Origin of the sequence: Parabacteroides sp. AF27-14 (genome assembly GCF_003635425.1) — a bacterium.
Classification (GTDB): Bacteria; Bacteroidota; Bacteroidia; order Bacteroidales; family Tannerellaceae; genus Parabacteroides; species Parabacteroides distasonis.
Genome location: NZ_QTLZ01000020.1, coordinates 1 through 82,897 on the forward strand (window position 1 = coordinate 1; position 82,897 = coordinate 82,897).

77 protein-coding genes and 3 pseudogenes are annotated in these 82,897 nt (G+C 43.8%); 40 read left to right on the forward strand and 40 right to left on the reverse strand.

Going from position 1 to position 82,897, the window contains the following annotated elements; genetic code table 11:
• The 15 genes and pseudogenes from DWY79_RS17195 to DWY79_RS17270 form a co-directional block, all read left to right on the forward strand.
• Positions 1–502, forward strand: a pseudogene (locus DWY79_RS17195) (transcriptional regulator); the annotation flags it as partial.
• A 36-nt stretch (positions 503–538) separates the two neighbouring features.
• A complete protein-coding gene (locus DWY79_RS17200) occupies positions 539–928 on the forward strand; it encodes a hypothetical protein (protein WP_048927435.1) in 390 nt (129 codons plus the stop codon).
• Positions 925–1,593: a sugar transferase gene (locus DWY79_RS17205; RefSeq protein ID WP_005868193.1), complete on the forward strand. Its 669-nt coding sequence runs from the start codon at positions 925–927 to the stop codon at positions 1,591–1,593. Before DWY79_RS17200 ends, DWY79_RS17205 begins: the two co-directional genes overlap by 4 nt.
• Positions 1,594–1,644: 51 nt before the next feature.
• Positions 1,645–2,406 carry a DNA-binding domain-containing protein gene (locus tag DWY79_RS17210; RefSeq protein WP_005868194.1) on the forward strand — a complete coding sequence of 254 codons (762 nt, stop codon included), beginning with the start codon at positions 1,645–1,647 and terminating at the stop codon, positions 2,404–2,406.
• Between the two features lie 328 nt (positions 2,407–2,734).
• Positions 2,735–3,106: an acyltransferase family protein gene (locus tag DWY79_RS17220; RefSeq protein ID WP_122369897.1), complete on the forward strand. Its 372-nt coding sequence runs from the start codon at positions 2,735–2,737 to the stop codon at positions 3,104–3,106.
• A gap of 235 nt (positions 3,107–3,341) precedes the next feature.
• A complete protein-coding gene (locus DWY79_RS17225; protein WP_008778277.1) occupies positions 3,342–4,871 on the forward strand; it encodes a membrane protein in 1,530 nt (509 codons plus the stop codon).
• A gap of 147 nt (positions 4,872–5,018) precedes the next feature.
• Positions 5,019–6,134, forward strand: a complete 1,116-nt coding sequence (locus DWY79_RS17230; RefSeq protein WP_008778278.1) for a glycosyltransferase — start codon at positions 5,019–5,021, stop codon at positions 6,132–6,134.
• Positions 6,131–7,192: a hypothetical protein gene (locus DWY79_RS17235; RefSeq protein ID WP_122369899.1), complete on the forward strand. Its 1,062-nt coding sequence runs from the start codon at positions 6,131–6,133 to the stop codon at positions 7,190–7,192. Before DWY79_RS17230 ends, DWY79_RS17235 begins: the two co-directional genes overlap by 4 nt.
• An 8-nt stretch (positions 7,193–7,200) precedes the next feature.
• On the forward strand, positions 7,201–8,103 hold the full coding sequence (locus DWY79_RS17240; RefSeq protein ID WP_122369901.1) for a hypothetical protein: 903 nt from the start codon (positions 7,201–7,203) through the stop codon (positions 8,101–8,103).
• Positions 8,100–9,275 (forward strand): glycosyltransferase, encoded by a 1,176-nt coding sequence (locus DWY79_RS17245; RefSeq protein ID WP_122369903.1) that lies wholly within the window; start codon positions 8,100–8,102, stop codon positions 9,273–9,275. The genes DWY79_RS17240 and DWY79_RS17245 overlap by 4 nt, the downstream gene beginning before the upstream one ends.
• A 9-nt stretch (positions 9,276–9,284) precedes the next feature.
• Positions 9,285–9,704, forward strand: coding sequence for an adenylyltransferase/cytidyltransferase family protein (locus DWY79_RS17250; RefSeq protein WP_005856277.1), 420 nt, complete (start codon positions 9,285–9,287; stop codon positions 9,702–9,704).
• Between the two features lie 9 nt (positions 9,705–9,713).
• On the forward strand, positions 9,714–10,544 hold the full coding sequence (locus DWY79_RS17255; protein WP_122369905.1) for a phosphorylcholine transferase LicD: 831 nt from the start codon (positions 9,714–9,716) through the stop codon (positions 10,542–10,544).
• A gap of 48 nt (positions 10,545–10,592) precedes the next feature.
• Entirely contained in the window at positions 10,593–11,408 is an 816-nt protein-coding gene (gene rfbF, locus DWY79_RS17260; protein ID WP_005868204.1) for a glucose-1-phosphate cytidylyltransferase, read from the forward strand.
• 15 nt (positions 11,409–11,423) lie between these two features.
• Positions 11,424–12,491: a CDP-glucose 4,6-dehydratase gene (gene rfbG, locus DWY79_RS17265; protein WP_005868206.1), complete on the forward strand. Its 1,068-nt coding sequence runs from the start codon at positions 11,424–11,426 to the stop codon at positions 12,489–12,491.
• Positions 12,492–12,498: 7 nt separating this feature from the next.
• Positions 12,499–13,101, forward strand: a pseudogene (locus DWY79_RS17270) (NAD-dependent epimerase/dehydratase family protein); the annotation flags it as partial.
• Positions 13,102–13,310: 209 nt separating this feature from the next.
• Here DWY79_RS17270 and DWY79_RS17275 read toward each other — a convergent pair.
• The 3 genes from DWY79_RS17275 to DWY79_RS17285 form a co-directional block, all read right to left on the reverse strand.
• Positions 13,311–13,571, reverse strand: a complete 261-nt coding sequence (locus DWY79_RS17275; RefSeq protein ID WP_036630649.1) for a hypothetical protein — start codon at positions 13,569–13,571, stop codon at positions 13,311–13,313.
• A 97-nt stretch (positions 13,572–13,668) separates the two neighbouring features.
• Positions 13,669–14,889 carry a hypothetical protein gene (locus DWY79_RS17280; RefSeq protein WP_122369906.1) on the reverse strand — a complete coding sequence of 407 codons (1,221 nt, stop codon included), beginning with the start codon at positions 14,887–14,889 and terminating at the stop codon, positions 13,669–13,671.
• 298 nt (positions 14,890–15,187) lie between these two features.
• Positions 15,188–16,117, reverse strand: coding sequence for an IS1595 family transposase (locus DWY79_RS17285; protein ID WP_122369908.1), 930 nt, complete (start codon positions 16,115–16,117; stop codon positions 15,188–15,190).
• 289 nt (positions 16,118–16,406) lie between these two features.
• Here DWY79_RS17285 and DWY79_RS17290 point away from each other — a divergent pair, with 289 nt between their 5' ends.
• On the forward strand, positions 16,407–16,595 hold the full coding sequence (locus DWY79_RS17290; RefSeq protein ID WP_122369910.1) for a hypothetical protein: 189 nt from the start codon (positions 16,407–16,409) through the stop codon (positions 16,593–16,595).
• Here the strand turns inward: DWY79_RS17290 and DWY79_RS17295 are convergent.
• The gene (locus DWY79_RS17295; protein WP_122369912.1) at positions 16,588–16,830 is read right to left on the reverse strand and encodes a hypothetical protein; all 243 of its coding nucleotides are present in this window, start codon (positions 16,828–16,830) and stop codon (positions 16,588–16,590) included. The two genes, DWY79_RS17290 and DWY79_RS17295, sit on opposite strands and share 8 nt — an antisense overlap.
• Positions 16,831–17,150: 320 nt before the next feature.
• Entirely contained in the window at positions 17,151–17,417 is a 267-nt protein-coding gene (locus DWY79_RS17300) for a hypothetical protein (protein WP_122369914.1), read from the reverse strand.
• Between the two features lie 92 nt (positions 17,418–17,509).
• On the opposite strand from DWY79_RS17300, the pseudogene DWY79_RS17305 reads away from it, so the two are divergent.
• From DWY79_RS17305 to DWY79_RS17320, 4 genes and pseudogenes are all read left to right on the forward strand, one after another.
• Positions 17,510–17,821 (forward strand): annotated as a pseudogene (locus DWY79_RS17305) (NAD(P)-dependent oxidoreductase); the annotation flags it as partial.
• Between the two features lie 11 nt (positions 17,822–17,832).
• Positions 17,833–18,402, forward strand: coding sequence for a dTDP-4-dehydrorhamnose 3,5-epimerase (rfbC, locus tag DWY79_RS17310; RefSeq protein WP_008778280.1), 570 nt, complete (start codon positions 17,833–17,835; stop codon positions 18,400–18,402).
• 3 nt (positions 18,403–18,405) lie between these two features.
• Positions 18,406–19,203, forward strand: a complete 798-nt coding sequence (locus tag DWY79_RS17315) for a hypothetical protein (protein ID WP_005868211.1) — start codon at positions 18,406–18,408, stop codon at positions 19,201–19,203.
• 222 nt (positions 19,204–19,425) lie between these two features.
• Positions 19,426–20,238: a glycosyltransferase gene (locus DWY79_RS17320; protein WP_005868212.1), complete on the forward strand. Its 813-nt coding sequence runs from the start codon at positions 19,426–19,428 to the stop codon at positions 20,236–20,238.
• A gap of 44 nt (positions 20,239–20,282) precedes the next feature.
• On the opposite strand, the gene DWY79_RS17325 is transcribed toward DWY79_RS17320, so the two are convergent.
• Positions 20,283–20,420 carry a HepT-like ribonuclease domain-containing protein gene (locus tag DWY79_RS17325; RefSeq protein WP_121963147.1) on the reverse strand — a complete coding sequence of 46 codons (138 nt, stop codon included), beginning with the start codon at positions 20,418–20,420 and terminating at the stop codon, positions 20,283–20,285.
• Positions 20,421–20,506: 86 nt separating this feature from the next.
• On the opposite strand from DWY79_RS17325, the gene DWY79_RS22805 reads away from it, so the two are divergent.
• The 6 genes from DWY79_RS22805 (at position 20,507) to rho (ending at position 28,107) form a co-directional block, all read left to right on the forward strand.
• Positions 20,507–20,680 (forward strand): hypothetical protein, encoded by a 174-nt coding sequence (locus tag DWY79_RS22805; RefSeq protein WP_005856296.1) that lies wholly within the window; start codon positions 20,507–20,509, stop codon positions 20,678–20,680.
• A gap of 120 nt (positions 20,681–20,800) precedes the next feature.
• Positions 20,801–22,558, forward strand: a complete 1,758-nt coding sequence (gene aspS / locus DWY79_RS17330) for an aspartate--tRNA ligase (RefSeq protein ID WP_005856298.1) — start codon at positions 20,801–20,803, stop codon at positions 22,556–22,558.
• Between the two features lie 111 nt (positions 22,559–22,669).
• Positions 22,670–23,767 (forward strand): Nif3-like dinuclear metal center hexameric protein, encoded by a 1,098-nt coding sequence (locus DWY79_RS17335; protein ID WP_005868213.1) that lies wholly within the window; start codon positions 22,670–22,672, stop codon positions 23,765–23,767.
• 1 nt (position 23,768) lies between these two features.
• Positions 23,769–24,533, forward strand: coding sequence for a zinc ribbon domain-containing protein (locus tag DWY79_RS17340; protein WP_005868214.1), 765 nt, complete (start codon positions 23,769–23,771; stop codon positions 24,531–24,533).
• 73 nt (positions 24,534–24,606) lie between these two features.
• Positions 24,607–25,923 carry a tRNA lysidine(34) synthetase TilS gene (tilS, locus tag DWY79_RS17345; protein WP_005868215.1) on the forward strand — a complete coding sequence of 439 codons (1,317 nt, stop codon included), beginning with the start codon at positions 24,607–24,609 and terminating at the stop codon, positions 25,921–25,923.
• A 201-nt stretch (positions 25,924–26,124) separates the two neighbouring features.
• Positions 26,125–28,107: a transcription termination factor Rho gene (gene rho, locus DWY79_RS17350; RefSeq protein ID WP_122369942.1), complete on the forward strand. Its 1,983-nt coding sequence runs from the start codon at positions 26,125–26,127 to the stop codon at positions 28,105–28,107.
• 96 nt (positions 28,108–28,203) lie between these two features.
• On the opposite strand, the gene DWY79_RS17355 is transcribed toward rho, so the two are convergent.
• Complete coding sequence (locus tag DWY79_RS17355; RefSeq protein ID WP_122369916.1) at positions 28,204–29,484, reverse strand: DEAD/DEAH box helicase; 1,281 nt, start codon at positions 29,482–29,484, stop codon at positions 28,204–28,206.
• A 136-nt stretch (positions 29,485–29,620) separates the two neighbouring features.
• Between DWY79_RS17355 and DWY79_RS17360 the strand changes: the two genes are divergently transcribed.
• Positions 29,621–31,489 carry an ATP-binding protein gene (locus DWY79_RS17360; RefSeq protein WP_121962748.1) on the forward strand — a complete coding sequence of 623 codons (1,869 nt, stop codon included), beginning with the start codon at positions 29,621–29,623 and terminating at the stop codon, positions 31,487–31,489.
• A gap of 2 nt (positions 31,490–31,491) precedes the next feature.
• Here the strand turns inward: DWY79_RS17360 and DWY79_RS17365 are convergent, their stop codons facing one another.
• From DWY79_RS17365 to DWY79_RS17400, 9 genes are all read right to left on the reverse strand, one after another.
• On the reverse strand, positions 31,492–32,316 hold the full coding sequence (locus DWY79_RS17365) for a transporter substrate-binding domain-containing protein (protein WP_008771887.1): 825 nt from the start codon (positions 32,314–32,316) through the stop codon (positions 31,492–31,494).
• Positions 32,317–32,325: 9 nt separating this feature from the next.
• Positions 32,326–34,407 carry a putative porin gene (locus DWY79_RS17370; RefSeq protein ID WP_010182819.1) on the reverse strand — a complete coding sequence of 694 codons (2,082 nt, stop codon included), beginning with the start codon at positions 34,405–34,407 and terminating at the stop codon, positions 32,326–32,328.
• Between the two features lie 104 nt (positions 34,408–34,511).
• Entirely contained in the window at positions 34,512–35,054 is a 543-nt protein-coding gene (locus DWY79_RS17375; protein ID WP_005856316.1) for a 2-oxoacid:acceptor oxidoreductase family protein, read from the reverse strand.
• 18 nt (positions 35,055–35,072) lie between these two features.
• Positions 35,073–35,837, reverse strand: a complete 765-nt coding sequence (locus DWY79_RS17380; protein WP_005856318.1) for a thiamine pyrophosphate-dependent enzyme — start codon at positions 35,835–35,837, stop codon at positions 35,073–35,075.
• Positions 35,838–35,849: 12 nt separating this feature from the next.
• Positions 35,850–36,020, reverse strand: a complete 171-nt coding sequence (locus DWY79_RS22810; RefSeq protein WP_005868224.1) for a hypothetical protein — start codon at positions 36,018–36,020, stop codon at positions 35,850–35,852.
• Positions 36,021–36,025: 5 nt separating this feature from the next.
• Positions 36,026–37,105 (reverse strand): 3-methyl-2-oxobutanoate dehydrogenase subunit VorB, encoded by a 1,080-nt coding sequence (locus DWY79_RS17385; RefSeq protein ID WP_057328529.1) that lies wholly within the window; start codon positions 37,103–37,105, stop codon positions 36,026–36,028.
• Between the two features lie 14 nt (positions 37,106–37,119).
• Positions 37,120–37,347 carry a ferredoxin family protein gene (locus DWY79_RS17390; RefSeq protein WP_005856324.1) on the reverse strand — a complete coding sequence of 76 codons (228 nt, stop codon included), beginning with the start codon at positions 37,345–37,347 and terminating at the stop codon, positions 37,120–37,122.
• Between the two features lie 65 nt (positions 37,348–37,412).
• Positions 37,413–38,780, reverse strand: coding sequence for a sigma-54 dependent transcriptional regulator (locus DWY79_RS17395; protein ID WP_057318806.1), 1,368 nt, complete (start codon positions 38,778–38,780; stop codon positions 37,413–37,415).
• Complete coding sequence (locus DWY79_RS17400; protein ID WP_008771891.1) at positions 38,777–40,027, reverse strand: GAF domain-containing sensor histidine kinase; 1,251 nt, start codon at positions 40,025–40,027, stop codon at positions 38,777–38,779. Before DWY79_RS17400 ends, DWY79_RS17395 begins: the two co-directional genes overlap by 4 nt.
• Before the next feature lie 432 nt (positions 40,028–40,459).
• Here DWY79_RS17400 and DWY79_RS17410 point away from each other — a divergent pair, with 432 nt between their 5' ends.
• Genes DWY79_RS17410 through DWY79_RS23100 form a run of 5 tightly spaced genes read left to right on the forward strand, consistent with a single transcriptional unit; the run spans position 40,460 to position 46,413 of the window.
• Positions 40,460–42,784, forward strand: coding sequence for an outer membrane beta-barrel family protein (locus tag DWY79_RS17410; RefSeq protein ID WP_122369920.1), 2,325 nt, complete (start codon positions 40,460–40,462; stop codon positions 42,782–42,784).
• A gap of 13 nt (positions 42,785–42,797) precedes the next feature.
• The gene (locus DWY79_RS17415) at positions 42,798–43,511 is read left to right on the forward strand and encodes an ABC transporter ATP-binding protein (protein ID WP_122369922.1); all 714 of its coding nucleotides are present in this window, start codon (positions 42,798–42,800) and stop codon (positions 43,509–43,511) included.
• Positions 43,508–45,097: an ABC transporter permease subunit gene (locus tag DWY79_RS17420; protein ID WP_122369924.1), complete on the forward strand. Its 1,590-nt coding sequence runs from the start codon at positions 43,508–43,510 to the stop codon at positions 45,095–45,097. The genes DWY79_RS17415 and DWY79_RS17420 overlap by 4 nt, the downstream gene beginning before the upstream one ends.
• Entirely contained in the window at positions 45,084–45,800 is a 717-nt protein-coding gene (locus tag DWY79_RS23095; RefSeq protein ID WP_233564005.1) for an ABC transporter permease subunit, read from the forward strand. The genes DWY79_RS17420 and DWY79_RS23095 overlap by 14 nt, the downstream gene beginning before the upstream one ends.
• Positions 45,754–46,413 carry a hypothetical protein gene (locus DWY79_RS23100; RefSeq protein WP_233564006.1) on the forward strand — a complete coding sequence of 220 codons (660 nt, stop codon included), beginning with the start codon at positions 45,754–45,756 and terminating at the stop codon, positions 46,411–46,413. The genes DWY79_RS23095 and DWY79_RS23100 overlap by 47 nt, the downstream gene beginning before the upstream one ends.
• A 111-nt stretch (positions 46,414–46,524) precedes the next feature.
• On the opposite strand, the gene DWY79_RS17430 is transcribed toward DWY79_RS23100, so the two are convergent.
• The 6 genes from DWY79_RS17430 to DWY79_RS17455 form a co-directional block, all read right to left on the reverse strand.
• On the reverse strand, positions 46,525–47,442 hold the full coding sequence (locus DWY79_RS17430; RefSeq protein WP_022192847.1) for a DUF368 domain-containing protein: 918 nt from the start codon (positions 47,440–47,442) through the stop codon (positions 46,525–46,527).
• Positions 47,443–47,459: 17 nt separating this feature from the next.
• Positions 47,460–48,917, reverse strand: a complete 1,458-nt coding sequence (locus tag DWY79_RS17435) for a tetratricopeptide repeat protein (RefSeq protein WP_122297327.1) — start codon at positions 48,915–48,917, stop codon at positions 47,460–47,462.
• Between the two features lie 10 nt (positions 48,918–48,927).
• Positions 48,928–50,667 (reverse strand): glutamine--tRNA ligase/YqeY domain fusion protein, encoded by a 1,740-nt coding sequence (locus DWY79_RS17440; protein ID WP_008778287.1) that lies wholly within the window; start codon positions 50,665–50,667, stop codon positions 48,928–48,930.
• 52 nt (positions 50,668–50,719) lie between these two features.
• Positions 50,720–51,973, reverse strand: coding sequence for an Nramp family divalent metal transporter (locus DWY79_RS17445; RefSeq protein ID WP_009276069.1), 1,254 nt, complete (start codon positions 51,971–51,973; stop codon positions 50,720–50,722).
• Positions 51,974–52,321: 348 nt separating this feature from the next.
• Positions 52,322–53,641, reverse strand: coding sequence for a PAS domain-containing sensor histidine kinase (locus DWY79_RS17450; RefSeq protein ID WP_122369926.1), 1,320 nt, complete (start codon positions 53,639–53,641; stop codon positions 52,322–52,324).
• Positions 53,631–54,980, reverse strand: a complete 1,350-nt coding sequence (locus DWY79_RS17455; RefSeq protein ID WP_057327114.1) for a sigma-54 dependent transcriptional regulator — start codon at positions 54,978–54,980, stop codon at positions 53,631–53,633. Before DWY79_RS17455 ends, DWY79_RS17450 begins: the two co-directional genes overlap by 11 nt.
• Before the next feature lie 86 nt (positions 54,981–55,066).
• On the opposite strand from DWY79_RS17455, the gene DWY79_RS17460 reads away from it, so the two are divergent.
• Positions 55,067–56,464: an MFS transporter gene (locus DWY79_RS17460; protein WP_122369928.1), complete on the forward strand. Its 1,398-nt coding sequence runs from the start codon at positions 55,067–55,069 to the stop codon at positions 56,462–56,464.
• Between the two features lie 5 nt (positions 56,465–56,469).
• On the opposite strand, the gene DWY79_RS17465 is transcribed toward DWY79_RS17460, so the two are convergent.
• A complete protein-coding gene (locus tag DWY79_RS17465) occupies positions 56,470–57,816 on the reverse strand; it encodes an MATE family efflux transporter (RefSeq protein WP_005856341.1) in 1,347 nt (448 codons plus the stop codon).
• Positions 57,817–58,135: 319 nt separating this feature from the next.
• Between DWY79_RS17465 and DWY79_RS17470 the strand changes: the two genes are divergently transcribed.
• Together DWY79_RS17470 and DWY79_RS17475 are read left to right on the forward strand one after the other, a co-directional pair.
• Positions 58,136–58,699, forward strand: a complete 564-nt coding sequence (locus DWY79_RS17470) for a Crp/Fnr family transcriptional regulator (RefSeq protein WP_010182830.1) — start codon at positions 58,136–58,138, stop codon at positions 58,697–58,699.
• A gap of 85 nt (positions 58,700–58,784) precedes the next feature.
• Complete coding sequence (locus DWY79_RS17475; protein ID WP_034527476.1) at positions 58,785–60,164, forward strand: MATE family efflux transporter; 1,380 nt, start codon at positions 58,785–58,787, stop codon at positions 60,162–60,164.
• Between the two features lie 22 nt (positions 60,165–60,186).
• Here the strand turns inward: DWY79_RS17475 and DWY79_RS17480 are convergent, their stop codons facing one another.
• The 6 genes from DWY79_RS17480 to DWY79_RS17505 form a co-directional block, all read right to left on the reverse strand.
• Positions 60,187–60,960: a prephenate dehydrogenase/arogenate dehydrogenase family protein gene (locus DWY79_RS17480; protein ID WP_005856360.1), complete on the reverse strand. Its 774-nt coding sequence runs from the start codon at positions 60,958–60,960 to the stop codon at positions 60,187–60,189.
• Between the two features lie 8 nt (positions 60,961–60,968).
• On the reverse strand, positions 60,969–62,039 hold the full coding sequence (locus DWY79_RS17485; protein ID WP_005856362.1) for a bifunctional 3-deoxy-7-phosphoheptulonate synthase/chorismate mutase type II: 1,071 nt from the start codon (positions 62,037–62,039) through the stop codon (positions 60,969–60,971).
• Between the two features lie 34 nt (positions 62,040–62,073).
• On the reverse strand, positions 62,074–63,252 hold the full coding sequence (locus DWY79_RS17490) for a pyridoxal phosphate-dependent aminotransferase (protein WP_036630789.1): 1,179 nt from the start codon (positions 63,250–63,252) through the stop codon (positions 62,074–62,076).
• Positions 63,227–64,072, reverse strand: coding sequence for a prephenate dehydratase (locus DWY79_RS17495; RefSeq protein WP_005868249.1), 846 nt, complete (start codon positions 64,070–64,072; stop codon positions 63,227–63,229). The genes DWY79_RS17490 and DWY79_RS17495 overlap by 26 nt, the downstream gene beginning before the upstream one ends.
• 275 nt (positions 64,073–64,347) lie before the next feature.
• Positions 64,348–65,184, reverse strand: a complete 837-nt coding sequence (locus DWY79_RS17500) for an AraC family transcriptional regulator (RefSeq protein ID WP_087343008.1) — start codon at positions 65,182–65,184, stop codon at positions 64,348–64,350.
• 95 nt (positions 65,185–65,279) lie between these two features.
• On the reverse strand, positions 65,280–65,861 hold the full coding sequence (locus DWY79_RS17505) for an HdeD family acid-resistance protein (RefSeq protein WP_005856375.1): 582 nt from the start codon (positions 65,859–65,861) through the stop codon (positions 65,280–65,282).
• A gap of 159 nt (positions 65,862–66,020) precedes the next feature.
• Between DWY79_RS17505 and DWY79_RS17510 the strand changes: the two genes are divergently transcribed.
• Positions 66,021–66,425, forward strand: a complete 405-nt coding sequence (locus tag DWY79_RS17510) for a lipocalin-like domain-containing protein (protein WP_008771908.1) — start codon at positions 66,021–66,023, stop codon at positions 66,423–66,425.
• 124 nt (positions 66,426–66,549) lie between these two features.
• Here the strand turns inward: DWY79_RS17510 and ybaK are convergent, their stop codons facing one another.
• Together ybaK and DWY79_RS17520 are read right to left on the reverse strand one after the other, a co-directional pair.
• Positions 66,550–67,032 (reverse strand): Cys-tRNA(Pro) deacylase, encoded by a 483-nt coding sequence (gene ybaK / locus DWY79_RS17515; protein ID WP_005856380.1) that lies wholly within the window; start codon positions 67,030–67,032, stop codon positions 66,550–66,552.
• Positions 67,033–67,035: 3 nt separating this feature from the next.
• Positions 67,036–69,162 carry a Tex family protein gene (locus DWY79_RS17520; RefSeq protein WP_036631629.1) on the reverse strand — a complete coding sequence of 709 codons (2,127 nt, stop codon included), beginning with the start codon at positions 69,160–69,162 and terminating at the stop codon, positions 67,036–67,038.
• A 152-nt stretch (positions 69,163–69,314) separates the two neighbouring features.
• Between DWY79_RS17520 and DWY79_RS17525 the strand changes: the two genes are divergently transcribed.
• Entirely contained in the window at positions 69,315–70,823 is a 1,509-nt protein-coding gene (locus DWY79_RS17525; protein WP_005868257.1) for an ATP-binding protein, read from the forward strand.
• A gap of 22 nt (positions 70,824–70,845) precedes the next feature.
• Here DWY79_RS17525 and DWY79_RS17530 read toward each other — a convergent pair whose 3' ends face one another.
• From DWY79_RS17530 to DWY79_RS17550, 6 genes are all read right to left on the reverse strand, one after another.
• The gene (locus tag DWY79_RS17530; protein ID WP_122369930.1) at positions 70,846–72,204 is read right to left on the reverse strand and encodes an ATP-binding cassette domain-containing protein; all 1,359 of its coding nucleotides are present in this window, start codon (positions 72,202–72,204) and stop codon (positions 70,846–70,848) included.
• Positions 72,201–73,109, reverse strand: coding sequence for an ABC transporter substrate-binding protein (locus DWY79_RS17535; RefSeq protein WP_122369932.1), 909 nt, complete (start codon positions 73,107–73,109; stop codon positions 72,201–72,203). Before DWY79_RS17535 ends, DWY79_RS17530 begins: the two co-directional genes overlap by 4 nt.
• Before the next feature lie 170 nt (positions 73,110–73,279).
• Positions 73,280–74,833 carry a sodium:solute symporter gene (locus DWY79_RS17540; RefSeq protein ID WP_122369934.1) on the reverse strand — a complete coding sequence of 518 codons (1,554 nt, stop codon included), beginning with the start codon at positions 74,831–74,833 and terminating at the stop codon, positions 73,280–73,282.
• Positions 74,830–74,973 carry a symporter small accessory protein gene (locus tag DWY79_RS23400; protein ID WP_005856393.1) on the reverse strand — a complete coding sequence of 48 codons (144 nt, stop codon included), beginning with the start codon at positions 74,971–74,973 and terminating at the stop codon, positions 74,830–74,832. Before DWY79_RS23400 ends, DWY79_RS17540 begins: the two co-directional genes overlap by 4 nt.
• Before the next feature lie 13 nt (positions 74,974–74,986).
• A complete protein-coding gene (locus DWY79_RS17545; RefSeq protein ID WP_122369936.1) occupies positions 74,987–75,412 on the reverse strand; it encodes an acetolactate synthase in 426 nt (141 codons plus the stop codon).
• A gap of 23 nt (positions 75,413–75,435) precedes the next feature.
• Positions 75,436–76,737 carry a phenylacetate--CoA ligase family protein gene (locus DWY79_RS17550; RefSeq protein ID WP_005856399.1) on the reverse strand — a complete coding sequence of 434 codons (1,302 nt, stop codon included), beginning with the start codon at positions 76,735–76,737 and terminating at the stop codon, positions 75,436–75,438.
• A gap of 198 nt (positions 76,738–76,935) precedes the next feature.
• Between DWY79_RS17550 and DWY79_RS17555 the strand changes: the two genes are divergently transcribed.
• Both DWY79_RS17555 and DWY79_RS17560 read left to right on the forward strand, forming a co-directional pair.
• Complete coding sequence (locus tag DWY79_RS17555) at positions 76,936–78,207, forward strand: ATP-binding protein (protein ID WP_122369938.1); 1,272 nt, start codon at positions 76,936–76,938, stop codon at positions 78,205–78,207.
• Positions 78,208–78,218: 11 nt separating this feature from the next.
• Entirely contained in the window at positions 78,219–78,791 is a 573-nt protein-coding gene (locus DWY79_RS17560) for a DJ-1 family glyoxalase III (RefSeq protein ID WP_005868262.1), read from the forward strand.
• 88 nt (positions 78,792–78,879) lie between these two features.
• Here DWY79_RS17560 and DWY79_RS17565 read toward each other — a convergent pair whose 3' ends face one another.
• From DWY79_RS17565 to DWY79_RS17575, 3 genes are all read right to left on the reverse strand, one after another.
• Complete coding sequence (locus DWY79_RS17565) at positions 78,880–79,389, reverse strand: ferritin-like domain-containing protein (RefSeq protein ID WP_005856408.1); 510 nt, start codon at positions 79,387–79,389, stop codon at positions 78,880–78,882.
• A gap of 108 nt (positions 79,390–79,497) precedes the next feature.
• Entirely contained in the window at positions 79,498–80,820 is a 1,323-nt protein-coding gene (locus DWY79_RS17570; protein ID WP_122369940.1) for a Gfo/Idh/MocA family protein, read from the reverse strand.
• Between the two features lie 4 nt (positions 80,821–80,824).
• Positions 80,825–82,315 (reverse strand): cobyric acid synthase, encoded by a 1,491-nt coding sequence (locus DWY79_RS17575; RefSeq protein WP_005868266.1) that lies wholly within the window; start codon positions 82,313–82,315, stop codon positions 80,825–80,827.
• 66 nt (positions 82,316–82,381) lie between these two features.
• Here DWY79_RS17575 and DWY79_RS17580 point away from each other — a divergent pair.
• Positions 82,382–82,897, forward strand: a 516-nt coding sequence (locus tag DWY79_RS17580; RefSeq protein WP_147431808.1) for a site-specific integrase, incomplete at its 3' end; no start/stop codon positions are given.

Below are 82,897 nucleotides of genomic sequence, written 5' to 3' on the forward strand. Positions count from 1 at the left end.
GGTGAAGCCGGGCGAGTATGAGCTGATCGAGCTGAACACCAAGGGCAAGCACGCCTATACCCATCTGGACAACGATCGCCTGCGGGAGGGCTTGCACGATGCCTTGGGACGTTACCATGCCTCCGGCAGCGTATCAGAGGAGGATACTCGTTTGGCCCGTGAGGTATTGAGATCCTACGGTTCTCTCCGTGCGGAGACGGACGTGATGCGCTGCAAGGTCTACTCGTCGCTCCTACCTACCTACAAGCTGTTAGGCGAGGAGGATGAGTTCGTACGCTTGTTCGCCACGATGCGAAGCATGCTCCCGTTGGTAAAGGCTCCGCAATCCCGTGCCTTGTTGCTGGTGACGCTCTACGGTTGCACGGACAGCAGTCTCTACCGGCAGATGGCGCACGAGGTTGTGGACCCGTGGCGGTGTGAGTCCTCGCCCAAGAAAAGCAAACAGACTTTAATCCGTCGCTTGGACGATTACGATCGCTGGCTGAGACATGATGAACAATGAACAATGAATAATTCAAAAATCATAAATCAAAAATCAATGTCTTCCCTTCCTTCCGGCGTTCGTTTGGTGCGGTTGCTGAACGAGCATTTAAATGATATCATGAGCCGCGAGCGTGCGAACCAAAACTTGATTCACCTGTATTGCACGGGGCCTTACTGGGTGGCATTTGAGTGCTCGGCCTATCAGTTGCGCCATGTATTCCCGGACAGCGAGATTACGCCAATGCGTTTGCTCGGCTACCCGTTCCCGGTGGTGATGGTGTCCGTTACGGATCGTTCGCTCCGCTCGTATGCCCGCAGGCACATCTTGCGAAGAGACGACATAGATTACAAATTATTAACAGCATCCCAACTCTCCCATGAGGACTACCAAGCGTGGCATGCCGGCGAGGTGAAGGGGTTGCCTTCATTAAGTGAGATCGTATGAGTGAAGAGAGTAGTAGTATTCCTTTCGAAAAAAGAGAGGGAGAGAATCCGGAACGATTCATCCCGGATGGGATGAATGCTATCGAACGTAACGTGAAGCGTATTGGGGATTGTCTTTTGGCCTTCATCGCTTTGATCGTATTCTCCCCTTTGTTTTTAATTTGCTATATCGTCGTGAGGTGTGAGGATGGCGGTCCGGCTGTATTCAAGCAAGAGCGTATCGGTCGTTTCGGTCGTCCGTTTCATATCTATAAGTTCCGCAGCATGCGTTTGGACGCTGAGAAATTCGGTCCCGCCCTTTACAAGGGAGGTGCGGATCCCCGTATGACCCGTGCGGGGAAGTTCTTGCGCGAGCATCATTTGGACGAGTTGCCCCAATTGTGGAATGTCTTCATCGGTGATATGTCTTTTATCGGTCCCCGTCCGGAACGGAAGTTCTACATCGACCAGATCATGGAACGTGATCCCCGCTATCGTTACCTGTACCAGATCCGTCCGGGCGTGACCTCTTATGCCACGCTCTACAACGGCTATACGGATACGCTGGAGAAGATGCTTCGCCGTCTGCGCTACGATTTGTTCTATTTGGAACACCGCTCGTGGTGGTTCGATTTCAAGATATTGGTGAAGACGTTCTTGAACATAGCATTTGGTAAGAAATTCTAGACAAGGATAACCGGAAAGGGCAATTCCGTCCTTCCCATAAATCAAAATACCATGAAGAAAGTATTGAAAGGCTGGCTTATCGACAATTCGGTGACCACCGACAACAAGACGGACAAGATCCTGCTGCTGGCTTCGGCTGGAAGTTTAACTTTGGATGACGTGTTGGAGGAGATGTACAAGCAAGACACCGGTCTACGCCCGGAGACGATGCGTCACTCTGTGACTCTCTACCATCGGATAGTAATGGACTTGATCTTAAACGGCTATAGCGTGAACACGGGTCTGTTCCGTGCCGTCCCCCAGTTGAAAGGCGTGGTCGAGGGCGGCGTTTGGAACAAGGAGAATAATTCCATCTACGTCTCTTTCACGCAAGACAAGGCTCTGCGCGAGGCGATCGCCAAGACCGTGGTGGAGATCCTCGGCGAGAAGTCTAACATCATGTACATCCTGGAGACCGAGGATCGTAAGACGGGCTTGAAGGACGGCAGTGCCACTGCGGGTCACAACTTTTTCGTCCGTGGGGCGATGCTGAAGGTGGTTGGCGACCACGAGTCGGTAGGTGTTACGCTGACCGATTCCAAAGGTGCCACCACGAAACTGACGGATGACCAGATCACCATCAACAACCCTTCTTCGCTCACGTTGCTCCTGCCGGCTGATTTGGCGGAAGGTGAGTACACGCTGACTGTGACGACGCAGTATGGTAGTGCGGGTCACATACTGAAAACGCCTCGTAGCGTAAGTACGCAAATTTGGGTGGGCGGAAAGCCTGCTGATGGCGGTGGCGATAGCGAGAGCCCGGATGAGATCTGACATATTTGGTAAATCGCTATTACCAGTACAGGTAAATCACTATTACCTGTACTGGTAAACCTCCTTTACCTGATAAGGTAACAGAGATTTCTCGGTTGAGTATGCTTTGGAAATAGCTTGTACATTGGTGAGATCACGGTGTGATCTGATAATGGGTGTAGGAATTATGTGAATAAAGTTCCTAATAACATTACATTGGACACAGATAATGTTAAAATCAAAATTGATTGTTAATATGACTAGGTTTAGGGTACTGCAAAGAGCCTCCCTTAGAGTGTACGCCTTGTATTGAGTTTGCATAATATTTAAATGATTTATTAATAGAGAGATGAGAGAACGTATTGTTGCCTTCGACTATTTAAGGGCTCTTGCTATTACCGGTATATTGCTATGCCATTTTTGTCATAATTATAATTCAATTTCATTTTTAGGACATTATTTCGGAGGTGTCTTTGTAACATTGTTTATCGCAATGTCTAGTATGCTATTTGGTATTGTATGGAATAATAATAGCCGGATGGAATATGATATGTCTTTTCTGAAACAAAGATTTTTAAAACTTTCAGTTACATATTATCCATTTCTGATTTTAATGTTTGCATTCCTTTATTTTGTGGATGATTATCATTTCAATGTAAAAAATCTGTTCCTAATAAATATGTTTCATTTTTGTTTTTTATTAGTTTTGAGATATATTTGATGTTTGAGCTTGTTAGTGAAGGACGTTATTCCTTAATGCGTATTATAGATAATCCTTTTTTTGCTTTTGTAGTGTATGTGATTTCTAGTGTATTATTGGGTTGTATATTGCATTTTATTGTAAAATACATAAAAAATATGTGCTTTAATTGCTCTTAAGTCATGAAATATTATTCTCTGCATTGTCTGGTGTGTCTTAATAAAGTGTGTGCTTTGGATTGTTCGATTACGATTTTATGTCTGCAAATTCCGAAAACAATAAGCGAATAGCTAAGAACACGTTGTTCCTCTACATGCGCATGCTTCTGATTATGGGGGTGACGCTGTACACCAGTCGGGTCGTGTTGAGGGTTTTGGGTGTAGAGGATTTCGGCATTTATAATGTGGTGGGAGGGGTAGTTTCCATCATGAGCTTTTTTATTTCTAGTTTATCTAATGTTACCCAACGATATATGAATATAGGTTTGGGAAAACAAGACTTAATGGAGACAGGATGTGCTTTTAGACAGAGCCTAACCCTCATGTGGCTGTTGTCCGTATTATTATTGCTGTTTGGTGAAACATTGGGACTTTGGTTTGTATACAATAAGTTAGTGATACCTCCAGAGAGGTTAGGTGCTGCCGTTTGGGTATATCATTTTTCATTGATCTCCATACTTTCCGCTATTAATCAAGTCCCATTAATGGGGGCTATAGTTGCGCATGAGCGAATGAATATATATGCCTATCTTGGTCTTTTTGAGGCTTGTGCTCGATTATTCATAGTCTATTTGCTTGAAGCTTTTGGAACAATCGATTCGTTGATATTGTATGGTTTGCTTATGGCTATAGTTTCTGTCTTCGTCTGGCTAATTTATGCGATATATAGTGTAAGGTCATTTACCGAATGTAAATTTAGGTTTTATTGGAATTATAGTTTGGTCGCAGAGATGTCAAAGTTTATAGGTCAAAATTTATTTGGCTGTTTCGCTTGGTCTGCAGGTGTACAAGGAACAAATATCCTTTTAAATATATTTTTTGGTCCCGCTGTAAATGCGGCACGAGCGGTTTCTGTGCAAGTAAGCGCAGTTGTTACACGTTTTACTGAGAACATGATGACAGCGGTTAAACCTCAAATAATTAAATCATATGCTTCCGGTGATTGTGAATACATGGTGACACTAATTGAGAAAAGCTCTAAATATGCTTATTTCTTAGCGGCCTTGATAGCTATACCTGTAATGGTTGAGATAGAGTTTATACTGGAGGTTTGGTTAGGTGAGGTTCCAAGCCATACTATATCATTCACTCGTCTTGTTCTGTGTGAATCCTTGATAGGAGTATTTATACCACCTCTATGGATGGCGGCAAATGCAACTGGACATATAAAAAACAGTCAAGTATATGGTAGAATGTTCACGTTGGCGATATTACCTATAAGCTATCTTTTGTTAAGATTGAATGCTAATCCGCTTGTCCCATTTATTGTTGCGGTTTTAGCAAATGTAGGATATTGGTTTTATAGTTTGTGTGATATTCATAGGCAAATACAGTTGAATATGAGAAAATACTTTCGAGATGTTGTTAGGCCTATATTAATTTTTACATTCTCATTGGTGTTAGTCGGTTCTATATTGATGTTAATCGAACCTAATGATTCAGTTTTTCGTTTCTTGATAGTTTTTTCGCTTTCCGTATTTATTGGCTTTAGTGTTATTTATAGTTTGTTGCAATCAAGTGAGCGTATGATATTGCATGCGGCTCTAAAACGATTTGTTGTTAAATAGTTGTTTTTGTTATTAATAGAGTAAAAATAGTATATAAGCAATGTAGGGTTATTGAATCATGTTAAGTAACTAGAATATATTTGATGTAATTTGAATTTAAATTATTTATATATGACTTGTGGCAATAAAAAAAGAATTCTGTTCGTGATGCAAAGCCTTTATGATGGTGGAGCGGAAAAATTATTGGTGGATATGCTTAATAATTTTGATTATAGTAAATATGATATAGATCTTTTGTTAGAACATGATTTTGGAAATTATGCAAATCTAGTGCCTTTAGAAGTGAGAAAAATAATATTATTCTATAATATTAATAGACCCTTATTAGAAAGGATGATAGGAAAAATAATGTCCTATTTTGGTTTATATTATTTTTATATATTATTTTTTAGAAGACAAATAATAATTGATAAGATGAAAGGTGAAAAGTATGATACGATAATATCTTTTTTAGAAGGACGGAGTTTGGTGTATCATAGCTTTATATTGAAGCAAGGAATTAGGCATTTATCTTGGGTGCACGTAGATCTGTTTAATTTCCATTGGACAAAAAGGTATTTCAAAAGTAATAAGCATGAAAAGAAATGTTATGAATTAATGGATGATGTGATCTTTGTGTCTAATGATGCGAAAAATAAATTTCAACAACTTTTTAATGTGACTACATCCACAAAAGTAATATATAATTTGATAGATTGTAAGACAATTGTCTTGCGGGCAAATGAGTTTAAAGTTGAGAAAAGGAAATTTACGGTTTGTCTAGTAGGAAGATTGGTTAGACAAAAACAATTTGATAGTATTATAAGAGTTGCTAGAATTTTTGTAGATAATGGATATGATATAGATTTTTGGATTGTTGGTGCAGGTTGTTTGGAGTCAGATCTTAGTAAAATGATCCATGATTTACATTTGGATGATAATGTACACCTTTTAGGTTATAAGCCTAATCCTTATGTCTATATAAAGTGTGCGGATTTATTTGTGAGTTGTTCTTTGGCAGAGGGATTTTCTTTAGTTGTGGCGGAAGCATTATGTCTGGGAAAAGCAATTGTGTCTACAAAAACAGTTGGTCCAGTAGAGCTTTTAGGGTCAAATTCCGAGTATGGGGTTTTGGCAGACAATGATGATGAATCTCTGTATAATGCAATTAAATTATTTGTCAATGATTATAATAAGGTCTTTGTCTATCAAGATAAAGCAGCAAAACGTTCTTTGATGTTTGATGTTGAAAAAACAATGAATGAAATATATAGTATTTTATGACTGGCTCATTTGTTATTAAGAAGAATAGAATTTTAGAGATATTGTTCTTTATTATAATATTTCTTGTTAATCTTAAAATGACACTAAATATATCAGACTTTGCTACTGCTAATTTATCTATACTTATTATTGGTATTTCTTTTATTTCGTTGCTTTTTACAAAGATAGATGATAATATTTATTGGATAGTTCTATTTTTTATACTTTCATTGTTTCGTGTGGAAGCATCTAAAATGTTGTTTGTGTCATTGCTGGTATCAATATCTAGGAATCTTTATATTGATAAAATGGCTAAATATTCTTTTTGTCTAACTGTATTATTCTTAATTATAAATTACGGTTTATTGATTTTAGGAGTGTTGCATGAAGAATATTCTGATTTTTTCTATAAGTCTGGAGGCGTTGTTAGTGATATGGGATATGGAAATCCTAACCTGTTTTCATTGTATTTGTTTTTCTTGGTTATTTTTCTTGTGGTTTTAAAGAAAAAAATTAATACATTTCTTGTCGCTTTTATAGTCTTTGTTATATATGAATCATTTTATTCTCGTACGGTTCTGTTCTCTGGCTGTATTCTGCTTGTTTTATCTTTTGTTCAAAAAACAAATTTAAAAAAATGTTTCTTTAATAAATATATATTGTTGTCTTATCCATTTGTGATACTATTCTTTTTTATTGTTGTTTTGTTTAATGAATCAGAGTATTCTTTTATTCATGAAATTAGTTCTGGTAGATTAAGGTATTCTTTGCTCGTATTTGGCGAATTAACTCCGAATAATTTGTTGATTGGTGCAACTAAGATTGATGAGTCTATTATAATAGATGTTGCGTATATATCATTGCTGCTGTCTTCTGGAATTTTTTCTTTAGCATATTTGTATAATCTATATTGTAAGGCTGTTTCTAAGTTTGATTATAATTCGATTCTCATTCCTGTAATGCTTCAATATTTATTTTTGAGTTTGTCCGAAAGTGCTATTATTAATACATATCTTTGGGGAGGTCTGTTTTTTTGGATAGTAATGTCGGGTAAGTATTCTTGTGGTAAAACCAATTAATTATTTATATGTTTTTTGATTTAAAGAAAAAAATATCTTATAAAGAATGGAATGTGGGCTTTTTTAATGCTATTCTAGAAGATTTAGTCAGTGATAATATTGATTTGTCTAATATCACTTGGTTAAGGAGAGACTCTAAATTTCATTGTTATGCAGATCCATTCATTTTAAATGTATCTGACTACACTATTGATTTGCTTGTAGAAGACATCTTGTTAGGTAGTAAAAATGTAGCAACAATATGTCATTTGTCTGTCGATAAATGTACAGGTGAAATAATTGAAAAATATACGTTGATAGATGATAATATACATAACTCTTATCCCTTGATTATTAGAGGTGATACTCTTGATGAGGTTTATATTGTTCCTGAAAATTCGTATTCTACAGAACTTAATGTTTATAAGTATAATACTTTGTTACATTCTTGTGAACATTTCAGTACTATGCTTCCTGTTGCAGTTGCGGATGCTACAATCTTGCCTTATAATGGAGCCTTTTATCTTTTTGCAACTTCAAGAAATGCATATAATAAGGATTTGTATATGTGGACTTCAAATAATAGATTATATGGATACGATTTGTCTCCAATATTAATAAAATCTAATTTGTTTGGGAGCAGAATGGCTGGTGATTTCATGCACGTAAATAATACTGTATACAGACCAGCTCAGGATTGTTTGCAAGGGTATGGTAAAGGTATTATTCTGTATAAAGTTGAGGATATTTCAGATAAGTCCTATAATGAAACAAAAGTAATATCCCTTTATCCTGATTCTTCGTCATATTACTCGGATGGTTTGCACACGATAAATTTTTATAAAAGCATATGTGTTATAGATGGTTATAAGAATCACTATATTCCTTTTCAGAAAATATATCGTAAATTATTTGATAAGTATAGATCATGAATATCTTGTTTATTAGTTTATTAGATCCTTCTGAATCAGGTAGTGGCAATCAAAAAGTCACTTTGTTGTCTGCCAAATATTTGTCTAGTGTTGGAATTCATTGTTTTATAGCTTATTTTAAAGATTCTGAATATAGTTCCTCTCAATTAGTCTTTGATGCGAAATTTAAAATTGATTATAATGATTTAGATGGTTTCCGTTCTTTTCTTATTGACAATGAGATCTCTATTATTCATAATCAGGCATCAAGAGCTGTTAATATGAAATTCCTTGGTCAAGCTGTTGCGGGATTAAAAGTGAAAATTATATCAGTTTTGCATAATCTTCCAGGAACAGAGAATATTAGATATAATAAGCAATCTCTTTTGTTTCAAGTTCTTAATAGGCGGATTTCTTTTAAGTGGCTTATTTATCTTTTATTGTTATTCTTCTACCCTATTACTCGTTTTCTAGTTAAATATACTACCAAAAGGAAGTATAAATCTATCTATAAATACTCAGATGCTTTAGTTCTCCTATCTGATGCTTATATACCTATTTATAGATCTATTGCTAATTTGAAGGATTCTTCTAAGATGGTCTCAATTCCTAATTTTCTCTCATTTGATTATGTTGAGCGTAACTATTCTAAAACAAATGAATTGCTAATTGTGGCTCGATTTGATGAAATATCTAAGCGTATATTACTAGCATTAAAAATTTGGAAACATTTTTTATCTACTTATGATGTGAGAGATTGGTGTTTAACTATAGTTGGTTATGGAGAGTGGGAATCTGTTTATAAAGACTTTATAAATAAAAATGATATTGTAAATGTGAAATTGGTTGGGCGTGATGATTCAAAGAAATATTTTGAACGTGCGTCAATACTAATGTTTACCTCTTTATTAGAAGGTGCTCCACTAAGTCTGCTTGAAGCTATGCAGATGAAAGTAGTCCCTATTGCTTTTGATGATTGTATGGCTATTCGAGGTTTCTTAATTAATGATATTAATTCAAAAGTTATTAAGTCTTTGGACATATCTGAATATTCTCGGTCGATTTATGACTTAATTACTAATGAAAAATTGCATTGTAAACTTTCAGAGAATGCTTTTAATTGTCTCCATTATTTTACTGTAAAAAATGTTATGCTAAGGTGGGTGGATTTGTATAATAGTTTGTTGAAATAATATATAATTATGTGTCACGAAAATTTTATTATTGGATACACTTCTGGAGTGTTTGATATGTTTCATATTGGTCATTTAAACATACTAAAACGAGCTAAGGAATTGTGTGATTTTTTAATTGTTGGTGTTAGTACCGATGAATTGGTAAGAGAGTATAAGCATAAAAGTCCTATAATCTCTTATGATAATCGTAAGGCAATTGTTGAGGCTTGCAAATATGTAGATAAAGTAGTTCCTCAAGTTAATCGAGATAAAATGTCTGCTTATCATCGTTTGCATTTCGATGTGATGTTTGTTGGTGATGACTGGAAAGGTAATTCTTTGTTTCAGGAAGTAGAAGCTGAGTTGAATAAGAATGGAGCTAAAGTTGTTTATTTTCCTTATACTAAAGGTATTTCTTCTACTATATTGCGTGATAAACTAGTTTAAATTACTACTATGAATGTTGATATTAAAGATTTTCAATATAAAATATTAGAAATAGCGTTTTATTTTGATGAGTTTTGTAAGAAATATGATATAGAATATTATTTAATGGGTGGAAGTGCTTTAGGTGCTGTTAGGCATCATGGCTTTATTCCATGGGATGATGATTTTGACGTTTTTATGACTTTTAATAATTATCATAAGTTCCTTCATTATGCTTCTATACATCTTGATACAGAAAAATTTCATCTTCAAAGAGAAAATTCTACTGAGTGGCCTTTGTTTTTTTCTAAGTTAAGAATGAATGGAACAACTTGTATTGAAAAAGGATATAATAAAATGCATCAAGGTATTTATATTGATATAATGTGTTTGTATAATGTATCACCTAATAAGTTTGTTCGTTATATTCAATATTTATCCGCTCAAATTTTAAAAGCTACATCTCTTTATTTGGTAGATTACGATTCTGATAGCTTTTTCAAAAAAGTATTTATTAATTCTTGTCATTTTATTGTAGGTACTACAGCAAAAAACTTTTTATTCAAAATATTGAATCACTTTTCAACTAAAAATACGTTACTTGTTGGCCATTTTTTTGGGAAGGCTCCGTTTCCCAAAACGAGTTTTCCTCGTAAATGGTTAGGAATTCAGCGCTATGTGAATTTTGAGAATGTCCTTTTACCAATTCCTTTTGAAGCGGAAAAATATCTTTCTCTTAGGTATGGTAGCGATTTTATGAAAATCCCTAATTCTGATATTTTTACAGAATATCCTATTCATGCAGTTTTTGTTGATATACATAATGATTATACAATTTATAAAGACAAGTTTAATTCTTAATTATCTTAGCTTTAGCTGATTACTTAACTGAAAAATCTTTTCTTTATCATGAAAGTAGTACTTCTTGCAGGAGGTTTCGGTTCTCGTATATCTGAGGAATCTCAGTTCAAGCCGAAGCCAATGATTGAGATTGGTGGTATGCCAATCTTGTGGCACATTATGAAAGAGTATGCCTATTATGGTTATACCGAGTTTATCATTTGTGCCGGTTATAAACAGGAATATATTAAGGAATGGTTCGCCAACTATTTCCTTCATAACTCTGATGTGACTTTCGACTATCGTGGTGGTAACAATGAAATGACTGTTCATCAAACTAATATGGAGCCTTGGAAAGTCACAGTCGTTGATACGGGCTACAACACTATGACTGGAGGTCGTATTAAACGTATCCAGAGATATGTAGAGAATGAGACTTTCTTGATGACATACGGCGATGGTGTTTGTGATGTGGAAATTGATAGATTGGTGGAGTTTCATAAGAGCCATGGTAAGCTTGCGACCCTTACGGCCGTCAAAATGGCACAAGATAAAGGTGTCTTAGATATTACTAAAGATCAAGCTGTAAGGGCTTTTAGGGAAAAGAACGCCTCTGATGGCGCTCCTATTAATGCCGGTTACATGGTGCTAGATCCCGAGGTTTTTAATATGCTGGAAGGGGGTGACTCTTGTGTCTTTGAAAAGACCGCACTTGTAAGGTTGGCGCAAGAGGGTCAGTTGATGTCTTACATCCACACTGGTTTTTGGCAGTGCATGGATAACATACGTGAGAAATCTATACTTGAAAAACTGCTTGCCGAGGATAAAGCTCCTTGGAAGCGTTGGGAGCGCTCTGTTCCGGAAATACCAGATTACGCAAAATAATAAGTTATCATACAAATGGGAAATATATTGGATTTTTATAAAGGTAAGAGGATTTTCCTTACGGGCCATACCGGCTTTAAGGGCTCTTGGATGTGTAGGATACTCGCTAATGCCGGAGCGGTCGTTACCGGATATTCACTTGAAGCCCCAACAGAGCCTTCGTTGTTTCAAATTGCTAATATTGAAGATGACATACATTCCGTGATTGGCGATATACGAGATTATGCCTCTCTAAAGAAGGCTTTTGATGAGTCTCAACCAGAAATTGTGCTGCATCTTGCCGCTCAGCCCATTGTTAGAGATTCTTATAAAGATCCTGCCTATACCTACGAGACAAACGTGATGGGTACCGTGAATATTCTTGAGTGTGTTCGCAATAATTGTTGCGTGAAGTCTTTCTTGAATGTCACTACGGATAAAGTGTATTTGAATAGGGAGTGGAGTTGGGGTTATAGGGAGAATGAGGAATTGGATGGGTATGATCCTTATTCAAATTCCAAATCCTGTTCGGAGCTGGTGACTCATAGCTACAAGCGTTCTTTCTTTACAGATATTGATGGTCTGCCTATTATTCCTATTTCTACTGTTAGAGCGGGTAATGTGATAGGTGGTGGAGATTTCGCCAGTGATAGAATAATACCTGATTGTATCCGTGCGGCTGTAAAACATGAGGATATTGTTGTGCGTAATCCATACTCTACCCGTCCTTATCAACATGTTCTAGAACCTTTGTATGCTTACCTGCTGATAGCGATGAAGCAATATGAGGATATCGGTTTTGCGGATTATTATAATGTAGGTCCCGATGATGTGGATTGTTTTCAAACAGGCGCTCTTGTTGACCTATTTGTGAACAAGTGGGGCGAAGGCATGAGGTGGGTGAACAAGTATGATGGTGGTCCTCACGAGGCAAATTTCTTGAAGCTTGATTGCTCTAAGTTGAAAAAGACTTTTGGATGGAGCCCTCGATGGAATCTGGATGAGGCAATGGAAAAGATTGTTGAATGGAGTAAGGTTTGGCTAGCAGGTGGGGATGTTCGTGTTTGTATGGATAAACAGATAGATGAATTTTTAAACGTATAACGATAATATGAAGAACGTAATCGTCACAGGGAGCAATGGTTTTATAGGTAGTTCACTTATAAAGAAATTGATAGAAAAAGGTACTAGGGTTGTTGCTGTTGATATTACCTTTCATGGCAATCGTTTGCCTGATTCAAATCTTATTACGAGGATAGAATCAGGGGTGAATACATCTCTAGTCGAAAGACTGCCAGTAATTGAATATGACTCTTTCTATCATTTTGCGTGGAAAGGTGTAAATGGGGCTGATAAAGCAGATCCTACGGTTCAATTATCAAATATTCAGATGGCAGTAGATTGCGCTAATATTTGCAAGAGGTTAAATGTGAAAAAGTTTCTTTGTGCGGGTACTGTAGCGGAGAATGTAGCATTTAGTTTGTCGCATCTGAAAAAAACGACTGGTGGAATGATGTATGGTGTGGCTAAGCATGCTTGCAGAATAATTTTGGAAGATTATTGCAAGAATATCGCTCAACAGTTTGTGTGGATGCAGTTCTCAAATATATACGGTGTAGGTAATAAAACGGGCAATTTGGTTAGTTATACGTTAGGTGAGTTGATGGCTGGTAAAGAAGCCGCATTTGGTCCAGCTTTACAACCATATGATTTTAGGTAACTATATACAATCTTACAGTATAACCCTTATAAAGAGGTGTAAAGACTTGTTACTTTCAAATTTATTCATTACTTTTGCATTATAAAAAGTTTAATTATATAATATAAAAGTAATGAATAAAATAGTTATAAAATGTCCTTGTTGTGAAAAGGATAATCAATTTTTCCTTTCAAAGAAAATAGACATTGTATATTTAAATTGTATTAGCTGTGGAAAATCACTACCTCTTGTACTCTACGATTTACAATTACCTCTTGACCATCAACAATATAATGAGAAGGAAGCCCAAGAGTAAAACCATTTGGTTTTGTCATAAGAGAATCTACAAATTCTTTAAGATGGCTTTTGCCTTCTAATTCATCTTTAAAAAAATCTTCTATTTCTTTACGACCATGCAGCTCTAAAGATTTTATAGTCTTCTTTTCTGATTGTAACGATTTCTCAGATTTGTCTATTCTATCCATAATTACCTTTGAAATTAAATTTATTTTTATTCAAAGGTAAAAAGGGACTTTGTGAAGTCTTGTAAAAAGGATATAAGTCAATAAAAATACTAGAGCGTCATTTGTTAAGAAAACCGATTCTTAAATGACGTTTTGCATTATCTATGTTATCTTTGTTCACATTTAAAATTTTGCATGTAGAAAAGTGCTCATTTATAATAAGGTATTGAATAAAGTATAAACCATTATCCTTTATATTTTCATAACACCAATTGCAAATATTTCCTTGTTGTGAACATTTTTCATGTTCATTAAAATAATATTTTTGTTTCTTGTTTTTTACCTTTACACTCATTATTCCAGTTTTTATTTTGAAATTATCAGAGATAGTGTAATTCTCAATGAAAATATTCTCCATATCTTTCTTACAAAGAAAATCTTCTATTTTATAACTTGGTGAATTTGTGTTTTCAAACACTTTATTCATTGAAGTATTTAATATTCTTTTATTGTTTATATGTCCTTTTATTCCATAATAATTTATGCATTCTTTAATAACACTCACATCATTATCATTTATGAGCATTATTAATTTACACTCAAAAGGTACAGAATAGGTGTGCATATTATAATAATATCCATTTTTATACACATTAAATATTTGCTCTTTTATTTGATCTTTATAATATTCAATGTATCTATCTTTTATGATAGATAATTTTTTCTCGATATTAGCCAATCTAATTGTTTTAACAATTTCTTCTTGTTCTTTTTCTATTAATTTCTTCTGCTTTTGATTAAATAATACTATTGCCTCTTTTTCTTCTTTAGAGATGTTTCTTATTGGATATATTTTTATATATGTATCAGGTATAGAAGATATGTATCCGTCTTCGGATATTTTCATGTTTTTAAAATACACAGAAAGTGAAAGATTTTCGTGAAAATCATTATCGTAATAACCTCCTTTATACTCATACCCTTTGTTGTTTAAATAAATATCTAATTTATTAGATGTGCTGATTATACATTTGCCTTTTGCAACACCCTCTCTAACAACATTGCCGATATAAATATATTTTTCATCCAATTCATCATAACCATTTAAAGATACAGTTAATTCATATACGAATGTATTTTCCAATTGAGAATCCGTCATTTGAATAGTGAACAAATCATCTTTATTCTTGATAAATTTCAATGTTCCATCAATTGGCAAAACAGTATTGTTAGTATATTGATTAACAATACCATACCTTTCATATAGATAAGATTCTGTTTGAGCAAAAACACTAAAATTAAATATAAACACTAATAATACACATAATAACTTCTTCATGGCATACAATAGTTTTATTTCCCTTTTGCAGCCAAAAAGAAGTACTTGCATATAAGAAAAGTGGGCTGCCCCTGTGCATACTCGTTAAGTATCGCCAAACACTTGTATATACGCACAGATGGGCAACCCACTTGATATAGGTTGTCCTCTGTGCCTTGTATATACCTTCTTGAGATTGGCGATTTCAACGAGTATAAGGCACTTTCTCTTGTTTTCAAAAAACTTTGTCTCGAAAGACGGGACAAAGATAATGAGAATATTGATATGTACTTACATAGCTTTCTCATTTTCTTTCAGTCTATGCAACAGCAATAATATTTTGATAAGTCAATTTCTTTTCAGCATTGCAGAGAAATAGCTTAAATCTACTTCCTTCACTAATTTGTCTTGTGTTATACCTAAAAGCGAACTCATTTGCATATAATTGTAAATGCTTCTTACTCATGTGATGATAGATACCAATGATTCCTCTTTTAAGTATAGACCAAAATCCTTCTATTGTATTGGTGTAAATATCTCCATCAACAAATTGCTTTTTACTGTGATCTACTGAAAAGCGAGTATAAATTTCAGCAATATCATTATATCCTTGCCATTCATCAGTATATAAGATAGATGAAAATTCAACGAACTTTAAAATATTGGGAGTAATTTCATATTGAGAAGTATTTTCTACTACTCGACAAATGACATCACCTTTTCTTTGTAACATTCCAAATATTGGAGTTTTATCTTTAAAGCTTCTTCCTTGAGAATTTTTCACTTTTTTATTCTTATGCCTATTCTTATTTTTACCACCTACAAAAGTCTCATCGCATTCAACCTCTCCATCAAGCTTACCTTTATTTTTACAAATCAAGCAGGTTCTAATCTTCTGTAATATATACCATGCTGTTTTTTGAGTTATTTTCAAATCTCGTGATAATTGCAATGATGATATACCTTTTTTATGAGAAAGAACCAACCAAATAGCCATAAACCACTTTCTTAAAGGCAATTTAGTGCTATGAAATATAGTTCCTACTTTTACATTGAATATCTTTTGAGTATTTTTACACATATATCTGTGATTACCTAAATGATAAACTTTTGATTTTTTATCAAATGGAGATTTTACTTTATTTGGCCACCTTAAATGCTCCAAATAAATGATGCAAGATTCTTCATCAGGAAATGCATCAAGTAATTCTATTAAAGAATCAAATTTAGCAATCTTTGCAAGCTTCATATTTATATTGTTTTATTATTAATATTACAATTAATATTTTATTATAAATAATTGATTATTAATTATTTATATCTCAATAATGCAAAGGTAAAAAGAGAATTTACGATTCAATATTGAAGCCTGTAAATATGTGTTAATAAGGGTTAAGTTCTTGGTTTATAATTAATATATACTATTATTGTTTTTATATAGAAAAATAGGATTAATTATTAATATAAAGTGTGGATTATTTTTCAAATTTGATTTGTTTATGTTTGAAAATAGTCTATCTTTGCAAAAAAATAGTAATATGAAATTCAGAATAGATATACAAGAAAGTGTAAACGAGGGAAAGTTTCCTAAAATATTAGAAACAATATCTCCAATATTCACAAAGATAAGTAATGTATCTTTTAAAGAGTCTTCTTTAAGTAAAAAGAAAAAGCGAGAAATTGAATTAGAAAAGAATAATGATGAATCAATATTTTTTTCTATTTGAAATATTTTGTATAAATAGCATTGACTGTATAATCTATATATTCTTTAGGAAATTTACAACAAGGTCTTCTATTTCTATTTAACATCCACTCTCTAAAAATATATTTAGATATTTTATACTTTTTTAAATTTTCTGCTAGTGGAGCTAGATAAGTAGTATGAGATCCATCTTTATTTATTTTAGTAGCAGCAAAAAATGCTTTTTTTATATATGTATTTTGTTTATTTCTTACCATCTATTATTGATTTTTGTTTCAAATAAAATATAAATCTGATCACCTTTATTTCTAATAATATCTATATATAATAATTTGTTTTTCAATATTATATATAGATATTATTTTAATTAGAAGTTACAAGGTTTAACAAGGGTTATACTGTAAGATTTTCTAAACATTTCTTTTGTGTCTGAGATATTCTTTGTACTTTTGGATAAAAATGCAAAGAATATGAGAAAAGAAACTTGTCCAAAATGCAATTCAACTAATATAAATTACAATTTTCAATTTAAAGCTTGGTCTTGTTATGACTGCAATGCTATATTTGTTTTTTATAATCAAGAAATTGGATGTATACCATGTGGCCAAGGAGATTTTTCTCCAAATATCAAAATTCCTTCTTCATCTTCTTTAAATAATTCCTCTAAAGAAGAATTATAAATTATATCTATTTCCTTTTCAATTTCTTCTTTAGAATGAGGATATGGGTTATCTTTAGAGGATTTATCAATACACCATTGAAAAAGTTGTTTTGCTTCTTCTCTGGTGTATCTTTCTCTTACATCTTTACGAGTTAATAATTTTGCTATCTTTTTGTTTTTCATATATTTTATTATTAATATAATTTGAGTATAAATTAAATATAAATTTTATTGCTTTAACAAGGGTTATACTGTAAGATTGTATATAGTTACCTGATTTTATTTATGTGGATGATCTTATAGAAGCTGTATATCGTCTAGGCTTTAAGGAAACGAATAAGCCGTTCTATTATATAGGCTCTGGCAATCCTAGAGTCTTGAAAGATTATCTTATTCGTATAGGAGAACTAGTTGGTTGCGCTGATAAGGTAGGGATAGGAGTCCGTGAAGATGATGGTGTAAAGTATACAATGGATATGTTTGACAATAGTAACTTGGTTAGTACTATTGGAGAATATGCGTCTATAGACTTTGATAAAGGCATTGATAAAACTATTAATTGGCTTAAAAACTCTTTGATGTTATAGCGGAATTAGTCATGATACAGAAATTTGAATTTAAGGAACTTGATATGAAGGGGGCATATGAGATAACTCCCTTCTATGCCACAGACGAACGTGGTGGCTTTATCAAGGATTACAATATTGATGCATTTAAGCAAAATGGTATAGATCATGAACTTAAAGAGGTGTTCTATACCATTAGTAAAAAGGGTGTAATTCGTGCGATGCACTTCCAGCTTGTTAAACAGCAAGCCAAGCTTGTTCGTTGTATAAGTGGCCATGTGTATGACGTAATCATAGATCTTCGCCCTGATTCGCCAACATTTGGTAAATGGCAAGGTTTTGATCTAACCGGAGAGAATCAGAAGGCTCTATACATACCTCAGTATTTTGGCCACGGCTATTTGGTGCTGGAGGATTCTGTCGTTAGCTATAAATGTGGTGAGGTGTTTTATGGTGAAGGTGATGCCGGCATAATGTATAATGATCCGGATATGGCTATAGAGTGGCCTTTCGATAAGATTGGCGGTATTGAGAAATTGATCATTTCTGACAAGGATAAAAACTTGATGAGTATGAAGGAATATATAGAAAAAGTACAATAGCTGATGGATAAGCGACTTTCTATTTATGTTAGTTCTCCGGATTCGTATTCCGATGTGCTTGCTGTATTTTTAAAAGGATATCGGAGATATTGGAGTGATTGCCCCTATGAGTTTATTCTAACCACCAATACCAAATCGTATGAAGGAATTACTTGTATATGCAATAATAAGCAAAATGATACTTGGGTTGAGCGCACTATAGCGGCTTTGCCAGTTATAAAATCGAAGTATGTAATGTTGATGTGTGATGACATTATCTTGAGCGACAATGTTGACAATTCATTAATAGAGCAGCTACTTGACTATATGGATAGCCACGAGATAAGGTATTGTAATTTAGGCCCTACTCCTAAAGGATCTAAAATTAAATCTTTTCCTTTATTGCGTAGTGTCAATAAGCAAATCCCCTATGCTATCAATCTTCAATTTGGAATATTTCGAAAAGATCTTTTTGTTGAACTGTTAGGCGATGGCTCTCTTAGTGCATGGGATATTGAAAACTCAATAAATGAACAAGCCGCTGTTGCTCCATCAGAGGATTATAAAGATGTGGTGGCGGTTTCGGAATATGTCTTGCCATATATACATGGAGTATATAAAGGTAAATGGATTAGGCATGCTGTTGAAAATTTGAGTAGATTGAGCTTGTATATAGATTCTGGTAGAGGCGTTGTTCCTCTCTCTCAACAGATAAAGATTGATATGACTAATTGGCTTCAGTGGAAAATATCACCTAAGCAACGGAGAGCGCTAAAAAATGTCTTAAGTAGAGTGGGTATGAAATTTGCTACGAAGAGATGAGCTGGTGTAATGTGGTTATGAAGAACGTTTGTGTTTTTTAATTCTGTGAATCAGAGAGTTGTGTTTTTTATGAGGCAGATTAGGATCATGAGAATGAGAAAGATAGATTTGAGACGGTTCTTTACGTACAGACTCTGTAAAGAGTCAATCTTCAAGTGTTCCGGATACATCTTATATGTACATATAGAAATTTTTCTTATATAATACTTTTCCTGAAAGTCTATGTTATTTTCCGTATTACTTTCTTTATATCATAAAGAGAGCCCACTATTTTTACGTCAAAGTCTGACCAGTATCTTCACGCAAACGCTATTGCCTATAGAAGTTGTCTTGGTGGAAGATGGTCCTTTGACGGATGAGCTGTATGCGGTCATAAAAGAATTCACAAGCCAGCATCCTGAGTTAAAAGTGATTTCTTTGCCCACCAACCGAGGTCTCGGCAAGGCTCTTAACGAGGGGCTGAAGCATTGTTCGTATGACCTTGTGGCTCGTATGGACACGGATGATATCGCTAAGCCGGATCGTTTTGAGAAGCAATTGGCGATATTTTTGGAACATCCGGAAATTGATGTAGTGGGGGCTTGGATCGATGAGTTTGAAGGGGAGGTATCAAATGTACTTTCCATGCGGAAAGTGCCGGAGCAGCATGAAAATATCTTGAGGTTTGCCAAGGGAAGGTGTCCGGTGAACCATCCGGTGGTGATGTTTCGGAAGTCGGCCGTGCTGAAGGCTGGAGGATATAAGCATTTTCCTTTGTTCGAGGATTATTATCTGTGGGTACGGATGCTGATGAATGGTGCCCGGTTCTATAATATACAAGAGAGCCTGCTCTTTTTCCGCTTCTCGCCGGATATGTTTCGGCGGCGGGGAGGATGGCGGTATGCTGTAACGGAAGTGAGGTTGCAGACGCTGTTTTACAAGATGGGTTTTATCGGCTTTTTCTCCTTGCTAAAGAATGTCTGTATTCGCTTAGTGACCCGTCTTCTCCCTAATGGCTTGCGTTCGTTGCTCTATAAGAGGCTCATCCGGGGGTAAATAGTTTTTTGTCCTCATCCACGGTATCGCTCACGGAAGGTGTCTCAAATATCAAATAACATTTTATCAATAGTCATTTTTATGGCTGGCAGATTATTTTTCATCACATCAAACACTATAACAGCGTCTATATCGAAATAATGATATGCTATAATGTCTCGCATTCCCATAACTCCTTCCATGTTCACGGACAATGTCGCTATCGCTATAAACCATTGGCGGTACTTGCTTGTTTAATAGCCATTATTACGTTAATAAAATAGAGAATATGAGAACAAATGATTCAAAAACATCCGTAGACTCTAAATTGGAGGAGATGGAGGAAAAGTATCCTGTAGAGCAAATCGCTGTTAAAAATGAGAAGAAAATAACGGCCAAGGATGTAAAGGAGGCTGTGAAAGAGATTAATCCCGATACGGACAGCTTGGGTAGCAGAGGGTAAAACGTATTTTAATTTGCTTAAAAGAATAATTATTAAGATTTATAGTATTATCTTTGTGGTTGCGGTTTGTAATAAACTGAGGTATAAAGATTGGTAAATCTAGCAAATTAAATAATAAAGATGTATAGAACAAGAACTTGTGGCGACTTGCGCCTTGCGGATGAAGGTCTGGTGGTTACACTGGCCGGTTGGGTGCAGAAAACCCGCAAAATGGGAGGAATGACATTTGTCGATATCCGCGACCGTTATGGTATTACTCAGTTGGTATTTAATCAGGAGGTTGATGCAGCTCTTTGCGAAAAGGCAAATAAGTTGGGCCGTGAATTCGTGATTCAGGTTACGGGTACGGTTCGTGAGCGTTCCAGCAAGAATGCGCATATCCCGACAGGTGATATTGAGTTGATCGTTTCTGAATTAAATGTCCTGAACACTGCGCTTACCCCTCCGTTCACGATCGAGGAGGAGACAGATGGCGGTGATGACTTGCGTATGAAATATCGTTATCTGGACTTGCGTCGTGCTTGCGTTCGTAAGAATCTGGAACTTCGTCATAGAATGGCGTTCGAGGTTCGCCGCTATTTGGATGAGCAAGGTTTCTTGGAGGTAGAGACTCCGGTTCTTGTAAATTCTACCCCGGAGGGTGCCCGTGACTTCGTGGTTCCTTCCCGTATGAACCCGGGACAGTTCTACGCTTTGCCTCAGTCTCCACAGACCTTGAAGCAATTGTTGATGGTTTCCGGTTTCGACCGTTATTTCCAGATCGTAAAATGTTTCCGTGACGAGGATTTGCGTGCGGATCGCCAGCCGGAGTTCACGCAGATCGACTGTGAGATGAGCTTCGTGGAGCAAGAGGATGTCTTGAATATGTTCGAGGGCATGGCGAAACATTTGTTTAAGGTAATCCGTGGTGTCGAGTTCAAGGAGTCGTTTATGCGTATGACTTGGCAAGATGCTATGAAACAATATGGTAGCGATAAACCGGATTTGCGTTTCGGCATGAAGTTCGTCGAGTTGATGGACATCATGAAAGGCCATGGTTTCTCCGTATTCGATAACGCCGCTTACATAGGGGGTATCTGTGCGGAAGGTGCTGCAAGCTATACCCGTAAACAACTGGATGCGCTGACTGAATTCGTGAAACGTCCGCAGGTAGGTGCTAAAGGTTTGGTTTACGCCCGTGTGGAAGCGGATGGTAACGTGAAATCAAGCGTAGATAAATTCTATAGCCAAGAGGTTCTTCAAGAAATGAAGAATGCGTTCGGCGCTAAGCCGGGTGATTTGATTTTGATCCTTTCCGGCGACGATGCGATGAAGACTCGTAAGCAACTTTGCGAGTTGCGTTTAGAGATGGGTAATCAATTAGGCCTTCGTGACAAGGATAAGTTCGTTTGCTTGTGGGTAATCGACTTCCCGCTGTTCGAATGGAACGAGGACGATCAACGTTTCTACGCTATGCACCATCCGTTTACCTCTCCGAATCCGGATGATATACCGTTGTTGGACACGGATCCGGGCGCTGTTCGTGCGAATGCGTATGATATGGTTATCAATGGCGTTGAAGTGGGTGGTGGTTCTATCCGTATCCACGACAGCCAATTACAGGATAAGATGTTCAAGCTGTTAGGATTCACCGAAGAAAGAGCGCAAGAGCAATTCGGTTTCTTGATGAATGCGTTCAAGTACGGAGCGCCTCCTCATGGAGGTTTGGCTTATGGCTTGGATCGTTTCGTGTCTTTGTTCGCCGGTTTGGATTCTATCCGCGACTGTATCGCTTTCCCGAAGAACAATTCTGGACGAGATGTTATGCTCGATGCTCCGGGTGTCTTGGATCCGGCCCAGTTGGACGAACTGAATTTGATCGTTGATATCAAGAAATAATCCAATCTGAAATTCCATTCGAATGGGAATCTTATTCCATCTGAATGGAATTTTCTTTTCTTCCGAAAGGAATTACTTTTTCTCCCGAACATAAATCAAAAGATATTTAGCATGGTAAAGGTTAAAGATATATTGAGAGAAATCGAGCATTACGCCCCGCTGCCGCTTCAAGAAGGTTTTGACAATGCGGGTGTGCAAGTTGGCGACGTGAACCAGCATGCGACGGGTGTGTTGCTATGCCTAGATGTTACCGAGGAGGTGCTTGATGAAGCGATCGAGATGGGATGTAACCTGATCATCTCTCATCATCCTTTGGCCTTTAAGTCGTTTAAGTCGTTGACTGGCTCCAATTATATCGAGCGTTGCATGATGAAGGCGTGTAAGTATGATTTGGTGGTTTATGCCGCCCATACCAATCTTGATAATGCCGTAGGAGGCGTGAATTACCGTTTGGCAGAGTTGATCGGCTTGCAAAATGTACGGATCTTGAGCCCCCAAAAAGGCGCTTTGTTGAAGTTGGTGACGTTTGTCCCCGAGGCTTATGCCGAGATCATGCGGAATACCTTGTTCAATGCCGGTGCGGGAAGTATCGGGAACTATGATGCTTGCAGTTATAATTTACATGGCGAGGGAACATTCCGTGCCAATGCGGGATGCAATCCGTTTTGTGGTGAGATCGGCGAGGTGCATGTAGAGAAAGAGGTGCGTATGGAGATGATCCTTCCGGCATTCAAGAAGACAGCGGTGACCCGTGCTCTGTTATCCGTTCACCCGTATGAGGAGCCGGCTTTTGATTTTTATTCGTTATCAAACACATGGGAACAGGCAGGTTCCGGTGTAGTGGGAGAGTTGCCTGCCGAGGAAGATGAGTTAAGTTTCTTGTTACGGATCAAGGCCCTGTTTAACGTCGGTTGCGTGAAGCATTCCCCATTTACGGGTAAGTCTATCCGAGAGGTCGCTATCTGCGGAGGCAGCGGCGCTTTCTTGATCAAGGACGCTATCGCGTATGGTGCCGATGTCTTTATAACGGGGGAGGCGAAGTACAACGATTTTTACGATGTGGAGGACCAGATTCTACTGGCGGTTATCGGTCATTATGAATCGGAAATCTGTACAAAAGACATATTTTATAACATAATATCGAAAAAATTCCCTACCTTTGCGGTACATTTTTCGAATGTTAATTCAAACCCAGTAAAATATTTATAGAATGGCTACAGATAAACAATCAGCTGAAAAGGAATATACGGTTGAAGAAAAGCTTTCTACGCTGTATCAACTTCAGACGATGATGACTGAAATTGATAAGATCAAGACCCTTCGTGGTGAGCTTCCTTTGGAGGTTCAAGACTTGGAGGACGAGATCGCAGGACTGGAAACACGTCTCCAGAACTATCAAGCGGAGATCAAGGAGTTTGAGACTTCTGTTGTTGAGCAAAAGCATAAGATCACGGAATCTACCACATTGATAGATCGCTATAAGGCACAATTAGATAATGTGCGTAATAACCGGGAGTTTGATAACCTGTCTAAGGAGATCGAGTTCCAAGGTTTGGAAATTGAGTTCTCAGAGAAAAAAATCCGTGAATTCGGAGAGGCGGTAGACGCTAAGAAAAAAGATATCGCTGAGCTGACTGAGAAGCTGGAAGGCCGTAAGGCTGACTTGGTTCAGAAAAAGAGCGAGTTGGAGCAGATCATTTCCGAGACAAAGCAGGATGAGGAGAAACTTCGTGAGAAAGCGAAGAAGCTGGAAGCCGCTATCGAACCTCGTTTGTTGACCGCTTTCAAGCGTATCCGTAAAGGTGCTCGTAACGGTTTGGCTGTTGTTTATGTGCAACGTGGCGCTTGCGGTGGTTGCTTTAACAAGATCCCGCCTCAGAAGCAATTGGATATCAAGTTGCGTAAGAAAATTATTGTTTGCGAATACTGTGGTCGTATTATGATCGACCCGGAATTAGCAGGTGTAGAAGATTAATTCAAAAGATCTATAAGTAATGGCTCTAGCTAAAACCGGCTAGGGCCATTATTGTTTTTAATACAAAGATGTTATGATACATACGATACGTTTATATATAGAGAAGTACCGGCTGTTATCCGAGGATCGTCCGGTTTTGGTCGGATTGAGCGGTGGTGCCGATTCTGTGGCTTTGTTGGGCGTATTGGTGCGTTTGGGATATCCGTGTATAGCGCTTCATTGTAACTTTCATTTGCGTGGGGAGGAGTCGGATCGGGATGAGGCATTTGCCTGTGAGTTCGCGGAATCTTTGGAAGTACCCTTTCATAAGATAGATTTCGATACGATCTCTTATGCCGGAGAGAAGCATCTCTCGATAGAGATGGCTGCCCGTGAATTGCGCTATGCTTGGTTTGAGGAGATGCGGGAGCGGCTGGGAGGGCAGGCGATCGCCGTCGCCCATCACCGGGACGATAATGTGGAGACAGTCTTGATGAATTTGATACGGGGCACGGGAATCCGGGGGATGAGCGGGATCCGTCCGAGGAATGGTTTCATCGTCCGTCCTTTGCTGTGCGTAAGCCGTGAGGATATCTTGGCTTGGTTGGCGGATCAAGGCTACGCCTATATGGTGGATAGCACGAATTTATCGGATGCTTATACCCGTAATTTTATCCGTTTGAATGTGTTGCCGCTTTTGGAGGAGATAAATCCATCGGCCCGGAATACCATCGCACGTTCCGCCGAGCATCTTTCTGCCGCAGAGACTATATATATATATGTATTGGAACAAGCCCGGAAAGAGGTTGTCGTATCGGATGATCGTCTTTCTATCGGGGCGTTGATGCGGTTTCCGGCTCCGGAGACGATTTTGTATGAGTTATTAAAAGAATATGGTTTTACCCGTCTGGTCTCGGACGATATTTTCGCTGCCTTGACCAAGGAGCCCGGTAAGCTGTTTTACTCTTCCACCCATCGTTTGCTGAAGGATCGGGATTATTTATGGATCACTTCTTTAGAGAAGAAGGAAGAGCGAACCTTCGTTTTAGATCCGGAAAAGGGTATTAATCATGAACCTATTGAACTATCTTTCCAAAAACTTGTTATAACTATAGGTTTCCCTATCGAGAAGAATAAGCGGATCGCTTATTTGGATTATGATAAACTCGATTTCCCTTTAACATTGCGGACTTGGAAAGAAGGCGATTGGTTTATTCCCTTCGGAATGAAAGGACGTAAGAAGTTGAGTGACTATTTCTCCGATCATAAATTTAGCCGGATTGAGAAGGAGCGCACATGGCTTCTTTGTAGTGGCGACGCTATCGTTTGGGTGGTAGGAGAAAGGACTGATAATCGTTTTCGTATAGACGAATCAACAAAGCGTGTGCTAATTGTGAATTTTTTGGGCTAAATCCTCGTTTATTGTAAAAATATTCTTACATTTGCGAAGATTTACTCCGCAGATATGTTACTAATGGTTCAAATTAGCTGAACAATCCGGTTATTACATGAAAATTATAATTAAATAAAGATACAATGATACCATTGGGCGTACATCGTGTTTGTATATGTGATCCGTGTGTATGTACCATTTATATTATTACTTCGCAATATGCAGAAATATAACATTCTAGAACTAAATGAAAAACTTCTTCCCGAACTTCAAAGTATCGCGGAAGAGTTGGGAATAAAAAAAGTTAGCAGCTTAAAGAAAGAAGAGTTGGTTTATCGGATTCTTGATGAGCAAGCGATCTCCTATGCCGGCATTCAGGCTGAAAAGATGAAAGAGAAAGAGGCTAAGAAGCCTGCAGAGGGCCGTAAGAGAGGCCGTCCGGCTAAAGCCGCTTCTCCTAAAGTGGCGAAGGCTGAGACTGCCGAAGCTGCAGAGAGTACCCAACAGGCTCCGGAAAAGCTAGTGACTGCTCCGGCTGACAAGAAAGAGCAAAAAGAGCAGCCTGAACGTAAGAAAAGAGTCCGTATCGAGAAAAAGGAAAAGGTAGCGGGCGCTATCGCTCCTTCCGAGGATAACAAGGAAGTGGTGGTTTCGAAAGAGCCGCAAACGATCTCTACGGTAACGGAAATCTCGGCCGTGGAAACTCCGGCGATAGTAGAGAGCCCGGTGGAGAAACCGTTGTTGCCTCCTGTTGTGGCGGAACTTGAAACGGAAGAAGAAGCCGCTTTGCCGGAAAATACGACTCCGGTAGAGGTAGCGGAAGAAACCACTTCACCACAAGCGACGGAAGAAGAGCCTAAGCGCATCGTATTTCGCCATCCGGACGCTAAATCCGTATTGGATCAAATTTTCCCGTTCTCCGCTCCGAAACTCGAGGCTAACAAACCTCAACCCGAGGCCGCTCCCCAGCAGAATAATCCTCGACAGAACAATCGACAGAATAATCATAATAACAACCGTAATAACAATAACGCTAATAACAACCAGCAGGCTCAAGAGAAAATGTATGAGTTTGACGGCATCCTTACAGGAACCGGCGTGTTAGAGATGATGCAAGATGGTTACGGTTTCCTTCGTTCTTCAGATTATAATTATTTGACTTCACCGGACGATATTTATGTCTCTCAATCCCAGATCAAGTTATTTGGCTTGAAAACGGGTGACGTGGTAGAAGGTTCGATCCGTCCACCGAAGGAAGGTGAGAAGTATTTCCCGTTGGTGAAAGTGGACAAGATCAATGGACGTACGCCGGAAGAGGTTCGCGACCGGGTTCCTTTTGATCATTTGACCCCGTTATTCCCGGATGAGAAATTCATGCTTACGGCACGTAAATCACCGAAAGTATACGATAATATCGCCGTACGTGTGGTTGATTTATTCTCCCCGATCGGAAAAGGGCAACGTGGTTTGATCGTCGCTCAACCGAAAACCGGTAAGACGATGTTGTTGAAAGATATCGCGAACGCTATCGCTTACAACCATCCCGAGGTTTATATGATTATATTATTGATCGACGAACGTCCGGAGGAGGTTACGGATATGGCTCGTAGCGTGGATGCGGAAGTGATCGCCTCTACATTCGATGAACCGGCTGAACGTCACGTGAAAATCGCTGAGATCGTATTGAACAAGGCGAAACGAATGGTAGAATGTGGTCATGATGTCGTGATTCTTCTGGACTCGATCACTCGTTTGGCTCGTGCTTATAATACGGTACAACCGGCTTCCGGTAAGGTGCTTTCCGGTGGTGTGGATGCAAATGCGTTGCAGAAGCCGAAGCGTTTCTTCGGTGCCGCCCGTAATATTGAGAATGGTGGTAGCCTTACGATTCTAGCCACCGCCCTTACGGAGACTGGCTCTAAGATGGACGACGTGATCTTCGAGGAATTCAAGGGTACGGGTAATATGGAGTTACAATTGGATCGTAAATTATCTAATAAGCGTATCTATCCGGCTGTGGATATCACGGCTTCCAGCACTCGCCGTGATGATTTATTGCAGGATGAGAGCACGTTGAACCGTATGTGGGTCTTACGCAAATATCTATCAGACATGAACTCTATGGAGGCTATGGAATTTGTTAAGCAACGGATGGAACAAACCGTTGATAATATGGAATTCTTGGCATCCATGAACGGTTGATAATATCCCATAAAAAAACACTATACTTTTGAGTTCAAAGCAATATTGTTTTAGCTCCAAAAGTATAGTGTTTTTCAAATAAAAAGTATAGTGCTTTTATTGCGCCTTTTTAGGCCTTCCACGATGTCCCATATTTCGTTTTTGTGGGCTCGAGGATGATCCTTTATCCTCACTTTTACGAGGCCGTCCTCTGCCTCTTTTATTCATACCGTATTTTTCCGGCTCATACAAGGGCACTTCGCCGAATTCCGGGCTGATCGGTATCTTATAAACCTCTTTTTCCAAGAAATCCTCTATGCGTTTGAATTGTGCTTGTTCGTCGATCGATACGAAAGTAATCGCCAATCCTTCGCCGTTCGTACCCCGTGCCGTACGTCCGATTCGGTGTACGTAATCCTCCGGATCATGCGGGATATCGAAGTTCACGACCAACTTGATGTCATTGATATCAATTCCACGTGCTACGACATCCGTAGCCACAAGGATATCGATATGTCCGCTCTTGAATTCTTTCATGACCTCCTCCCTTTGGGATTGCTCTAGATCCGAGTGCATGGCGGCTACATTGAACTTTAATCTTTTTAAGGTAGACGCTAATTCTTTCACCTTCATTTTAGAAGAGGAGAAGATAATTACTCGTTGAGGGCGGCTTTGAGTGAAGAGATCTTGTAGAATCTTGAGCTTTTGTGGATCGTAGCAGATATATGCGGTTTGCATGATAGATTCGGGTGGGCGTGAGATAGCGATCTTGACTTCTTCCGGATCTTTTAGGATGGTTTTAGCCAACGTCCGGATCTTAGGCGGCATGGTAGCCGAGAACATGATCGTCTGGCAGTAGGGGGGCAGCTGTTTATGAACCTGCATGATGTCATCATAAAAACCCATATCCAGCATGCGGTCCGCCTCGTCTAAGACGAAGAACGACACTTTAGACAAATCTACAGTACCTAACTTAATATGGGACAATAAACGTCCCGGGGTAGCGATCACGATATCCGCACCCATCTCTAAACCTCTCTTTTGTTGTTCCCAAGCGATTCCGTCGGTACCTCCATACACGGCTACTGCGGATATGGAAGGTATAAAATAAGTGAATCCTTGAATTTGTTGGTCTATTTGTTGAGCCAATTCCCGGGTCGGTGCCATAATGACCGCATTCACCGCATCTGTCGGATGACAACCTTTGCTTAGTTCATTAATAACTGGCAAAACATACGCCGCCGTTTTACCGGTTCCGGTCTGTGCGCAAGCGATGATGTCTTTACCTTCTAAAATGACAGGAATCGTTAACTCTTGGACTGGAGTCGTTTCGTCAAAATTCATGTCATAAAGCCCGTCTAATACGGCATCTTCCAAATCTAATTCATCAAATCTCATCTTTTTACATTCAAATTCCCGGTAAAGATAAAGATTATTTAGAAATATTATGCAATAGGTAGGTTTCTCTTTGGTGATAAATAGAAAAATAAATACCTTTATCCCCGAGTTATACCCCAAAAACGAAAGAATTAATATGAATAGTCTAGAAAGCGGAAGTAACGTTCAGTCTGGATTAGAGATGATCATGGAGAAGAGTCCCGATACGATTGTATTAGTAGATCGAAATCTTACTCTTGTCAAGGTTATTTCTGCAAAAGACGATTATTATCATTATTTAGCGAATAACTGTATCGGAAAGCAACCTCAAGCGTTGTTCCCGGACGGGAAGAACTACGATCAATATGAGATCTATAGAGCTGCGGTTAAACGTGTTTTCGAGGAGCAAGTGAAAGTGGATTTCTCTTTTGAGGTCTCTTTTGAAGGAAAGAACTATTATTATCTATCGCAAGCAAGCCTTTTTAATGAGGAGCTTGTAATCGTTTATACACGCGATGTATCTTCTCTGAAAACAGAAAACAATCTACAAGAACTGATCAATACGATATTAGATCGGTTACCGTTGGGGGTTTTCGTGAAAGATGGGGATAACCATTTTAATTACCTGTATTGGAATCATTTTATGGAGGAAATAACGGGTATTGAAACCCGGGAGATCGAGGGACATGATGATTTCGAGGTGAATTATAATGCCTTGATGACCGCCGAGGAGCGTCTGGAAACCGATATGAACGTGATCAAGACAGGACTGACCGCTAGATTCAAGGGCAAGGTAAAATCGGCCTCCGGCGATTACCGGGATATAGAGGTCGCTAAATATCCTATTTCCCTAAATAATGGCAAGCCGCTTGTCTTGGCTTTATGGAGAGATATAACTTCCGAGTTGGCTACGGAGAATACTTTGAGAAGAACCCGGATCTTGACGAAAATGGCATTGCGGATAAGTGATATACGTACATGCTCGATCTTCATCGATCCGGACAGTACCCATAATTTCAAGGATTCCGTTGTGACCTTGAACGATTGGAATACCATGTCGGAAGATATGATAGAGGTGTCATGGGGGCAGTTTATCAGCCGGGCGCATCCGGATGATCAAGAACATTATCATAATATGTTTACCCGTCTTTGCCGAGGGGAAATCTCTGAGGCAAGGATCGAGGCACGTATGCTATTTCCCGGCAAGAAGGAATATGTTTGGAGAGAGGTATTTGCTACCGTGTATGAACGGGACGAGAAAGGAAGACCTTCGGTTATCCTTGGATGTTCAACGAATATTCAGGAACGGAAGAATCAAGAATTAAGCCTTGAGGAGGCGAAGGTGAAGGCCGAGGCCGCTGATAAGATGAAATCGAAATATCTGGCGGATATGAGCCATGAGATCCGGACTCCTTTGAATGCGATTACCGGCTTCTCTGAATTGATGGCTTTTGCTGATACGGATGAGGAACGTATGTCGTACTACGATGTGATCAAGATGAATAACCAATTGTTGATGCAATTGATCAATGACATCTTGGATATCTCGAAGATTGAGGCGGATGCGATAAAGATCACATATGAGCAATTAGATGTCAGTGAATTGATGGATACGATTTATGCTTCCGCCAAGTTACGGGTCCCGGGAGGAGTCAAGTTAGTTTTGGAGAAAGGGGCTGACCACCATATGTTCGGTACGGATAGCATGCGTCTGTTGCAGTTGATTAATAATTTGGTGAACAACGCTATCAAGAACACGAAAGAAGGTAGCATCACGATGGGATATACCATTCAACCGGATAATCAATTACGTTTTTACGTAAGGGATACGGGAATCGGTATCGATAAGGACAAATTGAAAGATGTCTTCGGTCGTTTCGTGAAAATAAACGACTATATGGAAGGTATCGGATTAGGACTGGCTATCTGCAAAGGATTAGTTGTTAAGATGGGAGGTTCGATACATGTTACTTCTGAATTAGGGGTAGGTTCAGAGTTCTCCTTTATTTTGCCGTCTCACGAATAGCGCTATTTGTAATAGCGCTTATAAATTTGGTCGTATAATCCACTGTTCTTGATTTGCTGGAGCCAACTATTTAGGCTATCCAGTAGGACAGGGGAGTCTTTACGGACCGCCCACGATTGCAATTGGGTAAAACTGACATCCGTTAGGATATCGACTTCCGGCAGGTTTTTCTGGGTCATGCGAGCGATTTGTTGGTCGCATACGGCATAATCGATATCGCCTTTGGCTACCATGATCATAAGCTGCTCGGTAGAATATAACTCATCTTCCACCACGTAGATCGTATCGCCTATCTCGTGTCCCAGATTTTGCAGACGCAATAAGGCCGGGGAATCTTTCGGTATGTATAAAGTCTTTTGGGCTAAATCCAATTGGTTACGGATAGGGGCTTGTCCGTTGTTCGCCTCTGCCGTACGTTGTACCAAGACTTGCTTGTTGAGAACGATCGGTTCGGTGAACAGGTAGTTTTCCCGCATCTCGGAGGTGATGGGTATGTTTCTTGCGATTACGTCGCATTTGTTGTCCGATAATTCCTCGAAACTTTTCGCTAAACTCATTTCCAAATGCGTCTGAACCTCCAATCCGGATAATTTAGCGATCGCTTGGCTAAGCTCGTATTGAAAACCTTGCACTGTATCGCCTGATACGAAATACCCGGATTGATTGTATTCGGTTATCATCCGGAGAATTCCTTCTTCCTTGATTTCCGGATAATCACGAGGTCCGATCTCTTGGGGACGTTGGTTAAGTCTCCAAAGCTGTACCATTGTCACTACAGCGACAATCAGTAGGAAAGCGTATAGGATAAGCAACTTCTTAGATCTCATGGCAATCGATTAATTATTGAAAGTCACGGAGATGCCCATTTTCAAGACCATCGGGTCCAACGGATAATGCGCAAGAGAGAAGTAATTCGGGTCAACGAACTTAGAGCCTAGATTGTATGCCATGATGAAGAAGCGAGCTTGCTTCAAATGGAAATTCGCATAAGCGTTGATCAACGGATAATTGCCAACCTTCACTTTCTTGTCTTCTTCCTGTACTTGGAATTGCTGGGTAGCCGGCTCGTAATAAGGAGCGTAATAAGCGGTGTTGTAGTATACGTTCGCACCAATCTGTACGGTTAATACTTTCGCCAACTTAAACGCTAGATATATATTCGAGTATGCGCTGATATCCGGTAACGGGAGTTGAGACTTCTCGCTAGAAAGCTGATAGGCCACCTCATTCTCCCATCCGAACGCACGGTACATGATATCTTGCTTGATACGGGCTGAGACAACTTGAATGTTCTTACTGCTTTGCTCCGGCAAACCTTTGCCGTTGAAGAATACATAATTCTGGATACTTTCCACTCCTCCGGATAACTGGGTACGGGTGGATTCCAAGTTGATTTTCGCTCCGGCGTAAATCCTTTGCACATTTTTCAATGATAGATCCCACCAATAGTAACGCCCATGATGGTGACGTTGGTAAAACGCCGGGGTGATATTCTTGATATATCCTTCCGCCTTGATGGTAGCGTCTTTCTTGAAAAGCTTGAATTTGGTCTGTAAGTCTCCGCTCACTCGAACCTCTCCGGCGTCACTTCCCGCAAGTCCTAATTCTCCACGGACATTGTAGGTAAGAAGGCTACCACGGCGTTTGGATAATTCGCCTCCGATGTAGGTCGTAAACTCATCATATACCTCGGAAGTAGGGAAATTTAATGTACTCGGCTCAGAGCTTCCACGACCATCCGGACCGTAATCCAGTCCGGGAACTTGGGATGCCAATCTAAACCGGCGTTTCTCGAAAGTAACGAAGGCGGTCAGCCCGAACTTAGCCCAATCTTGGAAACCTTCCCGCAAGGCCAACGCAAAAGTATTCTTTAAATTCCATGAGGAAGTCTGGTCATTCAAAGATGCGTCCATACCATAAAGATGAGTGTAGCAGGTATCGATCCCGGCATCATTAGAGATAAAGCGTCTGCGGTTATCTTCGTAATCGATGGTATGGATGATACTGGAAACCGGAATGAATACCTCTTTTACGTTCCCTTCCTCATCGGTTTCTTCCAATTCTTTGGTAAAACCGAGATTGTATCTCTGTGTCAGGAAATATTGTTTTCCACGGACACGGTTCCATGTGTCCGTGTAACGGACAGGGTATGATTTACTATCGATATTTCTTTGATTCTCGGCCAAGTCATCGGGATTCGTGATATACTGGTCATTTGTAAGTCCACCGTTCTCGTAGTTTACGAAATTGAAATTACTTAAATAAGCGTTTAACTCGTAACGGTCGGTGATATAACTTCCGAAAAAGCGATAACTTAATAATTTATTACCGTTGGAGTTATAATATCCACGACTATAGATATAATCCATCTCGCCACCGACATTGATCTTCTTGCCAAAGTTCATGGTCAGTACCCCTTTCAGTCGGTCCATCTTATTCTGGCTGGCTCCTCCTGTCGTATAAGTCACTTGGGTATAGGGTACTTTGGTATCATAGAAATAAGCGTTTGTCGGGGTCGTGATATAATAATCATAGGCATCGGCGAAGATGAAATCACGTTCCTCCTTACGTTCGTTAAAAATACGGGTTTGCGCCGGCGATCCCACATTCGCCAGATAACCTACGGCCAATGAGTTCGCTTCCACCAACGTACTATTCCCGAAATTTAATCGATTGGTATCCATAGGAGCGATATAACGTTCTCCCAAAAGAGGCGTGAGCCGATAACCGATGATTCGTTTTGATTTCAGCGCCGCGCTATCTGTTTGCAGCAAGCTATCCGGTATTTCCTTGTTTGAGGATGATAAATTAGATAACGAGAATCCACCTCGTCCTCCCCGGCTCCCGGAACGTCCTTGCGCATGCGCGGAAGCCGCCGTTCCTATCAGAAAAAGTAATATGTATAGATAATACTTCATGGGTTGCAAAGATATAACAAAAAATAATGTGCCAATTATAAAATATGCCAATATGCCAATCAGAAAACTTAATTGGCATATCGGCACATCAATGAATGAGCTTCTTATATTTTCTGTATAATCTCCATTCCTTTCTTAATGGCAGCCTCGTTCATCGGCAACAAATGATGGTGACGCTCGGGCAAGGATTTCTTCAATCCTAGCATGACGTTCTCCAATTGAACCATCGGGACGATATTAAGCAACCCGCCTAAGATCAACATATTGAATGCCTTCTCGTTCTTCATCTCGGTAGCGGCGTCCATGGCATCTACCCGATATACGTTAATATCCGTACGTTTCGCCGGCGTATGGATGCCATAACCATCGTAAATCAAGATACCGCCCGGTTTCACCTTGCTCTCGAACTTATCCATGGAAGGTTGGTTCAAGATAATAGCGATATCATATTCATTCAATACGGGTGAGCTGATACGCTCGTCGCTCAAGATAACGGTTACGTTGGCCGTACCGCCACGTTGCTCAGGTCCGTATGAAGGCATCCAGCTAACCTCCTTGCCTTCCATCAAACCGGAATAGGCCAAGATCTTACCCATAGACAATACACCTTGTCCACCGAAGCCTGCTATAATTATTTCTTGTTTCATTGTCGTTTACCGTATTACTTATTCAACATTCTTTAAGTCGCCCAGCGGGTAGAAGGGGAACATGTTCGCTTCCATCCATTTATTGGCTTTTTCCGGAGTCATCTTCCAGCCGGATGAGCAAGTGGAGACGAACTCTACCACAGAAGTACCCTTACCGGCCATAGCGTTCTCGAAAGCCTTACGAAGCATCTTCTTCGCTTTCCGTACGGCCGCGGCCGTCTGTACGCTTTGGCGTGTTACCAAGCAAGTTCCTTCCAATTGGGCTAATAAATCACCGATCTTCAGCGGGTAACCGTTCAAGGCGATGTTGCGTCCGTAAGGACAGGTAGCCGTGGGCATACCTTCCAGTGTAGTCGGAGCCATCTGTCCGCCGGTCATACCATAGATCGCGTTATTTACGAATACGATCACGATATTCTCGCCACGGTTGGCTGCATGAATCGTCTCGGCCGTACCGATAGCCGCCAAGTCACCATCTCCTTGATACGTGAATACCATCTTCTCCGGATTCAAGCGTTTAACGGCGGAAGCGATGGCTGGCGCACGTCCGTGGGCTGCCTCGATCCAATCGATATCCAAGTAGTTATATGCGAATACGGCACATCCCACGGGGGAGATACCGATTGTCTTATCTTCCAGACCCATATCGGCTATAACCTCGGCGATTAGCTTATGTATCACACCGTGGCTGCAACCGGGGCAGTAGTGCATGGGATTTTCATTCATCAATCTGGGCTTTTCATACACCAGATTTTCCGGTTTAATTATATCGTTGAGTTCCATAATCTTTAATTATTAATGTATATATCTTAGGACATATTGCACCAGCCGCAATACGATCGCCGCTCCACCGCAATACAAGAATACGGTCTTATCGCTAACAGCGAAGTAACATACCACGGCAGCTATGGCCAGTAGCATAAAGACCAGCGTCAATATCTCGTCAGCTTTACTTCCTCGTGTCATACGGATCAGAATAATTTTTCCTTCAGCGCGTTCAATACCTCATCCGGGGTGAATACGATTCCACCCAATCGGCCAAAGTGCTCTACCTTCACCTTACCATTTACGGCTAGGCGAACGTCCTCTACCATCTGTCCGGCGTTCAACTCAACCGATAACATACCTTTTACCTTATCCGCATAAGCGGCGATCACTTTTGTCGGGAACGGCCATAACGTGATCGGGCGTAACAAGCCAAGCTTGATACCTTCCGCACGGGCGATCTCAACTACCTTCTGGCAAATACGGGCGGAAGAACCGAACGCGATCAATAGATAATCAGCGTCCTCACATTGGAACTCCTCGTAACGAACCTCGTTTTCCTCGATCTTGCGATATTTCGCTTGGAAACGGATATTGTTCTCTTCCATCTTCGCCGGGTCTAGCTCCAAGGAAGTGATGACGTTACCTTTGCGTCCGCCCTTCTTTCCTTGTACGGCCCAAGGACATTGAGCGATAATCTCTTCCTCGGTACGACGGGTATGATAGGGAGGCATAACCACTTTCTCCATCATCTGTCCGATGATACCGTCCGCCAAGATAATAGCGGGGTTATTGTATTTGAAAGCCAGATCAAAACCAAGGCCTACGAAATCGGCCATCTCCTGTACGGAAGAGGGTGCCAAGGTAATCAAACGGTAATCGCCATGGCCACCGCCTTTCACGGTCTGGAAATAATCAGCCTGACTCGGCTGGATCGTTCCTAATCCGGGACCGCCACGCATAACGTTCACGATCAGACAAGGAAGCTCCGCTCCCGCGATATAAGAAATACCTTCTTGTTTCAAGCTCACGCCCGGACTGGAAGAAGAGGTCATCACTTTCTTTCCAGTGCCAGCTCCGCCGTATACCATATTAATAGCGGCTACCTCGCTCTCCGCTTGTAAGACTACCATGCCGGTCTTTTCCCACGGCATCTCTGCCATAAGGGTTTCCAATATCTCCGACTGCGGAGTGATCGGATAGCCGAAGTAACCGTCCACGCCATAGCGGATAGCCGCATGGGCGATGGCCTCGTTACCCTTCATTAATTTTATATCTTCTGCCATATCTTGATATAACTTTATATTTTTACTTTGTAGATCGTTAGACAACCGTCCGGACAAACTAACCCGCAACTAGCGCAACCGATGCATGCGTCCGGGTTCTTCATGTACACATAGTGATACCCCTTGTTGTTTACTTCTCGTGGGTGCAACTCCAGTACATCCGACGGGCAGGCTACTACGCAAAGGTTACATCCCTTGCAGCGCTCTGTGTTTACAACAACAGCTCCTTTTATTTTCGCCATAATACTTGTTTATTTAAAATCTAAATGTAACACATTTCTATTGAGGCATCAAAGTTAGTAAAAAATTACTCGTTGCCAAGATTATAACGTTTCATTTTGTTGAATAGCGTCTTTCTACTGATATTTAAAGCCTCGGCGGTCAGGGTACGGTTATAGTTATGCTTTTGCAGCGCGGACAGGATGCGGGCCCTCTCCGCCAAGGAGTTCGTATCACGGAGCGAGGTGTCTTCTTCCGCTTCCTGAGGAGCTGTCAGTCGCTCCATCTGGTAGCTTTTGATACGGGCGGGCAGATGTCCGGGATGGATTTGCCGGTCTACGCAGAGTATCATGGCGCTTTGTACGGCGTTCTCTAAATCCCGTACGTTACCGGGCCAGTCGTAGGCGCATAACTGATCCATAGCCTCAGGCGTGATGCTCTCGATCGAGAGATTGAGCAAGGAATTATGTTTGCGAAGGAAAAATGCGGCCAGCAACGGGATGTCCTCTTTCCGTTCCCTAAGGGGTGGAAGCTGTATGGTGAAGACATTCAACCGATAGAGCAGGTCCAGACGGAATTTACCCAGTCTTACTTCTTCTTCCAAGTTCCGGTTCGTAGCCGCCACGATCCGGACATTGACGGGGATCGCTTTCTTGCCTCCGATGCGGGTAATCTTACGTTCTTCTAATACACGTAGTAATTTTACTTGGGCGTCTAGCGGGAGTTCACCGATCTCGTCTAGGAACAGGGTACCGCCATTTGCCCGCTCGAACGTGCCGGCTTGTGTTTCCTTGGCATCGGTAAAGGCGCCTTTCTCATGCCCAAAAAGCTCGCTCTCCATCAAGGTGAGCGGGATCGCCCCACAGTTGATCGCCACGAAAGGCTGGCTCACGCGTTTACTCCGGTCGTGTATCGCCCAGGCGATCAGTTCCTTTCCGGTTCCACTCTCTCCGTGGATCAAGACGGTAGCGTCGGTTTCCGCCACCCGTCCCACTTGGAGCATGACCTGCCTCAGTCCGCTTTTCTCACCGATGATACCGGTGTTCATATCTCCTAACTTGTTTTTCAAGTGCTTGATCTCGCCTTTCATCCGGCAATGCTCTACGGCACGGCTTACGGTAAGGAGCAACTTATCGTTGTCAAAAGGCTTCTCAATAAAATCGTAAGCGCCTTTCTTTACGGCATCTACCGCCAAGGAGACGGAACCGAAGGCGGTTATGAACACGACGACTTGGTTCGGGCATAGCCGTTTGATCTTCTCCAATGCCTCCACGCCGGTAAGCACCGGCATTTGCTGGTCTAGCAAGATCACGTCAGGACGGAAGGAGAGGAGGGCGTCTACGGCCTCTTGTCCGTTCGCGGCGGTTTGTACCTCGTATCCGTCTTCTTTCAAGAGCAGGGCGATCATCGCACGGATGCGCGGCTCGTCGTCGGCTACTACTATTTTTGCTTTCATACTATATATTGCGGTAACTTGATGGTGAAACATGTGCCTTTGCCGGGAGTACTGTGTACCTCGATCTCGCCCTCGTGGCGGTTGATGATACCGTAACAGATGGCGAGTCCTAAACCAGTCCCCTCGTCTTTGGTGGTGAAGAAGGGATTGAAGATGTGATCCAGATCTTTCTCGCCGATGCCTTTTCCGCTGTCCTCGAAGGAGAGGAGCAGGTAATGGGAATGATCGTCAATGGATGCTCCCTTCTCTATACTAATTATTAATGTACGTGAGCGTTCCGGGGGATTCTGGCTCATCGCCTCCACCGCGTTGAGGATGATGTTGAGAAATACTTGTTTGAGTTGCTCGGCATCCGCTTGCAAGGCGGTATTCTCATGGAAATATTCAAATTCCACCTCGACCTGTTGCTTCTTCAGCGTATTATGGACGAGTAGCAATGTCTGGTTGATCAATTGCTCCAGATTGACTTCCGATGAATTCAAGGCGGATGGACGGGCGAAAGAGAGCAGGCCTTGCACGATCTTGTTGATACGCTCCACCTCGGAGATGAGTTCCGTGGCCATCTCCGATTTCACGGGATCGGCCGAGAAATCCTTGCTTAAGTATTGGATCGTGCTACGAATGGCGGTCAGCGGGTTACGGATCTCGTGGGCGGCTCCGGCGGCCAGTTCCCCTAAAGTGGCGAGCCGGTCGGTCCGGTACATCTTCTTGATTCGTTCGGATTGGATCTCATAAAGGGAGGCATGTTCGATGGCGAATGCCGCTTGGTTGAACAAGAGGGAGAGAAGCCCCAGCTCATTCTCGGTAAAACCGGTGCGATCTGTCTTCTTTCCCAGCATAATCACGCCGCTCACCTTATTCATCACTTTGAGCGGGTAAATGAGCTCCGCTTGGAGTTGCTCCAGCTTCTCCCGCTCCTCGGCCGTGAAGTAATCCGCTATATCGGGATTTTGGGAGAGCAGAAGCGAGCGTTCGTTCACGAATAGCCAACTGATCAGTTTATCTTTTCCATTGAAAGAGAGGGAAGAGGATAACGGGCCGTCTTGCGGTTTATACTTTCCCGTATTCTCATCTAATAGAAAAAGATGAATGATCTCTACAGGGCATATCTGTCTGATCTTGGAGATAAAATTATTGATCAGTAGGGACTTATCTGCGATAAGCATCAAGGAACGGTTGAACTCGGAAAGCATCTTGCTGAGTTCGGGCTGCGGTGTATTTGTGTGTCGTTTGAATAAGGATAACATGCTTCTCGGATATTAGGATGGGCAAATGTACTCTTTTTGAGTAAGAATTTACCCGTTTTGAGTAAGGATATTACCCGTTACCCAAAGATGGAATATTTGCTGTTTGTGTATAATATTGTTTATTAGTGAGTTATGTGCTTTGGCACGGCGTTTGTATTCTATAGGGTAAAGAGGGATGATCTCTGGTATATTTGGGTAAAAGTTTACCGATACCCATTTAGTTTCCATAGGAGGGACTATGTTTTTCCTTACTAGAAACTAAGTTTTTCCTTCAATGAAACTAAAGTTTTCCTATAGAGAAACAAAAGTTTTCACAGGAAGAAACAAAAGTTTTCCTAGTAAGGAATTTTAAGAAACTGTAGTTTGTTGGTTATCAATGCTTAGTGGATAGTGATCGCAGACTTGATTAGATACGATAAAAAGAATAAGAATATGAGAAAGAGAGCTGTTATTTTACTCGCTATACTTATAGCGATCTTTGGGGGAAGCGTCAATGCACAGTCTTTCCTAGGTAAGTTAGTAGATGATAAAGAGGCGCCTGTTGGTTTCGCCAATGTGGTGTTATTGAATCCGGAAGATTCCGCGTTCGTAAAAGGGACGGTTAGCGAGGAGTCGGGTGAGTTCGTGTTGGAAGGCTTGAAAGAGCAGTGTTATATCTTGCGGGTATCTTATATCGGATATAAGGATATTTGTCTGGAGTGCCCGAAGGCGGGGGATGTGGGAACGATCCGTCTGGAACCGGATGCCATCGCCTTGGGCGAGGCGGTCGTGACCGGTAAACTGCCTACTTACCAACTAAAGGGAAGTAGCTTGGTGACGAACATTCGGGAGACTTTGCTGAGTACGGTCGGTACGGCGAATGACGTGCTCTCGCATATCCCCGGCTTGGAAAGCTCGGACGGGAAATATACCGTGTTCGGCAAGGGAGAGCCTTTGATCTACATTAATAACCGTTTGGTTCGTGATAATTCGGAATTGGAACGCCTAAGCTCGAAGGATATCTCCAAGGTGGAACTGATCCAGAACCCGGGTGCGGAATATGACGCTACGGTGAAGGCGGTATTGAAAATTCGTACGGTTCGGCATGCGGGCGAGGGCTTGGGTGTCAATGTCCGGAGTAATGTTTCCCAAAGCCATAAGACGAGAAACACGGATCAATTGAACTTGAACTATCGTAAGAACGGATTGGATTTGTTTGGGATGGTTAACTATTCCTTGTGGCAAGCCCAAACGAGGCAACGGACAAGTAGCTATATTCAAGTGGACACGCTGTGGGAACAGAAAGCGGAAACGACAGTGGACCAGTCTTCCCGTTCGGTATATGGTCAGTTGGGTGCGAATTACGAGGTGAATGAGCATCATTCCTTCGGCGCTACGTATGAAGGAAATAAGGGCTTTAACTCGGGCGCTGATTTTATATCGGATAACACGATGTACGCAAATAAAACGGTATATGATGTATTGCATTACCAAACCCGCATGGAAACGGACGTAAATCAACACAAGGTGAACGCTTATTATGAAGGGAGGTTTAATGATAAACTAACCATTAGTTTTAATGCGGACTGGTTAACCGGATCTTCGGAGAACCGTATGTTTGCCAATGAGAATAGCGAGATGGATGATGATCGCTTGGTAACAACCAGTAACCGGACTCGCAATCGTTTGTATGCCGTTAAATTAGTGATGACTTACCCGATCGCCGTGGGAGAATTGAAATGGGGAGGGGAATACAGTTATGTACATCGTACGGACCGTTTCGACAATCCACAAAGCATCCTGCCCGCTACCGATAGCAAGATACGGGAGCAGAATGCCGCCGCTTTTATCAGTTATGCCTTGACTTGGCAGAAATTAAGCGCTGAGATCGGTTTGCGTTATGAGCATGTTGACTTTGATTATTATGATAAAGGTATTTTCCTTCCGGAACAAAGCCGTCTGTATGATAATGTCTTCCCGAATGTCGCTCTTTCCATGCCGATAGGAAAGACCCAGATGTCGTTAAGTTATACGGCAAAGACAAGTCGCCCCTCGTTTTATCAATTGCGGAGTGACTTGCAGTACGACGATCGTTTCACTTACGAGGGCGGTAATCCGCTATTGAAACCCTCTTTCAATCACGACTTGACTTATCAATTTGGCTATAAATTTATCCAAGCCTCATTGAATTACCAATATATAAAGGATGTTTCGTCGTTTATGATGAAGGCGTACGAGCCGGATCCGGTCATTACGGTCTTCTCCCAAGAAAACTATCCGAAGGCGCAATATTTGAACGCTTCCGTCTCTTTTTCCCCTAAGTTTAATTTCTGGGAACCTTCCCTTTACCTAAGCGTGAGCAAACCTTTCTTTGAGGCTTTTACGATGGGGGAGATGCGATCCTTTAATAAACCTACTTATGGCTTTAGTTTAAACAACTCGTTTCGTTTGCCTAAAGGATGGATATTCTCGTTGGATGGTCGTGTTTCGACAGATGGCGATAGTATGCAAAGCTTAAGTAAGCGAACGGGAGGGGTTTATGTGGGGTTACGTAAGTCGTTCTTGAAAGACGAGGCGTTGACATTGAACTTGCAAGGCTTCGATATTTTCGCTACGCAACGTTATTCTTTCGTGATGTATGCGGCGGACCGCAGTATGACGAAATGGAGTAATCCGGATAGTCGCCAAGTGCGCCTGACCGTTACGTATCGTTTCAACGCCACCCGTAGTAAGTACAAAGGTTCCGGTGCGGCCAATGAGGTTATCAACAGATTATGATTATCTTTGTTTCATGTTAGAAGCGATTGATTTAACGAAACGATATGAGGATGGGCATCTGGCTCTGGATGCCTTGAACCTCCGGATCGAGCCGGGAGAGATCTTCTTTCTTTTGGGGGCCAACGGGGCGGGGAAGAGTACGACCTTGAACCTCTTCCTCGATTTCATCCGTCCCACTTCCGGGCGGGCCTTGGTGAACGGGGTAGAGGTCCGTTCCAATCCGGCGGAGACACGCCGTCATATCGCCTATGTCTCCGAGAACGTCATGCTGTACGGTGACTTTACCGCCCGGGAGAACTTGGACTTCTTCACACGCCTTACCGGGAAACGCTTGGATCGGAGAGACTATTATCAAGCGATGCGTCGTGTCGGCCTGCCGGAAGAAAGCTTCGAGCGTAAGTTGAAGACCTTCTCCAAGGGAATGCGGCAAAAAGTAGAGATCGCCGCCCTCTTGTTGAAAGACGCCGACAATATGGTGATGGATGAGCCTACCTCCGGCCTTGATCCCCGGAGCACCGCCGAGTTGATGCAACTCTTGCACCACCTCCGCTTGGAAGGAAAATCGATACTGATTTGTACCCACGACCTGTTCCGTGCCCGTTCCTTGGCGGATCGAGTAGGGATCATGAAGGATGGGCGCTTGGTCATGATCCGTGCCCGTGACGAGTTCTTGCATGATGACCTGGAACGCATTTACCTTGATTATATGCAGGAGGCTATCCTATGAGGAATGTATGGATATTCGCTCGGAAGGAGTTCCTGCTAAACGTCCGCTCGTCCCGTTTTGTGGTAGGATTATTGCTCTGCTTGGTGATCGTGCTTTTCACGATGATTGTCAGCGTCAGCGATTATCAGATACAAAAAGAGGTATGTGAGGCAGAGGCGAGACAGGCGGGGGAGGAAATGCGCTCCTGCTTGGTATGGTCTAAAGTGAGTCCTAAGCTCGTCCGTGAGCCGGAGCCTTTGAGCCTGCTCAGCCGGGGGATCACGAATAACGTGGGCTATATCGTCTCCATCGACTTATGGGAAATCCCGTTTCTGCCACTTCAATTTAACTGGGCGCAAAACAGCCCATTCATGAAAGTGTTTCCCCCGTTTGATTTCTCGGCGGTATTGAGCGTTATGATCTCGCTCCTTGCGCTGGTCTTTTCCTATGATGCGGTGACGAGGGAAAGGGAAGAGGGAACGCTTCGTTTCATCTTCTCCTCGTCCGTGAGCCGGTATAGCTTCTTGTTGGGGAAGTGGCTAGGCGTGGTATTGACCGTTTTGCCGATCTTGCTGGCTTGCTTTTTGCTGGCGCTCGGCTTGGTGGTGTTGGGAGGCGGCATCCGTTTTTCGGGCAGCGAATGGATGGGCGTAGGGTGGATGTTTTTGGCTTCGTTTGTCTATTTGGCTTTCTTTGCCTCGTTCGGTATCTTGGTGTCGTCGCTGACGGCCCGGTCGGTAACCTCAATCGTGCTCTGTATGCTCAGTTGGCTGACATTCCTGTTCGTGATTCCGGCCTTGTCCTCCTACGCTTCCCGGAGCATGGTGGCCTTGCCCTCCTATAAACAGGTGGAGAACAAGAAAGTGGAACTTTTCTGGTCGATGAGAAGTGAGTATGATAAGCGATGGAGGGAGTTACGGGATTCCTTGGGGCTTCAATCCCTGCGGTATTTATTTGATGTAGAGGATGGAGAAGGTACGAAAGATATTCGGGGAGGCTCCCGGTTGGTGCTGGAGCATACCCGCCGGATGGCGGTTGTAGACGCTAATATACGGATAGATCATGCGGAGCGACTCTGGAAGCTGGATGAGGAATACTTGTGTACATTGTCTGCTCAGCGAAAGTGGCAAGATATCTTGAATCTACTCTCTCCATCGGCTACTTATATCCGTTTGATGGCCCGGCTGGGCAATACCGATGCCGATGCGCTCCTGTCTTATATGAGCGATGCACGAAACTATCGCGAACAGTTCATCCGTTACTTGACGGATCGAGACCTATTCTATTCGCCTTCCTACGTGACTCCTTGCCGGGAGGATGAGTTTCTGCCGCAAGAGGAATGGGAGGCTTTCGAACGACAGGCCGAGAAACTTCAGAAGAACGATCCTCCCGCTTTTGAGAGGATCATGAAAGATGCCGAGCAACAGTATGCCGACGCGAACTATTCGCCCGTAGACGTTCGGGATATCCCTCAGTTCAGCCTGCGGGAATTATCCGGTTGGCAGCGGGCGCAGAGAGGTGCGCGGTCTTTAATCCTTTTGTTCATCCTGTTTATCGCGCTTTTAGCGAGTGCTATTTACATTTTTAGAAGATATGATTTACGATAGCTTTCTATTATACCGCCATGAGGTGAGCCGCCTGTCGCGTAGTTTGCGTTTCCGGGTATCGTTCGTGCTTATCGGGCTGCTATTCGCCGGAGGAAGTCGCTTGTTTGTCTCATTCTATACGGAACAGCAGGCTACTTACCGGCAATTGGAGGAAGACGAGGAACGGAGAGACCGGGAGTTGAGCGAAAACTTGACAAACTATGCGAATAGCCTACGGATATTCCGTTACTCTCCCCGCACCGACGGCTTCTTGTATAGCTGTAAAGAGGAGGAAATGGTAAACACCATTCAATATAATGTATGGAACGCGGGAGGCTTGGAGATAGAGCAAGGGATGCTAAACCCTTTACTGGATGCGAAAAGCTCGGTGGACTGGACATTTATCGTCTCGATATTCATTAGCTTTATCGCCCTGTTATTCTCTTATGATTCGATATGTGGAGAGAAACGGGATAAGGTATTAGGTTATTTGTTATCCTATCCCATTTCCCGGAGGAACTATTGGATCAGTAAGATTCTCTCGCATATATCCGTTGTCATGTTATTATTGCTAGATACTCGGATTTATCGGAATCAGCTTTTTGCTGATCTCATTATGTACCTGTTTTGGATTGTTCGCCTCCGTCATGACGAGGCATTCGAGTGTAAGTCTACTCATGTGCGTATCCTTTTGGCTGTTTGGAACCATAATTATCCCGAATAGCGCCACATTCTGGGGCGATGTCCTCTATCCGAGCCCTTTATTACGAGACATCGCTCAAAAAGTAGAGGAAGAGGAAAGCCGGTTGACAAAAGAGGCCCCTCCCGGAAGCATGGCACAAGAGAGAGACGACCCGTTTTATCCCTATCATGAGCGTCGTGCTACTTTATTTATGAAAAAGAAGGAAGTAAGGGAGAAATCCTATCGGGATTACTACGAATGCCTGATCCGCCAGTTCGAGGGAGTCCGTCGATTGACCCTCCTGTCCCCAACCGTCCAATACGAACGGGCGATGGAAGCTCTATTAGGAGGAGGCCATCTACGATTCCAGAAAAATTGGCGTGATTTACAGGCCTTCCAACTTACGTTCCTCGCATGGTTCAAGCAAAAAGACGCCGAGGACCCGGAAAGCCCACATTGGTATAATCCTTATGAGGATGTCTCTACCAGCCGAAAGTCGTTTGATATAAAAGAAGCGCCTCGATATCAAGAAAGAAGCGTTCCCTTAAAAGAACGTCTTGCGCTTATCGGCCTGTATGCGCTGACCACGTTTTTCTTTATCGCCTTACTGGTATGGGGAGGGTTTCGCTTATTGGAAAAGTACGATGTGCGATGATAGAAATGATTAGTAGATAAGAATGGGCATTGTAGCCACCTTTGAATGGGCATTATAAGAAGGTTACAATGGGCATTCTAATCACCTTATAATGCCCATTGTAATATTGGGTTACGCCTTAGCGCTTTTTTGTGAGAGCTTTTCTAGGAAATATACGATCCCGAAACCTAAGATCATCAATCCGACGGCCTCCCAAACAAACTGATTCGGAGCGATATTCGCCTCAACCAACGGCTTGGTCATGCCATGGCTATCCACATAGGTCTCGATCGTTTCTTTCCAAGGCCATACCTTGTTAAGCGAACCCAACATGAATCCGGCCAATACGGCGATCGTTATATCATGGAATTTACGAAGGGCGAATGACAACACGCGGGAGAACGTCGTGATACCAATAGCCGCACCCGCTATAAACACCAACATAACGGGAACGTTAAACGTCTTGACCGCCTCCATGATATAGAAGTATTTTCCGAGCAACACTAAGATAAAGCTACCCGAGATACCCGGCAAGATCATGGCGCAAATAGCGATCGCCCCACAGAGGAAGATAAAGAGTAAATTACTCGGAGTCTCGGCGGGAGTCGCCACGGTGATATAAAAAGCGATCACCGCCCCGACAACAAAACTCAAGATCGTCTTCCAGTTCCATTGCTTGATATCCTTAGAGACGAACCAAGTGGAGGCCAGCACCAAACCAAAGAAAAAAGACCATACCAAGATCGGATGATACACCAAGAGATACGTAATGATCTTCGCTAGGGAGAATATACTAATACCAATACCACCCACGATAGAAAGCAAGAAATTAGCGTTGATCCCTTTCCAGAAGGCCGCTATTTTCCCCGTGAATAATTGTTTCAATGTCGTCCCGTTAATACTTTTGATAGAGTCGATCAGTTCCTCGTAGATACCTACGATAAAGGCGATCGTTCCTCCCGACACGCCGGGAACGACATCCGCCGCTCCCATACCCATACCTTTTAATACTAAAAAACCGTAGTCCTTGAGATTTCGTTTGTTAGGCATATTACATTATTAATTGTCTAATTACTGTTATCTTTATTCTTTAAAAACTCTTTTACCAGATCCTCGGGTTGGATATGTTTCTTCTCTTTATCGGAATCGATGGTAAAGTCCGCGAATACTTCCGGTCCCACTTTACGAAGCAAATAAAGAAGATCATCTCCGGATATTTGGCCGATATGCTCCATGAAATTTTCCATATCACGGTTATCCAGATAAGCCATAGCCAAATGGATATGAATCATTGGAGTCTTCGGGTTGATTTGAAGGACTTTCTTGTAATAAGAGATCGCCTTATCTATATCTCCCTTAGAAAGCAAATATTGTCCGGCATGAAGCAGGCTGTTGCATTCTTCTTGAGTTTCCGGATTGATACTTTTCTTATCGATGATCTTGAATATCTTATTCGTAATAGCGATAGCCTCCTCCTTTTTCCCGCTATCAAGCAAGCAAAGCGCTAAAAGAGAAAGGAGACGGACATTGTTCGGATACAATTGCGCCGCCTTGAATAACATGATGGAAGCCTCGTTGTCGCGCTCAGTCTCGGTACAACAACGGATATAATTGATATAATTGGTCGGCCCATCCTCCATATCCGGATCGTTTATGATCGTGGAAAGCAGTTGGTAAGCCTTCTCATATTGCTCCAGCTTCATATAACATTCCGCCATGAGTGGAGAGATACGGCGCATCACCTCCTCATCACCCTCGATTTCTTGATATTCCTCGATCGCCTTCTCATAGCTCTCGTTCATATACAGGCAGTACGCTTTCAATATTTTCAGTTCCGTATCGGAATCATCACACGTCAAGGCGAAGTCGAAAGCCTCGATCGCTTTCTCGTAATCGCCAACCATGGAATGTAGCCTTCCCAGCGTAAACCAATACTCGTATGAGAAAGGATTCTTATCGATTAGCTCATTACATAACTCGATCGCCCGGGGAACGTCTCCTTCCGTCTCGAGGATGTAGCAAAGCTCATTCTTAAGGATCAAGTTATCCGGAAATAAAGCCAAGCCACGGTCCACGAAATCGCGGGCCTCTTTGTTCATGTCTAAATCATTCAGGATGGGAGAGATGTACTCGAAGACTTCCTCCAAATAGTCACAATCCCTAGTGATCAACTCTTCCGTGATCTCCAGAACCTTGGGATATTGGTTGAGCGAGCAATAGCATTCCATTTTTAACATATCCAGATCTTGGTTATCAGTCTCCGCTATATTCTCGAGCAGAGCGAGAGCGCTCTCATAATCCTCGTTATACGCGAATTGCCTGCCTTTCTTGATTTGCAAGGCGGAATTACCGGGATGAAGCTTTAGCCCGAGGGCTAAGACTTCATCAAAGTAAGTATAATCGTTCGAATCTTCAAAGCTGTCCAACATTTCATCGATTTGATCAGCGTCGAAATAAGGCTCCTTACCCTCTTCCTTCGCTGAAAGATAATGTTGTAACAAGCGTGAGATATCGTCTTTTTTCATTTACTATTCTTTATTTATTAATCTTGCTCCACGTGTCCTTTAGTCCTACGGTACGGTTGAATACCAAGTTGTCGGGGGTGGATTCGCTATCTATGTTGAAATAGCCGATACGCTGGAATTGAAGATAGGAAAGCTTGGGCAAGGTAGCCACGAACTTCTCTACGTAACAGTTTTTCCGGATCTCCAAGGAGTTCGGGTTGATGATTTCCTTCATCGCCTCTAGCGGGGAGCAATTCTTCTCCTCCCGGATAGCGGCCAATTCGTCTCTAGGGTTCTCCACTTTCCAAAGGCGGTCGTATAAGCGTACTTCCGCTTTTTGGCAATGGGCGCAGCTTACCCAGTGCAAGGTACCTTTTACTTTACGGTTAGCGTCCGGCATACCGCTGCGGGTATTCGGATCGTATTCGCAATATACCTCGGTAATCTCACCGTTCTCGTCTTTCTTACAGCCCGTACATTTTACGATATAGGCGTTCTTCAGACGAACTTCCTGTCCCGGTGTCATCCGGAAATATTTCTTGGGAGCGTCTTCCATGAAATCCTCACGTTCCATCCACAACTCACGGCTGAACTCGATCGTATGGCTGCCGGCTTCCGGATCTTCCGGGTTGTTGATCGCTTCCAGCTCCTCCACCTGTCCTTCCGGATAGTTGGTGATAATCAGTTTCACCGGATTGATCACAGCGGATACACGGATGGCGCGGGCATTCAGATCCTCGCGTACGGCGCTTTCCAGCAAGGCGAACTCGTTCAGGGCGTCGTAAGTCGTATAACCGATCTTGTCGATGAACTTACGGATAGACTCCGGAGAGTAACCCCGGCGGCGGAAACCGCAGATGGTCGGCATACGGGGGTCATCCCAGCCGTTTACCAAGTTCTCTTTTACCAATGTAAGCAGGTTACGCTTGCTCATCAGTGTGTAGCTTAGGTTCAATTTGTTGAACTCAGTCTGTCGGGGGCGGTTGTCGTTCAAGTCCTCGCCTTCCTTCAGCCAGTCGATAAACAAATCATACAGAGGACGGTGTACGACAAACTCCAAGGTACACAAGGAATGCGTCACGCCCTCGAAGAAATCGCTCTGTCCGTGGGCGAAGTCGTACATCGGATACGCTTTCCACGTCGTGCCCGTACGATGGTGCGGATGGTTAACCACCCGATAGATGATCGGATCGCGGAAGTGCATGTTCGGGTTTGCCATGTCGATCTTCGCGCGAAGTACCATGGCACCTTCCGCTATCTCACCCGTGTTCATCTTCTTGAAGAGAGCTAGGCTTTCCTCGATCGGACGGTTGCGATACGGGCTCTCGATGCCCGGTTGTGTAGGCGTGCCCTTTTGCTGGGCTATTTGTTCGGATGTCTGCTCGTCAATATATGCTTTACCTTCCTCAATGAGGCGGATCGCGAAATCCCACAATTGCTGGAAGTAGTCGGACGCGTAATAAATATTTCCCCACTGATATCCCAGCCATTGGATATCCTCCTTGATCGCCTCCACGTATTCCTCATCCTCCTTCGTCGGGTTCGTGTCGTCGAAACGGAGGTTGCAGATACCGCCATGGCGTTCAGCGATGCCGAAATCTAGGCAAATGGCCTTCGCGTGGCCGATGTGAAGGTATCCGTTGGGCTCGGGCGGGAAACGGGTTTGTACACGTCCTCCGTTCTTGCCTTCCGCTAAATCTTTCTCTACGGCTGCCTCAATGAAATTCAGGTTCTTCTTGCCTTCTTCTTCGTTTGTATTGATATCGCTCATACTTAAAAATTGATAGTTTTTCTTCGAATGGGGCAAAGGTAGCGATTTCTTTTTAAAATAGGCTGATGAGCAGGGCTATATTTAGGACGGTTACCATCGTTCCCAACAGCAAGAGGAGGATGGTCGTAGAGCGGCTGTTCGCGTAGACGCCCATGACCTTCTTGCTGGAGGTCAGGTACACTTGCGTGAAGACCGTGATCGGCAATTGCACGCTCAACAACATCTGCGACAGGATCAATCCCTTGAACGGATCGCCGATCAGGAATATGATGGCCAAGGCGGGGACGAACGATAGCAGGACTCCCAGCTTTGAGTGGAGGTCGGTATGATTGTACGCCTCGCCATAGAATCCGGCGAAGATGGAAGCCCCGGCGATACCGGATGTGATGGTCGAGGAGATACCCGCCAGTAATAGGGCGGCGGCGAAAATCACCCCGGCGTTATTTCCTACGAGGGGTACCAATAACTGTTGCGCTTGGTCCAGCTCGTCTACGGCGATGTTTTGCTTGAAGAAGGTAGAGGCGGCCAAGATGATCATCGCCGAGTTGATCGCCCAGCCGATCACCATGGACAGGAGCGTGTCGTAGAACTCGTACTTCAGTTGTTTCTTGATGACCGACTCGTCCTCTAGGTTCCATTCCCGGCTCTGTATCACCTCCGAGTGCAGGAACAGGTTGTGAGGCATCACGACGGCTCCCAGTACGCTCATGATGATCAGCATGGAGTTCTCGGGGAAGGTGGGTTTCACCCAGCCTACCACGGCCTGCCCCCAGTCTACGTCGACCAACGCCAGCTCGTATAGGAACGAGAGCCCGATAATGGACACGAACGTGATGATCCAGCGTTCGGTCTTACTATATGTATTACTGAATAGCATGGCGAGGCATACGATGGTGACGATCACCGCTCCCGCCTTGATCGGCATACCGAACAACATCCGGAGGGCGATGGCTCCACCGAGTATCTCGGCGAGGGAGGTGGATATGCTGGCGAGCATGGCCGATCCTAGGATCGGGCGGCTTAGCACGCGCGGCATGTATTTGTTGGTCGCCTCCGAGAGGCAGAGGCCGGTCACGATACCGAGGTGGGCCACGTTGTGCTGGATAATGATCAGCATGACGGACGAGAAGGTGACGACCCACAGGAGGGCGTAGCCGAACTCGGAGCCTGCCGCGAGATTCGTCGCCCAGTTTCCGGGATCGATAAAGCCTACGGTGACAAGTAATCCGGGGCCGATATATTTTAGCAAATCCAATGCCCCGGAGCGGGGGCGGTGGTTGATCTTCAGTTTGTCTAATAAGTTCATGTTTGTATGGATACTTTTAAATTTAAAAAACAGCGTAAAGATACGAATAGTTTCGTTGTTACCCAACGGTGGCCGGAAATACGTTCGTACGGCCGGTGGTGGGTATCCGTACGGCTGTCCTCGTGTAGCTGCCCGGCTGTCCGTCCGTATCCGTACGGCTACAAAGATGTAGCTACTCGGATACAAAGATGTAGCTGCCCGGATACAAAGATGTAGCTACTCGGATACGGATGGGTAGCTGTACGGATACGCGGGTGTACCCGTACGGTCGCGCCCGTGTATCCGGGCTTGTGTGTCTGCGTATCCGCCCGGCCGCGTGTCCGCGTTTATGCGGATACGGTAAACGAGCTACGGGAATGTCAACACGAAGGTTGTCTGCCGCTGGGCCGGATTGCTTCTCAACGCGATGCTGCCGCCGGACAAGCGCATGATCTGTCGTGAGATGGACAGCCCGATACCGCTTCCGCCTTCTTTCGTGGTAAAGAACGGCACGAATATATGCTCGGCTTCCTCGGGGGGGATGATGGGGCCGTTGTTCGTCACTTCTAGGATAACGGCCTCGTTGGGGTCGCAATACGCCTTGAACAAGATAAGGCCGTTTTCTTGCTCGTGTCCGATCGCTTGCATGGCGTTCTTCAAGAGGTTCAAGACTACTTGCGTGATCAGGTTCTCGTCGGCGTAGACGATCAAGTCCTCCGGTTCCACGTCGATACGAATGGTTATGTTCGGGTAGTTATTGTGATGGCGGGCCAACCGCGTGAGCCGTTCGGCGAACTTATTGACGTAGAATAAAGAGGGCTGAGGCGTCGGTATATGCGTAAACTTACGGTACGACTCGACGAATGCGATCAAGCTCTTCCCGGTAGAGCTGATTACCTCCAAGCCGCCCCGTATCTCCTCGTCGACATTCTGGTGGAGGGAAAGCAAGGTGTCGCTCAAGGAGGTGATAGGGGTGACGGAGTTCATGATCTCATGGGTCAAGACCCGTGTCAGCCGTATCCATGACTCGATCTCCTTATCGTCCAGCTCGCTGTTAATATCATTGATCGCGATGATGCGGACGTGTTTCTCTTGGAGCGTCATCTCGGAGACACGGACCGAGAGATGTACCGTGCCCCGCTCGTTGATAAAAGAGATCTGATGTTTCTCGCCGGGACGAACGTCGCTGATGAGGCGCTCTAGATTCTCGTCGATACGTCCGAGCTGGCGGGCATGGGTAAAGACCGTCAATCCCAGCAGTCGCAAGGCCTCGTTATTTGTCTGGAAAATATTGCCCTTATCATCTTCTACGATGATACCCGTATTCACTTGGTTCATGATCAACTCGTAATATTTCTCTTTCTGGATCGCCTCGGCTTTCGCTTGAAAAAGTATTTGGGTGATGCGGTTTAAGGAGTCGCTAACCAGCTTGTCGTTGGAGGAGCGCCCCCGGGTAGCGTACTTGAAAGCGTAATCGCTATTGTCGATCGCGTCGAACATGAAGGCTACCTTTTGCGCGTTCCGCTTGAACAAAAGGCTGATGCCCCGCAAGGCAGCCAGCCATCCGATGCCTAAGAACAGGAACCACCCCCATTCTTCCGCCAAGGCCAAGTAGGTGAGTGCCGCCGTCAGCCCGATAGCGAGGGCGAGGCGGAAGGTGAGGCTGTAATAAATGCCTTTAAAGTTCATACCGCTTGATCTTATTATAAAGCGTTTGCCGTGAGATACCCAACTGGTTCGCCACGAGCGAGAGATTACCGCCGAATTTATCCATGGCGGCCTTGATCATAGTATACTCCATTTCCTCGAGCGTAGTGATGTCATTCTTGACGGGCACCTCCCGCTTACGGGGGAAATCGAAATTGCTGCCATCTAAAGTATCACCATCGGCAATGATAATCGCTTTCTCCACGGTATGTTCCAGTTCGCGGATATTACCCAGCCAAGGTTGGGCTTTCAGCTTTTCCTTGGCGTCGTCGGTGAGGGCCATGGGCTTTTTACCGTAGATATTGGTATATTTCGTGATGAATATCTCGGTAAGCGGTACGATATCCTCCGGCCGCTCCCTCAAGGGCGGGATCTCTACGTGTATCGTATTGATACGATACAGCAAGTCCTCGCGGAATTGCTCTTTCTGTACCATCTCCTGCAAGTCCCGGTTCGTGGCGCAGATCAGGCGGATATTGATGGGGATCGGGGTATTGCTACCTACCCGTACGATGCTCCGGCGTTGCAAGGCGGTCAGTAATTTGGCTTGCAGATGATAAGATAGGTTCCCGATCTCGTCGAGGAACAAGCTTCCGTTGTTCGCTACCTCGAACTTACCGGGGCGATCCGTCCGGGCGTCGGTGAAGGCCCCTTTTACGTGGCCGAATAACTCGCTCTCGAACAGCGTCTCCGTGATCGCGCCCATATCCACCGGTACCATGGCTTCATCCTTGCGGGGGGATAGCAGGTGTATTTCCCGGGCCAGCATTTCCTTACCGGTTCCGTTCTCTCCCGTGATTAATAGATTGGCGTCTGTCTTGGCTACTTTCTCTATCAGCATCCGTAGTTGCTGCATGGCATTGCTGTCTCCCCAGAACATACCGCTTTCCTTGGATACCAACTGCTTGTTGCCGACACCGCCTTTATGATTGGCCGAGCGGATTTGATAAGCGGCTTGCAAGGTTTCCAATAATTTAGCGTTGTCCCAAGGCTTTACCACGAAATCGGTGGCTCCTTCCTTGATTCCTCGTACCGCCAGATCGATGTCGGCGTAGGCGGTAAAGAGAACGACTTGTATCGAGGGATAAGCCTTCTTGATCTCGGAGAGCCAGAACAGCCCCTCATTGCCGCTGTTTATACCGGCGCTGAAATTCATGTCGAGCAATACGACATCCACGTTCTCGTCGTGCAGCGTGTTTTTTATCTTGTTCGGGGTAGAGATGGTGATAACCTTCTCGAAGCAAGTTCCTAACAGCATTTGTACGGCGGTCAGGATACCTTTATTATCATCCACAACTAGTATAGTGCCTTGTTTTGCCATGTCATGTCCATTTATACGGGCAAAGATACTCGATCTGGTCGATACTTCCTAAACCAGATACATCCTATTTCTGTTTCATATACCGTATGGATAAAGAAATAACGAATATAAATAGTCAGACGGGAGGGAATATCCCGGATGGCTTGCCAATCCCTAGCCGTTATTGGGCGATCCTAGCGATTGGGCTTGGTGTTACCGTGTCGGTGTTGGATGGGGCGATCGCAAACGTGGCTTTACCTACGATTGCCGGCGATCTCCATACGAGTCCGTCTGCTTCTATATGGGTGGTGAACGCTTATCAGTTGGCGATCACGATTTCTTTGCTGTCGTTATCGTCGATGGGAGAGATCTGGGGGTATCGGAAGGTGTATACGATCGGGTTGCTGTTATTTAGCTGTACCTCTTTGGCCTGCGCTTTATCCGATTCCTTGTTTACGCTGATTATCGCCCGTACGCTACAAGGTTTTGGCGCCGCTGCCATAGCGAGCGTGAATACGGCCTTGATCCGTATTATTTATCCCAAACGTTTTCTGGGGCGAGGTATGGGGATTAATGCCTTGGTGGTATCCGTATCGGCCGCCGCTGGTCCTACGATAGCCGCCGGTATATTGTCCGTGGGGAACTGGCCTTGGTTGTTCGCTATAAATATCCCGATAGGTATTACCGCTTTGATATTGAGCTTTAAGTTCTTGCCGCAAAATCCGGTGAAGGCTGTCGGACGTAAGTTTGATGTTACGGCGGCACTCATGAACGCGCTGACATTCGGTTTGGTGATAGCGATTATCGAGGCGTTCACGCATGATGTACATATCTCATTGATAATAGCGGCGATTGTTATCGTATTGTTCTGTGGGTATTTCTATATCCGGAGAGAGGAACGGCAGGCCTATCCATTATTGCCGATAGACTTGCTGCGTATTCCTCTTTTTACCCTTTCTATCATTACGTCTGTGTTTTCTTTCATCGCTCAGATGCTGGCTATGGTCTCTTTCCCGTTTTTCTTGCAGCGGGTACTGGGACGCGATGAGGTGGCGACCGGCTTATTATTGACTCCTTGGCCTTTGGCGACAATGGTGTGCGCCCCTTTGGCCGGGATCTTGTCGGAGAAAATGAATGCCGGGGTCTTGAGTGGTATCGGGTTGATTATCTTCTCGGGAGGGTTGTTCTCGTTGGCGGAATTACCGGCGCATCCTTCCGATCTGGATATTATCTGGCGCATGGCGCTTTGCGGTTGTGGCTTCGGGTTGTTCCAGACTCCTAACAATAGCCTCATGATCGGGGCCGCTCCGGAAAGTAGGAGTGGAGGGGCTAGTGGCATGTTGGGTACGGCCCGTTTGCTGGGACAAACTTGCGGGGCTTCGCTGGTAGCCTTGATGTTTAAGTTATTTCCCGGCCATAGCATGCCCGCGGCGTTATGGCTGGGAAGTGTGTTGGCCTTGATCGGGGCGGTTATTAGTTTCTCCCGGATCAATCGTAAGGCTTGATCGGATTAGGCGAGATGCGATTTTACCTGCATTTTCGCCCGGTATCCCAGCAGGCATACAGAGCATAAGAAGCCTAATGGGTAAGCCATCCAAATCCCGGCGATACCCCAATGGAACGTGAATCCCAATAGATATCCGGCAGGTATGGCTATGATGAAATAAGCGAGAAACGAGATCCACATAATCGCTTTCACGTCGGCTAGCCCTCGTAAGGAGTTCGCTAAAATGATTTGTGCGCTGTCTCCTATTTGATAGAGCATCAATATGGGGAGTAGTGTCTTCACGATTGCGTTGACATGAAGATTATCCGTAAATATTAATCCAAGCCAGGATTGGGTCATGAATAAGGTGGTGCAGACAATACAAACGACAATAAGCCCTAGATGAAGCCCGGCAATGGTGATCTTACGCACCATATACCAGTCGTTCGCCCCTTTATAATAACTGGTACGAATCGCTACGGCGGCTCCAAGACCTAAATAGATGGTAAAACTGATCGTTGATATGGTAATGGCTATTTGATGGGCGGCAAGCTCAAGGCTACCCAGCCAACCCACCATGATGGCGGTGACGCAGAATGTTCCCGCTTCCAAGCCTTGTTGTAGACTGATCGGCCAGCCTATGGAATTCAGCCTTCTCCAACTCTGCTTATTGATACGAATATGGGTGAAACCTTTCCGGTAAGGCTTATAGTCGGTTCGCAGCATGAATACGGCGATGAAAAGCAATAGCATGATGATACGCGAGATAAAGGTGCTTATACCTGCCCCGAGCAGTCCGAGTTCCGGCATTCCGCATTTTCCGTAAATGAGGATATAGTTGCCGATGATATTCAGCAGATTCCCTGTCAATAGGACCCACATGGATATGGATGGGTTGGCTATGCCTTCCACGAATTGACGGAATGAATTATAAAGCATTACGAATAGGATCGAGACTAATGAGACTGCGAAATAAGGTCTTATCAATGGCAAGAGTTCTTCGGGTTGGCCTAAAGAGTCTAGGTTTAGGTAAATCCCCAGTAAGACGGCTATCAATAATAAGGTGGTAGTCATATTGGCAACCAGACTGTTTTTGAGCCAGCCTCCGATCACGATCTTTTTATTCATCGCTAAATTCTGTCCGATCAGCGGGGTAAGATTATAGGAGAATCCAGTTCCCATTATGATAAACGCATTTATTACATTATTGACGAACGATGCCGCCGCTAGTTCCTCCGTACTGTGCTGTCCCACCATGATGGTGTCTGCCAATCCGGTGATGATAGCCCCCAATTGTCCGATGATGATAGGTACCCCTAGCATTACTAAGGATTTATAATATTGTTTGTAACCCGCTATTCTATTGTACATATGTATTGTTCTGTTATTAATGATGGTGTAAAAATCCTTGATCGTATATACCGGATATACGATAGAGTTGTTCTAAATGAAAATGTAAAGATAAATTAGAAGGAATAGGGTGCGGATACGGTAGAACCTCTCGTAGTCCAATGGACGAACAAGATGCTTTTAGTCGTAAAAAAATAATATTCGAATTTACAGCTCATACCTCTTCTTAGATTTAGCGGTGCAAAATTACGTAAAATCACTGGAATCCGCAAACCTTCAAAATTACCTTTGTTTTTGGGATCGCACTTTTTTTATATCTTTACGGTTATAAGATAAATGAATGATTATGGATCAGTTCGTAGAACAATTAAGGCAGGTGTCTCCTTTATCAGATGAGATCGTGGGGCAGTTGTTGGAAGAAATGAAAGAGGTTTCTTTTGCTAAGGGAGAATTATCGATCCGGGAGGGAGAAAGAGATCCGTTTGTTTGGTTCGTGAAAACCGGATTGGTCCGGGCTTTCGTGGAGCGTGAGGGGAAAGATATCTCGTTATGGTTCGCCTCAGATAGCGAGGTGATCAATTTTGTTTATCGGGATATCTCCGCCTATAATGTTCAAATGGTGGAGAATACGACATTATTGAGAATACCGAAAACGAAATTGGATTACCTATGCAGGAGCTCCCTTGAGTTGGCCAATTGGGGGTTGAAAATACAAGATTACTATCTTCGGGAATATGAGAACTATTTTATAAACGATAGTTGGATGGAAGCTCGTGAACAATATGAGTCATTGCTGAAAACCCGTCCGGACTTGATCTTGAAACTACCCTTGAAACATATCGCCTCTTATTTACAGATAACCCCACAGTCATTGAGCCGTATCCGTGCTTCTGTAAAAAAATAGGGAAAAGTCATTATTTATCATAGGGTAATTTTTCTTGTTTTCAATAGCCATATCTTTGCGTCGTTAAAAACGTGAAGTGGATAATATGAAAATGAGTGGAGAAAAGGCGATCCATCGCCAAGAGTTGGAGCGTGGTTTACTAACCCAAAAGATTTCAAGACTATTTCTGAAATATACGATACCGGGAGTAGCCGGCCTATTATTCCTCGGGATTCAGTCGGTGATCGATGGTGTGATATTAGGGCGGTTTGTCGGGGCGAACGCTTTGGCCAGCGTGAATCTGATCTTACCTTGCTATAGTTTGATGACGGCTTTGTCTATCGTGATAGGAGTAGGGTGTCAGACCTTGATCGGTATAAACCTCGGACGTTCGGATCGGCAAGAGGCGAATAACGCTATAACTACTTCGTTCTTGTTTCTTGGAGGAATATCCGTTTTGATTAGCGGGTTGATTTATATATTCGCCGGAGATATCGCCCGTATGTTAGGTGCGAATGACGTATTGGTTACGGGAGCCGTGGACTATATTCGTTCCCTTGTCCCGTTTTTCCCTTTATTATCATTGATGTTCTTAGGAGATTATATGATTAAGGCGATGGGGCATCCGCTTTATGCCATGATCGTAATGGGAAGTACGGTGTTGATTAATATCGGTCTGGATCTTTTGTTTATCCCGGTAATGGGTTTAGGGATTAAGGGGGCGGGATTGGCTACAGGCTTGGCCTTTACCTTGGGAGCGCTGTTCAATATTCCCCGGATGTTCCAGCGAGGGCAAGTCGTAGCGGTACAAAGAGGACGTTTCCGTTGGCCTTTGGTCTGGAATGCGTTATACAATGGCTCTTCGGAAGGAATATCCGAGCTATCTGCCGGAATCACGATTTTTTTGTTCAATATAACGATGATGCGATATTTAGGAGAGGATGGAGTCGCCGCCTTTACGGCGATTAACTATATCCTGTTTATCGCCACCACGGTATTTTTAGGGATATCCGATGGAATTATACCGATTATCAGTTATAATTTCGGGGCAGGAAGATTGGACCGGATCGAGAAAGTGCTGAGATTAGCAGGGCGTGTTAATTTTATGATAGGTATAACGTTATTCGCCATCTTATTCTTTTTCGGGCAACAGATCACGTCCTTTTTCTTTAAGGGAGGAGAGGCTTTGGACGCTTTGGCGATCGCTAATTACGGCATAACGATTTATTGCTTCACCTTCTTGATGAGTGGGCTGAATATATTGGCCTCCAGTTATTTCACGGCTATCGGCAACGCTAAGCTGTCGGTTGTTATCTCTATGCTGCGTAGCTTGGTATTCGTAACCTTTGGTATTATCGTTTATCCTTCTTTATTCGGCATCCAAAGTATTTGGTATAATGTACCGGTGGCGGAATTGTGTACGTTATTTATCTCCTTTATGTTGGTAAGGAGAGAACTTTTAAAAGAGGCCGTGCTGAAAAATTAATCAGCACAACCTTCTTAATTTCTTATTCGATATTCTTCCGTATCTTGGTCAGATACTCTTTCATCTTCTCGGAATCCTTATCCTTGATGATTTCTTGCAGGATATGCAATTCCTCTTGTATCCGCTCGATTTGGCGAGGGGTACGGGGGTTGAAAAGGATCTCGGTCAATAGAAAATCGTCCTCGGACAAAAGGCCGCGGGCGATTTTCATATGGCGTTTGAAAGTGGTACCCGGGGCATCCTGATGCTTCATCGTAGCGGCAAATACCATAGTGGAGGCGAATGGGATACCTAGTGAGTAGGCTACCACTTTATCGTGCTCCTCGAACGTGTATTCGCAGATATGCAAGCGGAGGCTGGAATAAATATCCTTGAAGAATATCTTGCCCAGATGATCGCCCTCGGAGATAATAATCGTATTCTCTTTCTCCAGTTGTCCCAGATTAGCGAATGTAGGTCCGAACATCGGGTGAGTGGAGACATACGGGAAACCGCATGTCTCATAAAACTCCTTCAAATAAGTCTTCACGGAAGCGATATCGGAAATAATGCAATATGGCTGCAAGTAAGGCATTACGGCCTTGAAAGCCTCTATCGTGTAACTTAACGTCACGCAGTTGATGACCAACTCGGGATTGAAATCCTTAACCTCTTCCGGGCTTTGTAGGCGAAGGGCGTTATAGATAAAACGCATACGTTTCGGATCTTTCTCCAATACGGCTACCTCATGATCAAAACTAAGCAGGTCGGTGAAGAAAGAACCCATCTTTCCTGCGCCTAAAATCAATATTTTCATCTTATAAATTATTGTTCGTTCATGATAATCATTTGCTGGCGCACGGATTCCTCATGGATCTCCTTCAAGATCTCCTTTACAAAGTCCGGGCTCAGGTCCATTTGCTCACCCATGCAGGAGCGTTTCTCTAAGATCTCGCTGTAGCGGGGAGACTGTAAGATCGGCATATTGTGCTCTTTCTTATAAACGCCGATCTCCTTGGAGATACGCATACGTTTAGCCAAAAGCTCCAATAATTGCTCGTCGATACCATCGATCTGGCGGCGAAGAGCGGTCAGGTTCTCGGTAGTCTGGTTTACGTCACGGATCACCAATAGGTTCAATACGTAATCCAATACATCCGGGGTGATTTGCTGGGAAGCGTCGCTCCATGCGCAATCCGGGTTACAATGAGACTCTACGATCAAGCCGTCGAAACTCAAGTCCATCGCTTGCTGGCAAAGTGGGGCTACCAACTCACGCTTACCACCAATGTGACTAGGATCACAGAAAATAGGCAGGTCCGGCATACGGCGGCGAAGCTCGATAGGAATATGCCACAACGGAAGGTTACGGTAGATTTTCTTGTCGTATGAGCTGAAACCTCTATGGATAGCACCCAAACGATGAATGCCCGCTCCGTACAAACGCTCGAACGCTCCGATCCATAACTCCAAGTCCGGGTTAACCGGGTTCTTGATCAATACAGGTACATCAACCCCTTTTAACGCATCGGCGATCTCTTGGACAGCGAATGGATTTACCGTCGTACGTGCTCCGATCCAAAGGATATCGATACCGGCTTTCAATGCCTCGAATACATGATCTTTAGTAGCGACCTCGGTAGATACCAGCATGCCGGTCTCTTTTTTCACTTTCTTCAACCAAGCCAATCCCTCGGCTCCGATGCCCTCGAATCCACCCGGTTTCGTACGAGGCTTCCAAATACCCGCGCGGAATATCTTAACGCCTCTGGAGGCTAATCCTTGGGCTGTTTCTAACACTTGCTCTTCTGTCTCGGCGCTACAAGGGCCTGCGATTACGATAGGACGTTGTGTGTCAACTCCCGGTAATGCTAACGGTTCAATCTTCATTTCCATCTTTGTGATCTATATTTTAATTTTCAATTTTCAGTTATAAATTCTCAATTCTCTTCAAGGCTTCTTCTAAAGTCTCGTTCTTGCAGCAAAGGGAGATACGGATATAACGCTCGCCACGGCTACCGAAGATAAATCCCGGCGTAAGGAATACGTTTGCCTCGTATAGCACCTTGTTGGCGATTGCCTCGCCGCTCTCGGCGGAGTCGGGGATACGTCCCCAAAGGAACATACCTACTTGGTTCTCGTCGTACTCGCATCCCAAAGTACGCATGATTTGTCCGGCAAGGTCCCGGCGGCTACGGTAGACACGATTCATGTTATCGTACCATTCTTTCTTTGCGCTCAGGGCTTCTACCGCCGCATATTGCATCGGCTTGAACTGCCCGGAGTCGATATTGCTTTTTACCTTCAGTATCCATTGGACGAATTGGGCGTTGGAAGCCAGCATCGCCATACGCCAACCCGGCATATTATGAGCCTTACTCATGGAGTTCATCTCGATGCAGATCTCTTTGGCTCCCGGTATGCTTAAGATACTTAGCGGATGCTCATTCAAGATGAAGCTATAGGGGTTATCATTACATATAATAATACCGTGCTTCCGGCCGAAGGCCACCAGTTTCTCGTATAGCTCTACGCTAGCGTTCGCCCCTGTGGGCATATTCGGATAATTGGTCCACATCAGCTTTACATTGGAGAGATCCATTTTCTCCAGTTCCTCGAAATCCGGTTGCCATCCCAGTTCCTCTTTCAGCTCGTAAGGGATCAAACGGGCCTCTACCAGTTTGCTGACGGAACTATATGTCGGATATCCCGGGTTCGGAACCAGTACGCCATCCCCCGGATTCAAGAATGCCAGCGAGATATGCAAGATACCTTCTTTGGAGCCGATGAGCGGCTGGATCTCTGTTTTCGGGTCCAAGTCTACGTCGTACCACGTCTTGTACCAGTCGGCGAATCCCTTACGCAGTTCCGGTATGCCCACGTACGGCTGATAGCCGTGCTCGTTCGCTTTACGGGCATGTTCACACAACGTCTCGATGGTCTGTTCCGAAGGTGGAAGGTCGGGGCTACCCACGCCAAGGTTGATGACGTTCTTGCCTGCGGCATTCATCTCGGCTACTTCCTTCAATTTCTTGGAGAAGTAGTATTCCTGTACGCTACCTACACGGTTAGCGGGTGTAATATTACACACTTTGTCTTCCTTCTGCATATTCGCCTAATATTTTTAAGTCTTTTGTTAACGGTCTGATAGCGTCCAACGCTTGTTTGTAGCGGGTAAAATCCGTGAAAGTAAGGTCGATGTAGAACAAGTATTCCCATTCACGCCCGATAATAGGCAAGGACTGTATTTTAGAAAGATTCATGTCGTAAAAAGAGAGAACGGAGAGGACTTTGGAAAGGCTGCCGGAGGTGTGGGGAAGAGCGAATACGAGAGAGGATTTGTTTTTATCGGTTCCTCGAAGCATCTCATCCGCCGTCCAGCGGTCCGCTATAGCGAGGAAGCGGGTGAAATTCCGTTTGTTAGTTTCGATCCCCTCGGCAAGGACTTCCATCTTGTAGATCTGGGCAGCCAGTTTCCCGCATATCGCCGCATGTCCTTTCAGTTGGTTTTCCGAGATCCACCGGGCACTCATGGCGGTATCTTCTTTCTCTACCACCTTGGCGTTGGGCAGAGTATCGAGGAAATCGGTACATTGCATCAACGCTATCGGATGGGAGTTGACCTCTGTTACCTCGTGTATAGAGGTTCCCGGAAGAGCTACCAAGGAATGGGAGATACGTAGCTTATACTCGCCGGTGACGCTCAGCCCGCTTTCACGGATCAACTCATGATTTTGCAAAAGACTTCCCGCTATCGTGTTTTCGATAGCCATCATACCGAGGATCGCCGGATCTTTCTTGATTGTCGTGATTACATCTCGAAAAGTATTACAAGGAATAATCTCTATTTCCTCACCTTCATGATAATTACGGGCGGCGATGTCGTGATACGAACCGGCTATTCCCTGTATTGCTACTTTCTTTTTCATCTTGTTTCTCTATTTTTACTCTAAACTGTTACAAACAAAAAAAGTCCCACCGAAACCGGCAGGACTTTATATTTTATTGATATTTATATTCAATCATCAACGCTTTACATACAAACTCCTGCCTTTACTCTGCTAAAGTAAAAGTAATAAAAGTAATATGTAAAGCTAAATCGATTCATTGTCTGTTTGTTTTTAAATACGCAGCAAAAGTAACGCTTTTTTGGAAACTACAAGCAAAAAGTGATATTTTTTTTCTGTTACATTTAAATTTTATCTTAACTGTTTCTGAACTTCTGTGGAGATACGCCTACGTACCGTTTAAAGTATTTACCGAAAAAGGATACATTCGGGAAGTTCAAGGAGTAAGATATCTCTTGGATAGTCAAGTCCGTAGCCATCAATTGCGATTTTGCGTCCATGATTATCATATCGGCTATGATATCGGATACGGAACGTCCGGTCTTTTGCTTGATGATCATGCAGAGGTGCTGGGGAGAAATACTTAGTTGGCTGGCATAAAAAGCTGTTTGCCGCTTTGAGGTATAATTCTTCATCACCAGTTGGATGAATTTCTTGTGGATCTCGTCGCTACGGGTCGTTATCTTGTTAGGCCATGATTTCCCTTGATACAAATCGCTGATCCCATGGATCATGGTAAGCAGGATATGTTTCACCATCTCCCTGTTTATGGATTTCTCTTTCGCTTGTACCCGCTCTAGCAAATGGAAATAATCGTTAATGAAGTCCGCCCGCTCCTCACTCAGTGATATGATCGGATTCTCGTAGATAGTAGGTAAGGCGCTCATCGTAGACTTTATCATGTTCACGCAGTCCATGAACTCGGATGAGAATCCTATAAAGGAAAGGCGGAAACTCTCTTTCTGCTCACAGAACTGAATAATGCTTCCCGGCATCAAGGTGATGAAATCATTCGGTTTCAAAGTGTACTCTGTCAAGTTGATGGATGCCCTTAAATTTCCTTCAACGCATAAAGCGAAAATACCTGCTTTTAACCGGCAAGTCTGCTTGTAAAAGTTTAAGATTGCCTCGGTAATGTCGTTTCCTACGACATAATCCCGGGGCAAATCTAATTGTGGTAAGTTTGCGTTCATCCGTTATCTTATTAATGATTGAACACAAAAGTAGTAAAAGTGCTGTTGATTCACTTCTTAATTTAAAAATAGACCAATTAATCCTTGAATCAGACTTATTCCGCTTGTGCTTCCTTATTCCGTTTATGCAAGCTTTTCAGTTCGAAGGATAGCATGACACGGAATATACCTATTATTAATAAGGCATAAGCGATCATGTAAACCAACGTGAAGGCCCCTAGGGCGGGTTGCCAGATAACACCGATGGAGCAAAGGATAGCCAAGATACCGAAGACCATGTACCAACCCCAGTTCCGTGTGCCGTATCGTTTCAGGTCCATCGAGTAACCGGTTGCCGAGAAGCCTCTGAACATAAGCCAGAATGCCAAGACAAACGGAAGCACCTCCATGCTAAGTCCCGGGCTTGCCATCAAGAATATACCTAAGATCAAGTCGATAATACCTCCGGCCAAATACCATCCCCAACTGCTGATACCCTTTTTGTTCGCCAAGGCGAAAGCGATCTCGAACAAGCCGCTTACGAACATAGAGACGCTGAATAAGATACTAAGCGCTACGTAGCTCGCCAATGGCGCGAACATTAAATAAATAGCGACGATGATGTAAAGCAGTCCGACCAATAGTGACAACCACCAATTCTTGACCGCATAATCCATTTTATCAATAAATGTTTTCATATTGGATAATATTTGTATTGTAATTATCCAATTAACAAAGGGAAGGAAGAAAAAGTTCTGGGTATTTGTGGCTAGGATATCCTTAAAAACTTTGTCCTTTGGAAATTAATTCTTTTCTTTGACGTTTCAAATCAATATAGGTATATAAGTACGAGGATTATGATGAAAAATTTGATAGCGATAACTTGTTTTGTCGTGGCGTTGGTGTCTTGTAATAAGGTGGAACATAAGCTGGAAGGGAAATGGCAATTGAAAACCGTAGAGGCGAATGGGGTGGTCCAGACGGTGGATACGGTTTGGTATAACTTCCAGACCTCTTTGTTCGAGTACCAATTATATGACCCGGCAAAGGACGTATATCGTACGAATTTCGGTTATAAGACGTTGGAGGGAGATACGAGACTGGATCTGGAGTTGGTCAATTATGGAGGTACGCCTTTGGAACAATTCATGCGTTATACGGATTGGACCTCACCTAAACAAACTTTCACGATCGAGCAGTCATCTGTGACGAATCTGGTAATGAGCTGCGAAGGAAGAACGTATACGTTTAAGAAATTCTAAGATATCATGTGCTGTTTGATCTCAGTCCCTCATAAGGAGTACTCCAGTACTCCCTAGGAAGTACTGCGATACTCTTTGCGGAGTACTGGAGTACTTCTTACGAAGTACTCTCAGCGATGTTAGATCATGCGATCAAATCCGCTTCTATAGCTTGTGCCACCTTGATTAAATCGGCGGGGGCTATCTGTATCTGCAAGCCTCGTTGTCCGGCGCTTACATAGATCTTATCGAAGCCGGATGCCGTAGGATGGATATATGTAGGGAAATGCTTTTTCATGCCGATAGGCGAGCATCCTCCCCGGATATAACCGGTAAGCGGTAACAACTCTTTCACGGGGATCATCTCACATTTCTTGTTCCCGGATACCTTGGCCGCCTTTTTCAAGTCCACCTCGTCCGCTCCGGGGATCACGCATACGAAATAACCGCTCTTATCGCCATGTAAGATCAAGGTCTTGAATACTTGGGCGATATCTTCCCCTAGCTGCTCCGCGACATGCGTAGCGCTCAGATCATTCTCGTCTACTTCATAAGGCACGAGCTGGTAGGCGATCTTAGCCTTGTCCAGCAGGCGCGCCACGTTTGTCTTATTAATCTTCTCTTTCATCGTTTAGATCCCTTTCATGGATAATTGAACACGTTTTCTGGATAGGTCTACGCTTAGAACCTTCACCTTGACATGCTGATGGATGGAGACCACTTGGGTAGGATCGCTTACGAAACGATCCGCCAGCTCGGAGATATGGACAAGCCCGTTTTCCTTGATCCCTACATCGACGAAACAACCGAAGTTGGTGATGTTGGTCACGATACCGGGCAATACTTGCCCTTCTTTCAAATCCTCGATCGTTTTCACCGTAGGATCGAACGCGAATACTTGGATCGTTTGGCGGGGATCACGGCCCGGTTTATCCAGTTCCTCCATGATATCAAGCAGGGTAGGCATCCCGACCTTATCCGTAAGGTAGTCCGTTAGTTTTAGTTTCTTTTTAAGTGCTTTGTCGGTGATCAGGTCGGCTACCGAGCATTTTAGGTCCTTGGCCATCCGTTCGACAATCGGGTAGCTCTCGGGGTGTACGGCCGAGTTGTCCAACGGGTTCTTTCCGTCGGGTATCCGTAGGAATCCGGCGCTTTGTTCGAAAGCCTTCTCTCCCATACGGGGGACTTTCATCAGTTCTTTCCGGGAAGTGAAGGGTCCGTGCTCCGCCCGGTAATTCACGATGTTTTGCGCTAGCGTAGGGCCTAATCCCGAGATGTAAGTCAACAAATGCTTGCTCGCCGTATTCACGTTTACACCTACTAAATTCACGCAACTCTCCACGGTTTGATCCAGACTCTTTTTCAAGGCGTTTTGCTCTACGTCATGCTGGTATTGGCCGACACCGATACTCTTCGGATCGATCTTGACCAACTCGGCCAAAGGGTCCATCAGCCGGCGACCGATGCTGACAGCTCCGCGTACCGTGACATCGTATTCGGGAAACTCCTCCCTTGCGATCTTGGACGCGGAGTAGATAGAGGCTCCGTTTTCGCTGACTACGAACACTTGTACCTTGCGGTCGTATCGTATATTCGTGATGAACTGCTCGGTCTCACGACTGGCGGTACCATTACCGATGGCAATGGCATCTATGGCGTAAGTGGCTACTAACTGGGCGACCTTAGCGGCGGCTTTGCCCTTCTCGTTCTGGGGCGGATGCGGGAAGATCGCCTCGTTATGCAGTAAATTCCCCTGCGCATCCAGACAGACCAACTTACATCCGGTACGGTAGCCGGGGTCTACGCCTAATACCCGTTTTTGTCCCAAAGGGGGGGCGAGCAGTAATTGTCGGAGGTTCTCGGCAAATACCCGGATCGCCTCCTCATCGGCTTTCGCCTTGCTCTGGTTGGAGAACTCCGTCTCGATAGAGGGTTTCAGCAGGCGTTTGAAAGAATCGTCGACAGCTGTAGCCACTTGCTCGGAAACCTCTCCACGACCTTTTACGAAACGCCGGTTCAAGCGATCCAGACAAGATTCCGCGTCGGGAGAGATACTTACACGAAGGATACCTTCCGCCTCTCCCCGTCGGAGAGCCAATAAGCGATGGGAACTGGCCCGGTTTAAAGGCTCGCTGAAATCAAAGTAATCCCGGTATTTAGCGCCTTCCTCTTCTTTTCCCTTGATCACTTTGGATGTGATCATGGCGGTATGAGCGAAAGAGTTACGTACGGTATTACGTGCCGATTCGTTCTCGTTGATCCATTCGGCGATAATGTCCCGTGCCCCTTGCAAGGCTTCTTCGGCGTTTTTCACTTCCCCCTTGATAAAACTCTTGATGCGTGCGGATAGGTTATTCTCGTTTTGCATCATAACGATCTTAGCCAAGGGCTCCAGTCCTTTCCGGCGTGCGATCTCCGCCTTGGTGACCCGTTTCGGTTTGTAAGGGAGATATAAATCCTCGATCTCGGTGCTATCCCAAGACTCCTCGATGCGTTTCCGGAGCTCGGGAGTAAGTTTCTCTTGCTCTTCTATCGTGGCGAGGATCGTTTCCTTTCGTTTGCTCAGTTCCGTCAGTTTATCCAGTTGATCTTTGATGGCACCGATTTGCACCTCGTCTAATCCTCCGGTCACCTCTTTCCGGTAACGACTTATAAAAGGTATGGTAGCGCCTTCGTTCAAGAGCCCGATTGTCCGTTCCACTTGTCCTTCCGGAATTTGTAGAAAACGGGCTATAAGCGTGTGAAATACGTTTGTCATATCTAGTTTTCTTAGAATTGGAGTACAAATATACGGTTTTGCTTATATTTTCGGTCGGGATGCTCACTTCTTGGGCTTATTATTTGTATCTTTCATTAATTTTCAAGAATTTTACGGCCGGAATATTCAAGCCTTTGATTAAAAAAATCAACATGGAAGTTAATACTACGGAGAACAAAACTTTGGAACAGGATTATAGGGATTTAGCAGGATTGTTATCTAATATCGTGGACTCGTTGCCCATCTACTTTTTCGTGAAGGATACGGGTGATAATTTCAGGTACGTGTACTCCAGCCCTTTGATGAACCAACTTTACGGACGATATCATAATGATGTGGTCGGGAAAACAGATTTTGACCTATTTCTAGATCCGGTCGTCGCCCAATCTTTCAGGGATATGGACGAGGAGGTGGTGAAAACGGGTAAGATGCAGCGTTTCGTGGAGCAAATGATCGATCCGAAAGGTATCTTGCGTACTATGGATACGATGAAACTGCTAGCGCCCCGTGAGGATAAGCCTCCTTATTTAGTAGGGATTTCATGGGATATTACAAAGCAAAGGCAGGTCGAGGAGGAGTTGCATAGCTATAATAAGCGCTTGGCGCTCGCATGTCAAGCGGGTAAGATCTACCCGTGGCTTTGGGATCTGGTAAACGGTACGGCGGAGCTTTCCTTGGAAGAAAACGGCCAGATCAAGCATGTGCAGATCACCCACGCTAGTTTTACGGAGAAGATCCATCCGGATTACCGGAAGGTCTATGAGAATATTACAACCGCTTTCATGCGGGGCGAGATCGATTCCATGCGATTCAGTTTCCCTTGTCGTTATTTCTCGGATGAGTATGTATGGCTGGAGAAGATCGGTGAGGTCTATGAGGCCGATCCGGACGGCAAACCGATCCGCTCGATCGGAATCCTTCGGGATATGACCGTCGATAAACGGCACGAGGCGGATGTGCAGGCCAAGCGTTTGGCGGAAGAGAGCGACCGGATGAAGTCCGCTTTTATCGCTAACATGAGCCATGAGATACGTACCCCTTTAAATGCCATCGTCGGCTTTTCTACCTTATTGGCGGAGAGTGACGATGAGGAGGAAAAAAAGGAATATCTGAGGATCATAGAGAGTAGCAATGAGTTTTTGTTGCAGTTGATCGGTGATATCTTGGATATCTCGAAGATCAAGTCCGGAAAGATGGAGTTTATTTATACGACCCTGCGTTTGAGTGAGATATTCGCTCCCCAGCAGCAAGCTTTCGCCTTGAGAGTGGCCCCGGGTGTAAAGGTTATCTTTGAGTCGGACGGTAATGACTATTGTATTGTGTCGGAGAAGACCCGTTTGACTCAGGTTTTGACCAATTTCCTTTCCAACGCCGTGAAGTTCACCAGCTCGGGTTCTATACGGTTTGGTTATCGTTTGACCGATGATGGTATCTATGTCTACGTAACGGATACGGGTATGGGAATCAGTAAGGAGTCTCAAGCGAGCATATTCAATCGTTTCGTGAAATTGAACAGCTTTAAGCAAGGAACAGGATTAGGGCTTTCTATCTGCAAGACGATTATTGAGAAGTTGAAAGGTAAAATCGGGGTTGAGTCGGAGGAGGGAAAGGGCTCTACATTCTGGTTTACGATACCTTGCCAACCGATGAAAGTGAAATAAGACATTCAAGTTTGGTTGGAATTTATAGGTAAATCACCTCATCCGCCAACAACCGAATCTCATCCGGATTATGTGACGTGAAAAGAATGATCCGTTCTTCTTTCATTTGCTTTTCTCGTATTCGTTCTATAATACGATGGCTTAAGGCTTCATCCAAGCCTTTGAACGGCTCGTCCATCAAAAGGAGAGGAGAAGGGTATGCCAATGCCCTAGCTATAGCGATACGTTGTTGCTGTCCGTAACTAAGCTCTTTAGGATATCGGTTCCCGAAGGGCTCCATTTCCATTTCCTGTAAGTGTTTTTGGGCAATTCGCCGGGCTTTTTCCTCCGTGAGAAAAGAGGAGAGGGGGAGGATGATATTTTCTTCTGCGGTTAGATGGGGCAGGAGTTGCGGTTGTTGGAATATGGTGGCGATTCCAAAGTGTCTTGTGGGATGTATCTCTCCTTCCGTAGGCAATAAGATACCTCCGATTAGGTTTAATAACGTTGTTTTTCCTTTGCCTGAAGGTGCGCTAATTCCATAAATAATCCCTTTTTGAAAGGAATGGGAAAAGTGCTGTATGCCATATTGGTAACTTATATCTTTCGTGTCTAAAACTGATAATGTAGGGGTGGGGATAGTCTGATCCTCATTTGCGAAAGATATTTTAGGGGTGATATCAGCGACTTTGCTAATTCCTTTATCAAAAAAGAAACTGATGAATACCGCCACGATTGTCCAAGCAAGCAGCTCAGGGACAGCGATAAAGTTTTGCGCCCTTTTCATCTCGCTTCCGATTCCGAATGCGCATTGCGACAGGACTTCTCCCATAATGATCGCACGCCAGCCGAATCCGGCGGCGGAGGCAAGTCCGCTATATAAGAATGGCTTTAGCTGCGGGTAGATGATCTGGAATAAGACATTGGAACGTTTGATATGGAACTGACGTGCCATAATGGATAGACCCGGACGTAGGTCGAGGATTCCCCGTGTCAGATTCTCTGTTAGTAGCGGGAACATGGTGAGAAAGGCGATCATCAAAGGGATGCTTTCCGGATTTAGGAATATAAGCGCCAAAAGTATGAAGGATATGACCGGGATCGAGCGCATGATGGCAAGCAGAGGTCTGAATAATTCATACACCCACTCAAAACGGGCGAATAACCCGGCCATCCCTATCGCACAAACGAATGAGATCGACATGCCTAAGACTCCCCGGAATATAGTAGCTCCGACCGACTGATAGAAACTACCGGAGACGAGCCATTCGCAAAGTGTCCGTACGAGCCGGGGAAGTGAAGGTATCAGCTCCGGTTGGTTGGCTATAACGGCGAATAGTTGCCATCCCGCCAAGAGGATAGCGGTAGCGACTATTGTAGTGATTGTTTTTCGCAATCTCATTGTTCTTGGGGTATAAATCCGGCATCGGGAAGCTTCCCGCCGACGGCCTTGGGTTCATACTGTTCGATGAGACGTAGGAAACCCATGACGGCGTCTTTCGCCTTGATAGCTGATAAATAATAGATTTTACACCGCTCGATACTCTTAGGAGTTAAGGCCCCTTGGGCGAAGATTCCATGTTCTTCCAAAGAATGGATGGTCTCTTTCGGATATCGTACGGCTTTTTGGCAGGAGGCTCGTAAGGCATCCTCAAAAGCGGTACGATATTTCTCCATCGTCGGGGTGTATACGACCGCTGTTTGGGCGAATCCGAGGGTATCGTTGTCTGTAAAATGATTCAAGTCCGCAGTTATTCGTAAGCTGCTGTCTTTCCGTAAAGCGATGCTTAGAAACGGTTCCCCGAGCACGGCACGATTTACTTTTCCGGCAAAGATGCCTTGGGTGATTTCCCCGGCGGTATTGAAGGCGTAATTCAAAGGATAATCTAATCGTTGGCGGCCGAGATAGTACCGGGTAAGGATATCGGGAGTCGTACCGTTGCCGAATACATACAATGCCGGTTCTTTCAAGGGAGTTTTCTCAACGAGGTAAAGGGTTCCCCAGATCGGGCACCCCGCTAGTTTGATCTTGATCCCTTTATTGTACAAGTTCGCCGCATTGATCATGGGGAGTACGGCTATGTCGGTCTCCTGCTTGATCAGTAAGGCTTGCGCCAGATCGGGCGAGTCTACCACTTTAACTTGTACTTTCTTGTTATCTATAATTGGAGGATTCTCAAGCCAATCGGCGAATGCGATAACGGATGGACCACGAAGTACCGAAACCTTGATTACGGTATCTTCCGTTTGTGCGTGCCGGCAACCGGAGCAACAAAGTATCAATAGTAGAAAAATGTATTTAATCATATCTAGACCTCTATAAAACAATTAAGGATTGCCTCCCGGCAACCCCTAACCAACTTTGTTAACCTTAAATCTAATACTATTATGAAAAAACCACAGTGCAAATGTACTGTTTTCTATATATCTGTCAATAGAATAAATGCTAATTAGTGTTTTGAGGTTCATAAGAAAAGCTAAAAAGCCTTCTTTTGAGTCGCTAGGCTAACCAAAACAATCGTTATCGCCGATAATGGCAAAGCAAATAAGATCGGATCTATCGCATGCCACGGATATACATCGATCAAGACGTCTTGTCCGAATAAAGCCTTGCAAAGTCCTACCGGAGCCGCTTCCGCCTTATGAAGGAACAACATGGCGAATAAACTGGCCAAGCCTCCTACCCATAAGCTGGCCAAGGCCCCTTGCCGGGTAGCCCCTTTCCAATATAGCGAGCAGAAATAGGTAGGTAGGAATGTAGCCGCGCAAATACCCATGAACAAGGCGGTGCCTCGTGCGATAATACTCGCGCTTAGCGTATAGCAGATAACGTAGCTGACCAAGATAGAGCATAGCACGCCGATACGTACACCTAATGTAGAGTTCGGATTTTTGCTACGTCCTAGTTTGGGGAATGCGTCTGCCCCGAAAGCCGCTCCCATGGTATGAAATTGTGCGCTAAGGGTAGACATACTGGCAGAGAGAATACAAAGCATGAAAACCGCCCCGAACCACTCCGGCATCGCTTTATTGATAAATAGGGGGATGATCTTGTCCATATCTTTTACCGCCTCGGAGGCGACTACACCTTCCGTCTTGAGGAAAAACAAATTAGACAAGGCTCCCACGTGATAAATCGCCCCTACCGTGACAATCAAGAACACGCAGCCGATCAATACGCCCCTGTTGAGTTGCTTGGTACTTTCCACCATCATGAAGCGTACGACTAGTTGTGGCTGCGCTAAGCAACCGATTCCTACGCCAAGGATCAATGAGGTAACCAATGTATACCATTGTGGAGAGCCTGAGATGGGCATAGCTGTCCATCCTTGATGTCCCAAGGCCTTGAAGCGTTCGGGCACCATGGGGGCGATATCCGTCAACTTCTGGTTTGCCTCGATAAAGCCCATGTCCATGATATGGTAAAACCAAAATAGCAGGAATAGCATACAAGCGAACATGATAACCGCTTGCAACGCATCCGTATAAAGTACTCCCTTGATACCGCCCGTAATCACGTAGGCCGCTACGATCAAGGTGAAGATCAACAAGGCCAGATGAAGGTCGATATGAAACATCTGTTCGATGAAGACGGCTCCTCCCTTCATCACCACGGCGGCGTAGAGGGGCATGCCGATGAAAATGATCGAGGCGATGAAGATCTGTATAGACCGAGACTTATAGTGTAATCCCAATAATTGCGGGAAAGTCCGTGCGTTATGTGCCTCGCCTAACTTCCGGGTCTTTCGTCCGAAAAAGATAAAGGCTACCACTACGCCCATGAACATGTTCAATAAGCAAAGCCATTGAATACCCATGCCGAACGTAGCGGCTACGCCGCCGAAACCAACGATCGCCGATGCCGAGATAAAGGTCGCCCCGTAAGACAGGGCCATGATAATGGGGTTTACTTTTCGTCCACCTAATAAATAATCACTGGCGTTTTTCGTCTGCCTGTATCCGAGATACCCTAACCAAGCGATTACAAACATGTAAATGATGACAATAATGCCTAATGTTAGCGTACTCATTTTCGTGATTCTTTAGTAGGGTTTGTTTTTTCGTCGTCTTCTTTATTCCAAGTGGTTATCCCGAACCAAATAGAAAATAGGAGGCAGGCGAACGCTAGAAGGTAAGCCAGCCAAATACCGGGGTCGCTGATTCCGAACATATATCCGTGCCTATTAAAGTTTTATTAGATCACTTTCACAGATATACTCGAGATTCTGACGGCGGATTACCTCACGGGCGCTTTCCCGGTTGTTCGTACGCAAGATCAAGATCGCTTTTTCCCGGATGGAGAAACAATACATATATTCTATGCTGATGCCCGCTTTCGTGAAATAAGATAATGTATTGGCAAAACTTCCGGCGCATGAGCTGGTTACGATCGCTAATACGTCGGTCAGGTTTGCGCTGACGTTGTTTTCTTTTAATATCTTGTATGCCTTCTGGGGATCGCTTACGATGATACGAAGGATTCCATACTCGGAGGTGTCGGCTACGGTGGCCGCGATGATGCGCATGCGCTCTTCCGCCAATAACGCTAATATCTCGCTTAATTTCCCGTACTTGTTTTCAAGGAAAATAGAAATTTGATTGACTGTCATAAGGTGTTATTTTAATTGTTTATTTAACAAAGCTTGCGATGATCTTTCACTCGTACCGCCTTGCCATCTGTGGTTGGCAAAGATCCCTTGGCTACCAGCTTGATACGTGGTGTAAGTAATAATTCGTCCTTCAACTGACGGGTGATACCTTTCGTCAAACGCTGTAAGGCTGAATAATCATCGGTGAATAGGTCGCTCAACTCTACCTCGATCAACATCTCGTCGCTGTTACCGATCGTTTCGAGGGTGATCAAGTAATTGCTGCCCAATTCCTTGAATTGCATCAATATCTTTTCGATTTGGATGGGGAACAGGTTCACACCCTTCAAAATTATCATATCGTCGCTACGTCCTTTGAAACGGGCTAGGCGTTTATGGGTACGTCCGCAAGGGCAATCGCCCGGTAAGATACAAGTAAGGTCACGGGTACGATAACGGAGTAAAGGCATCGCCTCCCGGTTGATGGTGGTTAATACCAATTCTCCGACCTCTCCCTCGGGCACCGGTTGCAAGGTAACCGGGTCTACGATCTCTACGATCACGTTGTCTTCCCAGATATGCAAGCCGTTCTGCTCCGTACATTCGAACGCTACACCCGGCCCGTTCATCTCCGACATACCGAAACAGTTGTAAGCCTTGACACCCAGAAGCTGTTCGATGCGTTTACGTTGTTCTTCCGAGTGTGGCTCGGCACCGATACATACGGTGTGTAGTTTGGTATCCTTTCTGGGGTCTATTCCCTCCTCATACATAACCTCAGCCAAACGAGTGGCATAGCTCGGTATGATATGTAAACAGGTGGTGCCGAAATCGGTGATGAACTTAATCTGTCGTTTGGTATTACCGGCCGCCGCAGGCACTGTCAACGCACCTAGTTTTTCTGCTCCATACTGGAAACCGAGACCACCGGTAAACATACCGTAACCGGATGTATTTTGGAATACGTCCGTATCCCTTAGCCCCACCATATACATGCAACGAGCTACTTGGTTAGCCCATTGGTCCAAATCCTTGGCGGAATGTAAGACAACGGTGGGATTACCTGTCGTTCCGCTGGAAGAGTGGATACGTACGCATTTCTGTAACGGGATGGCTGCCAATCCGAATGGATAGTTATTTCTAAGATCATCTTTCGTTGTAAACGGAAGTTTTTGTAAATCCTCCAAGGACTGAAAACTGTCCGGGGTAATTCCTTTCTCTTTGAATATCTTATGGTAAAAAGGGGAGTTGCCCGCTAGTTCTATGGTTTGTTTCAGTCGTTCCAGTTGGAATTTTACCAGATCTTTACGATCCATGGTTTCTATTTCTTTCTGCCAATACATCATCGTTTTTTCAATTAGAGTGTGTTTAATTCATGAAATTAGATTGCAAATGTATCTTTTATTTTGGATAATGCCATGCTTTTGTGTCAAAATATTAGTAATGACCTTTTGAAAATAAGAATTATTAGGCGGTAAGCCGTTGTAAATAAAAAAATAATAGTTATTTTTGTCCATTACGCAATTTAACTTTATGTATGGGCCATGGGAAAATATGACCACCTTTCCAAAGAAGAGTTGATTCAAAGGATTGAGAGACTGGAAGCCGATCTGGAAAAAGCCACTTTGACACCATCTGCGAGCGATAACGAACTTGAGATGCGCCAAAGCCAGCATACGATCAACTTCTTAAATATCTTGATGGATACGATCTTGTCGAACGTATTTGTGGAGATCACGGTGAAAGATATTTTCAACGGTTTCCGGTATATCTATTTTAATAAGGCGGCGGAGGAATTTACGGGGGTCAAGGCGGAAGATATCTTAGGGAAGACGGATTTCGAGCTTTTCCCTGATTCCCGGCGGGCGCATGAGATCCGAACGGAAGATTACCATACGATCAAGACGGGACGAATGGTAAAGAAAATGGTCGAGTATGAGAAACCGAATGGAGAGGTGAGAATCGTAAATATCGTACGTTTACTGATCACTAATCCGGATCCGGGAGCCTCGCCTCTGTTATTGGTCATGCTGAATGATATCACGGAGCAGCGTCAGGACCAGTTGGCGCTGATGAAAGTGCAAGAGGCGGATAAGATGAAAAACGCTTTTATCGCTAATATGAGCCATGAGATCCGGACCCCGCTGAATGCTATCGTTGGTTTTGCCCATCTCGTGACGGAAACGACTAATGCCAGTGAGCAAAGGGAATACTTCTCGATTATAAATAAGAATTGCGATTTATTGTTGAAACTGATTAACGATATCCTGGATTTGTCGAAGATCGAGTCCGGTCGGTTAAACTATAACGTGTCGGAAGTTGAATTGAGGGATATTTGCCAAGAGGCCTATGTGGTACAATCCTTGAAGATGACTTCCGATGTGGCATTATTATATAACTCGGTCGCCATGCCTTCTGTTCGTCTGTGGATCGATCCGCACCGGGTAGAACAGGTCTTGTTAAATCTCTTGTCTAATGCCATTAAGTTTACTTCCAAAGGTTTTATCTCGCTTTTTTATGAGGTGGAAGATATGTTCGTACGTGTCTCTGTCATGGATACCGGAATCGGGATATCAGAGGAAAAGCTGGAGTCTGTTTTCGAGCGTTTCGTGAAATTGGATGATTTTTATCAAGGGGCTGGTTTGGGACTACCTATCTGCAAGATGATTGTAGAGCAGTTGGGTGGTGAGATCGGTGTGCGATCTGAGCTTGGCAAAGGTTCCACTTTCTGGTTCACCTTACCATTGGTTGTTACGGATAAGGCTGTTGTGGAGAAGGATGATCCTTCTGTTTTAAGTGAATGTCAACTATATTAAATAAAAAAGAAATGAAAAATGCGGTTGTCTTTTTAGCGACAGGCTTTGAGGAAATAGAGGCCTTGGGTACGATTGATGTCTTGAGGCGTGGTGGTGTACGGGTTATGATGGTATCTATTACGGGTGACCGATTGGTGATAGGAGCTCATGATATTCCGGTAATGGCTGATTACCTGTTCGAGGAGGCGGATTTCAGTTGTGTCGATGCCTTGATTTTGCCGGGTGGAATACCCGGAAGCAACCATTTAAATGCGCATGCCCATTTGAAAGAATTAGTCAAGGAGAAAACGGAGGAAGGCGTATTAATCGGTGCTATCTGTGCCGGACCGATGGTTTTAGGTGGTCTTGGATTGCTAAAAGGGAAAAGGGCTACCTGTTTTCCTTTCTTCGAGCCAACAATGGTAGGCGCTACCCCTACGGATAATGGAGTAGAGCAGGATGGAAATATCATCACAAGCAAGGGGCCGGGTTTTATGTTTGAGTTCGGCTTGACGATCTTGAGGAATCTGAAAGATGAGGAAATCGCTTTGGAAGTGGCGGATGCCTTATTATATGACGCTTTGTTGCATGGGACAAAGCATTAATGTGCTTGAAATTAAAATCCCTTGAGAGAATGTCTCTAAGACATTCTCTCAAGGGATTTTTGTTGTAAAGAGTTTTCCCTTTCCTAAATTATTTCTGGAAAGATTTTTTCATACGTGCGATATCTGTCAAATAGTCTTGCAGATCTTGCTCGTGTTCTTCTTCCTCAGCTAAGATATGCTTAGCGATATCACAAGTCGTGAAGTCGATGCCGTCCGTGAATTTAGCGATTTCTTGATAACGCAAGATGGCGCAACGCTCGGAGGCGACATTCTGGTTCAGAAGGCTTACTACGTCAAAGTCTGTCGGTGAATCATATTTGCATCGGGCTAATTCAAACCATTGTTTCGGATCAAGTACCGGAACTCCTTCCAATTCGATGATCCGGTCTGCCAATAATTGGGCGTGATGCCTTTCTTCCTCGGCATGTTCCTCGAATTCACCTTGTACGTCGGAACGCATGGCTCCTTCAACGACCAAGGCTCCTACCCAATATTGATAGTATGCTAGCCATTCTTCCGCTAACGCGGCGTTTAGTTGAGATAATAAATTGTCGACATCCAATTTCCCTCTTAAAATTTTGACGCTTTCTTTTGCCATAGCTGTATTAATTTAGAATTAAACGTATTGTTCGTTTTTTATAGTTCTAACAAGCTTACTAGGGCATTGTTTATTGTTTGTCAAAATTTTAACGTTATGCTGCGATTGTTACAATTTAGGTAATTCCCAAGGTGCCCGGTAATAGGCTTTCGACAAGGCGGTAGCCTCGTTATCGCCGACAAACAAATTGTTTTTATCATCCCAATGGACTTCCCGTTGAACCCGGCAGGAGATATTCGCCAGATGAGCCATCTTCGCTACACGGGCACCGATAGCGGCATCGGCGTTCGGAAGCTCACGGCTTTTAATGCAACTCAACATGTTTCCCACGTGATTATAAAGTCCTTTGCCTTCTCCTTTCTTGAAAGGAACGGCTTCCATGCGGGCTACGTTATTGGATACGACTGGTATGACCTCCCAACCGGCCCTGTCGAGTACCATCGTACCATTCTCCCCATAGAACGCTAATCCTTCCTTACGGTTATAGAGTCCGTGATTGATTCCGCAAGCGTGATCCCAGATGATATTAAAATCATCGTAGGTATAAGTCGCCATTAAAGTATCGGGTGTCTCCATAGCGTCGTTCGGATAGGCGAACTTGCCACCGCCTGAGAATACACGGCTGGGAAGGCCCGCGTTCATTCCCTCAAGGGCATAATCCAGTAAATGTACGCCCCAATCCGACATCAAGCCTCCGGCATAGTCCCAGAAAAAACGGAAATTATAATGAAAGCGATAAGGATTGAACGGACGTTTAGGAGCCGGGCCTAGCCACATATCGTAATCCACACCGGCGGGAACGTCGCAATCCGGTTTAACCGGAAGTGTCGGCTTGCCGTCTTGGTAAGCCCAGACCTTGACCGTACGGATCCGTCCGATATTTCCGGCTTTCAAGAAATTAGCCGCCTCGTCCCAATGCGGGTCGCTACGTTGCCATTGGCCTACCTGTACGATCCGGTTATATTTACGGGCGGCTTTTTCCATCAGGTTGCATTCCTCGATCGTATTGGAGAGCGGCTTCTCTACATATACGTCTTTTCCCGCTTGGCAAGCCCAGACCGTCGGAAGGCAATGCCAATGGTCCGGCGTACCGATAATGACTACATCTACGTCTTTATTATCGATTACTCGTCGCCAGTCTTTATATAAGTGAGGTACTTTTTTCCCTGTTTTCTTCTCAACGTCGGCAGCCCGTTTGTTTAACCATTCGTCATCGACATCGCAAAGAGCCACGCATTCCGTCTCCGGATAATCAAGAAAAGTATTCAAATCCCCGTATCCCATGCTACGGCATCCGATGAGGGCTACTTTTACTTTGTTGCTAGGGGCGGTTTGTCCGTATATGGAGGAATACGATTTACCGATAAGCGGCGATAAAGTAAGTCCGGACATGATAAGTCCGGTTTTTTGCATAAAAGTACGTCTGTTCATGATATTAGTTTTTAATACTGTTATAAATATATTCCATATCCACGTGCTCCCTTACGAGGGCGGCGAGTTTGTCATACTGCTCTTCCTTAAAAGCGGCATAATCGAAAGTACCTGTAGTCGTTTCCGTGTCAAAGCCTTCAGCTAAGTTGTCCAATACGGCCGGATTATCAAGGATACCATGCATATAACTTCCCCAGCATCGGTTGTTGAGGTAATATCCGTCCGTTCGTCCGTCTTCCAGTCGGGCTACGGGCTGTTCGGGGGCGTCACCCAATAGGGTGGTTCGTCCCATATGTATTTCGTATCCTTTACAATCCTTATTCTCCGAGGAGGGGAGGAAAGCAAAGTCGCTTTGTCTCGTGATCTTCTCCTGCTCGATGACCGTGCATTGAGGCAGAAGACCGAGACCGGGAATCGCCGGGATATTTCCCTCGATACTTTCCGGATCTTCCAAGCGGATTCCCATCATTTGATAGCCACCGCAAATACCGATCACCTTTTTACCCGCTTTATGCGCCCGGATAATCGCCATCGCTATCCCATTGGCCCGCAGGCTTTGTAAGTCCGATAACGTATTCTTTGAGCCGGGGAGCAGGATGATGTCGGCTTTCTCTATCTCATCGATATTGTTGGTATAATAAGGATTGAAACGGGGGTCCATCTCCAATACATCAAAATCCGTGAAATTAGACATTCGTTTCAGCAGGATGATAGCTACATTGATTTTCCCGTCTTTATAAGTGTTATTTTTCATATCCAACGCTACGGAATCCTCTTCCTCTATCTTGATATCCCGAAACCATGGGATTACGCCTACCACGGGAATCCCGGTCAATTCCTTTAACAGGCTCCGTCCTTCCTCGAATAAAGAAGCGTCTCCACGGAATTTATTGATGATAACCCCTTTCATTAACGCTCGTTCCTCCGGTCGTAATAAAGCGATCGTTCCATATACAGAGCCGAATACGCCCCCCCGGTCTATATCTGCGATCAGATAGGTGGAGGCGCCGGCTTTCATCGCCATACGCATATTGGTGATATCCCGGTCTCGCAGGTTTAGTTCGGAGATGCTTCCGGCTCCTTCCAATACGATCGGGTTATAGCGAGCTTCCAGACGGTTGAAGGCTTCGATAGCTTCCTTAAATAGCTCCTCCTTCTGGTTTTGTATCCCGAAATAATCCTTGGCGGACATATTGCCGACTGGCTTTCCGTTTAATACGACTTGTGAGCTTTTATCATTTGTCGGCTTTAGTAATATCGGGTTCATATCCGTATGCGGGGAAATACCGCAGGCCTCCGCTTGTACGACTTGCGCCCGGCCCATCTCGCCGCCTTCCGGGGTAGAGTAGGAATTGAGGGACATATTTTGTGCCTTGAACGGTGCCGGTTGATAACCATCTTGCTTGAAAATACGGCAAAACGCCGCATTGATAACGCTTTTACCCGCATCAGAGCAGGTTCCGACAAACATAATCGGTCGTAGGTGTTGCTTCATCTGTATAGATTTTATTTACACAGTGTACAAAGGTAGTATTTTTGGCTTTTTTATTAAGGAGAAGATATGAAAAAAGAAGAAGATTTTGTTATGGGCCTGTCCATCTACATGGCTTGTCTGCGTGAGAAAAAACGGTATTCCACGGCGAAGAGTTATCAAGATGCCTTGAACTCGTTCAAGTGCTTTTGCGGTATGGAGGCGATTCCTTATGCCTATATTAATAGGAACAGGCTTTTGTGCTATCAGTCATGGTTGTTGGACAAGGGCCGTTCGTTGAATACGGTGTCCACCTATATGCGTCGGATTCGTCACATTTATAACTTGGCCGTGGAGGCGAACGAGGCTCCCTTTGTACCCAACCTGTTCAAGGATGTTTTCACGGGCGTTGAGAGCAAGCGGAAGAAGGCGTTGCCGCAAGAGATGCTGGAGCGTATGTTTAATGCTGAATTGGAGGATCAATCCTTGCGGCGTGTACAGTTGACCGTTCGGTTGATGTTTGCGTTCAGCGGGATAGCGTTTGTGGATCTTGCGCATTTGAAATGGGAGAATATCCGGGATGGGATATTGCAGTATCACCGACAA

Bases quoted from the DNA above. Each gene is read 5' to 3' on its own strand.
- DWY79_RS17290 (WP_122369910.1), top strand. From the start codon at position 16,407: ATGAAATTCAGAATAGATATACAAGAAAGTGTAAACGAGGGAAAGTTT.
- DWY79_RS17500 (WP_087343008.1), bottom strand. From the start codon at position 65,184: ATGAACGCAAACTTACCACAATTAGATTTGCCCCGGGATTATGTCGTA.
- DWY79_RS17370 (WP_010182819.1), bottom strand. From the start codon at position 34,407: ATGAAGTATTATCTATACATATTACTTTTTCTGATAGGAACGGCGGCT.
- DWY79_RS17415 (WP_122369922.1), top strand. From the start codon at position 42,798: ATGTTAGAAGCGATTGATTTAACGAAACGATATGAGGATGGGCATCTG.
- rho (WP_122369942.1), top strand. From the start codon at position 26,125: ATGCAGAAATATAACATTCTAGAACTAAATGAAAAACTTCTTCCCGAA.
- DWY79_RS17495 (WP_005868249.1), bottom strand. From the start codon at position 64,072: ATGAAAAAGAAAGTAGCAATACAGGGAATAGCCGGTTCGTATCACGAC.
- DWY79_RS17505 (WP_005856375.1), bottom strand. From the start codon at position 65,861: ATGAAAACATTTATTGATAAAATGGATTATGCGGTCAAGAATTGGTGG.
- DWY79_RS17535 (WP_122369932.1), bottom strand. From the start codon at position 73,109: ATGATTAAATACATTTTTCTACTATTGATACTTTGTTGCTCCGGTTGC.
- DWY79_RS17465 (WP_005856341.1), bottom strand. From the start codon at position 57,816: ATGTACAATAGAATAGCGGGTTACAAACAATATTATAAATCCTTAGTA.
- DWY79_RS17400 (WP_008771891.1), bottom strand. From the start codon at position 40,027: ATGTTATCCTTATTCAAACGACACACAAATACACCGCAGCCCGAACTC.
- DWY79_RS17480 (WP_005856360.1), bottom strand. From the start codon at position 60,960: ATGAAAATATTGATTTTAGGCGCAGGAAAGATGGGTTCTTTCTTCACC.
- DWY79_RS17380 (WP_005856318.1), bottom strand. From the start codon at position 35,837: ATGGAACTCAACGATATAATTAAACCGGAAAATCTGGTGTATGAAAAG.
- DWY79_RS17325 (WP_121963147.1), bottom strand. From the start codon at position 20,420: ATGGAAGGAGTTATGGGAATGCGAGACATTATAGCATATCATTATTTC.
- DWY79_RS17445 (WP_009276069.1), bottom strand. From the start codon at position 51,973: ATGAACTTATTAGACAAACTGAAGATCAACCACCGCCCCCGCTCCGGG.
- DWY79_RS17485 (WP_005856362.1), bottom strand. From the start codon at position 62,039: ATGGAAATGAAGATTGAACCGTTAGCATTACCGGGAGTTGACACACAA.
- DWY79_RS17360 (WP_121962748.1), top strand. From the start codon at position 29,621: ATGAATAGTCTAGAAAGCGGAAGTAACGTTCAGTCTGGATTAGAGATG.
- DWY79_RS17385 (WP_057328529.1), bottom strand. From the start codon at position 37,105: ATGGCAGAAGATATAAAATTAATGAAGGGTAACGAGGCCATCGCCCAT.
- DWY79_RS17280 (WP_122369906.1), bottom strand. From the start codon at position 14,889: ATGAAGAAGTTATTATGTGTATTATTAGTGTTTATATTTAATTTTAGT.
- DWY79_RS17275 (WP_036630649.1), bottom strand. From the start codon at position 13,571: ATGGATAGAATAGACAAATCTGAGAAATCGTTACAATCAGAAAAGAAG.
- DWY79_RS17340 (WP_005868214.1), top strand. From the start codon at position 23,769: ATGGCTACAGATAAACAATCAGCTGAAAAGGAATATACGGTTGAAGAA.
- DWY79_RS17450 (WP_122369926.1), bottom strand. From the start codon at position 53,641: ATGAACTTTAAAGGCATTTATTACAGCCTCACCTTCCGCCTCGCCCTC.
- DWY79_RS17475 (WP_034527476.1), top strand. From the start codon at position 58,785: ATGAAAATGAGTGGAGAAAAGGCGATCCATCGCCAAGAGTTGGAGCGT.
- DWY79_RS17555 (WP_122369938.1), top strand. From the start codon at position 76,936: ATGGGAAAATATGACCACCTTTCCAAAGAAGAGTTGATTCAAAGGATT.
- DWY79_RS17220 (WP_122369897.1), top strand. From the start codon at position 2,735: ATGAGAGAACGTATTGTTGCCTTCGACTATTTAAGGGCTCTTGCTATT.
- DWY79_RS17525 (WP_005868257.1), top strand. From the start codon at position 69,315: ATGGAAGTTAATACTACGGAGAACAAAACTTTGGAACAGGATTATAGG.
- DWY79_RS17410 (WP_122369920.1), top strand. From the start codon at position 40,460: ATGAGAAAGAGAGCTGTTATTTTACTCGCTATACTTATAGCGATCTTT.
- DWY79_RS23100 (WP_233564006.1), top strand. From the start codon at position 45,754: ATGTGCGTATCCTTTTGGCTGTTTGGAACCATAATTATCCCGAATAGC.
- DWY79_RS22805 (WP_005856296.1), top strand. From the start codon at position 20,507: ATGAGAACAAATGATTCAAAAACATCCGTAGACTCTAAATTGGAGGAG.
- DWY79_RS17460 (WP_122369928.1), top strand. From the start codon at position 55,067: ATGGATAAAGAAATAACGAATATAAATAGTCAGACGGGAGGGAATATC.
- rfbF (WP_005868204.1), top strand. From the start codon at position 10,593: ATGAAAGTAGTACTTCTTGCAGGAGGTTTCGGTTCTCGTATATCTGAG.
- DWY79_RS17540 (WP_122369934.1), bottom strand. From the start codon at position 74,833: ATGAGTACGCTAACATTAGGCATTATTGTCATCATTTACATGTTTGTA.
- DWY79_RS17295 (WP_122369912.1), bottom strand. From the start codon at position 16,830: ATGGTAAGAAATAAACAAAATACATATATAAAAAAAGCATTTTTTGCT.
- DWY79_RS22810 (WP_005868224.1), bottom strand. From the start codon at position 36,020: ATGACACGAGGAAGTAAAGCTGACGAGATATTGACGCTGGTCTTTATG.
- ybaK (WP_005856380.1), bottom strand. From the start codon at position 67,032: ATGAAAGAGAAGATTAATAAGACAAACGTGGCGCGCCTGCTGGACAAG.
- DWY79_RS17440 (WP_008778287.1), bottom strand. From the start codon at position 50,667: ATGAGCGATATCAATACAAACGAAGAAGAAGGCAAGAAGAACCTGAAT.
- DWY79_RS17235 (WP_122369899.1), top strand. From the start codon at position 6,131: ATGACTGGCTCATTTGTTATTAAGAAGAATAGAATTTTAGAGATATTG.
- DWY79_RS23400 (WP_005856393.1), bottom strand. From the start codon at position 74,973: ATGTTCGGAATCAGCGACCCCGGTATTTGGCTGGCTTACCTTCTAGCG.
- DWY79_RS17545 (WP_122369936.1), bottom strand. From the start codon at position 75,412: ATGACAGTCAATCAAATTTCTATTTTCCTTGAAAACAAGTACGGGAAA.
- DWY79_RS17365 (WP_008771887.1), bottom strand. From the start codon at position 32,316: ATGAGATCTAAGAAGTTGCTTATCCTATACGCTTTCCTACTGATTGTC.
- DWY79_RS17375 (WP_005856316.1), bottom strand. From the start codon at position 35,054: ATGAAACAAGAAATAATTATAGCAGGCTTCGGTGGACAAGGTGTATTG.
- rfbC (WP_008778280.1), top strand. From the start codon at position 17,833: ATGATACAGAAATTTGAATTTAAGGAACTTGATATGAAGGGGGCATAT.
- DWY79_RS17565 (WP_005856408.1), bottom strand. From the start codon at position 79,389: ATGGCAAAAGAAAGCGTCAAAATTTTAAGAGGGAAATTGGATGTCGAC.
- DWY79_RS17245 (WP_122369903.1), top strand. From the start codon at position 8,100: ATGAATATCTTGTTTATTAGTTTATTAGATCCTTCTGAATCAGGTAGT.
- DWY79_RS17225 (WP_008778277.1), top strand. From the start codon at position 3,342: ATGTCTGCAAATTCCGAAAACAATAAGCGAATAGCTAAGAACACGTTG.
- DWY79_RS17420 (WP_122369924.1), top strand. From the start codon at position 43,508: ATGAGGAATGTATGGATATTCGCTCGGAAGGAGTTCCTGCTAAACGTC.
- DWY79_RS17520 (WP_036631629.1), bottom strand. From the start codon at position 69,162: ATGACAAACGTATTTCACACGCTTATAGCCCGTTTTCTACAAATTCCG.
- aspS (WP_005856298.1), top strand. From the start codon at position 20,801: ATGTATAGAACAAGAACTTGTGGCGACTTGCGCCTTGCGGATGAAGGT.
- DWY79_RS17200 (WP_048927435.1), top strand. From the start codon at position 539: ATGTCTTCCCTTCCTTCCGGCGTTCGTTTGGTGCGGTTGCTGAACGAG.
- DWY79_RS17240 (WP_122369901.1), top strand. From the start codon at position 7,201: ATGTTTTTTGATTTAAAGAAAAAAATATCTTATAAAGAATGGAATGTG.
- DWY79_RS17510 (WP_008771908.1), top strand. From the start codon at position 66,021: ATGATGAAAAATTTGATAGCGATAACTTGTTTTGTCGTGGCGTTGGTG.
- tilS (WP_005868215.1), top strand. From the start codon at position 24,607: ATGATACATACGATACGTTTATATATAGAGAAGTACCGGCTGTTATCC.
- DWY79_RS17285 (WP_122369908.1), bottom strand. From the start codon at position 16,117: ATGAAGCTTGCAAAGATTGCTAAATTTGATTCTTTAATAGAATTACTT.
- rfbG (WP_005868206.1), top strand. From the start codon at position 11,424: ATGGGAAATATATTGGATTTTTATAAAGGTAAGAGGATTTTCCTTACG.
- DWY79_RS17250 (WP_005856277.1), top strand. From the start codon at position 9,285: ATGTGTCACGAAAATTTTATTATTGGATACACTTCTGGAGTGTTTGAT.
- DWY79_RS17430 (WP_022192847.1), bottom strand. From the start codon at position 47,442: ATGCCTAACAAACGAAATCTCAAGGACTACGGTTTTTTAGTATTAAAA.
- DWY79_RS17550 (WP_005856399.1), bottom strand. From the start codon at position 76,737: ATGATGTATTGGCAGAAAGAAATAGAAACCATGGATCGTAAAGATCTG.
- DWY79_RS17315 (WP_005868211.1), top strand. From the start codon at position 18,406: ATGGATAAGCGACTTTCTATTTATGTTAGTTCTCCGGATTCGTATTCC.
- DWY79_RS17390 (WP_005856324.1), bottom strand. From the start codon at position 37,347: ATGGCGAAAATAAAAGGAGCTGTTGTTGTAAACACAGAGCGCTGCAAG.
- DWY79_RS17300 (WP_122369914.1), bottom strand. From the start codon at position 17,417: ATGAAAAACAAAAAGATAGCAAAATTATTAACTCGTAAAGATGTAAGA.
- DWY79_RS17320 (WP_005868212.1), top strand. From the start codon at position 19,426: ATGTTATTTTCCGTATTACTTTCTTTATATCATAAAGAGAGCCCACTA.
- DWY79_RS17470 (WP_010182830.1), top strand. From the start codon at position 58,136: ATGATTATGGATCAGTTCGTAGAACAATTAAGGCAGGTGTCTCCTTTA.
- DWY79_RS17255 (WP_122369905.1), top strand. From the start codon at position 9,714: ATGAATGTTGATATTAAAGATTTTCAATATAAAATATTAGAAATAGCG.
- DWY79_RS17395 (WP_057318806.1), bottom strand. From the start codon at position 38,780: ATGAAAGCAAAAATAGTAGTAGCCGACGACGAGCCGCGCATCCGTGCG.
- DWY79_RS17455 (WP_057327114.1), bottom strand. From the start codon at position 54,980: ATGGCAAAACAAGGCACTATACTAGTTGTGGATGATAATAAAGGTATC.
- DWY79_RS23095 (WP_233564005.1), top strand. From the start codon at position 45,084: ATGATTTACGATAGCTTTCTATTATACCGCCATGAGGTGAGCCGCCTG.
- DWY79_RS17230 (WP_008778278.1), top strand. From the start codon at position 5,019: ATGCAAAGCCTTTATGATGGTGGAGCGGAAAAATTATTGGTGGATATG.
- DWY79_RS17435 (WP_122297327.1), bottom strand. From the start codon at position 48,917: ATGAAAAAAGACGATATCTCACGCTTGTTACAACATTATCTTTCAGCG.
- DWY79_RS17490 (WP_036630789.1), bottom strand. From the start codon at position 63,252: ATGCAGAAGGAAGACAAAGTGTGTAATATTACACCCGCTAACCGTGTA.
- DWY79_RS17205 (WP_005868193.1), top strand. From the start codon at position 925: ATGAGTGAAGAGAGTAGTAGTATTCCTTTCGAAAAAAGAGAGGGAGAG.
- DWY79_RS17530 (WP_122369930.1), bottom strand. From the start codon at position 72,204: ATGAGATTGCGAAAAACAATCACTACAATAGTCGCTACCGCTATCCTC.
- DWY79_RS17210 (WP_005868194.1), top strand. From the start codon at position 1,645: ATGAAGAAAGTATTGAAAGGCTGGCTTATCGACAATTCGGTGACCACC.
- DWY79_RS17335 (WP_005868213.1), top strand. From the start codon at position 22,670: ATGGTAAAGGTTAAAGATATATTGAGAGAAATCGAGCATTACGCCCCG.
- DWY79_RS17575 (WP_005868266.1), bottom strand. From the start codon at position 82,315: ATGAAGCAACACCTACGACCGATTATGTTTGTCGGAACCTGCTCTGAT.
- DWY79_RS17355 (WP_122369916.1), bottom strand. From the start codon at position 29,484: ATGAGATTTGATGAATTAGATTTGGAAGATGCCGTATTAGACGGGCTT.
- DWY79_RS17570 (WP_122369940.1), bottom strand. From the start codon at position 80,820: ATGAACAGACGTACTTTTATGCAAAAAACCGGACTTATCATGTCCGGA.
- DWY79_RS17560 (WP_005868262.1), top strand. From the start codon at position 78,219: ATGAAAAATGCGGTTGTCTTTTTAGCGACAGGCTTTGAGGAAATAGAG.